The following is a 115,343-nucleotide window of genomic DNA, read 5'->3' on the forward strand; positions in this document are numbered from 1 at the left end:
GTGGTGCCGGGCAGGGAGGTGGGGTCGATGCGCACCGTGCTGGGCTCGTCGTCGACCGGGGCGGGGGGCGGCGTGGTGGGAGGGATCCGTGTGGTGGCGCCGGTGTCGCTCAGATCGCTGGTGGGGGTCTCGTCCTCGTGCGCGGGGGGCGGCGTGGTGCCGGGCAGGGAGGTGGGGTCGATGCGCACCGTGCTGGGCTCGTCGTCGACCGGGGTCGGGGCCGGGGGCTCCAAACGAACCGTACTCTGCTCCACCTCTGCGGGAGGGGGGCCCTGCCCGTCGGAGTGTCCCGGACCCGCGCCCTCGTCCGAGGCCGCGGCTCCCTGGAGTTCGCTCCTCGAACGGGTATGCCGCGTCCACTCGCCGCCGTTCCACCATCTCAGTGCCTGGTCGTCACCATGCGGGTCCGCGTACCAACCCGGTTCGATAGATCCACCCATGGGCGACAGACTAAACGGTGGTGGTGTCGCCTTGGACCGCGGGAGTTCGGTTGTCCGCCGTTGTTCGCCTCGTCGTCGCAGGCCGGGCGGGACTCACGTGGGTGTCGAGGGCTGCTGGGCCGGGATACGCGGGTGGGCCGGACCCGCCCCCTCGGCGAGCAGTCGGGCGCCGTCCACCCGGCCGGGGCAGGAGCCGCTCGAACCGGGGACCCGGTCACGGCCGAAGTGGCCTCCCAGCGACCACTCGCGGATCGAGGCCCGTCGGGTGGAGCCGTCGCCTCCCGGTCCGAGCCAGCGCCTGGCCACCTCCCAGGAGTCCATCCAGGCCAGGAGCGGTGCCCTGCCGTGCATCGGCCCGTCCGTGAAGGGGGCCTCCGCCAGGGCGACGACCGCCACCGTCAGGCACACGCGCCCCTCGCGGCCGTGGTCGGTGCGTGCTGCTCCGTGCCCGGTGCTTCCCAGTGGTATCGGACTGCGCCGGGTGGCGGCCAGTGACTGCACGACCTCACCGGTGCGGGGGTTCCACACCAGGTGCACCGCCTGCCCGGTGCAGGCCAGGCGTCGGGCCTCCTCGGCCGCGGAGCGGGAACCGGGGTCGGTCCCGGTCACCGTCCACACGGCTCGGGGCGCGCCGAACCCGGGCGGTGTCGGGGCTGCGGCTGCGTCGATCCGTTCGACACCGGGCATCCACGCCTGGGCCATGGCACTTCCCCATCCGGTCGTCGCGTGCGGGCCGGTCCCGTGTCTCCACTGAGTACGCCAAGACGGTGGAGAAGTCCATAGCCCCTGACGCACGGGACAGGTCGGTCTCACCGCTGGTCACACCGGTCTCCCCGCAAGGGTGGGGGCCGGTCCGACGGACCGGCCCCCTGTCGGTTCGTCCTCGTCCCTATTCGTTCCCCGAGATGCGGTGCGAGAAGATCTTGAGGAAGATGTCGCTGATCTCGGTCGGGTCCTCCGTCATGTAAGCGGCGCCGCCCGTGGCCGCACCGATCTCCTGGAGCGGCTCCAGGTGCTCCACGTCGGGACCGAAGGCGATCGTGAAGACCGGGATCGGGCGGGCCGGGTCGGACACCGCGTCCAGCTCGGTGAGCAGTGTCTCCAGGTCGATGCCGTCGGGGTTGTCGTTGTCCCCGTCTGTGAGGACCAGGATGACGTTGTTCCGGTCGGGCGTGTACAGGTCCACCATTTCCTTGTAGGCGGCGAGGAGGCTGTCGTAGAGGCCGGTGTCCCCCCGGGGCAGGGGTTCCAGACCGGACAGGGCGGTGGAGATCGCCTCGCGGTGCGTGCCCCCGCCCTCGCCCGGCGACTGCAGTTCCAGGACCGGGTTGACCTCTTCGTAGTCCAGGTCGCCGTCGATGTCGGTGGAGAACTGCCACAGGCCCATCTCGGCCGTGGGCGGGAAGAACTCCAGGCCCTGGACGGTCGCCGCGGAGGTCACCTGGATCCGGGTCATGCCCGTCTCGGGGACCTCGGCCAGCATCGACCCGGAGATGTCGACGATGGTGAGCACCCTGGAGTCCATCTTCATCTGGTTCCAGGTCTGGATCAGGTCGGTGGCGGACCCGTCGGAGGGCGAGGGCAGTTCCGGGGGAGCCTCCTGCCGGAAGCCGGCGTCCACCGTCAGCACGGACGAGTCGATCTGCCCTTCGGGGCCGCGGAAGCCGTGGGACAGCAGGGTGGGCAGGAACGCCTCGGAGCGCACGGCCTCGCGGAAGAGCTCGGAGGCGCGGGTGATCTGGGGGTCGTCGCTGCGCATCACGTACGGGTAGTCCAGGTAGGCGGTGCCGCCCTCCACGTACCCGGCCTGCGCTGCGGCGTTCCGGTGTGTGTTGTTGTACCGCCACACGGCCTGCTCGGACATGACCATCAGCGGCGGTGCCTCCTCGGTGCCGCCGCTGAGGGCGACGAAGGCAGCGTCCTCGTCGGGCGAGGTGCTCTGCTGGAGTGCCTGGAGCGCTCCGGTCATGAGCGCGTTGTAGGTGTCGGTGTCGGGGCTGGCCTGCTCCAGGGCACCGCTCATCAGGTAGAGGGCGCTCATACCGCTCGAACTGCGGGTGGGGTCGACCATGCGGACGGTGTTGCCGTACTGGCCGGGGGTGCCGCTGGGGGCCACGTCCGTCCAGGAGGCCGTCTGCTCGGAGGCGAACTCGTTCAACTGGGCCAGGACCAGGGGGGAACGGGCCACCGACGTGCCGGTCTCGGTGATGACGGCGCTGTCGGAACGGCTCCGCACCAGGTCCGGCCACACGGAGGAGTCGGGGATCCAGACGTGGGAGTCGGTGTCGCCCATCGTGGCGCCCGCACCGCTGATGCCGAAGGCGACGTTGGCGGAGTCGACCTGGCGGACCTCGGCGGCCACGCACCGCCCGTCCACGGTGTTCTCCTTGGCGTTGAACTCCGTGGCCAGGGTGTCCAGGGCGGGGGCCAGTTCCGGGCTGGCCGCGATGTCCAGTTCGATGTCGGCGCCGCGGCAGCCGTCCGTCTGGTCGAACATGTACACGCCCGCGACGGCCAGAGCGACCACGATCACCAGTGCGGTGGCCAGGGCTGCGACGGCGCCGCCGCGTGCACGCCCTCGGCGGCGCCGTCCCCGTCCCCGGGATGGGGGGTAGGGCTCTTCTGCGTATCTTCCGCGGTGACGTCCCACAGCTTTCCTCACGGGTGGTGTACGGGCGGGGATGATCGATCGGTGTGCGGTCGCCGATGCGCGCGAGGCACGCCGGGCGGCCTGTGCGGGCCGATGACCGGTCACTGTGAGGGAACAGTACTCAACCGTAATGATGTGGGATGTATCGGGATGGGGCCGACGAAGGGGTGTCCGCCACGTGGGTACCGGGTGTGATCCTGGCCCCTTTCCGGGAAACTACGCGTGATTCGCCGACCGGAGAGATGTATGTGAACTTAATCGTGTTAAGTGATGAATGTCTATTTGATGCGCAATCGAGACCGACTCGGGCCTGGCCGCGGCCGGGGGCCGTCCGGCCGGGGCGAACCACCGCGCACCCTGCGGCGTCCCATGGATGAGGACATCTCTTCCCCGGGCCGCCTGTCGGTCACGGGAGGGCGAAGTCCGGCCCAGGGTCCGGTGAAGTCCCGGGTCCTGCCCGGGGGGCGGTGACCACTTTGTTACGGTGCTTTCCACGAAACTACTTCGCTCTCACGGATAACCTGGAGTCCCTCCCGCCACTCCGCGTTCACGCGACGGACTCCCCGCACCACCGCCGCCCACGCGACCGAACCCGAGGCTTCCCTGCATGTCCGCACCGCACCGTCACCGCCGCAGCCGGGGCAGGCTCGGCACCACCCTGCTGGCAGCCGCCTGCTGCGCGGGTGCGTTCGGCTACGCCCTCCTGGTGGCGACGTCCGTGCAGCCGTCGGTGGACACGCAGGCCACCACCACCGCACTGAGCGCGGACCTGGGCGACGCGATCGTCCAGGGCGACGGCGGGGCGCCCGTCGAGACCGGACCGGTCGGCCGACTGCGTATCCACGTCAGCACCCCCGACCGCGCCTGGGTGCAGACCCTCAACTGCACCGGTGATCCGGCGGCCGACCCCCAGGCCTGCACCCGGCTGGCGGAGATCTCCGCCGAACTCGACGCCGCGGCCGCCACCTCCTACGCGGGCGAGGGCATCACAGGAGAGACCAGTGCAGACCGGCTGTTCACCGAGGTGAGCGAGGGGACCGTCTGCACCGACCAGCTCTACGGCCCCGAGGAGGCCACGGTCGAGGGCGTCTGGGAGGGCGAGGAGGTCGCGACCTCCCTGTCCCGCGCGGGCTCGTGCGAGGAGGCCCGCTGGCAGCGCCTGGAGCCCCTCACCGGTGAGATCGGCTGATCAAGGACCCGCCCCGGCTGGAATCATGGGTGCCCATGAGCGCCATCAGGGTCACCGACCCCGCCGACCCACGCCTGACCGACTACACCCGCCTGCGCGACGTCAACCTGCGCCGCCACCTGGAGGCCGAGCACGGCCTGTTCATGGCCGAGGGCGGCAAGGTGATCCGCCGCGCCGCGGCGGCCGGGTTCAGGCCCCGCAGCTTCCTGCTCACCGAGCGCCGCGCCGCCGCCCTCGACGACGTCGTCTCGGCGCACGACGCGCCCCTCTACGTCGTCAGTGAGGACACCGCGCACCGGCTCGTCGGCTTCGACCTGCACCGCGGGGCCCTGGCCGCGTTCCACCGCAAGGCGCTGCCCGGTCTCGACGGGGTGCTCTCCGGCGCGCGCGGCATCGTCGTCCTGGAGGACCTGGTCGACCACACCAACGTGGGTGCCCTCTTCCGCAGCGCCGCCGGACTCGGCGTCGACGCCGCGGTGCTCGCCCCCCGGTGCGCCGACCCCCTCTACCGCCGTTCCGTCAAGGTGTCGATGGGCGCGGTCTTCACCCTCCCCTACACGCGCCTGGATGACTGGTACGGAGGACTGGGGGCACTGCGCGGGGCCGGGTTCCACCTCATGGCGCTGACCCCCGGGGAGGGCTCCCAGCCGCTGCGAGAGGCGATGGCCGGGCTCGACCCCTCCGCACGGGTCGCCCTGATGCTCGGCACCGAGGGGGACGGGCTGTCCTCGCGCTGGCTGGAACAGGCCGACACGCGGGTGCGCATCCCCATGGCCGACCGCGAGGTGGACTCCCTCAACGTCACCGCCGCGGCCGCCGTCGCCTGCTACGAACTGGCCCACCGTCCCGGGTGAGGCCCCGGCCGCCGGAGGTCAGCCCCCGTGGCCGCGGGCGGCGAGCGCCCTGGCCTGGTAACGCCTCGCCCCCACGGCCAGAACGACCGAGAACAGCGGCCCGAAGGCGGCGAAGGCGGCTCCCCCCAGTACGGCGCCCTGCCAGAGGTAGTCGGCGGTGTAGGCGGTCGGCCGGGTGGCCCCGGTGTCCAGGCGCACGCCCTCGACGGCGGTCGGCAGGGGGTCGCCCGAACCGATGCGCGTCGCGTCCCTCAGGGTCACGTCTTGCCGGGTGACGGCCCCGTCGTCGCTGGTGAACGTCCCTTCCAGGGCGCAGCTCCCCCTGTTGCACGCCTTGTCCACGGGGGTGAACGTGCCCACCGGGCCGTTGGCCAGGGTGTCGCGGCCGGAGAGGCCCTCGAAGAGGAGGAACAGGCCGATGACGACGGTGAACACCGGGAGCAGGAAGACCATCGTCCAGACGAGGGCCTTGCCGAGGCAGCCCATGGGTTTCGGGGGTGCGGGGGTGCGGGGATCCATGCCAGGTGAGACACCATGACCGTTCTGGTGGTTCCCGGTAGCACAGGACGTATCGGCGGGTGCCCGGCCGGTTGACTAGGGTGGCGGCTGAACACGCCCGGACGAAGCGGAGGGGGACCGCCCCATGGGTAGCCGAGCACTCGTGCAGTGGGAGCAGAACCAGCGGAACGCGCCGGAGGGGGTCGCCGCGGACCTGTACCCCGGCACCCCGCGGGCCGGCCTGGAGGGGGTGGCGTTCTACCAGGTCCCCTACACACCCTCCACACAGGGCGCCGACGACCGGCTCGACCTCATCGCGCGCATGCCCGACCTGGAGGTGGTCCAACTCCTCTCCGCGGGCTACGAGCACGTCCTGCCCCTGCTCCCCGACCACGTCACCCTGTGCAACGGGCGCGGGCTGCACGACGCCAGCACCGCCGAGCACGCCCTGGCCCTGATCCTGGCCGCCCAGCGCGACCTGCCCCGGTGGGCGCGCGCCCAGCGTGAGCACAGGTGGGGGCCGGTGCCGCTGCGCTCCCTGGCCGACGCGCGGGTCGTGGTCGTCGGCTACGGCAGCATCGGCAAGGCCGTCGAGGCGCGGCTGCTCCCGTTCGAGACCGAGGTCGTGCGCGTGGCGAGCAGGGCCCGGCCCGAGGAGGGCGTGCACGGGGCGGGGGAACTGCACGACCTGCTGCCCGGCGCCGACGTCGTCGTGCTGACCACGCCGCTCACCGAGGCGACCCGGGGCCTGATCGGTGCGCGCGAACTGGCACTGCTGCGCGACGACGCCCTCGTGGTCAACGTGGGGCGCGGCCCCGTCCTGGACACCCGTGCCCTGCTGGCGGAGCGGGGCCGGATCCGCGCCGCGCTCGACGTCACCGATCCCGAACCGCCGCCTGTGGACCACCCGCTCTGGGAGGCGCCCGGTGTGTTCCTGACCCCGCACGTGGCGGGCGGTTCGGCGGCCTTCTACCCGCGGGCCCGCGCCTTCATGGACGACCAGCTCGCCCGCTGGGGTGCCGGAGAGCCCTTGAGGAACGTGGTGCGCGAGGGCCGCTGACCCGCGCCGTCCGGTCCCGGAAACGTCCCCGCCCCGGTGCACACTGGAGTCATGCGGATCGCGGTGGTCGCCGACGGCGAGGGCGGCGGCTGGCTCCGGAGGCTGGGAGCGGACGCCTTCCCCGTCCGGCGTGTCACCGCCCTCGCCGACGAGGTCCGCCGCCTCGAACACGCGGGTCCGCAGCCGCCGCGCTGGGTGTGGTCGGCCGGCGAGGACGTCTACCCGGAACTGGTCCGTGCCGGGGTGCGCGTGGTCCGCTGCCACGACGTCTCCCTGACCGAAGGGCTTCTGCTCGGCCACCACGGACGCCACGGGGAGGCCCGCTCCCTGGGTGCCGCCTGGGCGCGGCTGCACGGGCTGCCCGTCCCCGACGACCCGGTCCCTCCCACCGGCGAGGGCAGTGCCGCCCAGCCCGCCCTGTTCGAGGCCGACCGCTCCACCCTGCCACCGGGTACCGACCGCCTGGCGGCGCTCATCGATGTCTACGACGACCAGCGGCGCCGCACGGCCGAACTGCCCCGGCCCGAGCGCATGCGGCTCCTGGGTGCGGTGGAGTCGGCGGGCGGTCTCGCCGCCGCCGAGATGAGCCACGACGGGCTGCCCTGGCGGCCCGCCGTCCACGACGAGATCCTCACCGAGCTCCTGGGCCCGCGCCCCCCGGCAGGGCAGCGTCCCCCCGTGCTCGCCGACCTCGCGGTGCGCATCGGCGACGCGGTGGGCCGCCAGGTCAACCCCGACTCCCCGGCCCAGGTGCTCAGGGCCATGGCCTGGATCGGACACCCCGTCGCCTCGACCCGCTCCTGGGTTCTGGAACAGGTCGACCACCCCGTCGTGCCCCTGTTGCTGCGCTACAAGGAACTGTCCCGCCTCCATGCCGCCAACGGGTGGTCGTGGCTGGAGAGCTGGGTGCGCGAGCGCCCCGGACCGGACGGTGAGCGGCTCGGCCGCTTCCACCCCGGCTACGTGGTCGGCGGCGTCGTCTCCGGCCGCTGGGCGGCCCACGGCGGCGGCGCCCTCCAGGTCCCCAAGTCGGTGCGCAGGGCCGTGCGAGCCGACCCCGGGTGGACCCTCGTGCGCGCCGACGCCGGGCAGCTCGAACCCCGGGTCCTGGCGGCGGTGTCCGGGGACGGCGCCCTGGCCGCCGCGGCCGCCGACGAGGACCTGTACGCCCGGCTGGCCGTGCACGTGGGCGGCGACCGCGAGCGCGCCAAGATCGGCATGCTCGCCGCGATGTACGGACAGACCTCCGGTGACGCGGCGCCCCTGCTGCGCACCATGCGCCGCCTCTACCCCAGGGCCCTCGACTACGTCGACACGGCCGCGCGCACCGGTGAGGGCGGCTCGGCCGTGCGCTCCTGGCTCGGACGGACCTCCCCCGTACCGCCGGAGACCGGGGACGAGCGCCGCCGCCGGGCCCACGGCCGGTTCACCCGCAACTTCGTCGTCCAGGCCACGGCGGCGGAGTGGGCGCTCGTGCTGTTGGCCGCCCTGCGCCAGGGGCTTCCCGACCTGCCGGAGGGCGCCGGTATCGTCTTCTTCGTCCACGACGAGGTCGTGCTCCACGTACCGCGCGAGGCGGCGGAGGCGGTGGTCGCCGCGGTCCGGGCGGCCGCGGAGCGCGCCAGGACCACCTTGTTCGGGGACACACCGGTCCGATTCCCAATGGACATGGCGGTCACCGACGACTACGCCGATACCTGAGCGAGCCGGGCGTGGACGTTCCGTGCTGTCTGGCGTGGGATTCTTGCAAATTCGTGCGGGTGCGCCCATTCTTGGACGCGGAGCTTAAGACGCCTGCCAGGGGTTCCCCGCCCTGGCGCGGTGCAGAGAAAAGGTGAGATCCCCCCGTGCGGAGCCGATTCACAACATGTGTGGGCGCCACAGCGGCCGTCGCGGTCGCCTTCACCGCCCTCGGAGCGGCCCCTGTCTGGGCCGAGCCGGTCGTGGAGGACCGGCCGCCGCTCTCCGAGCAGTTCTCCTCCGGCACCGACCCCCGTGCCGACGAGTCCGCCGTCGCCTCCCCGGAGGTCGCCGACCCCGAACGCTTGCGCGCCGATGTCCGGGTGGCCCCTTTCGCCGAGGCCCGCAGCGTCGAATACTTCGCCGTCGCGCAGGAGAGCCTGCCGAGGGACGTGGTCGGCCGCGTCCGCCGGATCGACGGTGTGGACACGGCCCTGACCGTGGACGCGGCGCGTGTGGGCGTCGACGGCGAGCCCCTCTCCCTGCTCGGTGTCAACCCCTCCAGCTTCCGCAACCACGCCCCGCGGCCCTCCGCCGAGTCGGACGAGATCTGGCGGGGCGTGGCCGAGGGGCGGATCGCGCTGTCGAACGAGGTCGGCACCGAGCGCTCCCTCGACCTGGGCAGTGAGGTCACCGCGGCGGGAGGGCGCGGCGCGGTGGACCTGGAGGTGTGGACGCACGCCACGTCCGGGATCGCGGGCATCGACGCCCTCGTCTCCCGGGAGCGTGCCGCGGACCTGGGCATGCCCCACGGCAACGCGCTCGTGGTGTCGGCACCCGACGCTGACCTGTGGGAGCTCTACGACGCCTTGACGGAGGTCCTCGGTGAGGACGTCTCCCTGCAACTGGTCGCCGACGACGCCGAGCCCCCGGTCACCGGTGAGGCCGTGGCCCCCTCGATCGTGGAGGAGGTCATCGCCCACGCGGAGAGCCAGATCGGTGTCCCCTACGTCTGGGGCGGCGAGTCCCCGGAGGACGGCTTCGACTGCTCGGGGCTGCTCCAGTGGGCCTTCGCCCGGGCCGGGGTGGCCATCCCCCGGGTCACCCACGACCAGTGGAACGCGGGCGAGCGCCTGGATCTGTCGCAGGCGCGCCGCGGCGACCTGCTGTTCTGGCGCACCGACCCCACCGCGCCGGACTACATCTCGCACGTGGCCATCTACCTGGGCGAGGGCATGATGCTGGAGGCGCCGCGCACCGGGCTGAGCGTACGGGTCACCCCCGTGCGGACGGACTCCTTCGCGGGCGTGGTCCGCATCCACGCCTGAGACCGGGACGGGAGCGGGCCGGGCACCACCGAGAGGTGGCGCCCGGCCCGCTCGCCTCCTCGTCCGGAGGGCCCTGCCGGGAGGGGAGGGCAGGCCCCGGTTCAGGAGGGGGCAGGGTCGCCGCTGAGGGAGGGGAGACAGCGCGCCCTGCATGGGGTGGTATGGAGTTGGGGCGGTGCGGGTGCCCGATCCTTCCCGGGCCCGCCAGGGACTAGATAAGCAGTGACCGCGTGATTTGGCAAGGGGCCGGGGTGGTGCCCGCCGCCGCCCCGGCCATGCGGCCGGGGCGGCGCACCCGGGCCTCACCGGGCCGGTAGCGCGAAGCCCCACGGCAGGTACGTCCACCACTCCTCCCAGACCGTGCCCTCGGCGGGGCCTAGCCGTTCCGGGACCGGGGACGCGCTCTGGGCGGTGCTGTCCGGGGTCGTCTGGGTGATGATCTCGTCCATGAGGGGCGCGAGTCCGGCGACCGCGGCCTCCACGTCGCCGGTGTCCACCCCGAGGGTGGCGGCGCAGTGGTCCCGGGCGTCGGTCCGGTCGGCCCTGGCACTGTGGTACCACAGTTGGGCGAGCAGGCGGTCGTGGTCGGTGCCTGGCAGCGGGTTCCCGGGCTGTTCGGGTGCCTGGGCGCCTGGAACGGCCGTCTCCCAGTCGAGCGCGGTCCAGTCGGGTTCGGCGCCGTTGCCCCCGGGGCCCGTGAGCCGGTTCACGAGGCATTCCTTGACCTGCCGGGGTGTCACGTCCTCGGCGGGGGTGTCCGCTGCGGTCTCCTCCGCCGCTTCCTCCTCCGCGGGCACCTCCTCCATGACGATCCCCGTCTCGGGCAGGTCCTGTCCGTCCTCCATCGCTGGTGCGGACAGGTCCGTGATCCCCTCCGCCACGCGGCGCAGCTCCTCGCCGTCCCAGCGCTCGGGGTCCAGATGGGCGGACACGCCCACACCCGGCTCCTCCAGCCAGAATAGGTGGCCGGTGGGCTCCGAGACATAGGACTCGCGGCCGCTCTCCTCGTCCCGCAGGCGCTCCAGGTCCTCCTCGCCGAGGTTCGGGTAGAGGTCCTCGCGCAGGTCGCCGATCTCGTCGAGGTGGTCCGCGCGCAGGACCACCACCCTGGCGTGCACCTCGTCGGGGCTGCTCATCCAGGTGATCTGCGACCTGCGCTCGCCGGCGGGGCCGGTGCGGGAGGTGTAGCTCAGGCCGGAGCCGTCCAGCCCCTCGGGCAGGTACCCGATGCGGAAACCGTCGAGTGTGAGAGCGCTGGTCTGCATCGCCGTGGGCCAGTCCATCACGTCCGACGCGATCAGCTCCGGGAGCGTCGTGGTGTCGGGGTCCGCCGCCCCGGTCGTGGAGAGCACGGCGGCGCTTAGGAGTGCGACCCACCTCGTTCGGTGCTTGCGCATCGGAGTTCCTTCCCGTCGACTACTTTCCGTCATATTCTCCGTGCTTTGTGTGACTAGACACGAAGTCCCTCGCCAAGATCAGCGCACTATGTGATCAAATAACTTCATTGAGTAATGATTTGAGGTGTGTGGCTCGGCCCGGACTTGTCCCGGCGTTCCGCTCGCCGTCACCGCAGGATCACCGTCAGCACTCATCCTGGTGGAGCCAGCCCACGCGAACCTTGGGAGGTCCGGTGCGCCGCATCGGAATCATCGTCGGAGCCGCGTCTCTGTTCGTCGTCGCCGGTGCGGGTGCCGCGGGGGCCGCACCGGTGCTCCAGCCACGGGCGCCCGGCGCCACCGCGCCGGTCACCGAACACCGTGTCTTCGAACGGCCGCTGATCGCCGTCGCGCACCGGGGCGCCTCGGGGCACGCTCCGGAGAACACCCTCGCCGCCATCGACGCCGCGGCCGAACGGGGAGCGGTCACCGTCGAGATCGACGTCCAGCTCACCGCGGACGGCGAGGCCGTCGTCATGCACGACACCACGCTGGGCCGTACCACCGACGTCGAGCGGGTCTTTCCCGGCCGTGAGCCCTACCTGGTCGCCGACTTCACCATGGCGGAGATCCGTCGGCTGGACGCCGGATCCTGGTTCGGCCCCGGCTTCGAGGGGGAGCCCGTCCCGACCCTGGACGAGGCCCTCGACCGGCTGGACGGGCACGGGCTCAACCTCTTCCTCGAACTCAAGGCGCCCGCGCGCCACCCCGGGCTGGAGGAGAAGGTCGCCGAGCGGCTGCGCGCGCACGAGGAGTGGCTCCGCCCGGCCCCGCCGTGGGAGGCCCGCCGCCTGGTCGTGCAGAGCTTCGACTGGGAGGCGGTGCGCGAGTCCCGCGGGCTCCTGCCCGGCGTCGCGCACGGGCTGCTGGGCCGGGTCCCGGAAGACGAGTTGGCCGACTACGCCTGGGCGCAGATGGTCAACCCCAACCACGCGCTGGCGGACGCCGGCTATGTGGCGGCCGTGCACCGGGCGGGGATGGAGATCATGCCCTACACCGTCAACGACCGCCCCGCGATGGGCGCCCTCATTAGGACCGGCGTGGACGGCTTCATCACCGACTACCCGGGGGTCGGCGCGGCGGCCATCGCCGACGCCACCGGCGCCCCCGACGGGGTGATCCCCAGGGCGGCCCTGTGGTGAGGACCGTTCCTCGACAGTGCTCAGGCGTGGCATCGTGATGCCATGCCCCGGAACCGTGCGCATCCCGAACGGTGCCGGTCGCCCGCGTTCTCTCGCGCCCGGCCCGGGCGGTCCGAGGCCCGCGACGATCACTCCGGTCGCCGCGGGACGGCGCCTCGGTCACCGCCCCCCGACGCCGGGGCGGGTGTGCCACGGCCGCGGCCCGTCCAGGGGTCGGTACTCCACCCCGGCCGCCTCCAGCCGCTCCAGGTGGTGCGCCAGCCGCGGCTCGAACTCGGCGTAGTCGCGCTCCCCTGAGGACCACACCTGTTCGGCGAAGGCCGCCGCGCGGGGGAACACCATGTAGTCCAGCTTGCGAGGCGTGTCGATGTGCTCGGTCCACACGTTGACCTGGGCCCCCAGGACGCGGCGGCCCTCCTCCTCGGTGAGCCCGCCGGGCACCGGCTCGGCCAGGTAGACGTCCTCGGTCCGCAGTGGGGTCCCCACCGGAACCGGCTCGTCGGGGTCCTCCGACTGCTTGTAGTCGAGGTAGGACGTGGCCGTGGGTGTCATCACCACGTCGTGTCCGGCGCGTGCGGCGGCCACACCGCCCTCCTCGCCCCGCCACGACATCACGGTGGCCCCGTCAGCGAGCCCGCCTTCGAGGATCTCGTCCCAGCCGACCAGGCGGCGCCCCCGCGCGGTCAGGTGGGCGTCCAGCCGGCGGATGAACCAGCTCTGCAACCCGTCCTCGTCGCCCAGGCCCTCCTCGCGGATGCGCCGCTGGGCGCTCTCGCTGGCCTTCCACTGCCCCTTGGGGCACTCGTCGCCGCCCACGTGCACGTAGGTGCTCGGGAACAGCTCGATCAGCTCGTCGAAGACGTTCCTGTAGAACTCCAGGACGTGGTCGGTGACGGCCAGGACGTCACCGCTGATCCCCCAGCGCGTCCACACCGGGACCTCCCCGCTCTCGCCGAGTTCGGGGTAGGCGTGGATGGCCGCCTGCGAGTGGCCGGGGACGTCGACCTCGGGCACCACGGTGACGTGGCGCGCCGCGGCGTGGGCCACGATCTCGCGGATGTCGTCCCGGGTGTAGAAGCCGCCGTGCGGCCGACCGTCGAACACGGGCGGCTCGGCGGCACCGACCTGGCTCTCGGTGCGCCACGAGCCGACCTCGGTCAGCCGCGGGTACCGGCGGATCTCGACCCGCCAACCCTGGTCGTCGGTCAGGTGCAGGTGCAGCACGTTGAGCTTGTGGGTGGCCAGCAGGTCGATGAACCGCAGTACCTCCCGCTTGGGCATGAAGTGCCGGGCCACGTCCAGCATGACGCCGCGCCACCGGAAGCGGGGCGCGTCGGTGACGCGCACGGCGGGCAGGGTCCACTCCACACCGGTCAGGGGCGCTGAGCGGTAGGCCGCCGCTGGCAGGAGCTGGCGGAGGGTCTGCGCACCGTAGAACACCCCTGCCGGGTCGTGCCCGACGATCACCGCCTCCTCGGCGCCGACGGTCAGCCGGTAGCCCTCCGGAGCCAGTCCCGCGTCCGGGTCGACGCTGAGGCGGATGAGCGTCCCGTCGCCGTCACCGTCGCGGACAGGGAGGGGCAGTCCAGTCGATGCGCCGAGTTCACGCTGGAGCCACGCGAGCGTTCCCCGGGACTCGGCGTCGGCGGCCACCCTTGTGGCGGCGGTCAGGGTGAGGCCCTCCGACGTGCCCTGTTCCGTGTGGACGGGGCGGGGTACCAGGGGCCGGTCACCGAGACGGGGCGAGGAGGTGTCAGGCACGATCGGGTGCTCCTATCCGGTCTAGACCAATTACGGACATACTGTCACGAACGTGAACCGGGGTGCACCTCTCGCACCTCCCTGCCGGGCCACGTCCCTCCAACGGAGAGGGGCGCCCGCCCGGGGTGGGGCGAGCACCACCGAAGAACGGGCGCTGCCGTGATCGCCACGGCGGGAGGCCGGTTCCTACGGTGGGAACCGTGTGCTGAACCCGGTGGGCCAGGGACGAACCGAGAGTCGAGGGAAGCGGCGATGCGTTCACGGCGCGGTGCTCTTGAGGCGGTCACGAGAGGGCGGATCTGATGCTGTGGTCGATCCTCACAGCCGTGGCCGGGGCCTTCGTCCTGGCGCTCGGCTCCGCGCTCCAGGAACGCGACGCCGTCCGGGCGCCGGGTGAGCAGGTGGCCCGGGCCGGAGTCCTCCTCCACCTCGTGCGCCGCCCCCGGTGGCTGATCGGCAGCGGCGCCGCGGTCCTCGGGTCGGTCCTGCACCTGGTCGCCCTCAGCGGTGCGCCCCTGACCATCATCCAGCCGATCGGCGTCACGGGGCTCCTCTTCGCGATCGTCCTGTCATCGCTGTTCAACCGGCAAAGCGTCAGCGCCTGGCAGGTCGCCGCGGGCGTCGCCGTCATGGTTGGCCTCGGCGGGATGCTGTGGCTGTTCCCCCATGGCTCCCAGGCCCCCGCCATGGCCACCGCGACGGCGCTGTTCCTGGCTGGTGGCGCCCTCGGGTTCGGCGCCCTGGTCCACTTCACCGCGCACCGGATGCCCAGCGGGGTGCGCGCCCTCCTGCTCGCCCTGTCGGGAGGCGCGGCCATGGGCACCACGTCCGGCCTGGCGCGGGTCATCGCCGCGGGGGTGGCCCACGACTGGGTCGGCTTCATCACCTGGCTGCTGCCGCTCGCCGCGGCCACGGCGGTCTTCGGCGCCCTGCTCATGCAGAACGCCTACCGGACCGGCCACTTCGCCGCCGCCTACGCGGCCCTGCTCATCACCGACCCCGTCGTTGGCGTGGGCATCGGCATCTCGCTGCTGGGGGAGGGCGTCCCCGGCACCCCCGCGACCCAGGCGGCGGCCGCCGCCTTCGCCGCCGCGGCGATCGCGGGAACCATCGCGCTGGCCCGGACCCGCCACCGCAACCCCGAAGCGCAGGGCGCACCCTGTTCGGCGCCCGAGACCACGCGCTCCCACTGAACGTCGAAGGAGAGACCCCCATGACGACCGACCGAGTCCTGCGCATCCTCATCGCCACCGACACCTACCCCCCGGACGTCAACGGCGCCGGCTACTTCACGCACCGCCTGGCGGAGGGCCTGGCGCGGCGCGGGCACCGGGTCCACGTGCTGTGCCCCTCCGAGCGGGGCGAGCCGTACGTGACCGTGAACGAAGGGGTGACCGAGCACCGCGTGCGCTCGGGCCGGATCCCGGTGCACGACGCCATGCGTTTCGCGCTCCCCCTCGGGCTGAGCGGTCACGCCGACCGGCTCGTGTCGCGACTGGACCCGGACGTGGTCCACGTCCAGGGCCACTTCACCGTCAGCCGGGCGGCGATCGGCCGGGCGCGGGCCGCGCGCATCCCCGTCGTGCTCACCAACCACTTCATGCCCGACAACCTCTACGGCTACGTCCGCCTGCCCGAGGTGTTCCACAGGGCGACCGGGGCCCTGGCCTGGCGCGACATGGTGCGCATCGCCGCCATGGCCGACCACGTGACCACGCCGACCCCCCGCGCCGCGCGACTGCTGCTGGAGAAGGGGTTCGCCCGCCAGGTCGAGGACATCTCGTGCGGTATCGACCTGGAGCGGTTCCACCCCCGCCCGGAGGAGCGGACGGCCCTGCGCGCCGAGTTCGGGCTGCCCGACCGCGACACCATCGCCTTCGTCGGCCGGCTGGACGTGGAGAAGCGGATCGACGACACGATGCGCGCCCTGGCGCGGATCGTGCCCGAGCGGGACGCGCAGCTCGCCCTGGCCGGCACGGGCCAGCGGGAGCAGGAGCTGCGGGACCTCGCCGCCGAACTGGGGATCGCCGACCGGGTGCACTTCCTGGGGTTCGTCCCCGACGAGGCGCTGCCGCGGGTCTACGCCGCCGCGGACTGCTTCACCATCGCCAGCACGGCCGAGCTCCAGAGCATCGCGACCCTGGAGGCGATGTCGACCGGCCTACCGGTGCTCGCCGCCGACGCGATGGCCCTGCCGCACCTGGTGGAGGAGGGCGGCAACGGGTTCCTCTTCCCCCCGGGCGACATCTCGCGGATGGCCGAGCTCCTGCTGGAGGTCCTCGGCTCTCCTGAGCGGCGCCGCTCCATGGGCGAGGCCAGCCGCAGGCTCGTGGCGCGCCACGACCACCACCGGTCGCTGGAGCGGTTCGAGGCCGTCTACGAGAGCCTCCTGGTGAGCCCCCCGGTGCGCTCGAAGGTGCAGCGGACCATGGCCGCCTGACAGCCGTCACGGCGCGAAGGACAGGGGGATAAGTCCGTTTTGGTACTTTCCGTATTTTTTGCGATGCGTTCGGTGAACTCCGCGTCCTGCCGGAAATACCTGACGATGTGTGGTTCGAAGGCATCAGCGGACAGGCCGGCCTCGGTCGGATCGTCCGCGTCGGCAACCCGACGGAGGGCCTCGCCGAACGGCTGACCAGTGCCGAACGGGAGGCCAACCGCCACGAGCACGACATGTCCGAGTTCGAGCGAGAACGGATCGACCTGGAGCACCGGGTGAACCGGATGGAGGCCGAACTGGAGAACCTCCGCCAGCGGAGGCTGGAGGCCTACGCGCGCTGGTGGAACGCCCGGGACGACCGCGACCGCGCGCTCCACCTCTGCCGCAGGCTCCGGCGCCGGATCGACAGGCTCCGCCGCCGCGGCGGCGGAGCCTAGGGCCCGCACCTTCGCGCGGACCGCTGCTCCGCCTCGGTCCGTCCTTCATCGACGGTGGCCAAGACGTCGGAGACCGGGATGTCGGCCAGGGCGGTGCGGCGGGCGCCGGCTACGGCGTCGGCCAGTGTGGGCTCGGCGACGTCGCGGGTGAGCACGGTACGGGCATAGTCCTGAAGGGACTCTCCGGCCCTCGCCGCACGCACCCTCATCTCCCTGACCACGCCCTCCGGTATGCCCGTGATGGTGAGATCGGCCATGGGGCCATTCTCCCGCCGCCCACGGCGGTGGTACAACCGTTTCGCGTCGGCCGGGAACGGGCCTTACACGTCGCGGACGGGGCCCCGGACGGGGGGACCCTCCTGGGACAGGCGGGCCGCCACCTCCGCGGCCGCGTCCCTCAGGGCGGCCAGTGTCACCTGCACCGCCGGGCGCCGCAGAGCGGCCGGGCGCAGCACCGCGTACACGTGCCGCGCCGGGGCCGAGGCGGGCAGCTCCCGGAAGACCAGGCCGACCGGGGCCCCCACCATGGCCAGCGCGGGGACGGCGGCGATACCGATTCCGCGCGACACCAGGCTCAGGATCGTCCCCAGCCCCTCGAACTCCCAGGCGGCGGCGGGCAGCCCGCCCGCCTCCGCCATGAGCCGGTCCGTACCGTAGCGTGACCGCTCGCTCTCCGGGGCCACGATCCACGACTCCCCCAGGAGGCGGTCCAGTTCCAGGGGCTCCCGGGGGTCCGCGAGCCGGTGCTCCTCGGGCACGGCCAACACCAGCGGATCGCGCAGCAGGTGGATGTGGCGCAGCCCTCCGTCCGGGTCGCGCCCCGGGTGCTGGCCGGTCCAGTCGTCGACGAGCGCGACATCCACCTCCCGTGAGCGCACTTTGTGCGTACCGGTCGCCAGGAGCGTCTGCCGCAGCAGCAACTGCATCCCCTGGTGCTCGCGCAGCGCGCGGGCCAGCAGCGGCGCCAGGGCCACGGCCGCGGTCGGGAACGCCGTCACGGTCACCACACCGACCGCCACGTCGGCCTGCTCGGCGAGGATCGACTCGGTGGCCTCCACCAGGGAGAGGATCTTCTCCGTCTGGTCCACCAGCAGTCGGCCGGCGTCGGTCAGCTCGGCCCCCCTGGCGGAGCGGTCCAGCAGCGCCACCCCGGTCTCCCGCTCCAGGGCGGCCAACTGCTGGGACACGGCGGAAGGGGTGTAGCCCAGGGCCGCGGCGGCCCCGGCGATGGTGCCCCGGAGGCCGAACTCGCGCAGGAGCTGGAGCCGTCGAAGATCGAGCATAAGTACATCTTATGCTCAGCATCGAAAAGACTCGCTTGTGCTGATGAAATCGAACAGGCACCCTGAGTAGTGACAGACCGCCCACCCGGAGTGCGGTCGAAGCCAGAGCATGAGCCGGAGATGAGTCTCGATGACCGTCACTGTGTCCGCGACCCTCGCCGTCAACGAAGCCCTCGACGAGAAGCGCCGCCAGGGGGTGCGCGTCCTGCCGCTCGGCTTCGGTGAGGCCGGCCTCCCGGTCCACCCCGTCCTGCGGGACCAGCTCACCGCGGGCAACGGCGCCAACGCCTACGGACCGGTCGCCGGATCCCCGGCCCTGCGGGAGGCGGCCGCCGGATACTGGGAGCGGCGCGGGCTTCCCACCGACCCGGACCTGGTCATCGCCGGCCCCGGGAGCAAACCGCTCCTCTACGGACTGCTGCTCGAACTGGGCGGCGACACCGCCATCGCCGCGCCCAGTTGGGTCAGCTACGCGGCCCAGAGCCGACTCCTCGGGCGGCGCCCGCTCATGGTCCCCACCGCCGCCGGTCAGGGCGGGGTGCCCCACCCCGACCTGCTGCACGCCTCCGTGACCGAGGCACGCGAGCAGGGCCGCACCGTCAACGCCGTCATCGTCACCCTGCCCGACAACCCCACCGGGACCGTCGCCGACGAGGACACCGTCCGCAGACTGGCCGACGTGGCCCGCGAACTCGACCTCGTGATCGTCTCCGACGAGATCTACCGGGACCTCGTCCATCCGGCCGAGGTGACGGGGGCCCGCACCCGGGTGCCCAGCCCCGCCGAATTCGCGCCCGAGCGCACCGTCGTCTCCACCGGACTGAGCAAGAACCTGGCCCTGGGCGGATGGCGGATCGGGGTCCTGCGACTGCCCGACTCCGCGATCGGCCACCGCCTGCGCGGCGGCCTGCTCGGCGTGGCCAGCGAGATCTGGTCGAGCCCGTCCGCGCCCGTCCAGGCGGCCGCCGCCCACGCCTTCACCGAACCCGCCGAACTCACCGACCACGTCGACCACAGCCGACGCCTGCACGGCATCGTCGCGCGCGCCGTCACCGACGTGTTCGCCCGCGCGGGTACCTCGGTCGTTCCACCGCGCGCGGCGTTCTACCTCTACCCCGACTTCGCCCCCCACCGCGACCGGCTGGCCGCCCTGCACGGCGTCACCACGGGGCCGGAGCTGACCGGGCTGCTGCTGGAGCGGTTCGGTGTGGGCGTCCTGCCCGCGGTGGAGTTCGGGGAGGGCACCGACGCCCTGCGGATGCGGGTCGCCACCAGCCTCCTGTACGGGGACACCGCCGAGCGGCGCTACGCCGCGCTCGCTGCCACGGACCCGCTGGAGCTGCCGTGGATCCGCGCCCATCTGGACCGGCTGGAGCGGGTCCTGGACACGCTGCTCGCCGGGGAGCCCGAACCGGTGTCCGTCGCCGACCGCGCCGACGACGCGGCACCGCAGTACTGCTGAGGGCCCCGGCCCGGCCGCCGCGTGTAAGGGGGTGCGGCGGCCGGGCCGGCGGGATCAGGACGCGGGGGCGGCCGCGGGGGCGCCGCGCCGCGCCAGTTCCCGGCTCGGAGCGATCACGGACCGGTAGTGGTCGATGAGCTGGTCGCCGACGGCCTCCCAGGTCCGGTGCTCCACCGAGGGCCTGGCCTGGGCTGCCATGCGTCGGCGCACGTCGGTGTTGTGTACCAGGCGGCCCACCGCGACCCGCAGTTCGCGCACCGAGTCCGAGCGGTACAGCAGGCCGTTGTGCCCGTCCGAGATCAGGTCCAGCGGACCGCCCGAGGCCGGCCCCACGGCGGGGACCCCGGAGGCCAGCGCCTCCTGCACCGCCTGGCAGAAGGTCTCGTCGGCGCCGGTGTGCACGAACACGTCCAGCGAGGCGTACAGCCGCGACAGCTCCTCGCCGGTCTTCTGGCCGGTGAACACCGCATCGGGCATGTGGCGGCGCAGCCGGGCGCGCTCGGGGCCGTCGCCCACCACGACCAGCCGCACCCCGCGCAGCTTGGCCACGTGGGTCAGCAGGTGTACGCGCTTGTCCTTGGACAGGCGCCCCACGTAGCCGACGAGTACCTCGCCGTTGGGTGCGAGGCGGCGGCGCAGCTCCTCGTCGCGGTGCTCGGGGGCGAAGCGCCGGGTGTCCACACCGCGCTGCCACAGGTGCAGGCGCGGGAAGCCGTGCGAGGTCAGGTCCTCCATCGTGGGCGAGGACGGCACGAGGGTGCGGTCGACCGCCGAGTGCACGCGGCGCAGCATCGACCACACCACCTCGGTGCGGCGCAGACCGTACCGCTGCGCGAACCCCGCCAGGTCGGTCTGGAACACCGCGACGGTCGGCAGGGCCCACCGGCGGGCCGTGTCCACGGCCGCGTTGCCGAGCAGGGCGGGGGAGGCCAGGTGCAGCACATCGGGGGAGAAGGCGCGCACCGCCGCGGTCAGGGTGCGCCGAGCGGGCATCCCCACGTGGAAGTCCCGGTAGAAGGGCAGCGGCAGGGAGGGCATCCGGATGACCGGGAACCCCTTGTAGGAGGAGGGACCGTGGCCCGGCGCCACGACCATGGCCTGGTGGCCGCGGGCGGCCAGCGTCTCCAGGACCCGGCACACGGAGTTGGTGACACCGTTCACCTGGGGGAGGAACGACTCGGTCACGACCGCCACACGGAGCGGCGCCCCGTCGGAGGCGAGAGGGGCGGCCGCGGGGGTTGGGGACTGGCGCGGGGACATGAGGCGGGCTCCCAACACGAAGGGGGATGACGTCCCTCGAAACTAGGCTTCGGGGGTGAACCGTGGTTGGGTGCAGGGGGAACCCCACCGGAAGGCGGGGCGTGGTTTCGCTGAGCGCGCGGTGACACCGCCCGCTGGCTCTGGAGGCCGCACGGTGACCCGCCGGTGGCCGCGGCCTGCCCTACGGCAAGACGCAGACGACACGAAGGAGGCGTCCGGTGACGCTCGTGGAATGGGCGGAACTCGTCCGCAACGAGTTGGGGCTGGCCGGCACCGACGCGCTGGAGAAGGGGGATGTCGACCGCATCCTGGACCTGACGAGGGACGCCGCCCACTCCGTGGCGCGCCCCGCCGGGCCGCTCACCGTCTACCTTCTCGGTGTCGCGGTCGGCCGGGGCGCGGACCCGGAGAACGCGGCCGCCGTCCTCAGTCGGCTCGCGCTCGCCCAGGCGGACGAGGGTGAGGAATCGGTGAACGTGTAGCGGACACGTGAATGTGACGCTCTCGTGACTTTCCGGTGTGAATCTGACACCACCGGTACACCGCCCCCGTGGTGGAGAACTCCATACCCCCATCTGAGTGCGATAGGGAGATCCCCGCATGGATCAACTCATCGAGATGGCCGGCGTCGTCAGCAGTGTCATCTGGGGACCGTTCGTCCTCATCCCGCTGCTGTTCGTCGTCGGCCTCTTCCTCACCGTCCGGCTCAAGCTCATCCAGCTCCTGCGCCTGCCGCACGCCCTGTGGCTGGCCTTCGTCCGCCGCAAGGAGGACGAGTCCGTCGCCGGGGACATCTCCCACTACCAAGCCCTGAGCACGGCGCTCGCCGCCACCGTCGGCGTCGGCAACATCGGCGGCGCGGCCCTGGCCATCGGCGTCGGCGGCCCCGGCGCCCTGTTCTGGATGTGGGTCGTGGGCCTGCTCGGCATGGCCACCAAGTACAGCGAGGCCCTCCTGGGCGTCCTGTACCGCCGCACCGACGCCAAGGGCGAGCAGAGCGGCGGCCCGATGTTCTACCTCAAGTACGGCCTGCCGGGCGGCTTCGGCACCACGCTGGGCGTGGCCTTCGCCGTCTTCGGTGCCGTCGCCGCCTTCGGTATCGGCAACGGCGCCCAGGCCAACACCGTCGCCCAGCAGGTGAGCAGCGTGACCCCGCTCGCCCCGTGGGTCATCGGCCTCATCCTGATGATCGCCGCCGGCGCCGTCATCCTCGGCGGCATCAAGAGCATCGGCCGTGTTGCCTCCGCCTTCGTGCCGGTCATGATCATCGCCTACGTCGGCATCGCCCTGGTGATCCTCGTCTTCAACTGGGCGGAGATCCTCCCGGCGCTCCAGCTCGTGGTCACCGACGCCTTCACCGGCACCTCCGCGGCCGGCGGCTTCGCCGGGGCGGGCCTCATGCTCGCCATCCAGCAGGGCTTCGCGCGCGGCATCTTCTCCAACGAGTCGGGCCTGGGCACCGGCGCCATCGCCGCGGCCGCGGCCAAGACCCGCCAGCCGGTCCGCCAGGCGATGGTCTCCATGACGCAGACCTTCATCGACACCCTCATCGTGGTGACCATGACCTGCCTGGTCATCATCACCACCGGGGTCTGGCAGGCCGAGGACAGTGAGGACGGCTCGCTGCTCACCTCACAGGCCATGTCCAGCGGACTGGAGGCCATCAGCCCGGGCCTGGCCCCGCTCGGCACCTACGTCGTGGCCGTGGCCGTCGCCGTGTTCGCCTTCACCACCCTGCTCGGCTGGGCCTACTACGGCGAGCGGTGCGTGGAGTTCCTCGGCGGGCGCAGGATGGTCTTCCCCTACCGGCTGGTGTTCATCGCGGTCATCTTCGTCGGCGCGGTCGCCGACCTGGCCGACGTGTGGCTGTTCAGCGACATCGCCAACGGGCTCATGGCGCTGCCCAACCTCGTCGGGCTCCTGCTGCTGTCGCCGGTCATCGTGCGGGAGACGCAGAAGTTCTTCGCCCACCCGGACTGGAAGAACCCGGACGCGCTCATGGACGACGTGCGTAGCTGACGCACCCCGGAGGCACGGAGGGGGACCGCGCCCGGCGCGGTCCCCCTCGCGTTGCGTTGCACCCCGGCGGCTTCGACGACAAGCACGTGGTCACCGTGTTCGTGTCCATGCCCCGCAGGCTTTCCGGCCGTCTACCACCAGGCGTGAAAATGGTGCACCGGGCCCTGGCCGCCGCCCGCGTCGATCTCGCCGGAGCGGCGGATGGCCTCGGTCAGGTAGGCCTTGGCGTCGGCGACGGCGGAGGCCGTGTCGCGGCGCTGCGGCAGCAGGGCGGCGATCGACGACGACAGCGTGCACCCGGTGCCGTGGGTGTTGCTGGTCGCCACCCGGGGGGCGCGCAGCTCCACCGGCTCCGCCCCGCGCGAGACGAGCACGTCGACGCTCTCCTCGCCCGCCAGGTGGCCGCCCTTGAGTAGGACGGCGCGCGGCCCCAGGTCGAGCAGCCGCTTCGCCTGGCCGTGCATGGCGGCCACGTCGGCGGCCTCATCCTCGCCCAGCAGGTCGGCCGCCTCCGGCAGGTTCGGCGTGATGAGGTCCGCGCGCGGCAGGAGCAGGGTGCGCAGCGCCTCCACGGCGGAGGCCTCCAGCAGCCGGTCGCCGCTCTTGGCCACCATCACCGGGTCCACCACCACGTTGGGCAGGCCGTGCTCGGCGACCGCCTCCGCGACGGCGGCGGTGATCCCGGCGTTGGCGAGCATGCCGACCTTGACCGCGTGCACGGCGGCGTCGGTGAACAGGGTGTCCATCTGCTGGGCGACGAAGTCGGCCGGGACCCCGTGCACCCCGGTCACGCCCCGGGTGGACTGCGCGGTCAGCGCCGTCACCACGGACATCCCGTAGGTCCCGTGCGCGGAGAAGGCCTTGAGGTCGGCCTGGATACCGGCGCCCCCGCTGGGGTCGCTGCCGGCGATGGACACGATGTTGTACGCGCTCACGTGGCGTTCCTTCGCTAGTACGAACTAGGGCAGGTTCGACGGGTGTGATCTGGTTCGTTGGCGGCGCAGACCCCGTCCTTCGGGGCGGGGAGAGCCGCCCCACCCCGCAATGTCGTCGACCCCCACTATGGTCTGGTCCTGGATCGAGGGGAGGTGGTCCCACCATGCTGACCGGGTTCCGGTACCGCTTGTCGCTCACCGACGAGCAGGCCGAGCAGTGTCAGGCCTACGGCCACCTCTGCCGTGCGGTGTGGAACACCGCCCTGGACCAGCGCCGCCAGGCCGTCCAACGGTGGCAGAGAGGCTACGATCAGCCCTGCTGCGGCTACCACCTCCAAGCCGCGCAGCTCGCCGAAGCCAAGAAAGAAGAGACCTGGCTGCGGGCCGCCCCGTCGCACATCCTCCAATAGACGTTGAGGGACCTGGAGCGGGCCTGCCGCGATCACGGCACGTTCGGTGTGCGCTGGCGCGCCAAGGGGCGGTGGAAGCCCTCCTTCCGCTTCCCAGACGGGCCGCGTATCGGAGTCCAACGCCTGGGGCGCAGGTGGGGGCGGGTGAAGCTGCCCAAGCTGGGGTGGGTGCGCTTTCGCTGGTCGCGCGCTCCCCAGGGCACGATCCGGTCGGCGACCGTCTCCCGCGAGGGCGGGCACCGGTACGTGTCGCTGCTGTGCGAGGACGGTGGGCACACCCCCGGCGGGCACACCGTGCCGGACTCGGCGGTGGGGGTGGACCGCGGGGTGGCGGTGGCCACCTCGGAGGGGGACCTGTTCGACCGCGCGTTCCAGAGCCCGAAGGAGGCCGAGCGCGAACGCCGCCTGCGGCGCAGGCTCTCGCGGCAGCGCAGGGGGTCGAAGAACCGGGACAGGACCGGGGCGGCGCTGTCCACGCTCACCGGTCGGGTCCGTGCCCGGCGTGCGGACTTCGCCGCCCAGACCGCGCACCCGCTGTGCACCGAGAACGCGGTCGTGGTGCTGGAGAGGCTCAACACGAAGGGCATGACCGCCTCGGCCAAGGGCACCGTGGATGCCCCGGGCCGCAATGTCCGGCAGAAGGCGGGGTTGAACCGGGCGATCCTGGCCAAGGGCTGGCACGGTTTCACGCTCGCCTGTCAGAACGCGGCCCGGCGCACGGGGACCCGGATCGTGGAGGTCGACCCCGCCTACACGTCGCAGACCTGTTTCGAGTGCAAGCATGTGGACCCGTCCTCGCGTGAGAGCCAAGCGCGGTTTCGGTGCACCGGGTGCGGGCACACAGCTCACGCGGACGTGAACGCGGCCCGCAACACTCTTTCGCGCGGATGGACTAACTCCTTACCGGGGTGAACCGTGTCAGCCTGTGGAGACCTCTGGGGTGCCATGTCGGTGAAGCAGGAACCAGCGCGTGCCGCGAGGCGCGAGCGCCACCGGGCCGTCAGGCCCGGTCCCTTCAGGGCCGGGAGGAAGTCAACTCAGCCGGAGGGGATCCGGCACCCCGCGCAGTCGGGGCGCGGCGGCCCCGGAGGTGGTGTGCCCGAGGCTAGCGCACCGGGTCGGAGCTGGGCTTGGAGGCGGCGGCCTTGGCCTTGGCGCGGTGCTCGTAGACGATCGCGGCCACCACCACGGCGAAGCCGACCGCCATGAAGGCCAGCGTCACCGGGACGTCGGTGGGCGCCACGACGGTACGGTCCTCGGTCTGCCAGGGCCACAGGGCGCGCAGCGATCCGGCCATGAGCCCGGTGAGGACGACCAGGGTGACGTGGTGGAAGTTCTCCAGCAGGAACTGGAGGAGCTTGACGAACAGCGACAGGCCCACGAGGGCGCCCAGCGCGAAGGCGCCCATGTAGACCAGGTCCAGGTCCTTCAGCGCGTCCTTGGTGGGTACGTACAGGCCGACCGCGACCAGGATGAACGAACCGGACACCCCGGGCAGGACGAGGGCGCAGATGGCGACGGAGGCGACGAGGAAGACCACCACCGGGTTGGTGGGCAGGTTCGCCCCGGGAAGCCCGGTCAGGGTGAACGACAGCGCCGCGGCGGCCAGGGCGAGGACGTAGTGCCAGCCCCGCCACGTCTTCCCCGAACCGGAGTAGGGGACCCACAGGCAGGCCAGAACCAGGCCGAAGAAGAGGGCATAGGCGTACTGGGTGTACTCCTCGACCAGGGGTGCGATGAGCATCAGCGCCAGCAGCAGAGCGACCACCATGCCCACGAGGGCCGGCAGCAGCACGTTCCAGTCCACCTGCCGGAACTGCTCCCGGGCGCGCGTCGGCCCGAGGCCGCGTGGAACGTCGGTGACCCAGCGCTTGATACCGCTGACCATGTGGCCGGCGCCGCCGATCAGTTGGTCGTAGATGCCGACCATGAGCGCGACCGTGCCGCCGCTGATCCCGGGCAGCGCCTCGGAGGTGCCCACGGCCCCGCCGCGCACCGCGTTGAAGATGTAGGAGCCTACTGATTTGGCCATCTGAGTTGTGGGGCGCGCGCCCGGATGCTCCGGGAGGGGTGCGCGCCGTCCTCCGTCCTAGGGGTGTCGCCGACCCACCCGGTGGTCGGATGAGGGCTGGCTGAAGGGGATGCCGTGCCCGGTCCGGCGAAGCGGTCCGGGCACGATCCGAGTCTAGGACGTATCCGTTATAGGGCGGGGGCGCGGAGTGCGGGGCGGATGACGGGGCCGTCGTCCGCGGCGGCCCTCCTGGCCACCGATGACGCCCACCGGTAGTCCTGTTTGCCCACTGCCGTGCGCCGGACGCGGTCCACCATGTGGACGGTGCGCGGCACCTTGAAGCCGGCGAGCCGCCCCCGGCAGTGCTCCCGCAGTTCGGCGGCGCGGAGCGCGGTTCCCGGGACCGTGGCGACCAGGGCGGTCACCCGTTGGCCCAGGTGCTCGTCGGGCGCCGGGACGACGATCGCGTCCGCCACCGAGGGGTGCTCCTTGAGGACGGCCTCGACCTCCTCGGGGTAGACCTTCTCCCCGGCGGTGTTGATGACGACGCTGCCCCGGCCCAGCAGCACGACCGAACCGTCGGCGCCCAGCGTGCCGTAGTCGCCGGACAGCGCCCAGCGCCGACCGTCGGGGCCGACGGGGAAGGTCCGACCGGTGGCCTCGGGGTCGTTGTAGTAGCCCAGCGGGATGCGTCCGGTGCGGGCGATGCGGCCGATGTCCGGCGAGCCGGGCGGCAGGGGCCGCAGGGACTCGTCCAGTACGGCGATACTGCCGCCCATGGTGAAGGTGCGGTGGTCCTCGGGGTGGCCGGAGTCGTCGGGGCCGGTCGCCGATCCGCACGCCCCCGTCTCCGAGCCGCCGTAGGAGTCGGCCAGGGCGATGTCCTCGCGCCAGGCGCGCCACAGGGCGCGCGCCGCCGGGGTCAGCGGGGTCCCGCCCGAGCGCACCGACCTCAGGCCGGGGCACAGCAGCGGCTTGGCGAGCAGGTGCAGGGCCAGGGGCCGCGCCATGGCGTCCCCGACCAGTTGGACGGCGTGGACGCTCTCCCGGTGGGCCAGGTCGACCACGCGCCCGGGGCGGAAGCTGCGGTCGGTCGAGAGCACGGTGGTCCTGCCGCTCAGCAGCATGCACAGGGCGTTCCACTGGCCGGCGGCGTGCATCAGGGGGCCGAGGACCAGCAGCCGCAGCGGGGAGTTGCGCGCGGCGCGGTCGGCGACCTCCTCGGCGGTGCGGGCACGCGGCAGGCCGGGGGGCCGCAGTTCCAGGGCCGCGTGGAAGATGTCGGCCTGCCGCCACAGCACCCCCTTGGGGTGGCCGGTGGTGCCGCCGGTGTAGAGCAGGTAATGGTCGTCCCCAGAGGCCGGGGGCAGAGCGGACGGGTCCGCGGACGCGGCGGCGAGGGCCTCCTCGTAGCCGGTGCCGGCCAGGCCGCCGGATCCGCTGCCGTCCTGGAGCAGGAGCACGTGGCGCAGGCGCGGCAGGTCCGGGCGGACGGTGTCCACCCGGGCGGCCAGGGACTCCTCGGCGATCAGCGCGACCGCGTGGGACCCGGCGAGTACGTGTCGCAGTTCGCCCTCGACGTAGCGGTAGTTGACGTTCACGGGGACTGTGCCCGCGTACAGGGCGCCGAGGAAGGACTCCAGCCATTCGGCGCGGTTGAACGCCAGGACCGCGACGTGCTCCCCGGGGCGCACCCCGGCCTCCAGCAGGTGCGCGGCCAGGCGCAGGGCGCGGTCCCGCAGGGCTCGGAAGGAGAGGCGTCGCGGTCCGGCGATGAGCGCGGTGCGGTCGGGGACCGCCTCGGTCACGGCGTCGAGGAGCCGGGGCAGAGAGAAGGGGGCGTCGGGGGACGCTGCTGTGGGCACGCCTGGCCTCCCTGGAACGTGGTTGCGGGCCGTCGGGTACGGGCGTCGGCGACGTCCCGGCCATCGGGGCGGTGCTGTTGTGTGCCGACCGTACCCCCCCGCCTCCCCGGCGATGAGCGGTCGGGGTTGTGGAGCCGGTCACCAGGGGTGGAATCCCAGGTCACGCTGGGTTTCGATCTCCCTGGTCGCGGGGTTTCGGGGGTCGTTCGGCGGAGGGTGCCGGGTTCGGGCGGGGCGGGTGATATGCGTCACCCGTCGTGGCGCTCGGTGTTCCTGGGGCCTGTGGGGGCTCGATCCGGCCCGATCGTGGGTAAGAACCCAGGTGACAGGCGGTCAAGGGCGATCGGAGTGATCAGATGAGCCACACCCAGCACCCGGGCATCGGGGAACCCGGCGGACGGACGCTCTCCAGCGAGGAGCACATCGAACTCGCGCGGACGCGGTCGGCGCACAACTACGCGCCCCTGCCCGTCGTGATCGCCGAGGGACGGGGGGCCTGGGTGACCGACGTGGAGGGCCGCCGGTACCTGGACTGCCTGGCCGGGTACTCGGCCATGAACTTCGGCCACGGCAACCCGGACCTGCTCGCCGCGGCCCACCGCCAGCTCGACCGTGTGACGCTCACGAGCCGTGCCTTCCACAACGACCGTTTCGGCCCCTGGGTCGCCGCCCTGGCCGACCTGGCGGGGAAGGAGCGGGTCCTGCCGATGAACACCGGCGCCGAGGCGGTGGAGACCGCCGTCAAGGTGGCCCGCAAGTGGGCCTACGAGGTCAAGGGCGTCCCCGACGGGGAGGCGACCATCATCGTGGCCGGCGGCAACTTCCACGGCCGCACCACCACGATCGTCTCCTTCTCCTCCGACTCCGAGGCCCGCGACGGCTTCGGCCCCTACACCCCCGGGTTCAGGACGGTGCCCTACGGCGACGCGCGGGCCGTCGAGGAGGCCGTCGACGCCACCACGGCCGCGGTCCTCGTCGAACCCGTGCAGGGGGAGGCGGGCGTCATAGTCCCTCCGCAGGACTACCTGCCGCGGATCAGGGAGGTCTGCGATCGCGAACGGGTGCTGTTCATCGCCGACGAGGTCCAGTCGGGCCTGGGGCGCACCGGCACCGTCCGCGCGTGCGAGCACAGCGGTGTGGTGCCCGACGCCTACCTGTTCGGCAAGGCGCTCGGCGGCGGCATCCTCCCGGTGTCGGCGATGGTGGCCGACGAGGACGTCCTCGGGGTCCTCCGCCCCGGCCAGCACGGCAGCACGTTCGGCGGCAACCCCCTCGCGGGGGCCGTGGGGCATGCGGTCACCACGATGCTGGCCGAGGGGCCCTATCTGGAGAACGCCCGCCGCCTGGGCGAGTTGCTCGACCGCCGCCTCAAGGAGTTGGTGGGCGACGGCGTCGTCGCGGCGCGCAGCATCGGACTCTGGGCGGGGGTCGACGTCGACCCCGCGCTGGGCACCGGCAAGGAGCTGTGCCTGAGGCTGGCCGAGCACGGAGTCCTGGCCAAGGACACCCACGGACCCACCGTCCGCCTGTCACCGCCGCTGGTGATCAGCGAGGAGGACCTCGACTGGGGCCTGGACCGCTTCGCCGAGGTCCTCGACGAGCTCAGGGAGCGCTAGAGGCACCGTCGGGCGGTGGGGCGGACGCCCCGCCCGAGGGTGAGGCCGCGGTCTCCGAATCCTCCGAGGCCGCGGCCTCCGGGCGGTCCAGGGGGCCGCCGAGCTCGGCGGCCAGCAGCTCCGAGTCCACGCGGTCGAGGGTCTCCTGGGAGGCGAACAGCGTCCGCTCCGGCCCCTCCTCCACCTGGAGGCGCACCCGGTCGGCGATGGAGAGCTGGCCCTGGGCGGTGGGGTGGAAGCTCGCCCGGTCGATGCGCAACCCCTGGCCCAGTTGCTCTCCGAGGACGATGCCGTTCAGCCACGACTCCTCGGCGCTGACCTCGTACCCGTTGAGCGCGGAGAAGGTGTTGACGTACTCCACGCTGCCGACCCCGCGCTCCCCGTAGACGTCGCCGTCCAGCCGGTAGACGGTGTCGCGGATGCGGTCGTTGAGCCGTTGCCCGACCCCGTTCAGCCACTGCTGGTCGCTCACGGTGAGGGTGTAGTACATCCCCTCGGGCTCCTCCGGGAACAGCCGCGGGTAGCCGAGCACGAGGACGCGGGCGTCGGGCGCGCGGTCGCGGATCTGGCCGATGATCTCGACCAGGTCCTCCTCGAACCGGTCCAGCCGCTCGGTGATCTCGTCCTCCTGCCCGGTGCACACCCCGCTCTCGATCAGCGGCATCCGCACCATGCAGGTGCGCAGGACGGGGATGAACCCCAGGTCGTTGCCGCCGATCCCGAGGGTGACCAGGGACGTGTGCTCGGTGACCCGGTCTATCTGCGACTCGGGGGTGCCGATCTCCTCCAGCAGCTCCCGGCCCCGGTGACCGCTGCACGCGTAGAAGCCGAGGTCCCCGGCGAAGGAGAACTCCTCCGCGATCACCCGGGAGTAGGCGTGCTCGGAACGCCAGCAGCCTCCCGGTTCCCCGGTCCCGGCCTCGTAGTCCCCGGCACCGTCCCCCGAGGAGTAGGAGTCGCCCAGCGCCACGTAGTTGCCCCACAGGGCCGCCTCCTGCGGCTCCAGGACCACCCGTCCGTCGCTCACCTCGTCCTCGGTGAGGGGAGGGAGCTCCTCGACGGGGCAGACGCCCCCGGTGGACTCGCACCACAGGCGCACGAGCGCCTCGCGGCTGGTGGGCACGACCAGGGTGAAGACCAGGGCCATGGCCGCCACCGCGGCGGTGACCAGGGCGGCGCGGGCGCGGCGCCGGCCTTTCGGCCGGTCTCGCGTCGGCCTGTGACCGGGCCGGCCGAACTCGGGGGACTCCGGGACGGGGGGGTCCTCCCGGGACGGGGGAGCGGGGGTCGAGGCTCCGTCATCACGCATTGACACGTCCGCTTACGCCTCCCGGGTCCGGACCGTCCTTGTTGCCAGCGACAGACTACCCGCACGGATCGGTCCTGGTCGGATGAGGCAGGACCGGCCCAGCGGCGGCCAATCCCGCTGGGACGGTCCCTGCCCTCCGTGCCAGGGAGGCGGTTCCCACTCTGCCGGATCCCCAGGGGGCCCGGTAGAGCGAAGTCCACAAACTTAGGTGGAAAACCTGGTAGGACCGGACTACATCCGGGACGGAGGCGGCACCGGGGAGCGCAGGGTGAACGCCCCGGGCCCGGGCCCGTGTTCGCGCAGGTGTTCGGAGCGCCGCAGCGCCTCACGGCCGGTGACCTCGTCGGCACGGGCCCACCACAGGGTGCGCTCCACGGTCGGGAACACCCCGGTCCGCGCGCGGAAGGCCAGGAGGTCGGTGTGCGCGGCCGTCACGAAGTCCCGCAGACCCACCGGTGACGTCCACAGGGCCACCGTGCGATGCTCCTCGTCCCCGTCCTCGGTGTGGACCTCGCCCAGGGAGTCGGGGTGGCCACGGGCCCGGTCCCGCAGCGCCCGGGTGAGGAGGGCCAGCGCGCCGCGGTGGTCCGCGTCCGCGGACACGGTGAGCGCCTCGGCCAGAACGGTCGGCCCGCGCTCTCCGGTCCGCGGTGCGGGCAGACCGGCGGGGGAGGGCGGAGCGGTGGTGTCGGGGGTGTTTCGCCAAGGGATCTGGGTCCGCATCGAAGACTCCGAATAACAGTGGACTGCGATAAAGGGTCCACTTTGGCTCTGGTGGACCTCGCCTTTCAGGTGCCATTCTGGTGGGAGGTGTGCCCACGCAGTAGATCCAATGGAGCGAAAAATGGACCCTTCTCGGACGGTGGCCTCCCTCGTCGACCATCTCGGCGCCTGGACGGACGGGGACGGGCCGCTCTACCGTCGGCTTGCAGCCGGCCTGCGCGGCCTGGTCGGCCAGGGCACGCTCACGGCGGGCGAGCGGCTGCCCTCCGAACGGGCGCTCGCCACGGCCCTGCGCGTCAGCCGAACCACGGTCGTGGCCGCCTACGACGCCCTGCGCTCGGACGGCGTCCTCGACAGCAGGCGGGGCAGCGGAACCAGGGTCAGCGCCAGCGTCGGCCCGGTGCGCTCCGACGGCTGGGTGCCCGGCAGCCACGCCAACCCGATGTACCAGAACCTGCTGCGTGACACCCCGAAGGTCATCTCCGTGGCCTGCCTGCGCACGCCGGCACTGGAGGCCGTGGCGGAGGCCGTCCGCGATGTCGTGGACCACGACCTGCCCGCGCTCATGGCCGACGACACCTACCACCCGCGCGGGCTGCCCGTGCTGCGCGAGGCCGTCGCTGACCACTACACCGGCCGGGGGCTGCCGACCACACCCGACCAGATCGTGGTCACGACCGGGGCCCACCAGGCGGTCGTCCTCGTCTCCCAGCTCTACCTGCGGGAGGGTTCACCCGTGGTCACGGAGGACCCCGGTTTCGCGGGCTGCCTGGACCTCATGCGCGACCGGGGAGCGCGCTTCCACCCCGTTTCCCTGGACGGCCAGGGCATCGACGCCAACGGCGTCCGTCGGGCCGTCGCCGAGCACGCCCCCCACCTGATCTACACCATGCCCTCGTACCACAACCCGACCGGCGTGCTCATGTCAGCGGCCCGCCGCCGTGAACTGGGCGAGCTGTCGGCCAGGTGCGGCGTCCCGATCCTGGAGGACAACGCCTACACCGGCATGCGCGCCCCGGACGAGCCCCCGCCGATCGCCGCCCACGCCCCCCGGGAAGCCGAGGTGATCACGGTCGACTCGCTGTCCAAGGTGGGGTGGGCGGGCATCCGCCTGGGCTGGCTGCGGGCGCCCACGGAGATCGCGATGCGGCTGAGCCGCCGCAAGGTCCTGGCAGACTTGGGCAGCCCCCTGCTGGACCAGGCCGTGGCCGTGCGGCTGCTGCGCGGCTACGACGCGCTCGCCGCCCGGCGCTCTGAGCAGTTGACGGAGGCGCTCGACCGGGCGGAGCGCCTGCTGCGCGCCTCCGTGCCCTCTTGGGAGTGGGAGCGGCCCGCGGGCGGGGGAGCCCTGTGGATCCGGCTGCCCGGGGCGGACGCCCGGGAGTTCGCCCAGGTCGCCCTCTCCCACGGGGTCGAGATCATGGCGGGTCCGGTGATGACCTCCAGCGGCGGAGAGCGGTTCGCCGAGTACATCCGGCTGCCCTTCGCCTACGACGAGGAGACGCTGGAGGAGTTGGTGCGGCGGCTGAGCCGGGCCTGGCGCGAACTCGACCGCCACGGCCCCGTCGTGGCCGACCCCGCGCGGGTCGTGGTCTGAACGGCCCGCGACAGCGGTGGGGGCGGCCTCTCACGTGGAGAGGCCGCCCCTGACACGTACACACCGCACCCGGTTCCGATCGGGATCGGACCGCGCCGCCAGGCGTCCGTTGAGGGCGGTGGCGGGTGACGGGTGGGCCGGACCGCGCCGCCAGGCGTCCGTTGAGGGCGGTGGCGGGTGACGGGTGGGCCGGACCGTGCCGACGCGCAAGCCCTAGAAGCTGACCGCGCGGGCCTTGGCGAAGCGCTCCTGGACGTCGGCCCAGTTGACCACGTTCCAGAACGCCTTGACGTAGTCCGCCTTCACGTTCTTGTACTGAAGGTAGAAGGCGTGCTCCCACATGTCCAGCATCAGCAGCGGGACCGTGCTGTGGGGGATGTTGGCCTGCTGGTCGTAGAGCTGCTCGATGATGAGCCGCTGGCCCAGCGGCTCGTAGGCGAGGATCGCCCAGCCCGAACCCTGGATGCTGTTGGCCGCCGCGCCGAAGTGGGCGCGGAAGGCGTCGAAGGAGCCGAACTGGTCGTCGATGGCGGCGCCCAGTTCGCCCTCGGGCTTGTCACCGCCGTCGGCGGAGAGGTTCTGCCAGAAGATGGAGTGGTTGACGTGTCCGCCCAGGTGGAAGGCGAGGTTCTTCTCCAGCATCGGGATGGTGCCGAAGTCGTTCTTCTCCCGGGCCTCCGCCATCTTCTCCAGGGCGGTGTTGGCACCGGCCACGTAGGCGGCATGGTGCTTGGAGTGGTGAAGCTCCATGATCTCACCCGAGATCCACGGCTCCAGGGCCGCGTAGTCGTAGGACAGCTCGGGCAGCGAGTATGGCGCAGACATCTCTACGCACCTTTCCAGTGACGCGATTCGTCGTGGTTACCAGCGATGGGATCGCTAGGCAGCAAGCTATCAGCCGAGCGGCCGCAAGCCCCAGGCCAGGCTCTTCACATGCCGGAGCGGGAATAAACCTTGCCGGACGGGGGCGCTGGCGCACCGGGCGGCTCCGCCAACTGTGAGTGTGCGGGCGGGCGGTGGTCCGGGGCGGAGGCGGTCCCTGGCCGCCGCGCCGGTTGTGTCCCCTTCGTCAGGGGAAGTGTGAACGCTCCGAGATCCGCGTATTCCCCACTTCCACACGCCACCGAAGGATCTTTGGAACACCGGTTCCTTTCCGTTCGCCCGGGGGAGCGGGAACGGACACCGATACCGGTGCTACGCCGAGCGGACCCCGCCGTACGCTTCAGGGAATATCAGGCATCCGGTGGAAGAAGGGGAGGTGATGAGGACATGAACACTCGGATCTTTGCGCCGCGGTCCGCTTTCGATTCCCTCACAGGTGGGCACGGGTGTTCTTTTGACCCGTTAGTGTCACAACCATTGTCCATCCTCCCTCCGGTGCCGAAGGAACGCTCGCCAGTCAGACCGGTTCGGGTAGAAAAGGACCCTCACCGGGCCTGTGCCGCCCCACCCCCTCGCCAGCGTCAGAAATCCGTGGAGGTCGTCGCCATGCGCGCCGTACTACGCCGCCGATCGTTCCTGCTCGCCGCAGCCGCCGCAGCCGCCGCGGCCGTCGCGGTCGTGGTGGCAGCCCCGACGGCCCTAGCGGTCCTCGGCCCGGCCAGTCCGGGCGAGGCGCTCCTGCTCGCGGCGACGTTCCTGCTCGGTGCCCTGGTGGCCGCACTGGGGCTTACGGTCCTCCGCCTCCAGCGCGCCGTGGCCGGCGTGCCCGCCGCCCTCGACCGGCACACCCGCCTCGTCACCGAGGCCTTGGGTAGGGACCGCCTGGAGATCACCCGCTCCCTGGACTCGGTCTCCCACCGCCTCCCCGGTCCCTCCTTCCCCCGACAGCTCCGTGAGATCGTCACCGCCCAGGGCCGCGACGACTACGAACAGCAGGTCGCCTGGACCGAACTGCGCGAGTGGCTGGACACCGCCCCCTTCATGCCGTCCCTGCGCGGATGGGCCGCCTCCCCCGACGTCCTGAGGACCCTGGTCCGCCACATCGACCGGCTCCGCCCCGAACTCGTCGTGGAACTCGGCAGCGGCGCCTCCAGTATCTGGATCGGGTACGCGCTGCGGCGTGCGGGCCACGGACGGCTCGTCGCGATCGACCACGACGCCGCCTACGCCGAACTCACCCGGGAGATGGTCGCCGCGCACGGGCTCGGCGACGTCGTCGAGGTCCGCCACGCCCCCTTGGCCGAGATCAAGGCTACCGAGGTCGAGGTCGGCGGCGAGGTGGTCCGGACCGCCGGCCTCTGGTACGACCCCGAGCCCCTGGCCGACCTGGAGGGCATCGGCCTGGTCTTCGTCGACGGACCCCCCAAGCCGACCGGCCGCCTGGTCCGCTACCCCGCCGTCCCGGTGCTCCTGCCGCGTTGCCGGGAGGACGCCGTCATCGTCCTGGACGACGCCGACCGCGTCGACGAGCGCGCCGCCGGAGACCGCTGGCTCACCGAGTACCCCGAGCTCAGGCGCACCGAGGAACCGACGGAGAAGGGCACCCACGTGTTCAGCCGCAGGGGGGCCTGACCTCCGCGCCCCGACCATCCACCCATCGCCGAGGACACCGATGATCACCACCGTTCTCCGGAACGCCCTACGCACACGCGGCCCCGAAGCCGCCGTGCTGTGCCACGCGGGCGCGCACGACACCGCGCGTGCTCCTCTGACCGGACTGCCGCTGCGGTCGGGCGACCGCCTCGTGGACCTGGACACCCACCCCATGGGCGAACAGGTCCTGGAGGGCGACCCAGAGACGACGGAGGCCGGGCTGGTGGCGGTCGTGGCCGCCACCGCCACCGACCTGAACCGGGCGCTGACCGTGAGCACGCACCTGCCCAGGGCCGTGCACGTGGTCGTCGCCTTGGTGTCCACACCCGGCCACCAGGACCCGCCCATCCCGGCCTCGCCGGGGCTGGGACAGTGGCGCGACATCCAAGAGGTGCGTGTGCGCCGCATGGATGACCGGGGGTGGCTGTGCGAACTGTTCTTCCCCAACGCGGTCGACACGCCCGAAGCGCTCGACGCGGTCATGCACGGCACCCGTGGGCGCAGACGCCCCCCTGCGCTTGGCCCGCTGGCCGCGCTGCACGGTGCCGAGGGCGCCCTGTGGCGGCCGGGTGACATCAAGGCCGTGGGCGTACCGGCGGAGGGACCCGTCCCGCTGCGCAGGGTCAGCCCCAGAGCCGACCTGGTGCTGCGGGTGAGCGGCGAGGAGTCGCTGCCCGAGTGGTCGGACCCCGCTCCGGCCCTGGAGCGGGCCACCACCGGTGCCGATGCCTGGGAGCGGATCGCCGCACCCGGCGGCCACGCGCGCGCCCGTACGGTCGACGCCGCTGTTCGGGAAGCCGGTGACGAAGTGGTGCACACGGTCGCGCCCATCGACGAACTCACCGTCAACCCCGTGGGGTTCACCAAGCGCACCGGGGCGGCCATGGCCGATCTCACGGTCGGGGACGGGCGTGCCGTGGTGCGCCAGGGTGGCAAGGACCTGGTGGTCGTGCCGGCCGACGGCACCGTCACCGACGTCGACCTCTCACGCCTGCGCTCCTTGCGGGGCGTCCGGGTGGACTGGTCCGGGCACACCGGTCCGGCCTCCGCCGTGCGGGCGGTGGCCTCGCTGGCCGCGGGCGGGGTTCCGTTGGTGAGCGGCCCCGTTCCCGACTGGGCCGCCGCCCTCGGCCGTCCTCTCGCCGGGGCCCTGCTCTCGGCTGAGGAACGCGACCTGGCTCACCTGCTGACGCGGGAAGAGCACAGTGTCCGGCTGCGGCGGGCCGCCCTGTACACCCACGGCCTGCGCGCGCGGTGGCGGGCGATGGCGGTCCAGGCCGGTCTGCCCGTGCCCGCCGAGCCGGCGGTGTCGGTGATCCTGTGCACTCGGCGGCCGGAGATGGTGGGGTTCGCACTGGCCCAGATCGCCCGCCAGCGCGGGGTGGACGTCGAGGTGGTGCTCACCCTGCACGGCTTCCCCGCCTCGTTGCCGGAAGTCGCCCCTGCCATCGCCGGGTTCCGGGCCACGGGGCTGCCGGTCACCGTCCACGAGGCGCCAGCCGACCAGATCTTCGGCTCCGTGCTCAACGACACCGTGGCCAGGGCATCCGGTGACCTCATCGCCAAGTGGGACGACGACGACTGGTACGGCCCCGACCACCTCTCCGACCTGTTGTTGGCCCGAACCTACTCCGGGGCCGAGCTCGTCGGCTGCTCCCAGGACTTCGTCTACCTCCAAGAGGTCGACCGGACGGTCATGCGCCGCCAGGAGTCCGAACGGTCGGGCCGCTTCATCGCCGGGGGTACGATCCTCACCGACCGCGTGGTGCTGGAGGAGACCGGGGGTTTCCGTCCACTGCCCCGTGCCATCGACAGCCAGCTTCTGCTCGCTGTCGTTCAGGGCGGGGGTCGTATCCACCGCACGCACGGGCTCGGATACGTGCTGCGCCGCACGGGTGGTGGGCACACCTGGTCGGAGGACATCGCCTACTTCCTGCGCAACACCGATCACCAGTGGTCCGGCTGGCACCCGAGCGCCCTTCTGGAGGGTGAACCGGTCCCCTTCGGCCAGCCCGCCACCGAACACACGGGAGACATGCGTTGACCACTCTGGACACCGGCCGGGAAGCGGCCGGCGACGGCGACCCGCGAACAGCGGCACCACTTCCCCAAGGACAGGTCGACTATGCCGGACAGCCCTGGGTCAGGGGCAATGATTATTCGGTGCTTGAGCCGCCTGTTCTGGGTGGGTGGACGCCGGTGCTGTCGGTGAGTGTGGTGATTCCGGCGCACGGGCACCAGGAGAAGTTGGATCTGGTGTTGGCGGCGTTGGCGGGGCAGAGCTATCCGGGGCACCTGATGGAGGTGGTGGTGGTCGACGACGGTTCTCCGGAGCCGTTGGTGCTGCCGCAGGTGCGTCCGGAGAACACGCGTCTGATCTCTTCGGGTCCCGGGGGGTGGGGTTCGGCGCATGCGGTGAACTGCGGTGTGGCGGCCTCTTCGGGGCAGGTGGTGCTGCGGTTGGACGCGGACATGGTGGTGTACCGCGAGCATGTGGAGTCGCAGATGCGCTGGCACCACCTGGTGGACTACGGGGTGGTGCTGGGGCACAAGCTGTTCGTGGACTTCGTTCCCGGTGCGATGACGCCCGATCATGTGCGGACCGAAGTGGCCGAGGGCCGGGCGGACACCCTGTTCGATCGGGAGAGCGCCAACCCGCACTGGGTGGAGAAGACCATCGACCGGCAGGACAAGCTGAGGACCGCGGCCTCCCAGGCTTACAAGGTGTTCGTGGGGGCGACGGGGTCGCTGCACCGGGGCCTGTTCGAGGCGGCGGGGCGGATGGACCCGGGCATGGTGCTGGGCGGGGACACCGAGTTCGGGTACCGGCTGTCGCAGCAGGGTGCGGTGTTCGTCCCGGACCTGGACACGAGCAGTTGGCACCTGGGCAGCTCACAGATGCAGTCCCGCAGGGAGGAGGGCAAGCGCTACCGTCTCCCCTACGTGGCCAACCGGGTGCCCGACTACGGGCCGCGCCGTGAGCTTCCCGGACGTGCCTGGGAGGTGCCGCTGGTCGATGCGGTGCTGGACGTGGAGGGCCGCACTCTGGAGGAGGTCGAGGCCACCGCTTCGGCTTTGTTGGGCGGGACCACTCCGGATCTGCGGCTGTGGTTGGTGGGCCCGTGGGAGAATCTGGACGGGGGGCGCAGGTCTCCGCTGGACGAGGAGTGGTTGGACCTGCGGCTGGTGGGGGAGACCTTCCGGGGCGATGCGCGGGTGCACTTGGTCGAGGAGGTGCCCGAGGAGGACCCGCGCGTCCCGTTCCGCCTGCACGTTCCGACCGGAACCGGGCTCTCTCCCGTCGCCGTCGCCGACCTGGTGAGGGAGGCCGACAAGCACAAGGCGGGCCTTCTGTGCGCACCGCTGCCCGGCACTGCCCGTGCCGAGGACGGGTTCCTGCGCCTGGAGCGTGCCTCCGCCCGTGCCCGTGCCCGCCGCTTGGTGCCCGAAGCCGAGGGCAAGGAACTGGACCGGGCTGTGGAGGAGGTCCACGGAACGCACTGGATGCCCGCGGAGAGGTTCGTCGTGGCGACCGCGGCGGAGGACGATCCCGAACAGCTCCGAAAGCTCAGGGAGGAGCTCGCCAGGGCCCAGGCCGACGCGGACCGTCAGCGGGCCCGGGCCAAACGAGCCGAGCGCAAGCTGCGCTGGTTCACCCCGGGACTGGCACGCCGCGCTCTGCGCAGGATCGCCCGCTGATCCGCGACCCGCGCTCTCGGCCGCCGTCCCCTTGGGCGGCGGCCGATGTGTTGCGTCCCGCTTCGGCGCGATGAGTACTCCAGGCGACACACGACAAGAATCACACCATAAAGTTATTATTTGATTACAATGAGTGGTGATTGTCGTGTCTCCGGCGGTCCGCCGGGCCGCGCCTCGTGTTCCGGACGGAAGGACTTCCTTGACCACTTCGGACCGCACCTACGGCGGTGAACCCCGCGACGGCGCGGCTGCCGTGGCCGAGAGCGCGGAGCCGCGCGAGACCGGGGCGAACCGGGCGCAGCCCTGGGTCAGGGGCAATGATTATTCGGTGCTTGAGCCGCCTGTTCTGGGTGGGTGGACGCCGGTGCTGTCGGTGAGTGTGGTGATTCCGGCGCACGGGCACCAGGAGAAGTTGGATCTGGTGTTGGCGGCGTTGGCGGGGCAGAGCTATCCGGGGCACCTGATGGAGGTGGTGGTGGTCGACGACGGTTCTCCGGAGCCGTTGGTGCTGCCGCAGGTGCGTCCGGAGAACACGCGTCTGATCTCTTCGGGTCCCGGGGGGTGGGGTTCGGCGCATGCGGTGAACTGCGGTGTGGCGGCCTCTTCGGGGCAGGTGGTGCTGCGGTTGGACGCGGACATGGTGGTGTACCGCGAGCATGTGGAGTCGCAGATGCGCTGGCACCACCTGGTGGACTACGGGGTGGTGCTGGGGCACAAGCTGTTCGTGGACTTCGTTCCCGGTGCGATGACGCCCGATCATGTGCGGACCGAAGTGGCCGAGGGCCGGGCGGACACCCTGTTCGATCGGGAGAGCGCCAACCCGCACTGGGTGGAGAAGACCATCGACCGGCAGGACAAGCTGAGGACCGCGGCCTCCCAGGCTTACAAGGTGTTCGTGGGGGCGACGGGGTCGCTGCACCGGGGCCTGTTCGAGGCGGCGGGGCGGATGGACCCGGGCATGGTGCTGGGCGGGGACACCGAGTTCGGGTACCGGCTGTCGCAGCAGGGTGCGGTGTTCGTCCCGGACCTGGACACGAGCAGTTGGCACCTGGGCAGCTCACAGATGCAGTCCCGCAGGGAGGAGGGCAAGCGCTACCGTCTCCCCTACGTGGCCAACCGGGTGCCCGACTACGGGCCGCGCCGTGAGCTTCCCGGACGTGCCTGGGAGGTGCCGCTGGTCGATGCGGTGCTGGACGTGGAGGGCCGCACTCTGGAGGAGGTCGAGGCCACCGCTTCGGCTTTGTTGGGCGGGACCACTCCGGATCTGCGGCTGTGGTTGGTGGGCCCGTGGGAGAATCTGGACGGGGGGCGCAGGTCTCCGCTGGACGAGGAGTGGTTGGACCTGCGGCTGGTGGGGGAGACCTTCCGGGGCGATGCGCGGGTGCACTTGGTCGAGGAGGTGCCCGAGGAGGACCCGCGCGTCCCGTTCCGCCTGCACCTCCCGGTGGGAGCCCGTCCCTCCCGGTCCTGCCTGCGGAGACTGATCACCGCCGCCGACACCGACGGGGTCGGGCTCCTGCGCACACCGTTGCCGGGCGTCACGGCCGCGGCACAGGGGGAGCTGCGCCTGGAACGCCGCTGCGCCTTCGCGCGGGCCCGCCACCTGGCACCCGGGGCGCAGGGAACGGACCTCGACGGCGTCGTGGCACGGGTCTACGGGAGCCGCTGGGCCGCGCTGCCCGAGGACGGCTCCACCGAACCGGAGGACGGCCTTGGCGGGCGGGAACTGCGCCGCAGACTGGACCGCGCGCGGGCTGAGACGGAGCGGATGCGGGCCCGGGCCAAACGCGCAGAACGCAGGCTGCGCTGGTTCACCCCGGGCCTGGCACGCCGAATCCTGCGTAGGATCGTCCGTTAGGGGACCCAGAGGGCCAGGGCCTCGGCCACGAGCGCCGGCTTGTCCTTGCCCTCGATCTCCACGGTGTGGGTCATGGTGACCTGCACGCCCTTGCCGGTCTCCTTGACGTCGGACAGGACGACGTCGTCGCGCACGCGCGAGCCCACCGTCACGGGCTGCACGAAGCGCACCTTGTTCAGCCCGTAGTTGATCGACATGGTCGGCTTCTTCTCGATCGAGATGACCTGGGGCGAGAAGAAGGCGAGCAGCGACAGGGACAGGTAACCGTGGGCGATGGTCGCACCGAAGGGGCCCGAGGCGGCCTTCTCCTGGTCGATGTGGATCCACTGGTGGTCGTTGGTCGCGTCGGCGAACGTGTTGATGCGGTCTTGGTCGATCTCGAACCAGTCGGTGCAGCCCAGGTGTTCGCCCTTGGCTGCGGCCACCTCTTGGATGTCGGCGAAAACGCGCACGAGGCCTCCCTGATCGTCGGGTTCCGGCAGTACCGGAGAGTGCCCGGCAACTCTACCTAACGGTGTTCGGTTATGGTGTGGCGGCATCCGGACGACCGGTGCCCCGAAGGCCCCGGCCCCCGCTCCTCGGGCGCCGTCCCGTCGACAGCTCCCGCGTCCCGTCGGCGTCCACGAGCACCGCCCGCGCGGTGCGCTCCGTCAGCGCGGCCCGGTCCACACCGTGCCCCAGCCCGCTCTCCGCCAGCGGCACCGGAAGCACGCCCTCGTGCGCGCGTACCGCGGGAACCACCAGATCCCTGCCGCGCGTCCCCGCGGGCACCGCCTCCACCGGCAGGGATGCCCCGGCCAGCGAGGCCAGGGCAACGGTGGCGGCACGGCCCACACCGGTCACAGCCGACGAACCGCACCACACCCGCCACCCGGCGTCCGCCGCGCGGTCCACCGCGCGACGGGCCGCCGTCAGCCCGCCCAGCCGGGCGGGGTCCACGTGCACCGCACCGCCGCACTCCAGCCGCACGGCCTCGCCGAGGTCCTCCGCCGAACCCAGGGAGCGGTACAGCGCCACCGGTGTGCGCGCCCGCGTGGCGAACCGGGCGTGCGCGCGCAGGTCGTCCGCGGGGAAGGGGTCCTCGATCGCCAGCAGCCCCAACTCGTCCAACACACACAGGGCGTCCAGATCGGCCGGGTCCTCGGTGTAGCGTCCGCCCGCGTCCACCTGCAGGACCAGGAACGGGAAGGCGGCCCGCACGGCGTGCACCACGTCCGCGTCCCACCCCGGGCCGACCGGGATCCTGATTCGGCGGAAACCCGCTCCGACCTGTCGGTTGACCTCGGTGACCAGCGATTCCACCCGCTGCTGGGGCGGCAGGGTCACCCCTGCCGTCAGAGCGGTGCGCTCCCCGCCCAGGGCGTGCGAGAGCGGCATGCCCCGCTGGTGGCTCCACAGGTCCCAGCACGCGGTGTCCAGCGCCCCCGCCACGGACGCGTCCCAGGGCAGGTCGGCGAAGGCGTCGACCACTTCGGTCGGGCGCCGCCACACGTGCTCCAGCAGCGCGGGGGCGAACGCCGAAACCAGCGCCTCCCACCGCGCGGGGGAGGTCCGCGCGATCTCCCCCCAGCCGCTGAGCCCCTCGCCGTCGCCCACCCGGACCAGGACCGTGGCATCGCCGCCGGAGCCGCGCCCTCCGGACGGAGGGCGCAGCCGGACCAGTTCCACCTCGACGATCCTGGTCACGGTCGCCGATCCGGTATGTGCCACGTGTGTTCCCACCTCGGTGCCTCGTGTCCCGCCCGGAGGCGGGCTATCCGATTCGACCGTACCTCCGGCCGACCGGCCCGACCAGCCCGGGCGCGTTCCCGGTGGCACCGGGCGGTCCGCTCAGCCCTGGGCGAGGACCTCCTCCAGTTCGCGGTGCTTGAGGCCGTGCGCCTCGGCCACCGAGGCGTAGACCACCTCGCCGTCGTGGGTGTTCAGCCCTCCCGCCAGCGCGGGGTCCTCGCGCAGGGCCAGCCGCCAGCCCTGGTCCGCCAGCGCCACGACGTAGCGGAGGGTGTCCTTGGTGAGGGCGTGCGTGGACGTGTTGGGCACCGCGCCCGGCATGTTCGCCACGCAGTAGAACACGGTGTCGTGCACCGCGAACGTGGGATCGGTGTGCGTGGTGGGCCGCGAGTCCTCGAAGCAGCCGCCCTGGTCGATCGCGATGTCGACCAGGACCGCCCCCGGGCGCATCCGCGCGACCAGCTCGTTGGAGATCAGCTTGGGGGCCTTGGCGCCGGGCACCAGGACGGCACCGACCACCATGTCCGACTCCAGCACCGACAGCTCCAGCTCGAAGGTGTTGGAGACCACGGTCTTGACCTGGCCCCGGTACAGCGCGTCCACGTGGCGCAGCTTGTTCACGTTCAGGTCCAGCACCGTCACGTCCGCACCCATGCCCACGGCGACCTGGGTCGCGTTCAGCCCGGACACCCCCGCGCCGACCACGGTCACCCGCGCCGGGCGCACCCCCGGAACCCCGCCCATCAGGACCCCGCGACCGCCGTTGGGCCGCTGGAGCGTCACCGACCCCACCTGCGTGGCCAGACGCCCGGCCACCTCCGACATCGGGGCCAGCAGCGGAAGCGCGCCGTCGGGGGTCTGCACCGTCTCGTAGGCGATACCGGTGACCTTGCGGTCCAGGAGCGCGTCGGTGCACTCGCGTGAGGCCGCCAGGTGCAGGTACGTGAAGAGGATCTGCCCCTCGCGCATCCGGTGGTACTCCTCCGGGACCGGCTCCTTGACCTTGAGGATCAGCTCACCGAACTCCCACACCTCGTCGGCGGTGTCCAGGACGCGCGCGCCCGCGGCGGCGTACTCCCCGTCCGCGATCGAGGAGCCCGTCCCGGCATCGCGCTCGACGGCCACAGCGTGGCCGCGGCCGACGAGCTCGTGGACCCCGGCGGGGGTGATGGCCACTCGGTACTCGTGGTTCTTGATCTCGCGGGGCACACCGATGCGCACGGTTCCTCCAACTGGTATCTCCGTTGATACCCCCACTCTGACCTGCTTGGGCACCTCCGCGCCATCGACAACATGCCTCTGCCCGGGCCTGGTTGTTGACAGCGTGTCAGCGCGGCACGCGATGTGCGCCGCCGGTGTGAGGGACAGGAAATGCGAAGAACACGAAAACCAGGCAAAAGCCTTATTCCGGGCGGACTCGGTGCCCGGCGATCCACACCGGACCCACCGCACCGGCCAGCTCCCGTCCCGCGTACGGACTCGGGTCCCCGGCGGGCACCGCCACCGGCCGTGCACTGTCGAAGGCGACCAAGTCGGCGTCGGCACCCACACCGATCCGCCCCTTGTCCGACAGCCCCAGCAGGTCGGCCGGGCCCTGGGCCGTCCACCGCACCACGTCCTCCAGCCCCAGCCTCCGTCGGCGCGCCGCCGTCCACAGCGCGGACAGGCTCCACTCCAGGGTGTACAGCCCGTGCGCGGGCAGGTGGCCCGAACCGACCGTGGTGACCGCCGGACCGGCAGGGTCCAACAGCGCGCTCCACAGCGCCGCACGGTTGGCGTCCGAACGCAGCGGCGGGCGGCAGGCGTGTGCGGGCGAGGTCCGCACCAGCGACTCAGCGGGCAGGCAGAGGTAGTGGGGACACGTCTGAGCGGTCAGCTCCACCCCGACCGCTCCGGCCGCGGCCAGCAGCGCCGCGCACTCGGCGGCCGTGAACGGGTGCACGTGCGTGCGCGCACCGGCCATCCGCGCCGCGGCCAGCACCCGCTCCAGACCGCGCCGCTCGGCCCGCGGCGGCCGACCCGTGCCCACCGGAGGGCTGCACAGCTCCCCGGAGTCCTCCGCGTGCACCAGCAGCACCGCGTCCACGGCGGCGAGCTCCGCCATCGTCTTGCGCAGCGCGGAGTCGTCCAGCGCCGACAGGTCCGGCTCGCCGCCGTCCGACAGCGAGCACTGGAGCGCCGCGACCCCCGCGGTCAGCAGATCGGTCAGGTCCAGCGATCCGCTGTCCGCGCCCACCCCGCCCAGGAAGGACACCGAGACGGCCGTGCCCGCCGCCGCCCGCCGGTGGGCCCCGAGCGCGCCGACACGGTCCACGGCGGGCCGGGCCGGAGCCGCGGACGCCACCACACTGGTCACCCCGCCGCGCAGAGCGGCCCTGCCCACGGCCCGGTAGGACTCCGCCAGGTCCTCGCCCGGCCGGTGCACACCGGTGCCCACGTCCACCCCGCCCGGCAGTAGGGCCGTGTCCCCCAGGTCGGTGACCGTGCGGGCGGGCATCGCCGTGTCGTAACCCGCCACGGCCTCGATACGGCCGTCCCTGATCCCGACGGCGCGCGGCCCGGACCCCTCCGGCGTCACCACGCACCGGGACCTGATCACACTGTCGAACTCGGCCATGCGCCACCTTTTCGCGATGTCGGCACGACCGTACCGCCGGGGCGCCCACTGCGGGGGCGGAACGCGTGAATCCCGAGCATCCCCCGAGAAGAGGGAGTCGATCGGGCGGTTTAACCTGGAACGCGGTGCGTCCTCCCCGCGAGGCCACCGACCGGTCCGGCCGCGCCCCACAGGCGGTACTCCGCGACCGGGAGCGCCGACCAGCCGAGAACGAACCCGAAGACGGAGTGGCGCGTGGCTCCTCCCCTGCATGACACGACCCCGACCCAGGACGCCCCCGGCACCGCCCGGGTGCCGCTCTTCGCCGGGGCGGCCGCACTCCTGTGCCTGGCGGCACTGGCCTGCACCCTCCTCCTGGGCGGTGCCGCCTACCCCGAACTCATCCCCGGCCTGCCGGACGCGGGCCAGGGGGTGCGCTGGGGGCTGCCCCTGGCCAAGGTCGTGATGGACGCCTCCGCCGTCCTGGCGGTCGGCCTCCTCCTACTGGGCGCAGTCCTGCTCCCCTCCGACAAGGGGGTCCTCAGCGACCAGGCCGGCTACTACGTGCGCGGAGCCACCTGGGCCGCCCTGGCATGGGCGACCGCCGCCGTGTTCACCCTCTACTTCCAGGCGTCGGAGTTCCTGGCCCTGCCCGTCGGCAGTGTCAGCGTCGACGAGGTCACCGCCTTCGCCGGTTCGGTCGACACCGGCATCGCCATGATGTTCGTCGTGCTCATCACGACCGGGATCGCCCTGTTCGGCCGGACGGTCACCTCCGCCACCGGAGCCCTCTGGCTGCTCATCGCCGCCGTGGTGGCGCTCACACCCCCCGGGCTGACCGGCCACTCGGCCTCCGCCGGCGCGCACGAACTCGCCATCACCGCCCTGGCCATGCACATCATCACGATCTCCGCCTGGGTGGGCGGCCTGGCCGCCGTCACCTACCACGCCATGCGCAAGGACGCCCAGGCGCCGGAGACGGCCGTCGCCCGCTTCAGCCGCATGGCCCTATGGCTGTACGCGGGGGTGGCCATCAGCGGGATCGGCAGCGCGCTGGCCCGGCTCTACAGCGCCTCCGAACTCTTCACGACCGCCTACGGCCTCATCATGCTCGTCAAGCTCGCGCTCTTCGCCCTCCTCGGGGTGTTCGGCTACATGCAGCGCGAGTACGCCCTCAAGCGGATCCACGACGCGAAGGGGGACGGCGCCCTCCAGAGGCGGCAGTTCCTGTTCCTCGCGGGCATCGAGACCATGGTCATGGCCGCCGTCATCGGCATCTCCGTCGCGCTGGGCCGGACCGCGCCCCCGCCGCCGCTGGACAGCGAGGTCGACCCGGCCGCGGTGATCCTCGGCTTCCCCGTGCCGCCGCCCATGGACACGGTGCAACTGCTCACGCTCTGGCGCCCCGACCTGTTCTTCATCATGTTCGTCGCCGTCGCCGGAGGGCTGTACGCGGCGGCCGTCGTCCGGCTGCGGCGCCGGGGGGACACCTGGCCGGCCAGCCGCACGGTCTTCTTCGCACTGGGCCTGCTCAGCGTCGTCGCCGTCTTGCTGAGCGGCTTCGCCACCTACGCCATGGTGCTGTTCTCGGCGCACATGATCCAGCACATGGTGCTCGCCATGCTCACCCCGATCCTGCTGGTCCTGGGCGCCCCGGCCACCCTGGCCCTGCGCGCCCTCAAACCCGCACGCCGACGCGGGGACCGGGGGCCGCGCGAGTGGCTGACCCTGTTCCTCAACAGCCGCTTCTCCAAGGTGGTGACGCATCCGGCGGTCGCCGCACCGCTGTTCGTCTTCAGCCCCTACGCGCTGTACTTCACGCCGCTGTTCGGCGCGCTGATGAACGACCACCTCGGCCACCTGTTCATGAGCGCCCACTTCCTCGTCTCGGGCTTCCTCTTCTACTGGATCATCATCGGCGTGGACCCCGCGCCCCGGAAGATCCCCTACTTCCTGCGCATCCTCCTGCTGATGGTCTCCATGGGCTTCCACGCCTTCTTCGGCATCACGATCATGATGCAGACCGGCCCCATCGCCCCGGAGTTCTACGGACAGTTCGAGGTCCCCTGGAGCGACGGCCTGGCGGAGGACCAGTACACCGGCGGCGGCGTCGCCTGGGCGCTCGGGGAGATCCCCACCACCCTGGTCCTGGTCATGCTGGTCGGCCAGTGGTTCCGCGACGACCAGAAACAGGAGCGCAGGCGCGAACGGCACAGCCGCCGCGACGGCTCCGACGACGCCGACCTGGACGCCTACAACGCCTACCTCGCCGAACTGGACCGGCGCTCACAGCGCTGAGCCGTGCCCGCGCGTGAGGGCCGCGCCACACGTGGCGGCCCTCACGCGCTCTCGCGTAGCGGGAGCGGCCTCAGGCCAGCAGCGCCGCCGCACCCGCGCCCAGCAGACCCAGGGCCGCGCAGAGCACCAGCGCCGCCGCGAGCACGGGCAGGGTCGGCCGGACCGCGGACAGTGCGGAGCCCGCCCCGGCGCCGCGGCGCGTCACGGCGGGCAGCAGGAGCACGTTCACGGCGCACAGGACCACCGCCACACACGCCGCCGCGGCGAAGGCCGTCCAGAACCCCTTCGGCAGCGCCGTCACCGCCGCCAGCGCGGGCAGGACGACCAGCACCGCCACCGAGGCGGCACCAAAGAGCGCGCGCGTCAGCGGCGAGCCTTCGCGCCCGCCCCGCGAGACCACGAGGAGGAGACCGATGAGGGCCGCCATGACGATGGCGCCCCCGATTGCGAACACGGCGATGTCGACCAGGGAATCCACCCGGGTATTGTTGCACCGCTCCAGGGCGCGGCGGCCGCGGGGCGGTGCTCAGCCCGTGTGCTCCACCCGCGAACCCGAGGCCCCCTTGACCACCCGAAGACGTGTGGACACGCGCTGGCGCAGGTCGGCCACGTGGCTCACCACGCCCACGGCACGGCCCCCCTCGCGCAGCCGATCCAGCACGTCCAGGACCTCCTCCAGCGTGTCCTCGTCCAGTGTGCCGAACCCCTCGTCCACGAACAGGGTGTCGATGTCGGCGCCGCCCGCCTCGGCCCCGGCCACGTCCCCCAGTCCCAGCGCGAGCGCCAGCGAACTGAAGAAGGTCTCGCCTCCCGACAGCGTGGCCGGATCGCGCTCCACCCCCGTCCAGGCGTCCACCACCCGCATGCCCAGGCCGCCCGCCGAACGCGAGCGGCCGTCGCCCGAGGCCTTGTCCACCGTGTACCGCAGCTCGTACCGGCCGTCCGACATCGTCAGCAGGCGGTCGTTGGCCGCGGCGACCACCCGCTCCAGCCGCGCCGCCAGCACGTAGGCGGACAGCCGGACGCCGTCGGTGTTGTCGGCGGAGGTCCCCGCGGTCAGGGCGCGCATCCCCTCCGCCACGCCGTACTCGCGCAGGAGCGGCTCGCACCCGCTCAGCCGTACCCCGAGTTCGCCGCGCAGCTCGGCGAGCCTGCGGGCCCGCTCCTCCAGCCCGCTCCGCCAGGACACGGCGTGGTCGGCGGCCTCGGCGGCGAGGGCGGCCTCCGAGGCCAGCGCGTCCAGGTCGGGGGAGGGCTCGGCCGCCGCCGCGGCCAGCTCCGGGTCGGCCAGGTCCGCCTCCGCAGCGGCCCTGAGCCTGTCGAGGCCACGGGCCCTCTCACGCAGCCCCCGACGTTCCCGCTCGTCGAGCGCGGCCTCCCGCACCAACCCCTCGGAGCCGAAACCGGCCTCCTCCCAACGGCCCTCGGCCTCGGCGGCGGCGGTGCGCGCCTCCTCGGCGGCGCGTTCACGCGCGTGCACCGCGTCGGCCGCCGCGCGCAGCAGGTCGGCCTCACCGCGCAGCCGGGTGATCCGCTCACCGATCCCGGGATCGTCCCCGCGTGCCGCGTCCAGCTTCCGAGCCAGCTCGTCGCGCTGGGCGGCCTTGTGGTCGAGTTCGGTCCGGACCTGGGCCTCCTGGCGGACCAGGTCGCCCTCCCGCTCCCGGTGGCGCTCCAGGGCTGCGGTGAGCTCCCCGACGGCCTTCTCCAGGCGGCGCGCCTCGTCGGCGGCGGACCGTGCCCGGGCCAGCGCCCGCACGCGGGCGTCGACCTCCTCCCGCGCCGACGCGACCGTGTGGCCCTCGGCGCGGGCCGCGGCCCCCTTGCGCCGTTCGCGCAGCGCCGCCTCGGCGCTCTCCGCCTCGGACCGGCGCGCGGCCGCGGTGTCCGCCTCGGCCTGCGCGGCCCGCTCCTGTTCGTCGGTGACCAGGCCCTCCTCGGCGGGCCGGGCCGGGGCCGGGTGGTCCGGCGACCCGCACACGGAGCACGGTTCGCCGCCGACCAGTCTCCCGGCCAGCTCGGCGGCCATGTGGGAGGTGCGCCGCTCACGCAGGCGCAGCGCGTGTTCACGCGTGTTCTGGTCGGCGTCCACGGCCGCCCTGGCCGCGTCCTCGGCGGCGGCCAGCTCCCGGCCCAGCGCCGTGTGTTCCTCGGCGGCGGCCAGGCGCCGCCGCGCCGCCTCCAGGGCCGTCTGCTCGACCTCGGCGCGGGCCGCCCGCTCCCGGACCCTGAGCAGTTCCTCCTCGGCCTTCTCCACCTCCGGTGGCAGGGCGGCGACCTTCTGGCGGGTGCCGTCGAGCTCCTCGCGGAGCCTGTCGAGACGTCCGGTGAGGGCGGTGACGGTGTGCCCGAGGGAGGAGTGCCGCTCGGCGTCGCCCAGCAGCGCGTCCAGGCGGGCGGTCTCGTCGCGGCGGTCCCGTTCGGCGCCCTCCAGGGGGCCGGCCGCCACGGGCTCGGTGACCGCTCCGGGCAGGCCGCGCACCAGCAGCACGCGTTCGGCGACCGTCGCCTCGGCCTTCTCCAGTTCGGTGTATGAGCGGTCGCGGGCCTCCAGGAAGGGCAGGACCGACGCGGCGCGCTCGGCCTCCGCCAGCCGGACGTCGATCCCGGCCCGCTCCTCGGCGCGCTCGCCGGACTCCTCGTACTGGAGGCGCGCCCGTGCGAGCCGGTCCTGCCGCTCCCGGGTGCGCCGCCCCGCCTCCCGCGCGTCGAGTGCGGCGTCGCGGGCGCCGGTGGCCCCGGCAGCCACGGTCGCGGCGTCTCGGGCGGTGGCCGCCGTGACGGCGGCGAGTTCGGCGGCCCACGCCGACAGCTCCTCCGGGTCGGAGGGCGCGGGGGAGCGGCCGGCCTCGGAGATCCGCCCCGCCGTCTCGTGCACCCGCTCCTGGGCGGACTGCACCTGGTAGCGCAGTTGCTTGGCGTGGCTCTGGAGCCAGTCCTCCACGTCCCGGAACACCCGGGTGTTGAAGATCCGCTCCAGGGACTGGCGCCGGTCCTCGGCCCTGGCACGCAGGAACCGGGCGAAGTCGCCCTGGGGCAGCAGGACGATCTGGCAGAACTGGGGGAGGGTGAGCCCGAGCAGGTCGCCGATGAACTGACCGGCCTCGTCGGGGCGGTTGGTGACGTCCTCCCAGCGGTCCGCGCGCTGCTCCATGACCAGGACCTTGGTGTTCTGCCTGGTCGTGCCGCTGCCCCGCTTCTTGGGCCGCAGCCAGGCGGGCTTGCGCCGGATCCGCAGGCGGCGGCCCGCGACGGTGAACTCCAGGTCCACCCGGGGCTCGCGGTCGGGCGGGGCGTGGTCGCTCTTGAACGAGCGCTCCGCGCCGCGGGTCCCGGGTACCTGGCCGTAGAGCGCGAAGCACACCGCGTCCAGCACCGAGGTCTTGCCCGCCCCGGTGGGTCCGTGGACGAGGAAGAGGCCGCCCGCGCTGAGGCGGTCGAAGTCCACGCGCTGCTCGTCGGCGAAGGGGCCGAAGGCCTGGACGGTGAGTGTGTGCAGCCGCATCAGCGCGCCTCCTGGATCCGGATCCGCTCGACCGCCGTGTCCACCAGCGCGGCCTCCTCGGGGGTGATGGCCTCGCCGCGGGCCCACGTGACGAAGTCGGCGACGACCTCCCGCTCCCCGCGGTCGGCCACGGGCGCGGTGGCCGCGCGGTGTTCGGCGGCGGCGCCCTCGGGGGCGAAGTCCAGCAGCAGGGTGTGGGGGAAGCGCTCGCGGAGCCGGTCCATGGGCCGCGCCGGCCTGCGGGGGTCGGTGAGGGTGACCTGGAGCCAGTGCCCGGTACGGGACTCCCATTCGGGCCGGGTGAGCAGGTCCTCCAGCCGTCCGCGGATCCGCGAGAGCGGCCGGGGGACGGGCGCCTCGACGAACTCGGCCCCGGCGAGCCCGTCGGCGTCCAGGTCCACCAGCCAGGACCCCTTGACGTGGTGCTCCTCGGAGAAGGAGTAGGCGAGCGGGCTGCCGGAGTAGCGCACCGACGGGGTGATGGTCTGGCGGCCGTGCAGGTGCCCGAGGGCGACGTAGTCCACACCGTCGTAGACCGAGGCGGGCACGTGCGAGGCGCCGCCGACGGAGATGTCGCGTTCGCTGTCGGAGGGCTCCCCGCCGGTGACGAAGGCGTGCGAGAGGACCACCGAGCGGGTGCCGGGGCGCTTGGCCAGGTCGGCGCGGACCAGGTCCATGGCGTGCCCGACCGCCGCGGTGTGCCCGCGCTCGGGCAGTTCCCAGCGGTGCCGGGCGATCTCTGGCTCCAGGTAGGGGATGCCGTAGAAGGCGACGGGGCCGTGGCCGTCGTCGATGACCACGGGGGTGCCGACCCCGTCCAGGGAGCTGCGCAGGTGGACCCCGGCGGCGTCGATGAGGCCGGTGGCGAAGTCCATGCGGGCCATCGAGTCGTGGTTTCCGCTGATGAGCACGGCGCGGGCCCCGGTGGCGCGGATGCGGCCCAGTGCCCGGTCGAAGAGCTTGACGGCGTCCACCGGGGGCAGCGCGCGGTCGTAGAGGTCGCCGGCGACCACCACCACGTCCACGCTCCGGTTCAGGACGGTGTCGACGAGGTGGTCGAGGAAGACGGCCTGGGCGTCGACGAGGTTCTCACGGTGGAAGGAGCGGCCCAGGTGCCAGTCCGAGGTGTGCAGCAGGCGCATGGCACCGGACGATATCGGAGATACAGCCCTACCCGCTGGCGAAGTGCGGACCCTGTGGACAGGCGGCGCGGGCTCGCGCCTGCTCGGGGTCAGTGCCTCCTGGCGAGGGTGAGGCCGTCGCCGATGGGCAGCAGGACCCGGCTCACCCGGTCGTCGGCCATGACGTGGTCGTTGAAGTCACGGATCCCCTGCACGGACTCCGAGGTCTCCGAGGGGTCCACCACCCGGCCGTGGGAGAGCGTGTTGTCGGCCAGGATGAGACCGCCCGCACGGGTGCGGGGGACGATCTCCTCCCAGTAGCCGATGTAGCCGGCCTTGTCGGCGTCGATGAAGGACAGGTCGAACCGCGGTTCCCGGGGCAGGGCACGCAGGGTCTCCAGGGCGGGGCCGAGTTCGAGGGCGATCTTGCCGGCGACCCCGGCGCGCTCCCAGTAGCGGCGGGCGACCGACGTCCACTCCTCGCTGACGTCGCAGGCCAGGAGCGTGCCGTCGGCGGGGATGCCGCGCGCCAGGCAGATCGAGGAGTAGCCGGTGAAGGTGCCGATCTCGACCACGTCGCGGGCTCCCGCCACTCGGGCGAGGAGGGTCATGAAGGCCCCCTGCTCGGGGCCGATCTGCATGCCGACCCGGTCGGGGAAGAGCTTCGCGGTCTCCTCGGCCAGGTCGGCCAGGCAGTCGTCGACGGGTTCGCTGTGCGCGGCGACGTAGGCGTGCAGTTCCGGGGTGATGGTCTCCGTGGTACGTGTCACGCACCCCACACTAGACGTGCTCCCCGTCAGGCGTTGAGCAGGAGGGCGGGCCAGTCGAAGAGGTAGATCGAGTAGACGATGACACCCGTGGTCAGCAGCGGGGTGATGAACTTCTTCTCCACCGGGCCGTCGGTCACGAAGCCCATGTTCTGGCCGATCTTCTTCTTCCAGAAGGGCCAGAAGAGCGGCACGCCCATCTTCGTGATCATGTCGCCGATGAAGTGCAGGATGCACCCGAAGGCCACCGCCAGGCCCAGCCACGTGTAGTTGGTGCCGATGGTGAACAGGGCGAGGGTGATCGCCGCCGTGGCCAGGGCGTTGATGATCCCCGAGGCGGCCCGGTTCTTCTCCAGGCCGAAGCCCAGTCCCTGCAGGGCCACACCGATCAGCAGGAAGACGAAGACCTGCACGGCCAGCTCCGACCACAGGGCCAGGAGTTGGACGATCACGCCCATGATGAGCGCGAAGAGGAACGAGTGGGTCCCGTTCCTGTGCCCGCCGAACAGGAACCCGAGCATCCCGCTCAGGGTCTCGGTGACCTTGCCGTAGGTCTTGGTCACCGTCGCGCTCTTGTGGTCGAGGTCGGGCAGCAGCGCGGCCCCGGCGCACACCAGCGCGCCGGCGACGATCTCGCCCGGCCCCAGGTCGAAACTGAGCCAGTAGAACTCCTTCCCCTGGATCAGAGGAACGACCGCCATCCAACCGACCACGCCGCTCAAGGCGTGAGAGTGCCCCATCATGGCGGGAACGGTAGCGGAGCACGGCAATCAGCGCGAATCGCGCCGACCATTCCGGACATCCACATTCACCCATCCTGACGAGAAGCAACCGTGGGTGATGTCGGCCTGAGGGTTCCGTTTCCTTGCGTTCTGTCACCAGGGCGCCGTAGATCGACGGCGGCTCGGAGAGGTGTGTACCCTGCCCCGCCCGAGGGCGCGGGGCCTTCCGCCTCCCTCCCGGGGCGGGGCCGGAGTGCTCCGGGGGAAGCCCCTCCGCGCACGGCGCCGTAACGTGCCGGACGCCGGTGGGTCAAGTCCTGGACGTGGCCGGATCCGGTCGTCGCGACAGATGGAGCGCCCCCCAGACGGCCCCACTGGAGAGTGACATATGACACATCGGGGCGCGCGCGCCTTCCGTCCGCACGTGAACACCCGGAGTGGCCAGGCATGTCGGCGCGCACGCGCCGGACATAACCCCTCAGGCCGGATCTTCCGTCCGATTCCTGGCCACTTCCCATGTTCGACCGCACCGAGTCACGGGCACAACCCTGAGGCGTCATCCGGAGCAGCGTCGCACTGCGAGAGGCGTCCCATGGCACACATCACCGAAGACGACGTCCACGACCACATCAACGGGGTCTGCTTCAAGACCGGCCCGCCCGGGAAGGTCGGAGCCGAGACCGAATGGCTCGTCACCGACCCCGCGCACCCTGCCGAACCGGTCCGTGTCGACCGCCTCCGCGGCGTGCTCGACACCGGCGGACCACCGCCCGCCGGAAGCAGGATCAGCTTCGAACCCGGCGGGCAGGTCGAACTCAGCTCTCCCGCCCTGCCCGGACCGGCCGCGGCCTACGCCGCCCTCGCCGCCGACCTCGAACACGTGGGCAAGATCCTGGAGGGGGACGGCCTCCGGCTGTCCGGACAGGCACTCGACCCGGTCCGGCCGCCGCTGCGCCAACTCCACTCGCCGCGCTACGAGGCCATGGACGGCTTCTACTCCGGCCGCCGCCACGCCAGCGGACGCACCATGATGTGCAGCACCGCCTCGGTCCAGGTCTGTCTGGACAACGGCGCCGACACCGCCGATCTGAGGTCGCGCTGGGAACTCCTCCACCGCCTCGGCCCCGTGCTGGTCGCCGCGTTCGCCAACTCCGCCCTCTGGCGAGGACGCCCCACCGGCTGGAAGTCGGCTCGCTGGGCCGTCTGGGCGGCCATCGACTCCGCCCGCACCCGCCCCGTCCTGTCCGGCACCGACCACCGCGACCCCGCCACCGCGTGGACCGAGTACGCGCTCAGCGCCCCCGTGATGGCGGTGTCCGCACACGGCACCGGCACCCCCTGGACGGCCGACCCCGGATTCACCCTCGCCGAGTGGCTCCGGGGCCGCGGCCCCCGCCCGGCCACACTCGCCGACCTCGAACTGCACCTGAGCACCCTCTTCCCGCCCGTACGCCCCCGCGGATGGTGGGAACTGCGCATGATCGATGCCCTGCCCCACCGCTGGTGGCCCGTCCCCATGGCGCTGGCCGCCGCGCTGCTCGACGACCCCGCCGCGCGCGCCGCCGCCGAGGAGGCCACCGCCCGTATGTGCGGTGACGGCGCCCCCGCGCCCCGGCTCTGGCTCCGATCGGCGCTGCGCGGTGTCGCCGACCCCCGTATCGGAGCGTGCGCGCGCACCTGCCTCGACGCCGCCGTCGACGCCCTGCCCCGCATGGGCGCCGCCGAACTCGCCTCCCTCGTCGACGACTACGCGGACCAGTACACCCGGCGTGGCCTGTGCCCCGCCGACACCCGTCCGACCCACGCGGAGGAAGCAGAGTGAACCACGAGCAGGGCACCGTCAAGGAACGCATCGCCGCCGAGCTCGCCGCGAGCCGCCGACGCAGCAACGGACTGACACTCGAAGCGCTGGACGACGCCGGGCTGCTCGCCCAGCACTCCGAACTCATGTCGCCGCTGGTCTGGGACCTGGCGCACATCGGCAACTACGAGGAGCAGTGGCTGCTGCGCGCGGCCGGCGGGCGCGAGGCACTGCGGCCCGACATCGACCAGCTCTACGACGCCTTCGAGAACCCGCGCGTCGACCGCGTCGAACTGCCGCTGCTCACCCCCGAGGAGGCGGCCGACTACAACGACCGGGTGCGCCGCCGCGTCCTCGACGTCCTGGACCGGGCCGACCTCGGACCCCCCGCGCCCCGGCAGCGCGACGGCTCCGACCCGCGCGGAGCCCTCCTCGACGCCGGATTCGTCTTCCACATGGTCATCCAGCACGAGCACCAGCACGACGAGACCATGCTCGCCACCCACCAGCTCCGCAAGGGCGAGCCCGTGCTGCTGGAGGAGACCGCCGATGTGGCGCCCCTGCGCCCGCCCGCCGAACCCGAGGTGCTCGTCCCCGGGGGGCCGTTCACCATGGGCACCGCCGACGACCCCTGGGCCTACGACAACGAGCGCCCCGCCCACACCGTCGACCTGCGGCCGTACTGGATCGACACGCGCCCCGTCACCAACGCCGAGTACCAGGCCTTCATGGCCGACGGAGGCTACCGGACCCGCCGCTGGTGGTCGCACGAGGGGTGGGAGTGGGTCCGGCGGCGCGAGGCCGCCTCCCCGGCGTTCTGGCGCCGCGAGGGCGACGACCAGTGGTCGCGCCGCAGGTTCGGCCGCCTGGAGATGGTGCCCCCGGAGGAGCCCGTCCAGCACGTCAACTACCACGAGGCGCAGGCCTACGCCCGCTGGGCGGGCAAGCGCCTGCCCACCGAGGCCGAATGGGAGAAGGCCGCGCGCTTCGACCCCGCCACGGGCCGCTCCACCCGCTACCCGTGGGGCGACACCGAGCCCGGGCCCCGGCACGCCAACCTCGGCCAGCGCCGGCTCGGCCCCACGGCCGCGGGCCGCCACCCCGACGGGGCCTCCCCGCTGGGCGTGCACCAGCTCATCGGCGACGTATGGGAGTGGACCTCCACCACCTTCACCGGATACCCCGGGTTCAGGGCCTTCCCGTACCGGGAGTACTCCGAGGTGTTCTTCGACGACGGGTACAAGGTGCTGCGCGGCGGCTCGTGGGCCACACACCCCACGGCGGTGCGCTCCACCTTCCGCAACTGGGACTTCCCCATCCGGAGGCAGATCTTCAGCGGGTTCCGCTGCGCACGCGACGCCGAGCCCGCCTGATGTGCCGACACCTCGCCTACCTCGGGCCGCCGCGTACGGTGCACGACCTGCTGTACGCGGCGCCCCACGCCCTGCTCGTCCAGTCCTGGGCGCCCCGGATGCAGCGACACGGCACCGTCAACGCCGACGGGTTCGGCGTCGGCTGGTACCCCGGCCCCGGCGAGCCGCTGCGCTACCGGCGCGCCATGCCGATGTGGGGCGACGCCTCCTTCGCCGACGCCGCCCGGTCCATCTCCTCCGGATGCGTCGTGGCAGCGGTCCGCGACGCCACCGTCGGCTTCGGCTCGGAGGAGTCGGGGGCCCAGCCCTTCCGCGCCGACCGCCTGTTGTTCAGCCACAACGGCGCCGCCGAGGACGACGAGGCGCTCGCCGCCGCGTTGTCCGGCCCCCCGCCGTCCGGGGCGCTGGACGCCCGCGCCCCCGTGGACTCGGCCCCGCTGTTCGCGCACACGGTACGGCTGTGGCGCTCCTCCGGCGACCTGGCGGGCACCCTGGCCGCCGTGGTCGCCCGCGCCCGTGAGCACTCCGCGGGCCGGTACAACCTCCTGGCGAGCGACGGCACCTCGATCGTCGCCACCGCCGCCGGGGACACGCTCTTCACCCTGCGCGAACCCGGGGGAGGGGTCTTCCTGGCCTCCGAACCCTTCGACGACCGTCCCGACTGGCGCGAGGTGCCCGACGAATCGGTGGTCCTCGCCACCGCGAAGCGCACCCTGACGCGCCCTCTGACGGAGCACGCCCCACCACCACACCAGGAGGCAGTATGTTCCGGATCGACCGAAACCTGACCGCCGACGACCTCGACAAGGCCCTCCGCGAGGACGTCGCCGAGGGACTCACCGCCTCCCCCAAGCGGCTCCCGCCCAAGTGGTTCTACGACGAACACGGCAGCGCCCTCTTCGAGGACATCACCGCCCTCCCGGAGTACTACCCCACCCGCGCCGAGCGCTCGATCCTCGCCGAGCGCTCCGACGAGATCGCCGACGCCGCCGACGCCGAAATCCTCATCGAACTCGGCTCCGGCTCCGGCGTGAAGACCCGCCTCCTGCTCGACGCCATGCTCCGCCACGGTGGCATCACCGGATTCGTCCCCGTCGACGTCAGCGGCGACTTCCTCGCCGCCTCGGCGGCCGAGCTCGCCGGGGACTACCCCGGGCTGGACGTGCACGCCGTCGTCGGCGACTTCGAGGAGCACCTCGGGCTGCTCCCCGTGACCCGCGATGGCGGCCGCCGCCTCCTCGCCGTCCTGGGCTCCACCATCGGCAACCAGGAACCCCGGGCCCGCGCCGCCTTCCTCCGCGACATCAGAGGCGTCCTGGACGCCGGGGACTCGCTCCTGCTCGGCACCGACCTCGTCAAGGACCCCGCCCGCCTCGTCGCCGCCTACGACGACGCCCAAGGGGTCACCGCCGCCTTCAACCGCAACGTCCTGCGCGTCATCAACCACCGACTGGGGGCCGACTTCGACCCGGCCGCCTTCGACCACGTCGCCCTCTGGGACGCCGAACGGGAGTGGATCGAGATGCGCCTGCGCGCCCGCACCGCCCAGCGCGTCCGCGTCGCCGGCCTCGACCTGTCCGTCGGCTTCGCCGAGGGGGAGGAGATGCGCACGGAGATCTCCGCCAAGTTCCGCCGCGAGGGCCTGGGCACCGAACTGGAGGGGGCCGGGTTCGCCCCCGCCCGTTGGTGGACCGACCCCGCCGACGACTTCGCACTCGTCCTGGCCACCGCCCGCTGACCGCCGGCGACGGGCCCGCCGCAGCGCGGACGACCGGCGGCGCCCCCGGCTCCGGTACGGTGGTGCCGTGTTCAAGGTAGGGGTTTTCGGCGCCGACGGGCGCATGGGGTCAGAGGTCGTCAAGGCCGTTCAGGGCGCGGACGACATGGAGTTCACCGCGGGCGTCGACACCGGCGACGACCGCGACAGGGTGCTGGGGTCCGACTGCGTCGTCGACTTCACCCACCCCGACGCGGTGATGGACAACCTGGAGTGGCTCATCGGCCACGGCATCCACGCCGTCGTCGGCACGAGCGGATTCGACGAGGCCCGGCTGGCGAAGGTGCGCGCGATGCAGACCGCCGCAGGGTCCGGTGCCAAGGTCCTCGTCGCCCCCAACTTCGGCGTGGCCGCCGTCCTCATGATGGACTTCGCGCGCAGGGCCGCCCCCTACTTCGACTCCACCGAGATCGTCGAACTGCACCACCCGAACAAGGCCGACGCCCCCAGCGGCACCGCCTACCGCACCGCCGAACTCGTCGCCCGGGCGCGGCGCGAGGCCGGTGCCGCCCCGATGCCCGACGCCACCACCTCGGAGATCCCCGGGGCTCGCGGCGCCGACGTCGACGGCGTCCGTGTCCACGCACTGCGTATCTCCGGGCTCATCGCCCACCAGGAAGTCGTGTTCGGCACCGACGGCGAGACCCTCAAGATCCGGCACGACTCCATGAACCGCACCTCCTTCATGCCGGGCGTGCTGCTGGGCGTGCGACGGGTCGCCGACCTGCCCGAGCCGCTCACCCTCGGACTGGAACCGCTCCTGGGCCTGGAGTAGAAGGGACCGGCCCGTCAGGGGGACGGCAGCACCGGCCTGCCGTCCTCCAGGTAGAGCGGGCCGCCGCCGTCGGCCACCGACAGCGCGGCGAGCATCCGCCGCGCCGCGTTCGCCGACAGCACCCCGTGCAGGTCGGCCGGGTCGTGCCACGCCCATCCCGACAGCTCCTCGGGCGGCAGCCGCAGCTCAGCGCCCTCGGGGAGTTCCGCGGTGAACAGCCACTGCACCGCCGCGGTGCGCGGCGGCCGCGCCGGAACCCAGTCCACGGCGGCCAGGCGCACCACGCGCGCCGCCACACCCAGCTCCTCGCGCAGCTCGCGGCGGCAGGCGGCCAGCGGCGACTCGTCCTTCTCGACCACCCCGCCGGGGATGCCCCACGGCTGCTCGGGCACGTAGACGCGCTCCACCAGCAGCACACCGCCGGAGGGCGAACGGATCACCGCGCCCGCCGCCCCGCGCGTGGCGGGCAGGTTCGCGAAGAACTCCTCCTCGGTTTCCACGCCCCCGACCCTAGGGGAACGGCCGCCGGGCTCAGCCCAGGGCGATCCCGACCGAGAACAGCACCCCGAACGCCATCTGGAGCTTGCCGGTCTCGCCCAGCCCCAGAACCAGGTCGCGGCCGGTCTGCCCGCCCAGCACCCGCCGCAGCGGGGCGACCGCCAGCGGCAGCGACAGCAGGACGAGCACCACCCACCACGACAGCGGCGCCAGGGCCAGCGCCACCAGGTAGGCGGCCGTGATCGCGCCCGTGTACAGCCGCCGCGTCCACGCCTCGCCCAGCCGCACCGCCAGGGTGATCTTGCCGGTCTCCCGGTCGGTGGGGATGTCCCGCAGGTTGTTGATCACCAGCACCGAGCACGACAGCAGCCCCACCGGGACCGCCGCCACCCACGCCTGCCACGGAGCCGATCCCACCTGCACGAACACCGTGCCCACCACGGCCACCAGGCCGAAGAACACGAACACCGACACCTCGCCCAGGCCCCGGTAGCCGTACGGGGAGCGCCCGCCGGTGTAGTACCAGGCTGCGGCGATCGCGACCGCGCCCACCGGCAGCAGCCACCACGACGACACGGCCACCAGCACCAGGCCCACGGCGGCCGCGACGGCGAAGCTCGCCAGCGCCGCCGCCAGCACCTGGCGCGGCGGGGCGAGCCCGGCCGCGGTCAGCCGCACCGGCCCGGACCGCTGCTCGGTGTCGGTGCCCTTGACGCCGTCGCTGTAGTCGTTGGCGAAGTTCACGCCGATCTGGAGCGCCAGTGCCACCGCCATGGCCAGCAGCGCCTTCCACCACACGAACCCGTCCAGCGCCAGGGCCAGGGCGGTGCCCGCCGCGACGGGGACGACCGAGTTCGGGAAGGTGCGGGGGCGCGTCCCCGAGACCCATTGACTGAACGTGGCCACGCGGCGGTCCTCCCACGACTTCACTTACCGAACAGTAGTCCCCTCACGTTAGCCGCTGCCTGCGGCTGCTCCTCCCCGAGAGCCGACTGTGATGCCCCCTGCTCCGGGGGTGGCTCGGGCGCCCGAGCACGAACCAAAGCGGAGCGGAGGTTCTTAGCGGGCTATGGCGGCGTGCAGGCGCACCATCGGCAGCCGTTCGCCCAGGTCGATCTCCCGCCGGGCCCCGTCCGCGCGCCACCCGCACGACTCGAAGAACGCGCGCAGGGCGTTGTCGGCCTCCGGAACCCACACGTGGACGGTCACGAAGCCGGACTCCACGAGCTGGTCCACCGCCGCGTTCAGCAGGCGGCTCCCGTGTCCCCGGCGCACGTGCGCCGGGGACACGTGCAGCGCGAACACCTCCGCGTCCCTGGCGGGCCACAGGTCGGGGTCCCCGGCCGGACCGAACGCGGCGAAGCCCGTCACCGTCCGCTTCCCGTCGATCAGGTCCGTGGCCACCACCAGCCGGTGCTTGGACGTGGGCGGGGACTCCAGCGCCGCGGTCCACTGCGCGTGGAAGCCGGTGCGCGCCTGCGGACCGGACATCTCCGCCAGGACCTCACCGGGGATCAGGTCCCCGTACACCGCCCGCCACGACTCCACCTGGACGGCCACGACGGTGTCCACGTCGGAGGTGCGGGCGGGGCGGACGAACTGGGCGCCGGACACGGTCGGCCTCCTTATCGAGGCAAGATCATCGTGATCGGAGTTTCCCGACCTTGCCATGGCATGGGAACATCTACTTCGTGAGCCTCATTATCAGAGTTATCGTGAACGCGCTCGCCCTTTGGGCGGCTGTCTTCCTCATCGACGGCGTCGACGTCACGGCCCAGGACACCTTCGGGCAGATCCTCGTCTACCTCGGCGTGGGTGCGATCTTCGGCCTGGTCAACGCGATCATCAAACCGATCGTGAAGTCCGTGGGATGCCTGTTCTACGCCCTGACCCTGGGGCTGATCGGGCTGGTCGTCAACGCGCTGCTCCTCCTGCTCACGGGGTGGATCGCCGGGCAGGTCGGCCTCGCCTTCGAGGTCGAGTGGTTCTGGCCGGCGTTCTGGGCGGCGATCGTCATCTCCGTCGTCAGTTGGCTGCTGGGGCTGTTCCTGCCCGACGGCGACGACTGACCCACCCCTCGACCTCCCCGCTCCCGCCGCCCTGACCTGCGGCGGATCCGGGCCCGCCCGCGTGGAGCGGGCCCGGAGAGGGTAGGTTCACTTCCCGGGCCCCCTACCTCGACCCACGAGGACGGGCGGACCCGCAACGGCACCGCGGCACCGGCCGCGGAGCCCACAGGATCTTTCCCGCGGCCGGAGCGGACTCCGCCGGTCGCGGTGGCGGTACGCAGTGCCGCAGACCCGTGCCCGCGCACGGGTCCTTTCGACTGTTGACACACCGACGAGAGGAGGAGGGGCACCCCGGGCCACCGTGCACACGAGGCGGGCGGCCCGGAAGCCTGAAACAGCCATGACGGACACGAAGAACCGTCCCTTCGGCAAGATGCTGACCGCGATGGTCACGCCCATGCTCGAAGACGGGGAGATCGACTACGACGGCGCGGCCCGGCTGGCCACGTACCTGGTCGACGAGCAGAACAACGACGGCCTCATCATCAGCGGGACGACGGGGGAGTCGCCCACCACCAGCGACGACGAGAAGGACCGGCTCCTGCGCACGGTCCTGGAGGCGGTCGGCGACCGTGCCACCGTCGTGGCCGGTGTGGGCACCAACGACACCCGCCACAGCGTCAGGCTCGCCAAGGGCGCGGAGAAGGCCGGGGCGCACGGCCTGCTCGCCGTGACCCCGTACTACAACAAGCCCCCGCAGGAAGGGCTCATCCAGCACTTCACGACGATCGCCGACACCACCGAACTGCCGGTGATGCTCTATGACATCCCCCACCGCACCGGGACGCCGATCGCCTCCGAGACCCTGGTCCGGCTGGCCGACCACCCGCGCATCGTCGCCAACAAGGACGCCAAGGACAACGTCGGCGCCAGCTCGTGGGTGATGGAGCGCACCGACCTCGCCTACTACTGCGGCACCGACATCCTCAACCTCCCCCTGCTGTCGGTGGGCGCCGCCGGGTTCGTCAGCGTCTGCGGCCACATCGTCGGCAAGGACCTGCACGACATGATCGACGTCTTCGAGAGCGGAGAGGTCGGCCAGGCGCTGGCCATCCACCGCCGCCTCACGCCCGTCTACACGGGGATGTTCCGCACCCAGGGCGTCATCACCACCAAGGCGGTGCTCAACCTGTTCGGCCTGCCCGCCGGTCCGGTGCGCACCCCCCTGGCGGAGGCCTCCAACGAGCTCACCGCGCTCTTGCGCGAGGACCTGGCCGCGGCCGGGGTCAAGGGCCCCATCGGCCTCGCCCCCCACCAGGCCGTCCCCGCCAGCGCCGTCCACGTCGAGCGCCTGGCGGAGGGGTCGCTGTGAGCCACCCGCACCCCGAACTGGGGCCCCCGCCGCCGCTCGGCGACGGGGCCCTGCGCGTCGTCCCACTGGGCGGCCTCGGCGAGATCGGCCGCAACATGACGGTCTTCGAGTACGGCGGCCGCCTGCTCATCGTCGACTGCGGCGTCCTCTTCCCCGAGGAGGAGCAGCCCGGCGTCGACCTCATCCTGCCGGACTTCGACTACATCCGGGACCGGCTCGACGACGTCGAGGCGGTCGTGCTCACCCACGGGCACGAGGACCACATCGGCGGGGTCCCCTTCCTGCTGCGCGAGCGCCCCGACATCCCGATCGTCGGATCCAAGCTCACCCTGGCGCTGATCACCGCCAAGCTCGGTGAGCACCGCATCAAGCCCGAGACGTTCCTGGTGGAGGAGGGCGAGCGGCACGACTTCGGCCCCTTCAGCCTGGAGTTCTTCGCGGTCAACCACTCCATCCCGGACGCACTGGCGGTCGGTATCCGCACCCCCGCAGGCACGGTGCTGCACACCGGCGACTTCAAGATGGACCAACTGCCGCTGGACGGGCGCCTCACGGACCTGGGCGGCTTCGCGCGCTTCGGCGACGAGGGTGTGGACCTGCTGCTGTCGGACTCCACCAACGCCGAGCAGCCCGGGTTCGTCGTCAGCGAACGCGACCTGAACGAGGCCATCGACAAGGTCTTCCGCACCTCCGACAAGCGCGTGGTGGTGGCCTGCTTCGCCTCCCACGTGCACCGCGTGCAGCAGGTCATCGACGCCGCCGTCAAGCACGGGCGCAAGATCGCGTTCGTGGGCCGCTCCATGGTCCGCAACATGAACATCGCGCGCGACCTGGGCTACCTCAGCATCCCCGGCGGCACCATCGTCGACGTCAAGCAGCTCGACGACCTGCCGCCCGAGGAGGTCCTGCTGGTGTGCACCGGCTCGCAGGGCGAGCCCATGGCCGCCCTGAGCCGCATGGCCAACCGGGACCACCAGATCCGGATCGAGCAGGGCGACACCATCCTGCTCGCCTCCTCGCTGATCCCCGGCAACGAGAACTCCGTCAACCGGGTCATCAACGGCCTCACCCGCTGGGGCGCCAAGGTCGTGCACAAGGGCAACGCCCTGGTCCACGTGTCCGGACACGCCTCCGCCGGTGAACTGCTGTACGTGCTGAACATGGTGCGCCCGCGCAACTTCCTGCCCGTGCACGGCGAATGGCGGCACATGCGCGCCCACGCCGAGCTCGCCCAGCTCGCCGGCGTCCCCAAGGACCGCATCTCCATCGCCGAGGACGGCGTCGTCGTCGACCTGTACAAGAACCGCGCCAAGATCGTCGGCGCGGTCCAGGCCGGATACGTCTACGTGGACGGCTCCTCGGTCGGCGACGTCTCCGAGGCCTCGCTCAAGGACCGCCGCATCCTCGGTGAGGAGGGGTTCATCTCCGTGGTCGTGGCCGTGGACTCCACCACCGGAAAGATCCTCGGCGAACCCGAGATCCACACCCGCGGAGCGGGCATCGCGCCCGACGCCTACGACGACGTCATCGACCGCCTCCAGGCCGCCCTCGACAAGGCCGCCGCCGACGGCGTCAACGACCCGCACCAGCTTCGCCAGCTCGTCCGGCGCAGCGCGGGACGCTGGGTGAACGAGACCTACCGTCGACGCCCCATGATCATCCCCGTCCTGGTGGAGGTCTGACCGGTGCCGACCCGTGCACGGCCCGGGGCGCAGTCGGCGCCTCCGGGCCGTGCGCTCTTCACGGGACCGAACAGGGGACACGCCGCGTGAAATCCGACGGCACGGCGCCGCCCTAGTAAAATGGCCGGGCGCGGCGTGCCGCCCTGCCCGCCGGAGTCGAACGAGGCGTCCCTTGGAGGTAACCCCCGATGGCCCCGCGCTCCACCCCCTCCGGGCGCTCCAAGCGGAAGGGGTCCTCGTCCCCGAGGATGCCCGACGGACCCATCGCCTACGCCTTCACCATGCTCGGAGAGCTCATGCTGGTGCTGTGGAAGATCGTGGCACACACCGTCGGAGGCGCCGCCCGCGCGGTGGGGCGCAGCGCCCGCGGCCTCGACCCCGACCTTCGCAGGGACGGCCTGGGGCTGGTCCTGCTCGCCACCGGCCTGCTCATCGCCGGTGCCGTGTGGTGGCAGAGCGAGGGCCTGCTGCTGGAGGTCACCCGGGCCGTGGTGGTCGGCGCCTTCGGCACGTTCTCCCCGATCCTGCCCCTGCTGTTCCTGCCCCTGGCGGTCAGGCTGATGCGCACCCCCGGCACCGTCCGGGAGGGCGACGCCGGACGCCTGTTCATCGGCGGCACGGCGATCATGCTGGGGCTGCTGGGGCTCATCCACATCGGACACGGGGTGCCGGGCCCCTCCGACGGCTTGGAAGCGCTCATGGGCTCGGGCGGGTTCATCGGCTTCGTGGCCTCCGGCCCGCTCAGCGCCGTCATCACCCCCTGGCTCACCGGCCTGCTCCTGGTCCTAGTCCTGCTCTTCGGCATCCTCGTCGTCACCGCCACCCCCATCCGGCGCATCCCCGAACGGCTCAACGCGCTCTTCGGCGCCCTCATGGAGCGCGACGGCGGCCCCGACTCCGGCCTGGGCATCCTGGGCGACGGGCCCGACAAGGGCGAGGGCAGGCCGCGGCGCGGCCCCAAGCGGCGCCCCGGCAAGGGCGAGACGGTCGCCGGAGACCACGAGCGCCCCTATGACAGCCCCGTCCTGCCCGGCGACCGCGACCAGGCACCACTGGCCCCCGCCCTCGGCGACGACGAGGAGACGGAACGGGACGGGAAGGGGCAGGGGAGGAAGCCCGCCCCGGGCAAGGGCTCCCCCCGCAAGCGCGGCAAGGCTCCCGACCCCTCGCCGCCGCCCGAGGCCACCGAGCAGCTCTCCATCCCCTCCCGCGTGGTGGAGGGCGACTACGAACTGCCGCCGCCCGCGGCGCTCAAACCCGGCAGCCCGACCAAGCCGCGTACCAAGGCCAACGACACCGTGGTCGAGGCGCTGTCGGGCGTGCTCACCCAGTTCGGCATCGACGCCCAGGTCACCGGGTTCACCCGCGGCCCCACCGTGACGCGCTACGAGATCGAGCTGGGCCCGGCGGTCAAGGTCGAGAAGGTCACCGCGCTGGCCAAGAACATCTCCCTGGCCGTCAAGAGCGCCGACGTGCGCATCCAGTCGCCCATCCCCGGCAAGTCCGCCATCGGCGTGGAGATCCCCAACACCGACAAGGACATCGTCAGCCTGGGCGACGTGCTGCGCTCGCCCTCGGCCACCGCGGACGACCACCCGATGCTCGTCGGGCTCGGCAAGGACGTCGAGGGCACCAACGTGGTCGCCAACCTCGCCAAGATGCCGCACGTGCTGGTCGCGGGCGCCACCGGAGCCGGTAAGTCGACCTGCATCAACGGGCTCATCACCTCGCTGATGATGCGCGCCACCCCCGACGAGGTGCGCATGATCCTCGTCGACCCCAAGCGGGTCGAACTGACCATGTACGAGGGCATCCCACACCTGATCACCCCCATCATCACCAACCCCAAACGGGCCGCCGAGGCCCTCCAGTGGGTCGTGGGCGAGATGGACCGGCGCTACGACGACCTGGCCGCCTCCGGCTACCGCCATGTCGACGACTTCAACGCCGCCGTGCGCACGGGCGAGCTCACCGCGCCCCCCGGCAGCGAACGCGAGTACATGCCCTACCCGTACCTGCTGGTCATCGTCGATGAGCTCGCCGACCTCATGATGGTCGCCCCCCGCGACGTCGAGGACGCCGTCGTGCGCATCACCCAGCTCGCGCGCGCAGCCGGCATCCACCTGGTACTCGCCACCCAGCGGCCCAGCGTCGACGTCGTCACCGGCCTGATCAAGGCCAACGTGCCCTCCCGCCTGGCCTTCGCCACCTCCAGCCTCTCCGACAGCCGCGTCATCCTCGACCAGGCCGGGGCCGAGAAGCTCGTCGGCAAGGGCGACGCGCTCTTCCTGCCCATGGGCGCGGGCAAGCCCATCCGGCTCCAGAACGCCTGGGTGTCGGAGAAGGAGATCCGGGCGGTCGTCGAGCACTGCAAGAAGCAGTCGGAACCGGACTACCGCGAGGACGTCGCCGTCGCGGAGACCAAGAAGAAGGAGATCGACGAGGACATCGGCGACGACCTCGACCTCCTGGTGCAGGCCGTGGAACTGGTGGTCACCACCCAGTTCGGCTCCACCTCCATGCTCCAGCGCAAACTGCGCGTAGGCTTCGCCAAGGCCGGGCGGCTGATGGACCTCATGGAGAGCCGCGACGTGGTCGGCCCCAGCGAGGGCTCCAAGGCCCGCGACGTCCTCGTCACCCCCGACGACCTCCCCGCCGTCCTGGAGGACATCCGCGGCGGATGAGGCCCGCCCAGGGCGGTCCCTCCGTTTTTGGGATGGTTTTTGAGCCTCTCTTGGGCGTGGTGACCTGCGCGAACCCGACTCTGATAGCAGAGTGGAGACGTGTGAGTGCCCACAGTAGCGGGGGAGTGCGCATGGCGACGATCGGTCAGACCCTGGCGGCGGCCCGAGCGGCCTCCGGGCTCACGGTCGCGGACCTCAGCACCCGTACACGCATCCGGGTCCCGGTCCTGCTGGGTATCGAGGCGGAGGACTTCCACCCCTGCGGCGGTGACTTCTACGCCCGCGGCCACATCCGCGGCATCTGCCGCGCCCTCGGCCTGGACCCGGCACCGTTCCTGGAGGAGTTCGACCGCGAGCACGCGGGCCGCGACAGACCCGCCTTCGCCCCCGTCCACCGCCGCTCCCAGACGCCCCCGGAGAACGCCGGGGCCGACCGGGAACAGGTGCACGTGGTGCCGCGAGGCACCCCGGAGGAGGGAGGGGGCACCGACCCCGCCGGGGGCTCCGAGCGCTGGGGCCACTTCGAACGCAGACAGCACCTGCCCGGCTCCGTCCGCGGGAGAGCGCCCCGGCGCGGCGCCGTCCCCGCGCCCCGCACGAGCCCGGAGGGCCCGAGCGGGCGCCGTCCGCGAGAGCGCCGTCCGGCACCCCGCCCGGCCGTCAGCACCACCCGCCGCTCCGACCGGGTCCGCCGCATCTGGCCCTGGGCCGTGGTCGGTATCATCCTCGCCCTGGCGGTCCTGGTGGGCGTACGCGCCTGGAACGACTGGGAGAGGGGACAGGAGTTGCGCTCGGCCTTCGAAGCCGGACTGGGCAGTTCCGAAGCGCTCTCCCTGGACGGTGGACCCACCCCGGCCGCCCCGCGTGAGGGCGCCGTCGCCGAGGGCACCGCCGCCGGGGACACCGAGACCGCCATCGGCCTCACCGCCACCGAACGCAGTTGGCTCCAGGTCTCCCGCTCCGACGGCACCCCCCTCTACACGGGGTTCCTCCTGGCGGGGGACACCCGCACCTTCACCACCCGGGACACCCTCGAACTGTGGGTCGGCAACGCCAACACCCTCGACCTCAGCGTCGACGGACGCGACATGGGTCCCCTCAGCGCGGAGAGGGAGGTCACGACCGTCACCGTCGGAGCCGACGGCGTCCTCGATTGAGGGACACGGCACCGAACCCGGCCCCTCCGGGCGGGGCGGGGCGAGGTACGTGCGGGTGGGCCGCGCGCGGTAGTGTGGGGGGCTGTGGGCGGCGCCGGTCGGCGCCAAGGCCGTGCGCGGACGGATCCGCGGCGCCCCACACGCAAACGAAGCTCTCCCACACCTTGGAAGCCATGTCATCGCGCCGTACTGTCTCGCTCGTCACCCTGGGGTGCGCGCGTAACGAGGTCGACTCCGAAGAGCTGGCCGGACGCCTCGCGCAAGGCGGATGGGAACTCGTGGACGGCGACGCCGACGTGACCGTCGTCAACACCTGCGGGTTCATCGACGCCGCCAAACAGGACTCCATCCAGACCATCCTGGAGGCCACCGAGAACGGCGGCCACGTCGTCGCCGCCGGATGCATGGCCGAGCGCTACGGCTCCGAACTCGCCGCCTCCCTGCCCGAGGCCCAGGTGGTCGGCTTCGACGACTACGCGACCATCTCCGACCGCCTCGACGACGTCGTCGCCGGACGCACCCTCGTCCCCCACGACCCCCGCGACCGGCGCACCCTGCTGCCGATCAGCCCCGTCGAGCGCGACGCCTCCCAGGTGCACGTGCCCGGACACGCCGCCTTCGCCGACTCCGAGGGCGCCGAGGGCACCGCACTGCCCTACCGTGCCGCCGTCCCGCGCAGGCGCCTCACCGGCGGCCCGGTCGCCAACCTCAAGATCGCCTCCGGCTGCGACCGGCGGTGCACCTTCTGCGCCATCCCCGCCTTCCGCGGTGCCTACATCTCCCGTACCCCGGACGACATCGTCCGCGAGGCCCAGTGGCTCGCGAGCGAGGGCGTGCGCGAGGTGTTCCTGGTCAGCGAGAACTCCACCTCCTACGGCAAGGACCTCGGCGACGTCCGCGCCCTGGAGAAGCTCCTGCCGCGCCTGGCCGCCGTCGAGGGGCTGGACCGGGTCCGCGTCAGCTACCTCCAGCCCGCCGAGATGCGCCCCGACCTGGTGGAGGTCCTCACCCGCACACCGGGCGTCGTCCCCTACTTCGACCTCTCCTTCCAGCACGCCAGCGGAACGCTGCTGCGCCGCATGCGCCGCTACGGCGACCGCGAGCGCTTCCTCGACCTGCTGCGCACCGTGCGCGAACGCGTCCCCGAGGCCGGAGCCCGCTCCAACTTCATCGTGGGCTTCCCCGGCGAGACCGAGGAGGAGTTCGAGGACCTGGTCGCCTTCCTCAACGAGGCCCGGCTGGACGCGGTCGGCGTGTTCGGCTACTCCGACGAGGAGGGCACCGAGGCCGTCGGCCACCAGGGCAAGCTCCCCGACGACGTGATCGAGGAGCGCGTGGACCGGCTCAACCGCCTCGCCGAGGAGCTCATGGCCCAGCGCGCCGAGGAGCGCGTCGGCGACCGCGTCCACGTCCTGGTCGAGGCCGTCCTGGAGGACGGCGCCTACGAGGGCCGTGCCGACCACCAGGCCCCCGAGGTGGACGGCGGCACCATCCTCTACGGCGAGGGCCTGGCCGTGGGCGACCTGGTACCGGCCACCGTGGTCCAGTCCCTGGGCGCCGACCTGGTCGCCGAACAGGAGGAGCCCGCCCCGGACGGTGAAATCGGAGATCGATGAGCAGCCACGATTCCGCGGCGTCCCCCGCCCCCCGCGTTCCGCTGTGGAACATCGCGAACATCCTCACGATGAGCCGCCTGGTCATGGTGCCGGTGTTCGTATGGTGGATGTTCCTCGACGGGCCGTGGTGGCGGCTCGCCGCGTTCGCCCTCTTCGCGATCGCCGCCATCACCGACCGGATCGACGGTGAACTGGCGCGCCGCCGCAACCTCGTCACCGACTTCGGCAAGATCGCCGACCCGATCGCGGACAAGGCGCTCACCGGCGCCGCCCTGGTCGTCCTCTCCCTCCAAGGCGACCTGTGGTGGTGGGTGACCATCGCCATCCTCGTCCGCGAGTGGGGCGTCACGGCGCTGCGCTTCGCCGTCCTGCGCTACGGCGTCATGCCCGCCGGTCAGGGCGGCAAGCTCAAGACCGTCCTCCAGATCACCGCACTGCTGCTCTACCTGTTCCCGTTCGGGCTGCTGCCGTTCACCGACGTGTTCACGTGGATCGCCCACATCGCGATGGCCGCCGCCCTGGCCGTCACCCTGTGGACCGGCCTGGTCTACGTCCTCGACGCGGTCCGCCTGGTCCGATCCGCCGGGAATGGCGGGGGAGACCGCCCCGAGTGAGCGCCCCGCAGAGCACGGACCCCGCCGCCGCGTCCGCCGCTGCGGCGGTCCACCGCGCCCTGCTGGAGCGCGGTGCCACCTGCGCCACAGCCGAATCCCTCACCGGCGGGCTCATCGGAGCCCACCTCACCTCGGTGCCGGGCGCTTCGAACACCTACCGGGGCGGCGTCGTCACCTACGCCACCGACACCAAGGCCGCGCTCCTGGGCGTCCCCTCCGACCTGTTGGCCGCCCGCGGAGCCGTGCACCCGGACGTGGCCGCCCGCATGGCCGCGGGCGTGCGCGGACTGCTGAACGCCGACTACGGGGTCGCGGTGACCGGTGTGGCCGGCCCCGACCCCCAGGACGGCAGGCCCGTGGGAACCGTGTTCGCCGCCGTGTCCACACCCGGTGAGACCGACACCATCAGGGAATTCCGTTTCACCGGCGATCGGGCGGGTATCCGGTATCTCACGGTCGAGGGTGCCCTGGAACTGTTGGAGGCGACCGTCCGCGCAGGCGCCGCGGACCCCGTATGACCCTGACCCCGAGACGGGCCCCATCCCCCGGCCACAGGGAATACCACCGCCTCACCTGGTGGTTCCCCCTCCAGCGAACAGGAGGGTAAGAGATGCCCGAATCGGGCGTGGGACAGGTACGGTGTTGTATATGAAGGTCGCTACCGGTGGGAGGGAGCGCGAATGATGGTCCTGCTTCGTCACCTACTTGGTGACGTGCTCAGGCGGCTGCGACAGCGCCAGGGCCGAACCCTCCGCGAGGTGTCGGCCGATGCTCGGGTGTCCCTCGGATACCTGTCGGAGGTCGAACGCGGGCAGAAGGAGGCCTCCTCCGAGCTGCTCTCATCGATCTGCGGGGCACTGGGTGTCCCGCTTTCGCAGGTTCTGCGGGAGGTCTCCGACCAGCTCGCTCTCGCGGAGCTCCAGGAGGCCGCACTGCTGGGCGACACGGTCGCCGATCCCGTGGCCGCCGAGGAGCTCGGCATCGAACCGGTGCCGGACCGCGTTCCCGAAGTCGCCGACATGGTGGGGGTCTGACCCCCGAAGTCCGTCCGGTCTCGTCGATGTGACCACGTGAAGGAGCCGACCACCACCGGTGGTCGGCTCCTTCCGCGCCACGGGGCGCTCAGGTGTGCGTGTGGTTGACCCAGGCCTCTGGATCCTCCGCCAGCACCCGCACGGTCTCCGGCAGCTCGTCGGACACCAGGTGCTGGAGGTTGACCCCCTCCAGGATCGCCCGCTCGCTGGCCCGCAGCGCGATCCACACCTGTTGCAGGCTGCGGGCCGCACCGTCGTAGTCCACATGCTCGGGCCGCTCCCCGCGCACGTTCGCCAGGGGACCGTCGACCGCGCGGATGATGTCGGCCAGCGAGATCTCCGCTGCGGGCTTGGCCAGCCAGTAGCCGCCCACGGGACCGCGCTGGCTGCGTACCAGGCCGGCCCGGCGCAACTGGGTGAGGATGTTCTCCAGGAACTTTCCGGGGATGGCCTGGGCGCGTGCGAGCTGCTCGGCCGTCACCGGCCCCTCGCCGGCGACGGCGAGTTCTGCGGCCGCGCGTAGCGCGTAGTCGACCCGGGCTGAAAGGCGCATGCTGTGATTATGCCGTGGTTGGAAGGGCGAATAGGGCACCGGGCGGCGGCGGAGAGGCCGCCGCCCGGCTTGCTACCGTCAAGAGTACTTCTCCGACCGGGTCGATGGGACATACACCGAGACAGAGCGTCAGCGGACCGTGCCCACCGCGTCCCTGGCACCCAGAAGCTCGGCCGCGACCAGCCCGTTGACGTGCGCCGCCCCGTACGTGCGCACGTGCGTGCCCGTGCCGGGCCGCCACACCGGCAGTCCCATCTCCACGACCACGGCGCCGGGCCGGGCGTCGAGCAGCCGTGTGACGAGCTCCCGCGTCTGCGGATAGCGGTGGGCGTCCCGGACCACCACGACCAGGTCGCGCCCGCCCGCCCGGTCCAGGATCTCCCCGGCCAGGTCGGGCACGGGGGCCACCCGCTCGGTGTCGGGGAACCACGGTCCCAGCCCCCACGGGACGTCGCCCACGGCCATACCGGGAGGGGCGTCCACCTCCACCACGTACGGGTCGGACAGGGGCGGCAGGCCGCCCTCCACCCGTACGGCCCGCCGGGCACCCGTGAGCCCGATCCCCTCGGCAGCCGACCCCGCCGCCGCGGCCCTCAGGGGCGCCGCGGCGCGGATCCAGGAACGCAGCTCCAGCGTCCGCTCGGCCGCCTCCTCCAGCCGCTCGCCGGGCAGGCGCCCCTCGCGTACGGCCGCCACGAGCGCGTCGCGCACGGCCGCCACCTCCTCGCCGTAGACTAGGCGGCCCAGGCACAGCAGGTCGCAGCCGGCCGCAACCGCCCGTACACCCGCCTCGGGGATCCCGATGCGTGCGCTGACCCCGCGCATCTCGATGGCGTCGCTGACCACCGTGCCGGTGAACCCCAGCTCCTCGCGCAGCAGACGGGTGACCACGTTCGCCGACAGGGTCGCCGGACCCTCGGCGCCCAGCGCGGGGACCTCGATGTGCGCGGTCAGCACCGATCGGACCCCGGCCTCCACCGCGGCCCGGAACGGCAGCAGCTCGCGCCGGTGCAGCAGGTCGGCGGCGGCGTCCACGCGCGGCAGCACGTGGTGTGAGTCCTGCGAGGTGGCGCCGTGCCCGGGGAAGTGCTTGGCGCACGCCGCCACACCCGCCTCCTGGAGCCCGGCCACCGACGCCGCCGCGTGGCGTGCCACCAGCGCGGCGTCCGAACCGAAGGAGCGGGTCCCGATGACCGGGTTGTCGTCGGCGACGTTGACGTCCACCGACGGCGCCAGGTCCAGGTTGAAGCCCAGATCGGCCAGCACCCCGCCCAGCGAGCGCAGGGTGGCCCGGGTCAGTTCCGGGTCGTCGACCGCGCCGAGGGAGGCGTTGCCGGGGTAGTCGCTGCCCCGGGCCTGGCCGATGCGGGTGACGTCGCCCCCCTCCTCGTCCAGTGAGATCAGGGGGGTGTCGGCGGCCTCGGACAGGCGCGCGTTGAGCGCGGCCACCTGCTCGGGGCCCTCCAGGTTGTTGTGGAACAGGCAGACACCGGCGACACCGTCCGCCAGACCCTCAAGGACCCAGCGCGGGGCGTGGTGGGATTCGAAGGGCACCAGGAGGGTGGCGTTGGCCAACCGCTCCAGGGTCCGGTCGTTGCGCATGGTGATCTTTTCCGTTCGGTGAGCGCGGGTGCCCGGGCGCGCGGGGGCGCACGAGGCAGACGTGTGGCTGGTGGAGGGGGGTGGTCCCGCGGACGCGGCCCGGGGGACCACCCGGGCGGGGGCGGCCTGTTGGGCGGGGGCGGGCCTCAGCCCTTGACGGCGCCCATGGTCAGGCCGGAGACCATCCGCCTCTGGACGAAGAGGAAGAAGACCATCACGGGCACCGTGAGCAGCGTGGACGCCGCCATGATGGCGCCCCACTCGGTGCCGTAGCGGCCGAAGTAGTAGGACAGCGTCAGCGGCAGCGTGAAGTCGTCCGTGCTGCGGCCCAGGAACGTCAGTGCGACGACGAACTCGTTCCAGGCCGTGATGAAGGCGAAGATGCTCGCCGCGACCAGGCCCGGCGCGACCAGCGGCATGAGGATGCGCCAGAAGACCGTCCACGGTCCGGCCCCGTCGATCGCCGCGGCCTCCTCCAACTCCTTGGGGACCGCCTCGACGAAACCGCGCAGCATCAGCACGGTGATCGGCAGCGACACGGCCGTGTAGACGATGAGCAGCCCGGACAGGTTGCCCAGCAGCTCCGCCCCGGTGATGTCGGACAGTTGGCGGAAGTTGATGAAGAGCGAGATGATCATCGCCTCCATCGGCACCATCTGGATCACCAGTAGCACGAAGATGAAGGCACTGCGCATCCGGAAGCGGAACCGCGCCACCGCGACGGCGGCCAGCAGCGACAGGACGGCGCCCATGGCCACGGCGCCGACCGTGACGATCAGGCTGTTGCCCAGGAACTGCCAGAAGTTCACCCCGGGGATCAGTTGCCCGTTGAGCACCTGGTCGAAGTGCTCCAGGGTCGGCTCCTGCGGGAAGACCCGCTGGTCGCTCGTGAAGATCTCGCCCGTGGGCTTGAAGGCCGTGACGACCATCCAGTACACGGGGAAGACGGAGAACAGGAACACCGCCAGGCCCGCCAGGTACAGGGGTGCCTGACGCAGGCGCTTGATCGGGCTGCGCCGGTAGCCCTTTCCGGTGTGGGCGTCCTGCCCGGCGGCTCCGGGCGCTACGGCTGTGGTCGTGGTGGCGTCGGCGGTCATCGGGTCTCCCCCTGGCGGATCATGATGCGCAGGTAGTAGGCGGTGACGGCCAGGATCATCACGGTCATGACCACCGCGATCGCCGACCCCATGCCGTAGTTGGCCGGGGTGGCGCTGAAGCCCTGCTGGTAGATGTAGTACGAGAGCAGGTAGACGTCCCTGTTCGCGAAGCTGTTGGCCAGGGTGTAGAGCTGCGTGAACACCCGCAGGTCCCAGATGATCTGGAGGACCAGGAGCAGGGCGAACAGCGGACGCAGTATCGGGAACGTGATGTTCCAGAAGGCCTTCCACGCGCTGGCGCCGTCCATCTTCGCCGCCTCGTACAGCTCGCTCGGGATGCTCTTGAGCCCGGCCAGGACGGAGACGGCGATGAAGGGGAAGGACTGCCAGACGATCACCATGATGAGGACGGAGAACAGCGAGAGCGGTTCGAGGAACCAGTTGTACTCCAGCCACCCGTCGCCCACCAGCCAGTCCGGCAGCTTGTCGAGGGCGACGTTGACCAGTCCCCGCTCCGGCAGGAAGAGCCAGCGGAAGACCAGCGAGGCGCTCAGCGCGGGTGTGGCCCAGGCGAGCATCATGCCGATGGAGACGAAGCCCGCGAACCACTTCGGCATCTTGTGCAGCAGCAGTCCGACGAGGGTGCCCAGCACCATGGTGATGCCGACCATCAGGACGCACACCACGACGGTGTTGCGCAGGATCGTCCAGAACTCGCCGTCGGTCAGCAGTTCGCGGTAGTGGGCGAAGCCGTTCCAGCTCGGTCCGGGCTGGTTGGGCAGGAGGTTGCGGGTGGTGAAATCGGTGAGCGAGTACCACACCATCTGCGCGATCGGCCACAGCAGCACGACCGCGAGGATCAGCAGTGCCGGGGCGATGAGCAGGTAGGGGGTGGGGATTCTGCGGCGGCGCTTCGCGGCTCGGGCCGCGGGGGGCTCGGCGGGTCGCTCGGCCCCGTCTGTGGTCGCTGGTTCGACGGTTTGTGCCATGGTCTTCTCAATCGAGGCGCGGGCCGGATACGGCGGGCGGGGCCCCACGCGGACCCCGCCCGGCAACAGCACTACACGGTGAGTCGGTTCCGGCTATTCGACCGGCTCGTTGAGGATCGTGGAGAGCTCCTCGTTGGCCTCTTCCAGGACCGTCTCGGGGTCCTCGCCCCGGGCGATGTCCAGGACGGCGCCCGGCAGGATCTTGCTGTCCTGGTCGGCCGCGGTCCAGCGCGGGGTGGTCGGGAAGAAGCGGGTGTTCTGCATCTGCGTGGCCGCGGCGGCGGTGTTCGGGTCCTCCTGGTACTCCTCGCTGTCCAGCAGCGCGGGGTAGGCGGGGAAGAAGCCGGCCACGTCGGCGAAGCCCTTGCCGCCCTCCTGGTCGCCCAGGACGGTCAGCAGCTCGAAGGCCAGCTCGGGGTGCTCGGTTGTGGAGAACACCGACAGGGCGGAGCCGCCGGCGAAGGCCGGGGCGATGCCGTCGGCACCGGGGATCGGCGCGGCGACGATGTTGTCCAGGACCGCCGGGTCCTCGGCCTGGTCGGCCATGGCGCCGAGCGCCCAGCCGCCGTCGATGTACATGCCCAGCTCGCTGTTGGCCATGTCGGCCAGCGGGATGAGCTCGTTCTCACCGACGTAGCTCTGCGGCGAGACGCCGTCCAGGGACAGGCCCGCGTAGAACTCGATGGCCTCCATGGTCTCCGGGGAGGTGAGCTGGCCCACCCACGAGCCGTCGGCGTCCTGCGTGGCGATCTCGCCGCCGTTGCTCCAGATGAAGCTGGCGATACCGTTGGTGAAGTCGGTCGGAGCGGCGAAGCCGGGGACGTCGTACTCGCCCTCGATGGCCTCGGCGACGTCGAGCACCTCGTCCCAGGTCGTCGGCGGCTCCTTGTCGAGCGCCTCCAGCCAGTCCGCGCGGTAGTACAGGGTGCGCACGCCGGAGTACCACGGCACGCCGTACTGGGAACCGTCGTAGGAGCCGTACTCCAGGGCGTTCTGGTCCAGCTCCGAGGCCGCGTCCCACCCCTCGACCTGGGAGGTGATGTCCAGCAGAGCACCCTGGGAGGCCCAGTTGAAGACCTGGTCGTTGCCGATCTCGATGACGTCGGGCGCGTCACCGCCGGCGACGGCGTTGGTGATGGACTCCTGTGCGTCGGGCCACGGGATGAACTCGACCTCGACCGCGGTGTCGGGGTGGCCCTCCTGGAAGCGGGCCTCGATCCCGTCGAAGTACTCGACGAGGTCGTCACGGGAGTTGCCCATGACCCAGACGGTGAGGCTGTCGGCCGAGGCGCTTCCGCCGTCGCCGGTGGAGTCGGAGCCGCCACCGCACGCTGCGGCGAGCAGGACCACGGCCGAGGCCGCGGCGATCTTCGGGAACTTCATGTGTACCTGTTCTCCCTTCGCACGACGCGCCGCGCAGGACGCCTGTGCTCGAAGCGGGTCGGGAAGACCCCGCCCGCCTCGACGACTGATCGGGGGATGTGCTGGGATAGCACGTCGGCCACGCCCGGTCCCGACGGTGCGGGTGCCGCCGGGGACGGTCCTGGTCCGGGATCCTTCCGAACGTCGGACCCTGCCGGGACGTGACCTCCTCTGAGGTTGTGAGCTAAATTAACAGGAAACTTTCCTAATAAAAACAGGACGAGGTGTCACGGTTATGTCTCAACGCCCGGGGACTCCCCGACTGCTGCGCCAACTCAACGACCGCGCGGCACTGGAACTACTCCTGTCGTCAGGCCCCCTGACCAGGACACAGATCGGCACCAGGACAGGCCTGTCCAAGGTCACCGCCTCCCAGCTCCTGGCACGCCTGGAGGAGCGCGACCTCGTCCGCGTCGTAGGCACCCGCGCCGGCGGCCGCGGCCCCAACGCCGCCCTCTACGCCCTGGTCCCCGAGAGCGCCTACGTCGCCGCGCTCGACGTCAGCGCCCGCCGCGTCACCGCCACCATCGCCGACATCACCGGCACCGTGGTCAGCGAGGTGACCGTCGACCCCACCGAGTCCGACGACCCCGTCGCCCTCGTCCACACCTCCGTCATGCGCCTCGCCGACACCGCCGGAGTCCCCCTCGACAGGGTACGCGCCTGCGTCATCGGCACCCCGGGCGTCGTGGACCCCCGCACCGGCGACATCCGCTTCTCCTTCGACCTCATGTCCTGGCACGAAGGCGTCCTCGAAGCCCTGCGCGCCGACCTCGAACGCTCCGTCGTCATCGAGAACGACGTCAACCTCGCCGCCCTCGCCGAACACGCAGAGGGCGCCGCCGCCGACACCTCCGAGTTCGTCCTCATCTGGCTGAGCGCCGCCGGCGGCGTCGGCATGTCCACCATGATCGACGGCCGCATCCACCGCGGGCGCTCCGGTGGCGCCGGCGAGATCGGCTACCTGCCCGTCCCCGGCGCACCGATGCCCTCCGAGGTCGGGGCCTCTGGCGCCTACGAACCCAGGGGAGGCGACCTCCCCCACGGCTTCCAGGCCCTCGTCAAGGCCAAACAGGTCGTCGACCTCGCCGCCGGGTACGGCATCGGCGGCTCCGACGTCACCGAGGTCGTCACCGAGGCCGCCGGGGCCGCGACCCCCGAGGGCGACGCCTTCCTCGACGCCTTCGCCGAACGCCTCGCCCGGGGCGTCGCCGCCGTCACCGTCATCCTCGACCCCGGACTGGTCGTCCTCGGCGGCGACGTCGCCCGCGCCGGGGGCGCCAAGCTCGCCGAACGCGTCCAGAAGGCCACCGCGCGCATCGCCCCCAATGCCGCCGAGGTCGCCCTCGGCACCGTCGAGGGCAGCCCCGTCGCCCGCGGCGCCCTCCTCAGCGCCCTCGAACGCGCCCGCGAGGAGGTCTTCTCCTCCACCGTGTGAGCGCTCCCACGGGCGGTGACCGCGTACCCCCGCGCCGCCACCGCCGGTGACATAGCCGAAGAGGGTGCCCCGGGCGCGCCGATCGCCGATACTGGGGCCGATGAGACTCACGGTTTTCTGGAACAACATGCACGAGCAGTTCGGCGCGGCCTACGCCGACAGCCTGGCTCGGGACTACGTCATCGAGGGGCTCGGCTCGCGCACCGTGCACCAGGCCCTCGCCGACGGTGTGGCCGCCAAGCAGGTGTGGCGCGCCGTGTGTGAGGCCTTCGACCTCCCCCTCTCCGTCCGCTGACCCCGGCCATCGGGTCTTCGACCCGTTCGAGGATTCGGCTCAAAATCGAACACAGTTTCGGGTAGTGTGGGTTGTCCACAGGCACTGCGCCGTGCATCGCGTTTGTCCTAGCACCCGCGTAGCGTCGTGCCCATCATGAAGAAGAAGGCATCCACCCAACAGCAGGGGTACCCCGTGGCATCTGGAGACCGAGACAAGGCTCTCGAAACAGCCCTAGCACAGATCGAGCGCCAGTTCGGCAAGGGCTCCGTCATGCGCCTGGGCGACGACGACCGCCCGCCGATCGAGGCGATCCCCACCGGCGCGATCGCCCTCGACGTCGCCCTCGGCATCGGGGGTATCCCCAAGGGTCGGATCGTCGAGATCTACGGTCCCGAATCGAGTGGTAAGTGCCTGACGGCCGACACCTACGTGTGGACGGACCGGGGCATGGAGACCATCGCCGAACTCTTCGAGCGCGCCGGACAGCGCGCCACCTGCACCAGCCGTGTCACGGACGTGCGCGACCAGGGCATCCGCGTGGTCAACGAGCGCGGCGAACTGGAGACTGTCGCCGCCCTCACCCACAACAACCGCAAGCCCGTCCTGAGGATCACCACCGAGTCCGGCCGACGCGTCACCGTCACCCGCAACCACCCCCTGCGGGTCCTCAACGAGCGCGGCTTCGTCGTCTGGCGCAAGGCCGGACGGCTCCAGGAGGGCGACACGCTCGTCTCCGCCCGCTTCGGCGCCAACGAGGCCGCCGAAGGCGGCGGCCTGAGCGAGGACGAGGCGGTCTTCCTCGGCTACCTCGTCGCGGAGGGCACGCTCGGCTCCACCACCTCCATCCGCTTCACCAACGGCGACGACGAGGTCGGTCAGGAGTTCACCTCCATCGCCCGCTGGCTCTTCGACACCGAGGCCAAGGTGTACCAGGGAAGCAACTGCCGCGAGTACGTCCTGCCGGGCGTCCGCCTGCGCCGGGAGATCGCCGAGCGCTACGGCCTCGACCACATCGGCTCCGCGGGCAAGCGGATCCCCCACGCGGTGCGCACCGGCGGCGACAAGATCCAGCGCGCCTTCCTCTCCGCCCTCTACGAGTGCGACGGCTGGATCGACGACAGCTCCACCATCGGCCTGGGCAGCGCCTCCGAACAACTGGCCCGCGACGTCCAGGCCCTCCTCTACGGCCTGGGCATCCCCGCCTCGCTCCACCGCACGTTCAACACCGCCTACGAGCGCCACGACTGGACCGTCGCGGTCAACCCCTCGCTGGCCCACCGCTTCCTCGACGAGGTGGGATTCCGCTCCCGGCGCCGCGCCGCCCAGGTGCGGAAGAACTTCCGCCTCTCCGGCCGCAGCGCCCGGTCCGAGAACATCCCGCACCTGTCCGGGCTGATCGCCGACCTGCGCGACGCCGTCGGCGGGGACCGCGACTTCGACCGGGTGGCCGGAGACCTCTTCCGCGGCGAGGCGGACCCGTCGTGCGGCCGCGACCGGCTCGCCGCCGTCATCGACTGGGCCAGGAGCCGCCAGCGGCACCTGCCCGCCTCCGCCGAGGCCATCCTCGTCCACCTGGAGGAGCTGGCCGCCGCGGCCCGCACCTACGAGGCGGTCACAGCGATCGAGGACGGCGGAGAGCAGCCGACCTTCGACATCATGCTCCCCGAGTCGCACAGCTTCCTCGCCAACGGGGTCCTCTCGCACAACACCACCGTCGCCCTGCACGCGGTGGCCAACGCGCAGAAGGCCGGGGGCATCGCCGCCTTCGTCGACGCCGAGCACGCCCTCGACCCGGCCTACGCCAAGAAGATCGGCGTGGACACCGACAACCTCCTGCTGTCGCAGCCGGACACCGGTGAGCAGGCGCTGGAGATCGTCGACATGCTGATCCGCTCCGGCGCGATCTCCATCATCGTCATCGACTCCGTGGCCGCCCTGGTGCCCCGCGCCGAGATCGAGGGCGAGATGGGCGACAGCCACGTCGGCCTCCAGGCCCGCCTGATGTCCCAGGCGCTGCGCAAGATCGCCGGTGCCCTGCACCAGACCGGCACCACCGCGGTCTTCATCAACCAGTTGCGCGAAAAAGTCGGCGTGATGTTCGGATGCGCATCCTGGGATACCTGGGTCACTTTGGGTGATGGGTCCCGTGAGCGTATCGGTAAGATCGTCGACCAGAAGATGGATGTCGAGGTTCTTTCGTACGACCCCGAAATTGGGAAGATCGTTCCCCGGCGGGTAACCAACTGGTTTAACAACGGTCGGGCCGAAGAGTTTCTGCACTTTAGGGTTGAGCGTCCTGGAGAGGGTACCGGCCGGGAATGCAGCTCCATGGACCTCACACACAACCACTTGGTCCGTACACCCGGAGGGTGGCGGGAAGCTGGAGATCTCATGGTGGGTGATCGAGTGATGATCGCCCAGCCCTATCTTCTCAGTGACAGCCAGCGCCAGGTGATTCTCGGCTCTCTCCTTGGTGACGGTAGTCTTTCTGCCCCAGTCAATGGATCGACCGAAAGCGCTCGTTTTCGAATGGGGCACGGAAAGAAGCAAGAGGGATATCTGGCATGGAAGGTCTCCATGCTGGAGAACATCCAGCACTCGATCAGTCGAAATGACAAAGAAGCGGTTTTTGCTGACTTCGCCCCGCTAGCCGAACTTGGAGATTTGCGCCAGTCGGTCTATATCGGTGACGGGAAGAAACACATTGGGTGGGAGTATCTCAAGACGCTCACTCCTTTGGCCCTTGCCGTATGGTACATGGATGACGGCTGCTTCACCCTGCGCTCTAAGGGTGCTCAGGCCAGGGCCGAGGGCGGCAGCGGGCGGATCGAGATTTGCGTCGAGGCCATGAGCCCTGCCTCGCGTGGGCGCATCACCGACTATCTGCGTGACACCTACGGCCTGGACTGCAAGCTGGCACTGAAGGGGAGCCGACGTATTCCCTTCATCCGGTTCACCACGGCAGCCAGCGCGCAGTTCCAGAAGATTATCGCCCCCTACGTGCACGAGTCCATGGACTACAAGCTGCTTCCTCGGTTCAGGGGGCAGTGTGAGGTTGTCCCGGAATTCAGTGAGCCTGTTATGCACCCCACGCCTGCTGTTATCAAGGAGGTCTCGGTTAAGAGGGATCACCAAAGGATGAGTAGGTTCGACATCGAGGTGGAGGGGAGTCATAACTACTTTGCTGACGGCGTCATGGTGCACAACAGCCCCGAAACCACTACCGGTGGAAAGGCGCTGAAGTTCTACGCCTCTGTTAGGCTGGACGTGCGGCGCATCGAAACGCTCAAGGACGGAACCGACGCGGTCGGAAACCGCACCCGGGTAAAGGTCGTAAAGAATAAGATAGCGCCCCCTTTCAAACAAGCAGAATTCGATATTTTGTACGGTATGGGCGTTTCTCGTGAGGGAAGTCTGATCGACCTGGGCGTGGAGCACGGGATCGTGCGCAAGTCCGGCGCCTGGTACACCTACGAGGGCACCCAGCTCGGCCAGGGCAAGGAGAACGCCCGCCGGTTCATGCTGGAGAACGTCGACGTGGCCAACGAGGTCGAGAAGAAGATCAAGGAGAAGCTCGGCGTTCCCACCGGGAAGGACGGCTCCGTCTCCGGTGCGGAGTCGGAGAAGCCCGCGGCCGAGGCCAAGGCCAAGGAGCCCGCCGCCAAGACCACCGCCAAGCGCGCTTCGGCCGCCAAGTCCGCCAAGGCGCCCGTGACGGATGCGTGAGCGGCGCCGGTCCGCGGAGGCGGCCGGCGACGATGTCTCCCCGGGCGGGGCACACCCGCCCGGGGAGGACCCCGAGGCCAAGGCGCGGGCGCTGTGCCTGCGGATGCTCGCGCACACGCCGCGCACCCGGTCGCAGTTGGAGCGGGCGCTGCTGCGGCGGGGGTTCGAGGAGGAGGTCGTGGGGTCGGTCCTGGGCGCGTTCACCGGGGCCGGGCTGATCGACGATGAGGCGTTCTCCCGGGCCTGGGTGGACTCGCGCCACCACGCGCGGGGGCTGTCCCGGCGGGCTCTGGCGCGGGAGTTGCGCACGCGCGGGGTGCAGGAGGACACGGTCCGGGAGGCGGTGTCGCACCTGTCGGACGAGGACGAGGTGGACGCCGCCCGCGCGCTGGCCCGCAAGAGCCTGGCCGGGAGCCGGGCCAAGGCGCAGGAGACGCGGATCCGGCGGGCGCTGGGCGTGCTGGCCCGCAAGGGGTACCCGGCCGGTCTGTCCTACCGGGTGGTGCGGGAGGGGCTGGAGGCCGAAGGCGCCGAGGTGGATCTCGACGCCCCCGACCCGTGACCGTCTCCGCCGGGCCGGTCGGAGGACCGTCCGCTCAGGGCCGGGGGACCGGCCCTTCGGCGGTGCCGCTCTCCTCGGTCTCCGTTTCTCCGGGCGGGTTCGCTTCGCTGTCTTCGCCGGTGTTCTCCGGCGCGGCGGGCGTCTCGGGTCCGGGGCGCGGCGGGGGAGGCTCGGTGGACAGGGTGAGCGGTTCCACGTCCGTCTCGAAGCCGAACACGTGGGCGTAGAGGGCCAGTTCCGCCTCCAGCGCCCGCACGCGCGACTCCGCGGAGCGGAAGCCGTGCCCTTCGCCCTCGAACTCCAGCAGCGCGTGCGGGACGGCGCGCTCGCCCAGGGCGGTGGCCATGGCGTGGGCCTGGTCGGGGGTGACCACGGGATCGTCGGTGCCCTGGAGCAGGAGGACGGGGACGTCGATCTCCTCGGTCCGGTTGATCGGGGAGCGCTCCTTGTAGCGTTCGGAGAACCCGGGCAGGGTGCCCACGAGCGAGTCCAGGAAGCGCGACTCGAAGTCGTGGGTGGTCTCGGCCAGGGAGAGCAGGTCGGCGACGCCGAAGTAGGACACCCCGCAGGCGAACGTGTCGCCGGTGAGTGAGAGCAGGGCGGTGAAACCGCCGGCGCTGGGGCCGCGGACGGCCAGTCGCCGTGGGTCGGCGATGCCCTGTTCGACCAGGGCGCGGGCGGCGGCCGCGGTGTCCTCCACGTCCACCACGCCCCACTCCTTGCGGACCCGGGCGCGGTAGGAGCGCCCGTAGCCGGTGGAGCCGCCGTAGTTGACGTCGACGACGCCGATGCCGCGGCTGGTGAAGTAGGCCTTGGCGAGGTCGAGTTCGTGGGTGGCGTGGGAGACCGGGCCGCCGTGGGCCCACACGACGTAGGGGGCGGGGCCCTCGGTGTCGGCCTCGGGGTGGGTGGGCCGGTACACGTTGGCGTGCACGCGGGAGCCGTAGCGGCCGGGGAGGGTGACGTGTTCGGGGACGGGCAGGTAGGCGGCCTCGGGCACGGTCTCCAGTGATTCGCGCAGGACCTCGACCCGCCCGGAGCCGGGGGTGAGGCGGACCAGGCACTGGGGCCGGGTGGCGGAGGCGGCGAGTGCCACGACGGTCCGTCCGTCGCCGTCGATCTGGGACCAGGAGGTGAGGTCGGTGGCGACGGGGGTCAGTTCCAGGGTGTCGGGGTCGTAGACGCTCGGGGTGAGGTCGCCGGTGCCGTGCAGTGCGACCACGTGGCCGGAGTCCAGGACGGTGAAGGAGCGGTGTCCCAGGCGGCCGGGCGGGGCGTGGAACTCCTCTTCGGCGGGGTAGAGGGCGATGGCCTGGCCGTGGACGCCCGCCTGGTAGAGGTTCCAGTGGCCGGGCCAGTCGGAGGCCAGGTAGAGGGTGTCCGCGCCGGCCCAGGTGGGGGAGAGGACGGACTCGTCGGAGCTTCCCTTGAGTCGGAACTCGCGGGTGACGCCCTCCTCGCCGAGGGTGGCGAGCCGGAGTTCGGTGCCGTCCCAGGGCATGAGGGGGTGGTTCCAGCGCACGTAGGCGAGGCGGTTGCCGTCGGGGGAGGGGACGGGGGAGGCGTAGAAGTCGGCGCCGGAGACGAGGACGCGCACGGCGGAGGGGTCGTGGGAGGCGCGGCCGGAGAGCGGCACGGTGACGATCGACCGGTGGACCTTGCCGCCGGTGTGCTCCTCGCGGACGCAGAACAGGTGTTTGCCGTCGGCGCTCAGGGCGGGGTCGGCGTAGCGCAGGGCTCCGGGGGCCTCGGGCTGGGGGGTGAGGGGGACGGGGACGGTCGCGTCGTGATCCAGCAGGTAGAGCCGCTGGTCCTCGGCGTTGGCGAAGGCGATGCCCATGTGGGTGAGCGCCTTGTCGTCGCGTCTGGGGACGGGGAGGTAGGACCGGCCTCCGTATTCGTGGACCCGGGTGCCGACCCCCCAGGGGGCGCGGAGCAGTTCGGTCACGGTGCCGTCGGGGGCGCGGCGCATGACGGTGGCGCGTCCGCTCTCCTCGGGGCGCTCCTCCTCCCACCAGATCTCGTCGCCGACGACGGAGGGGAAGGCCATCCGGCGTACCCCGCGGGCGACGTCGTCGGCGCTGATGGGCGAGGGCCAGGTGCCGTGAGGGATCGACAGGTCAGACATGTCCCTCTCAGGTAAGGGTCGTGGGTGAAGAGTTGACATACCGACCTTAGTGGTCATCCGGTGCTTTCGGGGAGGCTTGAGGCGGTGGCGCGCCCCTGTGATTCCGGCCCCGTCCGGCTTCCGCCCATTGTTCTCCATTCGTGACTGCTGTGACTTCGGGGTGAACGGAAGGGCGTTCTATGCTTTCGCGGACGTCACATGGTGACGACGGGACCGGGTCTCAACGCGGCCACAAGCCGTGGGAGGCGGTCCCGCCACCGCAGACTTCTAGAGAGGAAGCCAGGATGAGCGTGGGACGCAGGACCATGCGTGCCTCGGCGGCGATCGCCTTGGCCGGTGTGGTCGGTCTGTCCGCTTGCGCGGCACCCGAGGACACCGAGGGCCCCGGTAGCGGCGGAGGGGAGGAGGAGACCACCTTCCTCCAGCTCGCGACGGGCTCCACCGGGGGTACCTACTACCCGCTCGGTGGTGAGATCGCCCAGATATGGGGCGACAACATCGAGGGTATTCAGGTCGACACCTTCGCCACCGGCGCCTCCGTGCAGAACATGCGCGTACTGGAGGGCGCGGTCGAGAACGAGGGCGAGTCGATCGACCAGAGCGAACTGGTGATGGCGATCAACGGCGTGGCCAACCAGGCCCTGGCCGGTGAGGGCCCCTTCGCCGACGAGCCGCTCGCCAACCCCGGTGACATCCGGGCCCTGGGCAACATCTACCCGGAGGTCATGCAGGTCGTCGTCAGCGCCGACTCCGACATCGAGTCGATCGCCGACCTGGAGGGCATGAACGTCGAGATCGGCCCGCCCGGCAGCGGTACCGAGGTGGCGGCCCGGGCGATCCTGGAGTCCTACGGCCTGGACCCGGACGAGGACATCAACGCCTTCGACAGCACCTTCGGCGACGCGGCCACCGCGCTCGGCGACGGCCAGGTCGACGCCGCGTTCGGCATCCTGTCGGTTCCCGCCGCGGGCATCGTCGAGGTCTCGGCCAGCAACGACGTCCGGCTCCTGCCGCTGGACACCGAGGAGATCGAGTCCGGTCTGATGGCCGACGACCCGAGCTACAGCATCCTGGAGATCCCGGGCGGCACCTACAACGGCCAGGACGAGCCGGTGAACACGCTCACCCAGTGGGCGACGCTGTACACCACGTCGGCGCTGGACGAGGACACGGCCTACGAGCTGGTCCGCGTGATGTACGAGAACGCCGGTGACATCGGCCACGACGTCGGCAGCCAGGTCCTGCTGGAGACGGCGATCGACGGTCTGGGCGACGTCGAGCTGCACCCGGGCGCTCAGCGCTACTACGAGGAGCAGGGGATCCTCTGACGATGACCTTGTCGCGCAGGGCCGCCCGGTGGACGCCGGGCGGTCCTGTGTTTGCGGTGGTGCTGCTGGGGTGCGCGCTGCTCCTCACCGGTTCCGCGGATACGGCGAGCGCCTGGTTCTGTGTCCGGGTGGTCGGTGAGGACCGGCCGGTCCTCAGTGTTCCGGTCCGGGTCGGCGACCTGGTCGGGCTCGCCCACACGCACTCGGTGCACCGCCGCCCGGTCACGGAGGTCTACTCCGTCTCCCCCTCGGCGGGGCTGGCGATGGAGGAGTTGCGGGCCGACGCGCACGGAGCCAACCTCCCCTCGGGGCCGGAGACGGTCGACGGTGCGACGAGCACGTTCGCCCGCGACGGTTCGGGCTACCGGGTCGACCACCACGGTCGGCCGCTGGGGTCGGTGCGGATGGTCGTGGGGACCGCCGACGTCGACCACCGGCTCACCTTCGAGGGGCGGACCGTCCGGCTTCTGGACCTGGTGGGTCCGGGGGCGGGGGTCGAACTGTACGTGCAGACCCATCCGGGTGGGTGAACCCGGCGGGAGACGTGGGGGCGATCCCCCCACCGACGACGAGGATGAGGGTGATGACGACCGATCCCAAGGGCGCCGGCGAGTCCGGTGCCGCCACCACCGCCGGCGGGGGATCCGCGGGCGGCGGGCTCGACGAGCGGGCCCTGGAGAGTATCGAGCACGACATCGAGGCTCTGGAGAAACACGACTTCACCGACGACACCGGGGTCGAGCAGGTCCGCGGGGACCTGCGCGCGGTGTGGCGCTGGGGGGTGTTCGCCGTAGCCCTGGCCCTGGCCGTGTTCCACCTGTGGACGGCGTTCACGCAGACCTTGCCGCCTTTGCAGCAGCGTTCCTTCCACCTGGCGCTGGGGCTGGGACTGGTGTTCCTGCTCTACCCGGCCAAGGAGCGCAAGGAGGGGCCGCACGGGCCCTTCTACGGCGCCGCGATGGCCTTCAGCGCCCTGCTGGTGGCCTACGTCTTCGTCGGGGTGCTCTCGGGGGAGAACGCGAGCCTGTACCTGTACCTGCCGCAGGCGGTGTTCGGCGGTCTGGCGGCGGTGCTGCTCGCGGGGACGGTGTTCTACCTCTGGCGGACGCGCGCCTCGGCGGCGGCCTCGCGGGCCCAGACCGGGGCGGGCGCGGTGCTGCTGGCCGGGACGGCGCTCATCTCGGTGGACCTGGTCACCAGCGACGCGGGCGGCGGGTTCTTCTGGCTGCCGATCCTGGGCCTGGTGCTGGTGGCGGCGGCGGCCGCGGCGGCCGTGGTGCTGCTGCGCTTCCCGTCGGTGCTGCCCGGGTGGCTGTGGCCCGCGGTGAGCCGGTGGGGCCTGACCGCCGTCGGCTTGGGGACGGTCCTTTACATGTGGCTGGCCGATGTCGCCGACTGGAACGTGCTGGGTCCGGCGGTGGCGGTCCTGGCGCTGGTACAGGGGGCGCGGTACGTGCCCTTCACGGTGTGGGGGATGCCGGTGTTCGACGCGGTGCTGGCCGGGCTGGGCCTGTACGCGGGCCTGTACATGTTCGTCAACTACGAGCAGATCACGCGGACGGTCGGCATCCTCAACCCGACCTACGTGATGGTGGGCACGGTCGGCATCCTGCTGATCCTGGTGGCGGCCTCGCGGGTGCTGGGCGCCGCACTGGTGGTGCTGGCCAGCGCTCTGGTGGCCTTCGCCTACTTCGGGCAAGCGATGCCGGGGTTCCTGCGCCACCGCGGCTCCAGTGTCGACCAGATCGTCACCAACCTGTACGTGAGCACGGAGGGGGTGTTCGGGACGCCGCTGGGCATCTCGGCCACGTTCATCTTCCTGTTCATGATCTTCGCGTCGATGCTCCAGCGCACGGGTATGGAGCGGTTCTTCACCGATCTGGCGCTGGGCGCGACGGGTTCCTCGGTGGGCGGCACCGCCAAGGTCGGTATCGTCACGAGTGCCTTCTCCGGCACGATCACCGGAAGTTCGGTGGCCAACACCGTCTCCAACGGCGCGTTCACCATTCCGATGATGAAGAAGTCGGGGTACAAGCCGGAGTACGCGGGTGCGGTCGAGGCGGCCTCGTCCACGGGCGGACAGATCATGCCGCCGATCATGGGTGCGGGCGCGTTCATCATGATCGAGTTCACCGGGGCGAGCTACCAGCAGATCCTGACGGCGGCGGCGATCCCCGCGGTGATGTTCTTCGTCTCCCAGTACGTGGTGGTGCACTACGACGCCAAACGGATGGGGATCGGCGGGCTGCCCAAGGAGATGCTGCCGAACCTGCGGCGGCTCCTGCTCACGCGCGGCTACCTGATCGCGCCGGTGGTGGCGATCTTCGCGCTGCTGTCGATGGGCTTCTCGCCGATGTTCTCGGCGATGGGCGCCGTGGTGGCGACGGTGGCGGTGAACCTGGTCACCCAGCTCGTCGCGGCTCCGTGGGAGCGGGTGGACGGGAGGCTGCGGCGGCGTTCGCTCGGCGACGTGGCCGGGACGGCGGTCCGCCTGTCGCTGCCGATCGCGGTGGCCGCGGCCGCGGCGGTGGGCGTGGTCTTCCTGGCCGGTCTCATCGGCGAGGCCACGGAGCTGAACCGCGGCATGGTGGCCCTGGTGGCGACCGTGGCGCTGACGGTGCTGGCCATCGCGGTGATGCTGCTCTTCGGCCGCTGGAAGGCGAGCGGTGAGGACCAGCTCAACCTGCACTCGTTCCTGGACGGCCTGGTGGGCGCGTCCCGGCTGGCCATCCCGATCATCGTGGCGTGCGCGGCGGCGGGCATCATCGCTGGGGTCATCACCACCACCGACCTGGGGCTCAAGCTCAGTGACGGCCTGCTGGGCATCGCCGAGTCGATCAGTTCGGCCCTGGCGTCGCTGCTGACGGCGGTGGCGGCCTCGCCGGTGCTGGCGTGGACCGGTGCGGGTGCGGGCTTCGGCGCGGAGGCGGTCGCCTCGATGCGCGTCGACCTGTTCCTCATCCTGTTCATGTCGATGCTGGCCTGCCTGATCCTGGGGATCGGGCTGCCCACGACCGCGAACTACGTGATCACCGCGACCCTGGCGGCCCCGGCGATCATCGCGGTCCTCCAGGGGGACCTGGAGACGCGCACGCTGGCGATGCTGCTGACGGCGCACCTGTTCGTCTACTACTTCGGGGTGCTGGCCGACATCACCCCGCCGGTGTGTCTGGCGGCCTACGCGGCGTCGGGGATCTCCGGGGGCGATCCGATCCGTACCGGGTTCTACTCGATGCGGATCGCGGTGGCGGCGTTCGTCATGCCGTTCATGTTCGCGTTCTCGCCGGAGCTCCTGCTGCAGGGCGTGGGTTGGGCCGGCGGGGCGGTGGCCGCGGTGTCCGGTGTCCTGGGCGCGGCCATGGTGGCGCTGGGCCTGGTGGGGTATCTGGACCGGAGGCTGTCCTGGTACAAGCGGCTGGGACTGGTCGTGGGCGGCCTGCTCCTGGTCTCGGCGAGCTGGGAGACCAACGTGGCCGGCCTGGTGCTGATCGCGGCGGTCATCGGCTACGAGAAGGCGCGGTCTGGCCGCGGGAGGAGCCGGAGCGAGGGCGCCCCGGCCGAGGAGGCCCCGGCCGCCGTCGGCGAGTAGGGGTCCTGCGGGGTCCGTGCCGGAGGGCACGGACCCCTCTCCGCGCGGCGGTAGCCTGGAGCGGTGAGCCAGAGTCGTACCTATCAAGTGCGGACCTACGGCTGCCAGATGAACGTCCACGACTCCGAGCGCCTCTCCGGTCTGCTGGAGGACGCTGGGTACGCGCGCGCAGCCGAGGACACCACCGCAGACATCGTCGTCTTCAACACCTGTGCGGTCCGTGAGAACGCCGACAACCGCCTGTACGGCAACCTCGGGCACCTGCGTCCGGTCAAGGACGCCCACCCGGGGATGCAGATCGCCGTGGGCGGCTGCCTGGCGCAGAAGGACCGCGGTGAGATCGTGCGCCGCGCGCCCTGGGTGGACGTGGTGTTCGGCACCCACAACATCGGCTCCCTGCCGGCCCTGCTGGAGCGCGCCCGCGTCCAGCGCGAGGCCCAGGTGGAGATCGCGGAGTCGCTGGAGCACTTCCCCTCCACGCTGCCCAGCCGCCGCGAGTCGGCGTACGCGGCGTGGGTGTCGATCTCGGTGGGCTGCAACAACACGTGCACGTTCTGCATCGTTCCGGCACTGCGCGGCAAGGAGCAGGACCGCCGCCCCGGCGACGTGCTGGCCGAGATCCGTGCCCTGGTGGCGGAGGGCGTCAGCGAGGTGACCCTGCTGGGGCAGAACGTCAACGCCTACGGCAGCGGGTTCGGCGACCGGCAGGCGTTCTCCAAGCTGCTGCGGGCCTGCGGTGAGGTCGAGGGCCTGGAGCGGGTCCGCTTCACCTCCCCGCACCCGCGCGACTTCACCGACGACGTCATCGAAGCGATGGCCCAGACCCCCAACGTCATGCCGCAACTGCACATGCCGTTGCAGTCGGGGTCCAGCAAGGTACTCAAGGACATGCGCCGCTCCTACCGCCAGGAGCGCTTCCTGAACATCGTGGAGAAGGTGCGCGCGGCGATGCCGCACGCCGCCATCACCACCGACATCATCGTGGGCTTCCCCGGCGAGACCGAGGAGGACTTCGCCGAGACGCTGCACGTGGTCCGCCAGGCGCGGTTCGCGATGGCGTTCACCTTCCAGTACTCCAAGCGTCCGGGGACCCCGGCGGCGACGATGGACGGGCAGGTGCCGCCGGAGGTGGTCAAGGAGCGCTACCAGCGCCTGGTGGAGCTCCAGGACCGTATCTCGTGGGAGGAGAACCGGAAGCTGGTCGGCCGCGAGGTCGAGCTGCTGGTCTCCGAGGGCGACGGGCGCAAGGACGGCGAGCACCGCCGCCTGTCCGGCCGAGCCCCCGACAACCGGCTGGTGCACTTCTCCGTGGCAGGGGGCAAGGAGCCGCGCCCCGGCGACACGGTGACCGTGGAGGTCACCTACGCCGCTCCGCACCACCTGGTGGCCGACTCCGGGGTGCGGGAGCTGCGCCGCACACGCGCCGGGGACGCCTGGGCGGCGCGCAACGGTGCGCCAGCCGAGGCGGGCGGCCCGGGAGTTCTGCTGGGCATGCCGGGTGTGGGGGCACCCCCCGCGCCCGCCGAACCGGTGGGCGGCTGCTGCGACGTCTGACCCGAGCCGGGGCCGCCGGGCGCGGCCCCGGCCTCAGCCGGAGGTGTCGGTGTCCGCGTAGCGGCCGGTGGGGTGCAGGGTGGCGATGTCCACCAGGGTGGCGTCGGCGTCCGGCCGGGGTGCGGCCATGGCCTCTCGCACGTGGGCGAGCGCGCGCTCGGTGAGGCCGGGGGCGTCGTAGGGCAGCCAGTGCACCCGGGGGTCGCGGTGGAACCAGGACTCTTGGCGTCGGGCGAACCGCCGGGTGGCGCGCGCGGTGTCCTCACGGGCCTCCCGCTCGGTCAGCTCCCCGTCGATCTGGCGCAGCGCCTGTGCGTAGCCGAGCGCGCGGGAGGCGGTCCGGCCCTCGCGCAGTCCGTGGTCGGTCAGGCCGCGCACCTCGTCGACCAGGCCCCGCTCCCACATGCGGTCCACCCGCAGGCCGATCCGCTCGTCCAGTTCCGGTCGGGGGGCGGTCAGCCCGACCTGCGCGCACGGGTAGAAGGGGGTGTGGTCGGGCAGCCGCGCGGTGAAGGGGCCACCGGTGAGTTCGATGACCTCCAGGGCGCGCACGATGCGCCGTCCGTTGCCGGGCAGGATGGTCCGGGCCGCGGCGGGGTCGAGCCCGGCGAGGCGGGCGTGGAGCGGTCCGGGCCCGGTTGCGGCCAGTTCCGCCTCCAGGCGGGCGCGCACCGCCGGATCGGTGCCGGGGAACTCCAGGTGGTCCAGGACGGCGCGCACGTACAGTCCGGAGCCGCCCACCAGGACGGGTAGGACGCCGCGGGCGGCGCACTCCTCCACCTGGCCGCGGGCCATCGCCTGGTAGCGGGCGACGTCGGCGGTCTCGCCCACCTCCCACACGTCCAGGAGGTGGTGGGGGACGCCGCGCCTCTCCTCGCGGCCGAGTTTGGCGGTGCCGATGTCCATGCCGCGGTAGAGCTGCATGGAATCGGCGTTGACCACCTCGGCGCGTGTCCCGGTGCGCTCCTCCAGGCGGAGGGCCATCTCGACGGCGAGGTCCGACTTGCCCACAGCGGTCGGGCCGACGACCGCGATCACCTTGATCATCACCCCACCCTACGCACGCCGTGGGCGGCCCCGCGCCGGTTCGGCCCTACGCGGCCGCAGCGGGGCATCGGCGCTCCCGCGTCCATATCAATGATCACGGTGTTATGGAATAGCTTTTCATCCGCTTCGCACAAACGGAGAAGACGGGTCTCGGGATTCATCGCATGATTGATGGTGTTCCCGGGTTTCGGGATATTTGTTAAATCACGTTTGGGCGCGGTATGAAAAAGAGCAGAATAGCAGTCGTGGGCATCGGGCTCTGCTATCCCGACGCCAATTCACCGGTGGAGTTGTGGGACAATGTTCTCGCGGGTCGTAGAGCTTTCAGGCGGTTGCCGGACGAGCGGATGAACCTGGAGGACTACTGGTCGGAGGATCCGGCCGCAGAGGACCGCTTCTACTCCAAAAAGGCGGCGGTGCTGCGTGGATTCTCCTTCGACCGGGTCCGTTACCGGGTATCGGGGAGTTCCTTCCGGTCCACGGACATGACGCACTGGCTCGCCCTCGAAACGATGTCCCGTGCCCTGGAGGACGCGGGGTTCCCGGAAGGCGCGGGGCTGCCCCGCGCGGCCACCGGCGTCGTCATCGGCAACAGTCTGACGGGTGAGTTCTCCCGGGCGAACACCATGCGCCTGCGCTGGCCCTACGTGCGCCGCACGGTCGCCTCGGCGCTGCTCGACCACGGGTGGTCGGAGGAGGACGCGGACGCCTTCCTGGCCGACCTGGAGCCGTCCTACAAGGCGCCCTTCCCCCGTATCGACGAGGACACGCTCGCCGGGGGGCTGTCCAACACCATCGCCGGCCGGGTCTGCAACCACTTCGACCTGGGCGGCGGCGGGTACACCGTGGACGGTGCCTGTTCGTCGTCCCTGCTGTCGGTCTCCACCGCGGCCAACGCCCTGGCCTCGGGGGACCTGGACGCGGCGCTCGCAGGCGGGGTCGACCTGTCCATCGACCCCTTCGAGGTGATCGGCTTCGCCAAGACCGGCGCCCTTGCCACGGGCGAGATGAAGGTCTACGACAAGGACTCCAACGGCTTCTGGCCCGGGGAGGGCTCCGGCGCGCTGGTGCTCATGCGGGAGGAGGACGCGCTGGCCCAGGGCAAGCGCGTCTACGCGGTCATCACGGGCTGGGCGGTCTCCTCCGACGGCAGCGGCGGGATCACCCGGCCCGAGGAGAGCGGGCACCGCCGCGCCCTGGAACGCGCCTACGACCGTGCGGGGTACGGGATCGAGACGGTCGGCTACTTCGAGGGGCACGGCACCGGTACGGCTCTGGGCGACGCCACCGAACTGGCCGCGCTCGGCGGCGGACGCTCCGACGCCGATCCCTCCGCGCCGCCCGCCGCGCTCGGCACGATCAAGGCCAACTTCGGCCACACCAAGGCCGCGGCCGGGGTCGCCGGGCTCATCAAGGCGGTCCTGGCCGTGCACCACCGGGTCATCCCGCCCGCCACCGGCCACCACGACCCCCACCCCCTGTTGGAGAAGGAGTCGGCGCCGCTGCGCGTACCCGACCGGGCGCTGGCCTGGCCCGAGGGCCGACCGGTGCGCGCCGGGGTGTCGGCGATGGGGTTCGGCGGGGTCAACACCCACGTCACCGTCGAGGCGGCGCCCGGGAGCCAGGGGTCCGGTGTGACCGCCCGGGTCCGCGAACTGGTGTCCGGGCGCCAGGACGCCGAACTGCTGACCGTGGCCGCCGCGGATCTGCCGGCGCTGCGCGGACGGCTGGCGGAGACCGCGCAGGTCCTGGACAAGCTGTCCTACGCCGAGCTCACCGACTTGGCGGGCGCGCTCGCGGCCGATCCCGGTGAGGGCTCGGCCCGTGCCGCGGTCGTGGCCTCCTCGCCCGAGGAGGCGGCACGGTCGGTGCGGGCCCTCGTCGAGCGGATCGACGCGGGGGAGAGCGAGGTCGTCGCCCCGGCTCTGGGGATGTTCCTCGCCCACCGCACCGCGCCGCCCGCCATCCGCTACCTCTTCCCCGGCCAGGGGTCGGGCAGCGGCCGCACGGGTGCGTTCCGGCGCCGTTTCGCGCGCGCCGAGGAGGTCCTGTCCTCGGCGGGGCTGCCCGAGGGCGGGGACCAGGTGGCCACCGAGGTGGCCCAGCCGCGGATCGTCGCCGGTTCCCTGGCGGCGCTCGCCGTCCTGGGTGATCTCGGTGTCAGGGCAGACGGGGCGACCGGCCACAGTCTGGGCGAGCTGACCTCCCTGCACTGGGCGGGCGGCCTCGGCGCCGCCGAGGTGCTCGACCTGGCGGCCGCGCGCGGCCGGGCCATGGCCCGGGCGGGCCGCGGCGACGGCGCGATGGCCGGGCTGTCGGTGGCGCCGGAGCGGGCGCGGGCGCTGGTCGCCGACGAGCCCGACGTGGTCGTCGCGGGCTACAACGGCCCCGAGCAGACGGTGGTCTCGGGGCTCGCCGAGGCGGTGGACCGGGTCTGTGAGCGGGCGCGCGCCGAGGGGGCCACCGCCACCCGGGTGAACGTCTCGCACGCCTTCCACTCGCCGTTCGTGGCACCCGCCGCGGAGGTGCTCGACGAAAGGCTCGCCGAGACCGGGTTCGCCCCCCTCTCTCCGGGTGCGGTCTCCACGGTGACCGGCGCGGAGCTGGACGCGGACACCGATCCGCGTGCGCTGCTGCGGGAGCAGATCGTGCGCCCGGTGCGCTTCCAGGAGGCGCTCACCCGGCTCGCGGACGGCGCGGACCTGCTCATCGAGGCGGGCCCGGGGCGCGTCCTGACGGGTCTGGCCGCCGCGGCCGTCCCGGATGTCCCGGCGCTGTCGGTGGACACCGACTCCGCGTCTCTGCGGCCCTTCCTGGCGGCGGTGGCCGCGGCCTACGCCCTGGGCGCGCCCGTGGACGTGCGGGCGCTCTTCTCCGGGAGGCTGGTCCGCGAGTTCCCGGAGGAGTTCGAGTTCCTGGCCAGTCCGTGCGAGACCGCGCCGGGCACCTCGGTGGGGCGCACGGAGGGCGCGGCGCCTGCGGCGGCCGCGGACGGCACCGCGTCGGACGCTTTGACGCCGGAGGGCGCGGACACGCTGGGGCTGCTGCGCGCGCTGGTGGCCGAGCGGGTCGAGCTGCCCGAGTCCATGGTGGGCGACGGCATGCGGCCGCTGGATGACCTGCACCTCAGCTCCATCACGGTCGGCCAGGTCGTCAACGAGGTGACGCAGCGCCTGGGGCTGCCCCCGATGGGCGCGACCTCCGGTTATGCCACGTCGACCCTGAGCGAGCTGGCCGAGACGATCGACGCCCTGGCGGGGACGGACGACGGCAGGGGGGCGTCCGGGCAGGCTCCGGGTGTGGCCTCCTGGGTCCGGGCCTTCGAGGTCGACCGCGTCGCCGCGGCCGTGCCGGAGGCGGCCGTGCCCGCGGCGGCCGGGGACGACGGCGCGGGGTGGAGTGTGTACTCCTCTCCGGGCCACCCGCTGGCCGGGCCGCTGCGCGAGGCGCTGTCGGGGTTCGGGGACGGTGTCCTGCTGTGCCTTCCCGACGAGGGGGGTGAGCAACTGGTCGGCACGTTCCTCGACGCGGCCCGGTCCGTGCTGGCCTCCGGTGAGCGGATGCGGTTCGTCGTGGTCCAGGGGCGGCGCGGTGCGTCCGGCGTGGCCAGGACCCTGCACCAGGAGCTGCCGGGTGTGACGACCACCGTGGTCACCCTCCACGACCCCGAACCGGCTGTCCCCGACGCGGTCGCGGAGGCGGTGCGCCGGGTGGCGGCCGAGGCCGCCGCGACGGCGGACGCCGCCTACGCGGAGGTGTACTACGATGCCGGCGGCCGACGTACGGTGCCGGTGCTGCGCGCGGTGCTCCCCGGGGGCGAGGGGGAGGCTCCCCCGCTCGGCCCGGAGGACGTGCTCCTGGTCACCGGCGGGGGCAAGGGCATCACCGCCGAGTGCGCCCTGTCACTGGCCGCCGAGTACGGGACCGCGCTCGCCCTCTTGGGGCGCGCTTCGGAGGGGGAGGACGCCGAGCTGGCCGCCAACCTGGAGCGGATGGCGGCGGCGGGCGTGCGCTTCCGGTACGCCCGTGCCGACGTGACCCGGCCGGAGGAGGTCCAGGGCGCGGTGCGCCGGTTCCAGGAGGAGCTGGGCACCGTCACGGCGGTCCTGCACGGGGCCGGCCGCAACGAGCCCACCGCGGTGGGCAGCCTCACCGAGTCGGCCTTCCGGAGCACCCTCGCGCCCAAGACGGGCGGTCTCGGAGCGGTCCTCGACGCCCTCGACCCGGACCGTCTGCGGCTGCTCGTGACCTTCGGCAGCATCATCGGCCGGGCCGGGCTGCGCGGTGAGGCGCACTACTCCACCGCCAACGACTGGCTCACCGAGATGACCGTCGAGTACGGGCGCGAGCACCCGCACACGCGGGTGCTGGCCCTGGAGTGGTCGGTGTGGTCCGGTGCGGGGATGGGCGAGCGCCTCGGCGTGGTCGAGGCCCTGATGCGCGACGGCATCACCCCCGTGGCGGCGGAGGAGGGGATCGCGCTGCTGCACCGGATCCTCGCCGACCGCTCGGCGGGCCCGGTCCTGGTCGTCAGCGGGCGTACCGGCGGTCTGCCGACGCTGGCCACCCAGGCGCGCGAGCTGCCCCTGGGCCGTTTCGTGGACCGCGTTCTGGTGCACTACCCGGACGTGGAGCTGATCACCGAGGCCACCCTGACCTCGGCGGACGACCCCTACCTCGATGACCACCTGCTCGACGGCGACATGCTGTTCCCGGCCGTGATCGGTATGGAGGCGATGACCCAGGTCGCCGCCGCCGTGAGCGGCCACGAGGGCCCGCCAGTCATGGAGGGGGCGCGGTTCCTGCGCCCCGTCGCGGTCCGGCCCGGGGGGAGCACCACCATTCGGGTGGCCGCGCTGGTGCGCGACGCGTCGACGGTGGAGGTCGTCATCCGCAGCGAGGAGACGGGCTACGACGCAGACCACTTCCGCGCGCTTTTGCGCTGGCCCCGTCCCGACCAGGTGGGTGAGGCGGGCTCCGAGCAGGCCGCGGCGCCCCTGCTGCCCGTGGTGTCGATCGACCCCGGGGAGATGTACGGGGACGTGCTCTTCCAGGGCAAGCGGTTCCGCCGACTGCTCTCCTACCGCAGGGTGAGCGCCCGGCACGTGGTCGCGGAGCTGTCCACGGCCGCGCCGGGCGACTGGTTCGGCTCGTTCCTGCCCCAGGACCGGCTCCTGGCCGACCCTGGGGTGCGCGACGCCGCCATGCACGTCCTCCAGGCGTGCGTCCCCGACGGCACCCTCCTGCCCGAGGGGGTGGACCGGATCGTCCTGGCGCGGCCGGAGGACCAGGAGTCCGACTGTGTCCTGCTGGAGGCCCGTGAGCGCTTCCAGGAGGGGGACTCCTACGTCTACGACGTGGACGTGCGCGACCCCTCCGGCCGGATGGTCGAGCGCTGGGAGGGTCTGCGGCTGCGCGCGGTGCGCCGCAGCGGCGGCCCGGGGCCGTGGGTTCCCGCGCTGCTCGGCTCCCACCTGGAGCGGGAGCTGGAGCGGGTGCTCGGCGGCTCCAGGGCCGTGGTGGTCGATCCGGTGTCCGGTGACGGGCCTCAGGAGCGCCGGGACAGGAGCGAACTGGCGGTCGGCCGGGCCCTGAACCAGCCGGTGCGGGTGCGCCACCGCCCCGACGGGCGGCCCGAGGTCCCCGGCGCGGTGGTGTCGGCCTCCCACGGCGGCGGCCTCACCCTGGCGGTCGCGGGGCGGGGGCGCCTGGCCTGCGACGCCGAGACCGTCCGAGAGCGCTCCGAGCCCGAGTGGGACGGGCTGCTCGGCCCGGACGCGGCCTCGGTCCGGCACCTGGTGGCCAAGGAGGCCGACGAGTCCGTCCACGTCTCGGCGACCCGCGTGTGGGGGGCGCTGGAGTGCCTGCGCAAGGCGGGCGACACCGGGCGCGCGCTGACGCTGGAGCGGGTCCTGGACCACGGCTGGGTGGTCCTCGCCGCGGGCGGGGTCCGGATCGCGACCTGGGTGACCACGCTGAACGGAGACCCCGACCCGGTGGTCTTCGCAGTCCTGGACGGAGGGGAGAGCTGATGTCCGACTACTACGAGATCCGCCACACGGTCGGTTTCGAGGAGACCAACCTGGTGGGCAACGTGTACTACGTCAACTACCTGAGGTGGCAGGGGCGCTGCCGGGAGCTGTTCCTCAAGGAGCGCGCCCCCGGTGTCCTGGCGGACGTGCGCGGGGACCTGAAGCTGTTCACGCTCCGGGTGGACTGCGAGTTCTTCGCGGAGATCACCGCCTTCGACGAGCTGTCCGTGCGGATGCGGCTGGGGGAGCTGACCCAGACGCAGGTGGGGTTCTCCTTCGACTACGTCCGGCTGGACCCGGAGGGGGAGACCCTGGTGGCCCGAGGGTCGCAGCGGATCGCGTGCATGAGGGGGCCGAACACGGCGACCGTGCCCACCCGGGTGCCGGAGGAGCTGCGCGCGGCCCTGGCCCCGTACGCGACGGACGGGGCGGTGCCGACGGTCGGGGCCGGCCGAGGGGCGGTGGGCTGACGTGGTGGATCTGCGCCGGGTGATGTCCACGTTCGCGACCGGGGTCACGGTGATCACGGTCGGGGGGGACACCCCCCACGGAATGACGGCGAACGCCTTCTGCTCGGTCTCGCTCGACCCTCCGCTGGTCCTGTGCTGTGTGTCCGGGACGGCGCGGCTGCACAAGGCGGTCGTCTCCGAGGGCCACTTCGCGGTGTCGGTGCTGTGCGCCGAGCAGGAGGGGACCGCCCGCTACTTCGCCGACCGCGCGCGGCCGGAGGGGCGTGAGCAGTTTGCCTCGGTGGAGTGGTTCCCCGGCCCGGGTACGGGGGCGCCGCTGGTCGCCGACGCGCTCGGCTGGCTGGAGTGCGAGGTGACGGAGGAGGTCGTGGCGGGCGACCACTCGGTGTTCGTCGGCCGTGTCCTGCACGCGGTCACGGGACCGGACCGGTCGGCGCTGCTGTTCCACGGGGGCGCCTTCCAGGGGCTGGGAGCACCGCGGGCGACGGGACGCGCGGCCGGGTGAGGCCCCGGGCGGGGCCGGCTCCCGTGCACGGTGTGCGGGAGCCGGCCCTCCGCCGTGCCGGGGCCGGCCCCCGGGGCCTCACACCGGTTCGGTGCTCGCCGGGTCCGGGCGCCGTGCGGAGGCGGTGACGGAGCGCTCGGCCCTCTCCGGGGTGTCGCCGCATCCCACCATGAGCGCGATGAGCTGGTCCTCGAAGCAGCGGTCGGCGTCGTAGGGGGTGACGAGGTAGGAGCCCAGCTGCAGTGTGGTGAGCCCGTGGACCGAGATCCAGAGCCGGTGGGCGACCAGTTCCGGGTCGGCCGGGCCGAAGCGGGACGATGCCACGCAGCGGTACACGCACTCGGTCACGTGGCGCAGGGTGTAGCGGCCGTGCTGCCGGTCCTCCTCGGAGAGGCTGAAGCCCGAGATCGAGCAGCCGCCGAACATGACCGGGTACAGGTGCTCGTTGTGCGTCGCGTTGGCGCGGAAGGCCCGGCCCAGGAGCGCCAGGTCGCAGACCGGGTCGTCGGTGGCGCGGACCCGGGACAGGCTCTCCTCCAGGCGGGCGAAGCCCTCGCGGACCATGGCGTGGACCAGCCCGCCGATGCCGGAGAAGTGCGTGTAGACGGCCATGGTGGAGCTGCCCGACTCCCGCGCGATCCTGCGGGTGGAGAGGGACTGGGGCCCCTCCTCGGCGAGCAGCCGGGCGGCGGTGTCGATCAGGGAGACCCGCAGCCGCGGGTCTGACTTGCGGGGACTCATGGGACCACTATCGGTTCTCCCGGTCAGCCCCCTCTACTCGTGCGCGGCCTTTTCGGTACCGGTCCTGGTCATGGGCCCACACGAGGGACGTTCCGTTCCTATTTCTTCTGGGTTTTCCTGACGTATACATTTGGTTTTCCCTGGTCGAAGTCTTTCCGCCCCTTCGGGTGGGTCCGGTTTCACTAGAGAAGAATATACTTCCCAGATTCCGATGTCTTCAATCTTCTCTTTGCAAAGAGATTCAATGTTGCTGAAAGGGCTTGTGTGACTCATGTTGCAATGTGCCGATGCCCTGGGGGCTTTTTCGGCTCGGGGTTGGGTTGGGTTGAGGGGATGGGGGACTGAGTTCCCAATGAAATCATGTTCGATATTTTTGGTGTGATTTCTAGCTTGGTGCCGCAATTATGAAGATGAAGGGCGGGGGCGTCGGTGTGACGATGGACCGGTGTCAGCGTCGAAGGGTGAGGGGATAGTGGCAGTATGGAACTCCCTCTGCTCAACCGCACAAAGAATTGCTACGGAGCGTGATCGAATGGAATCTCAGTGCTTCGGTGGTGCTCTCCGGTTGCATCCGGTGGCTTTCGGGGCCGCTGGAAATCGGAATCTTATTCCGACCTCCCGTGCTTTTTCGATCGGCTTCGCTGTCCGACCTGTCTGACCTCCATCGTCTTGTATTTTCCCTTTGTGTCGATGTTTGACGGCTGATTTCAAGTTGGGAGATAGCAGTGGAAAAAGCTGTCCGCCAGGCTGTCACATTCATTCGTAGTCGCTATCACGACCCCATCACTCTCAGTGATGTGGCCGCCGAGGTCTTCGTGAGCCCCTACCACTTCTCCAGGATCTTCTCGCGCTCAGTCGGACTGACCCCCGGGCGCTATCTCACGGCCGTCCGCCTGTTCGCAGCCAAACGCATGCTCCTGACCACGGACCTCACCGTCTCCGACATCGTGTGCAGCGTCGGATACAACAGCGTGGGCACGTTCACCAGCCGCTTCACGCGCGCGGTCGGGATGTCGCCGACCCAGTACCGGACCCCGGACGTCGCCAGAATGGTCGTCGCCGCCTCCGACGACTTCGCCCGGCTGCCGGGCCTCGGGGACATGGTCGAGGCACGAAGACACAGACAGATCCCGCCCGAGGGCAACGGAACGCTGAGCGGATCGCTCAACGTCCCTCTGTCGGCCGGCAGGGCCGACGCCCTCGTGGCGGTGTTCGGCGACGCCGCGCCCCAGGGCGCGCCCCTGGCCTTCGAGGCGTTCCCCGCGCACGGCAGGACCGAATTCGAGGTGACCGGTGTGCCCCGCGGCTCCCACCACGTCATCGCCGTGGCCATGTCCTACGGATCAGGCATGGAGGAGGAACGGGTCCTGACGGCCGGCACCCGTCGGCACGTCACGGTCGAGCCCGGACTGGACGCGTACGTGTCCCTGAGGATGGGCCCGGCAGGGGAGACGGCCCCACCGATCGCCGTGACCCTGGCCCACACGCCCGGAGCACCGGCATCTGTCGCGGACGCGGACGTTCCGCGGCCCCGGGAGCACAGCCTCCAGTCGACGGTGGTCTGAACCATGGCCGCCCGGATCCCCAACGCGATCGCGCGCGCACTGCTGACCCCGCCGCTGGAGAACGTGGGCTTCACCCGCAGAGGGTTCCCGGGACGCGACGCCCCCGCCGCACGCGCTCTGGAGGCCATCCCCGAATCCGTGATCTGCGGGTTCGAGTGGGGGATGGAGGCCTCTGGACTCCGGGAGGCCCAGCGCCGCCTGGAGACGGTCGACGCCGCCCTGCGCGGCTTCGCCTACGAGGGCACCACCATGGCCTTCACCGTCCGCGACGCACTGCCCTTCGGGGCCTCCGACCGCACCCGAGACCTCATGGACGGCCCGGCCCGGCCACACACCTTCCTCGCCTACATCGGCATCGGCTTCGCCATGGCCCGCCTGCCCCGGCCGCTGTGGAAGGGGGTCCTGCCCGAGCTCACCGGCAACCCCTACCACCCCACGATGAGCTGGCTCGCCGTCGACGGCTACGGCTTCGACCTCGCCTACTTCCACACCCGGCGCTGGGTCGACCGCCAGGACGTCCCCCGCCCCTACCCCTGGCTCGGCGCTCCCGACTACTTCCCCCGCGCCTTCGACCAGGGCATCGGCCGGGCGCTGTGGTTCATCCACGGTGCCCGCCCCGCGGAGGTCGCCGCCGCCGTACGCGCCTTCCCCGAGCCGCGCCGCGCCGACCTGTGGAGCGGTGTCGGCCTCGCCGCCGCCTTCGCTGGGGGAGCGGACGAGGAGGACCTGAAGGGGCTGCTCCGCGACTCCGGCGCGGCCGCGCCCCACCTCGCGCAGGGAGCGGTGTTCGCGGCCAAGGCCCGGGTGTACTCCGGCTGCGTTCCCGACCACACCGAGACCGTGGTCCGCGCACTCGCGGGCATGGACACCCGCGCCGCGTCCGCGCTCGCCGACGAGTACGCGGTCACCCCCGGCGACCACGGCGGGGTGCCCGCCTACGAGGTCTGGCGGCGCGGGATCCGCGAAAGCCTCCACTGATCCGCGAGTGGCAATCGCGGAGTAGACCCCGCCCCCGCCGCCAGAAAGCATGGAGAAACGCTCATGACCACATCCGTCGCGTACGGCGGGAGGACGAGATGGCCAGCGTGATCGGCGCGCTCAGACGCCGGATCATCACACCGAAGACGACCGAGACCACGTTGGAGACCCGTGGTTTCCACGACAAGGGCCCCGCGGGCCGCGACGTCCTGGAGACGGTGGGGAAGTCGTTCCTGGCCGGCCTGGGCGACGCACTGGAGACGGGATCCCCAGAGCACGTCGATGACCGGCTCCGCGCGCTGCCGACCCGCTACAGGGGTTTCGCCTACGAGGGTGCCGCCATGGGCCTCGCCCTGGTGGACGCGATGTCGCTGCGAGGCGACCGGACCGGACGCTTCCTGGCGGGCCCCGGCGCACCCCACGTCTACATGGCCTACGTCGGCATCGGGTGGGCGATGGCCCGCCTGCCCCGGCCGCTCTGGCCCGACACCGGCCGCCTCGACCCCCTGCTCCGGTGGCTCGTCCACGACGGCTACGGCTTCCACCAGGCCTACTTCCACACCCGCGACCACGTGCACCGCCAGGTGGTGGACGACCGCGCGGCCCGCGGCACCGGTGACGGCACCTACGCGCTGCGCGCCTTCGACCAGGGGGTCGGCCGGGCGCTGTGGTTCGTGGCCGGAACCGACCCGGAGCGGGCCGCCGACCTGGTCGAGGCGTTCCCCGAGCGGCGCCGCGCCGACCTCTACTCCGGGGTGGGGCTGGCCGCCACCTACGCGGGCGGGGCCGACGAAGGCGAACTGCGCCGGCTGCGCGAACGCGCGGGTGCTCGCGCCCGGAACCTCGCCCAGGGCAGCTCCTTCGGGGCCGAGGCCCGAATCCGCGCCGGGCTCCTCGTCCCCCACACCGAGACCGCCACCGCGGTCCTGTGCGGCACGGACGCGGAGAAGGCCGCCCGCACCTCGCGCGACCTGCGCCCCGAGGGGCCGGGCCCCGAGGACCCGGCCCGTCCCCGCTACGAGGAGTGGCGCGCCCGGGTGGCCGACGAACTCGCCCTCAGGGACGGGGGAGGTGCCCGCCCGTGACCGCCACCCAGCGCCGCCACCCCCCGCGCACACCGCCCTCCGCCGCTCCGGGCATGCTCCGCGACCTGCTCACGGACCGGCTCGCCATGATGTCCACGGCGGTCGAGCGCCACGGCGACGCCGTACGCATGGCCGCCGGACCCAAGACCCTCTACCTCTTCAACCACCCCGACCACGCCAAGTACGTCCTGGCCGAGAACCACGGCAACTACCACAAGGGCATCGGCCAGGCCCACGCCAAACGGGCCCTGGGTGACGGGCTCCTGACCAGCGAGGGCGAGCTCTGGCGCGCGCAGCGCAAGACCATCCGCCCGGTGTTCCAGCAGAAGCGGATCGCCGCCCAGGCCGACGCGGTGGCCAAGGAGGCCGTCGCCCTCGTGGACCGGCTGCGCTCGCGTGCCGGGAGCGGCCCCGTGGACGTGGTGGAGGAGGCCACATCCCTGACCCTGGGCGTGCTCGGCCGGACCCTCCTCGACACCGACCTGCACGCCTTCGACACCATCGGCGGCGCCTTCGAGGCGGTCCAGGACCAGGCCATGCTCGACATGGTCACGATGAACGCGCTGCCGACGTGGCTGCCGACGCGCACACAGCGGAGGTTCCGGCGCGCCCGGGCCGAACTCGGGGAGATCGTGGAGCGGCTGGTCGACCGCCACACGGGCGGGGACGGTGCCGACGACGCACTCTCGCGTGTGCTCGCCGACGCCGCCGCCGAACCCGATCCGCGGGTCCGCTCCCGCCGGGTGCGCGACGAGCTGGTCACCCTCCTGCTGGCCGGCCACGAGACCACGGCCAGCACCCTGAGCTGGGCGCTCTACCTCGTGGACCGCAACCCCGGCACCGCCGAACGGCTCAGGGAGGAGGCGCTGCGCGTCCTCGGGGACCGGGAACCGACCTACGAGGACCTGCACGGGCTGACCTTCACCACGATGGTCGTCCAGGAGACCATGCGGCTGTACCCGGCCGTGTGGATCCTGCCCCGGGTGGCGCTGGCCGACGACGAGATCGGCGGCTACCACGTGCCCGCCGGATCGGACGTCCTCATCTGCCCCTACACCCTGCACCGGCGCGCCGACTCCTGGACGGACCCCGAGCGGTTCGACCCCGAGCGGTTCTCGCCGGAACGCCGCGAGGAACGCCACCGCTACGCCTACATCCCCTTCGGAGCCGGACCGCGCGTCTGCGTGGGCAGCAACCTGGGGATGCTGGAGGCCGTCTTCGTGCTGGCGCTCATCGCCCGCGACCTGAGGCTCACCCTTCCCCCCGGCCGCCGGGCCGTCCCCGAGGCCATGCTCTCGCTGCGCGTGCGCGGCGGCCTGCCCATGAACGTCCACGCTCTCTGAGGGTGCGGACACGCACACCGCGCCCCACACCACCACGACAGGAGAGACCATGCCCACGGGCACACCAGACACGGAGCGTGTCGAGACCCTGACCCTGGAGGCGTTCGCCGACACGATCCTCCCGGGAGCCAAGCGCACACCCGACGATCCGAGCATCGCGGGCCGCTCCCACGACGCCGGATCGGTCGAGGCGGGGGCGCTGGAACTGCTGCGGACCCCGGCCACGGGGCTGACCTCCGGACTGCCCGATCTGGTCGAATTGCTCAACGGCCACGCCGAGCGCTACGCCGATGAGCACGGCCTGGAGGACGGGCGGGACCTTCCACCGTTCGTCCGGCTCTCCTTCGACGACCGGACCGCCCTGGTCCGCGCGCTCACCTCGCCCGGACACCCGGAGAAGGAGTTCTGGGTGATGCTCGCGCTCTTCTGCAACATGGCCTTCGACAGCGCCGCCCACATGAGCACCCCGACCGCCCTCGCCGAGGGCCACCCCGGGCTGACGGCGATGGGCTTCGCCGCCCCCGACCCCGACGGGCTGCTGCGCTTCAAGGAGTACTCCTACGGCAGGGCCACGGCCCGCCTCCACCCGGACACCACGGACTCGGGGAGCCTCGCATGACCACCACGGAGAAGACCGACGTCCTCGTCGTCGGCAGCGGTTTCGGCGGCGCGATCACCGCCTACCACCTGGCCGCGGGCGGAGCCGACGTCACCGTCCTCGAACGCGGCCCCTGGCTGGAGACCGAGGAGCTCGAACACGACTTCCTCCTCGGGTCCTCCTACACGCGCGCCTTCGACTTCACCGTCGGCGACGGGATGAGCGTGCTGGGCGGCAACTGCGTCGGCGGGGGGAGCATGGTGTACTTCGCCGCGCTGCCCCGGGCGCCCCGGTTCGTCTTCGAGCGGCGCGGCTCCGTCGGCCGCCGCATGTGGCCTTCGGCCATCGACCGCGACACCCTCGACCCCTGGTACGACCGGGTCGCCGAGGCGCTGGGGGTGCGCACCCAGGACTGGTCCGACGTCAGCTACGCGGGCGGCCTGTGGGGCGCCGCGTGCGACCACTCCGGCCGCACGGCCAACCCGGTCCCCGTCGCCATCGACAAGGACGCCTGCGTCAACTGCAACTGGATGATGGCGGGCTGCCGGTTCGAGGCCAAGAAGTCGCTGGTGTTCAACTACCTGCCCGCCGCTATCGCCCACGGGGCGCGGATCCGGCCGCTGCACGAGGTCCAGCGACTGGAGCGGCTTGACGACGGCGGCTACCGGGTCCACTACAACACCATCGACGACAGTGACTACCGGGTCACCACCGGTTCGGGCGCCATCGACGCCAAGATCGTCGTACTCGGGGCCGGCGCCGGGGCCACCCCCGTCATCCTCAAGCGCTCCGAGGAGCGGCTGGGCGCCATGCCGCACGCGGTGGGCCGCTACTTCTCCGGCAACGGGGAGCGGCTCAACACCGCCGTGATCAACGAGGACCGGGTCCGCGACGTCCTGGGCCTGGCCCGGGACGAGGAGCGCGCCTACGAGGCGTTCCAGGTCGGCAAGGGTCCGTGCGTGGCCAACTGGGACCGGTTGGACGCCTCCCTGCCGGAGTACTCGCGCTACTCGCTCGAACAGCTCTACTTCCCCCCGGCCCTGGGCACCATCCTCGCCCAGACCCCCGGCGTGCCCGGACCGTCGTGGTTCGGAGCCGACAAGAAGGAGATGCTGCGCCGCTGGAAGTCGTGGCTGATCATCTTCATCATGAGCGAGGACGACAACGAGGGCGTCTTCGGCCCGCCCCCGCCCACGGGCAACGCCGTGCGCCTGTCCCAGCAGATGCTGGGCCGCGGCCCGCTCAGCTACCGCCCCACGGCCAACACCTGGCACGGCTGGAAGAGCGCCGACGCCGAGATCAAGGAGATCCTGGAGAAGGACGGGATCGCCGAGGTCGCCCCCTGGACCAACGACCTGGTCGGGGCCTACACCGTGCACCCGCTGGCCTCGTGCCGCATCGGCGACGACCCGCACACCTCGGCCCTGGACGACCGCCACGAGCTGCGGGGCCACCCCGGGATCTTCGTCACCGACGGCTCCGCCGTCCCCGGTGCCCTCACCGTCAACCCGGCGATGACCATCGCCGCCCTGGCCGAGCGCTCCGTGCCCGGCATCGTCGAGGCCGCCCGGGCGCGCGGTGTCGACGTCACCTACGGCGCCCCCGCTCCCGACGGCGCCACGTCGGGGCGCGGGGGCGTCCTCGACCTCGCCGGCCGGCGCTCCTCCTGAGCGCCGGGGCTTCGAGACGGTAGGAGGCTCTCCGTGCTCCCCATCCTCCTGCGGGCGGCCGTGCGCCGTTCGCTCGGTGACGCGCGCTACGTCCGGCCCGCCCCTCCGGGGCGGGCCCGCGGGGACGCCGCCCATCTCTACGGGCGGATCGAACGCGACTTCGGCGTCCTCGCCCCGCCCGTGGCCGTGCTCTCGCCCGCGCCCGAGTGCGCGGCGGCGACCTGGACGGTGCTGCGCGAGTCGCTGCTCGTACCGGGGCGCACCCGGCGCGAGGAGAGGGAGGCCGTGGCCACGGCCGTGTCCCGGTCCAACGACTGCCCCTACTGCGTGGAGGTGCACGGCGCCACCCTCGGCTCCCTGGACGGGACCGGGGACGGCGCCGACACCCCCGCCCCCAGAACGCTGGGGTCGGTCACCCCAGCCGAGCGCGCCGAACTCGGCGCGGTCGAACTGACCTTCCAGCACATCAACCGCCTGGTCAACGTGTTCCTGCCCGACTCGCCCCTGCCCGGGTTCGCGCCCGGGCCGGTGCGGGGGCCGCTGCGGCGCGCCACGGGGGCGGTGATCGCCGCCCGGGCCAGGCGGCCGCTGCCGCCGGACACGTCGCTGGAACTGCTGCCCGAGCAGGCCCGGAACGCGTCCGTCCCCGACGACCTGCGCTGGGCGCTCGGGGAGCCGCGGATCGCCGGGGTCCTGGCCGGGGCGGCCGCCGCCGTCGACGCGGCCGGGGCGCGGGCGCTCCCGGAGAGCGTGCGCGCGCTGGTCCGCGACCACCTAGCCGCGCACGGCGCCGGACCCGCGGGGATCGGCCGTGCCTGGGTGGAGGAGCACGTCGACGCGCTGCCCCCCTCCGACCGCCCCTGGGGGCGGCTGGCCCTGCTCACCGCGCGCGCCTCCTTCCAGGTCGGCGACGACACCGTCGCCGAGTGCAGGAGCGCCGGGGCCGACGACGCCGACCTGGTCAGGGCGGTGTCCTGGGCCGCGATGGCCGCGGCCCGCCACACCACCGCCCGCAACGCCGCATCCGCCCGCCGCATCGAACAGAACAGAGGGAACCAGACGTGAACAACCTGCCCAACGTGATCACCGAACTGCCCGCGGTCATCGCCGACCTGCGGGCCGAGTCCGAGGTCATCGACTCCCTCGTCGAGGGACTCGCCCCCGCCGACTGGGCGCGCGAGACCCCGGCCGAGGGGTGGACCATCGCCCACCAGGTCGCCCACCTGTGCTTCGTGTACCGGCTCGCAGGAACCGCCGCCTCCGACGCGGCGGCCTTCGAGCGGATGACGGCCCAGGCCGCCGACGACTTCGACGGCGCCGTCAACGCCGTCCTGGACACCTACCCCCTGGACGACCCCGAGGCGCTGCTGGCCCGCTGGCGGGCCGAACGCGACTTCGCCGCGGAGGCGCTCGCGGCCGCCCCCGCCGACCAGCCCCTGCCCTGGCTCGTGCGCCCGATCCCGCCGGGGATCCTGGCCTGCGCGGGCATGATGGAGGCCCTGGCCCACGGCCAGGACATCGCCGACGCCCTCGGCACGACCGTCGAGCGCACCGACCGGATCGGCAACGTCGTGGGTTTCTCCGTGATGGTCTGGGAGTTTGGCTACCAGTCCCGGGGTCTCACCCCGCCTGACACCGAGTTCCGCTTCGAGCTCACCTCGCCCTCCGGCCACAAGTGGGAGTTCGGTCCCGACGGGGCCGAACAGCGGATCACCGGGGACGCCGCGGACTTCTGCCTGCTGGTCACCCGCCGCCGCCACCGCGACGACCTCGACCTGACCGCCGAGGGGGCCGACGCCGACCACTGGCTCGACATCGCCCAGGCCTACCGAGGGCCGGCCGGTGAGGGGCGCAAGCCGGGGCAGTTCGCCCGTTGAGGAAGGCTGTCCCCGATGCCGTTCCGGGCCCGGGGACGGGTACGCAATCGCGGAGACGCTCGGCGCCACCCGCGAGTGCCAGGGTCGGTGGAGTGGGAGGGCCACGCACGGGCCGGAGGTCCCGAGGGCACCTTTCCCCACCGCCCCAGGTCGTGATCGTCAAGGAGGTCTCAGTGGAAAACGTCGTCACGGCGCCGTCACGGGAGGAACTCGTGCGCGGTGCCTCAGAACTCGTCCCCTATTTCCGGGAGCGCGCGGCCTGGGCCGAGGAGCACCGGACCCTGCCCGATGAAGCGGTCGGGAAGATGACCGAAGCCGGATTCCTCAAGATGCGCGTCCCCCACCGCTACGGCGGTTACGAATGCGACATGCGCACCACCGTAGAGGTCATCGCCGAGGTGGCGCGCGGCGACGGCTCCGCTGGGTGGACGGTGTCGGTGTGGTCGATCTGCAACTGGTTGACCGGGCTCTTCCCCGACGAGGCGCAGGAGGAGGTGTTCGCCTCCGGTGACACCCGTGTGTGCGGGCTGCTGAGTCCCACCGGGACGGCGGCCGAGGCCGACGGAGGCTTCGTCGTCAACGGCAGCTGGTCCTTCAACACCGGGGCCGCGCAGAGCCAGTGGAACTCACTTGTGGCCATGGCGCCCACCCCTGACGGGGGCCAGCAGCCGATCATGGCCCTCGCGCCCGTGTCGGACCTGAAGATCGTCGACGACTGGCACACCTCCGGTCTGCGCGGGACCGGCAGTGTCACCACGGTCGCCGAGGACCTCTTCATCCCGGGGTCACGGGTTCTGCCGATGGGACCGGCCCTGCAGGAGCACTACGCCTCCCGGCTCAACGCCGACCGGCCGACCTACCGAGCCCCGCTTCTGCTGACCGCGTGCGTGACCGCCATGGGCAGTGCCCTGGGCCTGGCCATGGCGGCCAGGGACGTCTTCTTCGAGCGCCTGCCCCACCGCGGCATCACCTATACGACCTACGCGAGCCAGAGCGAAGCCCCCCTCACCCACCTCCAGGTGGCCGACGCCCAGATGCGGATCGACGAGGCGTGGTTCCACGCCCACAGCGCCGCGGACCTGCTCGACACCAAGAATGCCGCGGGCGATCAGTGGACCCTGGAGGAGCGCGCCCGGGTCCGCATGCACGCCGGCTTCGCCTGCCTGCGGGCCAAGGAGGCGGTGGACATCCTCCAGACCGCCAGTGGTGCCTCCTCGATCTACGAGACCGTGCCCATGCAGCGCATCTCCCGTGACATCGCGACCATCAACCTGCACGCCATCCTGCACCCGAACACCAACCTCGAACTCTACGGGCGGCTGCTGTGCGGCCTGGAGCCCAACACCTTCTACATCTGAGTGCGTCCGGGGGGATAAGCGGGCCGCCCCGAACGGGGGAGGACGGGTACGCGGTGCGGAGTGCACCGCACCGCGTACCCGCGCCGGCGGCGGATCCGGGACAGCGCAACGGTTCCCGTGCCATCATCTCCCTTGGGAGGCCGAGACCATGAAGTACATGCTGCTCATCTACAGCAACCCCGCCGGCTGGGAGGCGCTGACCGAACAGGAGCGCGCGGCCCTGGCGGAGGAGCACGACGCACTGACACGCGAGCTCGTCGAGTCCGGCGAGTGGCTCGCGGGCGCCCCGCTGGCCGATCCGGTGAACACCCGGACGGTGCGGGTGCGCGACGGAGCCGCGGAGGTGACGGACGGCCCTTTCGTCGAGGCCAAGGAGCACCTCGCCGGATACGACCTGGTCGACTGCGAGAGCCGGGAACGTGCCGTCGAGATCGCCTCGCGCATCCCCGGTTCCCGGCTGGTGGCCGTCGAGGTCCGCCCCCTCATGGAGGGGGCCGGGATGGAGATGTGAGGCTCCACAGGGAGTTGGAGGACCTGCTGAGGGACCTGGCACCCCAGGTCCTCGCGGCGTGTGTGCGCCACCACGGGCACTTCGATGTCTGCGAGGACGCGGTGCAGGAGTCACTGCTGGCCGCCGTGCGGCAGTGGCCCCGCGACGGTGTGCCCGACGACCCCCGTGCGTGGCTGGTCCGGGTCGCCTCGCGGCGTACGACCGACCACCTCCGCAGTGAGTGGGCGCGCAGGCGCCGGGAGGTCGGCGTCGCGGCACGGCGGCCGGTCGACGAATGGATCGCTCCCTCCGCGGACGCCGTGCCTGAGGCACGCCACGACGACACCCTGGTCCTGCTGTTCCTGTGCTGCCACCCGGCGCTGTCGCGCTCCTCCCAGATCGCGCTGACGCTGCGAGCCGTCGGTGGGCTGACCACGGCGCAGATCGCCCACGCCTTCCTCGTGCCCGAACCCACCATGGCCCAGCGGATCAGCCGTGCCAAGCGGAGCATCCGCGCTGCCGGGGCGGAGTTCCGGATGCCGCAGGGGCCGGAGTCGATCAACCGGTTGGACGCGGTGCTGCACGTGCTGTACCTGATCTTCAACGAGGGGTACACCGCCTCTTCCGGAGCCAGGCTCCAGCGTGCCGAACTCACCGGTGAGGCCATCCGCCTGACCCGTGTCCTCTCCCGGATGTTGCCGGAGGACGGCGAGGTCGCGGGGCTGCTGGCGCTCATGCTCCTCAACGAGGCGCGGCGTCCGGCGCGCACCACGCGGGACGGTGCTCTGGTGCCGTTGGCCGAACAGGACCGGGGACGGTGGGACCGGGAGGCGATCGCCGAGGGGGTGCGGCTGGTCAGTGCCGCGCTCGCTGGCAGCAGTCCGGGCCCCTATCAGCTCCAGGCCGCGATCGCCGCGGTGCACGCCGAGGCCCGGCGGCCGGAGGACACCGACTGGCCGCAGATCCTCGCCCTCTACGGGGTGTTGGAGCGCTTCTCCGACAGTCCCATGGTCGCGCTCAACCACGCGGTCGCCGCTTCGATGGTGCGGGGCCCCCGAGCCGGGCTGGAGCGGCTCCGCACCCTCGACGCCGATCCCAGGCTGGCCGGCCACCACAGGCTCGCCGCGGCCCGAGCCCACCTGCTGGAGATGGACGGGGACCGTACGGGTGCCCGTGAGCAGTACCGCCTCGCCGCGCGCCGGACCACCAGTATCCCCGAACGGGACTACCTCCGGGCCCGCGCCGAGCGGCTGGCCTGACCGGCGCCCGTTTCCGGTCCTCTCCGCCCGTCGGATCGCGCACACCGGAAGAGGACCCCCCATGGGCGGGCCCGTGATCCTGTTACCGCGTGTTCCCCGGCGAGCCGTGACGCGGTGACCGGCCCAGGAAGCCCCCAGGGACAGGAGGACTCCCATGTACGACTTCGTGATCGTCGGCGCCGGTTCGGCCGGCTGTGTCCTGGCGGCACGGTTGAGTGAGGACCCCGACGCCCGTGTCTGTCTGATCGAGGCCGGACCGGCGGATGACTCCGAGGACATCCGTGTTCCGGCCACCGCCGCCAGACTCTTCCGTACCAAGGTCGACTGGGACTACGACACCCACGAGGAGCCCTACTGCGGCGGGCGCAGGATCTACTTGCCGCGCGGGCGTGTCCTGGGCGGCAGTAGTTCGATCAACGGCATGGTCTACACGCGTGGTGCCCGGGCCGACTACGACGGCTGGGGGCAGCCGGGCTGGAGCTTCGCGGAGATGCTGCCCTACTTCACGCGTTCGGAGGACAACGAGCGTGGTCCGTGCGAACACCACGGGGTGGGCGGGCCGCTCTCGGTCGCGGACGGGCGCTCCCGGAACCCCATGTCGGAGGCGTTCGTTCGGGCGGCGTGTGAAGCCGGATTCGGTCTGAACCCGGACTTCAACGGCCCCTCCCAGGAGGGGTTCGGCCGTTACCAGGTCACCCAGCGCGACGGTTCCCGGTGCAGCAGCTCCGTGGCGTTCCTGAGGGAGGCGGAGCGGCGCCCCAACCTCACGGTCCTGACCGAAGCCCGGGTACACCGGATCGTGGTGGAGGCGGGGCGCGCGGTCGGGGTGGTCGGCAGACGGCCGGGTGAGGACTTCGAGATCGGGGTCGAGCGGGAAGTCGTCCTTTCGGCAGGGGCCTATAACTCGCCCCAGTTGCTCATGCTGTCGGGTATCGGTCCGGCCGAGCGGCTCGGCCGGCTGGGCATTCCGGTCGTAGCCGACCATCCACTGGTCGGCGCGAACCTCCAGGACCATCCGCAGACCTGGCTGGTGTTCGGTCACTCACAGCCGGTGAGCCTGCTGGAGGCGGGGGCGGAGCACAACGTCGGCCTGTACCTGCGCGAACGCACCGGGATGCTGACGTCCAACGGCCCCGAGTCCGGAGGGTTCGTGCGGACGGCCCGGGCCGCTTCCGCCGACCCCGACCTCCAGTTCAGCTGCCTGCCGGTCGCCTTCACGGAGGGCGGGCTCGGCACCCCGAGCGGCCACGGTATCTCCTTCGGAGCGTGTGTCCTGGCCCCTCGAAGCCGGGGCGAGGTCACGCTGGCCTCCAGCGACCCCACCGCCAAACCGGTGATCACGCACCGGTACTACGAAGACGCGGCCGACCTGGAGACCGCGGTCGAGGGGGTGCGCACCGCCCTGGAGATCGCCCGGCAGCCCGCGTTGGC

General features: G+C 72.0%; 93 protein-coding genes and 3 pseudogenes (1 of these 96 running past the window's edge). 61 read left to right on the plus strand and 35 right to left on the minus strand.

The window, feature by feature from the left end; genetic code table 11:
* The 3 genes from ACFHWE_RS00005 to ACFHWE_RS00015 form a co-directional block, all read right to left on the minus strand.
* Window positions 1–440: DUF2510 domain-containing protein (locus tag ACFHWE_RS00005; RefSeq protein WP_416598423.1), on the minus strand; the 440-nt coding region annotated here is incomplete at its 3' end.
* Window positions 441–533: 93 nt separating this feature from the next.
* Complete coding sequence (locus tag ACFHWE_RS00010) at window positions 534–1,142, minus strand: hypothetical protein (RefSeq protein WP_416598425.1); 609 nt, start codon at window positions 1,140–1,142, stop codon at window positions 534–536.
* Window positions 1,143–1,329: 187 nt separating this feature from the next.
* Window positions 1,330–3,090, minus strand: a complete 1,761-nt coding sequence (locus ACFHWE_RS00015) for a substrate-binding domain-containing protein (protein WP_416598427.1) — start codon at window positions 3,088–3,090, stop codon at window positions 1,330–1,332.
* Between the two features lie 607 nt (window positions 3,091–3,697).
* On the opposite strand from ACFHWE_RS00015, the gene ACFHWE_RS00020 reads away from it, so the two are divergent.
* Both ACFHWE_RS00020 and ACFHWE_RS00025 read left to right on the plus strand, forming a co-directional pair.
* Entirely contained in the window at window positions 3,698–4,279 is a 582-nt protein-coding gene (locus tag ACFHWE_RS00020) for a hypothetical protein (protein ID WP_416598428.1), read from the plus strand.
* Between the two features lie 35 nt (window positions 4,280–4,314).
* Window positions 4,315–5,133: a TrmH family RNA methyltransferase gene (locus tag ACFHWE_RS00025; protein ID WP_416598429.1), complete on the plus strand. Its 819-nt coding sequence runs from the start codon at window positions 4,315–4,317 to the stop codon at window positions 5,131–5,133.
* An 18-nt stretch (window positions 5,134–5,151) separates the two neighbouring features.
* Here ACFHWE_RS00025 and ACFHWE_RS00030 read toward each other — a convergent pair whose 3' ends face one another.
* Window positions 5,152–5,652: a hypothetical protein gene (locus ACFHWE_RS00030; protein WP_416598430.1), complete on the minus strand. Its 501-nt coding sequence runs from the start codon at window positions 5,650–5,652 to the stop codon at window positions 5,152–5,154.
* Between the two features lie 124 nt (window positions 5,653–5,776).
* Here ACFHWE_RS00030 and ACFHWE_RS00035 point away from each other — a divergent pair, with 124 nt between their 5' ends.
* The 3 genes from ACFHWE_RS00035 (at window position 5,777) to ACFHWE_RS00045 (ending at window position 9,699) form a co-directional block, all read left to right on the plus strand.
* Window positions 5,777–6,691, plus strand: coding sequence for a 2-hydroxyacid dehydrogenase (locus tag ACFHWE_RS00035; RefSeq protein WP_416598432.1), 915 nt, complete (start codon window positions 5,777–5,779; stop codon window positions 6,689–6,691).
* Between the two features lie 51 nt (window positions 6,692–6,742).
* On the plus strand, window positions 6,743–8,392 hold the full coding sequence (locus ACFHWE_RS00040; RefSeq protein ID WP_416598433.1) for a bifunctional 3'-5' exonuclease/DNA polymerase: 1,650 nt from the start codon (window positions 6,743–6,745) through the stop codon (window positions 8,390–8,392).
* A 146-nt stretch (window positions 8,393–8,538) separates the two neighbouring features.
* A complete protein-coding gene (locus tag ACFHWE_RS00045; protein ID WP_416598434.1) occupies window positions 8,539–9,699 on the plus strand; it encodes a C40 family peptidase in 1,161 nt (386 codons plus the stop codon).
* Window positions 9,700–10,001: 302 nt separating this feature from the next.
* Here ACFHWE_RS00045 and ACFHWE_RS00050 read toward each other — a convergent pair whose 3' ends face one another.
* On the minus strand, window positions 10,002–11,096 hold the full coding sequence (locus ACFHWE_RS00050) for a hypothetical protein (protein ID WP_416598435.1): 1,095 nt from the start codon (window positions 11,094–11,096) through the stop codon (window positions 10,002–10,004).
* Window positions 11,097–11,329: 233 nt separating this feature from the next.
* Here ACFHWE_RS00050 and ACFHWE_RS00055 point away from each other — a divergent pair, with 233 nt between their 5' ends.
* Complete coding sequence (locus tag ACFHWE_RS00055) at window positions 11,330–12,277, plus strand: glycerophosphodiester phosphodiesterase (protein WP_416598437.1); 948 nt, start codon at window positions 11,330–11,332, stop codon at window positions 12,275–12,277.
* Between the two features lie 159 nt (window positions 12,278–12,436).
* On the opposite strand, the gene ACFHWE_RS00060 is transcribed toward ACFHWE_RS00055, so the two are convergent.
* Entirely contained in the window at window positions 12,437–14,038 is a 1,602-nt protein-coding gene (locus ACFHWE_RS00060; protein ID WP_416598438.1) for a beta-N-acetylhexosaminidase, read from the minus strand.
* A gap of 302 nt (window positions 14,039–14,340) precedes the next feature.
* On the opposite strand from ACFHWE_RS00060, the gene ACFHWE_RS00065 reads away from it, so the two are divergent.
* From ACFHWE_RS00065 to ACFHWE_RS00075, 3 genes are all read left to right on the plus strand, one after another.
* Window positions 14,341–15,231 (plus strand): DMT family transporter, encoded by an 891-nt coding sequence (locus ACFHWE_RS00065; RefSeq protein ID WP_416598440.1) that lies wholly within the window; start codon window positions 14,341–14,343, stop codon window positions 15,229–15,231.
* Window positions 15,232–15,251: 20 nt separating this feature from the next.
* Window positions 15,252–16,478, plus strand: coding sequence for a glycosyltransferase (locus ACFHWE_RS00070; protein WP_416598442.1), 1,227 nt, complete (start codon window positions 15,252–15,254; stop codon window positions 16,476–16,478).
* A 107-nt stretch (window positions 16,479–16,585) separates the two neighbouring features.
* Window positions 16,586–16,915 (plus strand): hypothetical protein, encoded by a 330-nt coding sequence (locus tag ACFHWE_RS00075; RefSeq protein WP_416598443.1) that lies wholly within the window; start codon window positions 16,586–16,588, stop codon window positions 16,913–16,915.
* On the opposite strand, the gene ACFHWE_RS00080 is transcribed toward ACFHWE_RS00075, so the two are convergent.
* Both ACFHWE_RS00080 and ACFHWE_RS00085 read right to left on the minus strand, forming a co-directional pair.
* On the minus strand, window positions 16,912–17,172 hold the full coding sequence (locus ACFHWE_RS00080; protein ID WP_416598445.1) for a FitA-like ribbon-helix-helix domain-containing protein: 261 nt from the start codon (window positions 17,170–17,172) through the stop codon (window positions 16,912–16,914). The genes ACFHWE_RS00075 and ACFHWE_RS00080 overlap by 4 nt on opposite strands.
* Window positions 17,173–17,235: 63 nt before the next feature.
* Window positions 17,236–18,198 carry a LysR family transcriptional regulator gene (locus ACFHWE_RS00085; RefSeq protein ID WP_416598446.1) on the minus strand — a complete coding sequence of 321 codons (963 nt, stop codon included), beginning with the start codon at window positions 18,196–18,198 and terminating at the stop codon, window positions 17,236–17,238.
* A 130-nt stretch (window positions 18,199–18,328) separates the two neighbouring features.
* Here ACFHWE_RS00085 and ACFHWE_RS00090 point away from each other — a divergent pair, with 130 nt between their 5' ends.
* Entirely contained in the window at window positions 18,329–19,660 is a 1,332-nt protein-coding gene (locus ACFHWE_RS00090) for a pyridoxal phosphate-dependent aminotransferase (RefSeq protein ID WP_416598447.1), read from the plus strand.
* A gap of 54 nt (window positions 19,661–19,714) precedes the next feature.
* Here ACFHWE_RS00090 and ACFHWE_RS00095 read toward each other — a convergent pair whose 3' ends face one another.
* On the minus strand, window positions 19,715–20,920 hold the full coding sequence (locus ACFHWE_RS00095; RefSeq protein ID WP_416598448.1) for a glycosyltransferase family 4 protein: 1,206 nt from the start codon (window positions 20,918–20,920) through the stop codon (window positions 19,715–19,717).
* A 218-nt stretch (window positions 20,921–21,138) separates the two neighbouring features.
* On the opposite strand from ACFHWE_RS00095, the gene ACFHWE_RS00100 reads away from it, so the two are divergent.
* Together ACFHWE_RS00100 and ACFHWE_RS00105 are read left to right on the plus strand one after the other, a co-directional pair.
* A complete protein-coding gene (locus tag ACFHWE_RS00100) occupies window positions 21,139–21,402 on the plus strand; it encodes a DUF6457 domain-containing protein (RefSeq protein WP_416598450.1) in 264 nt (87 codons plus the stop codon).
* A gap of 118 nt (window positions 21,403–21,520) precedes the next feature.
* Window positions 21,521–22,939 (plus strand): alanine/glycine:cation symporter family protein, encoded by a 1,419-nt coding sequence (locus tag ACFHWE_RS00105; RefSeq protein WP_416598451.1) that lies wholly within the window; start codon window positions 21,521–21,523, stop codon window positions 22,937–22,939.
* Between the two features lie 131 nt (window positions 22,940–23,070).
* On the opposite strand, the gene thiD is transcribed toward ACFHWE_RS00105, so the two are convergent.
* A complete protein-coding gene (gene thiD, locus ACFHWE_RS00110) occupies window positions 23,071–23,874 on the minus strand; it encodes a bifunctional hydroxymethylpyrimidine kinase/phosphomethylpyrimidine kinase (protein WP_416598452.1) in 804 nt (267 codons plus the stop codon).
* A gap of 164 nt (window positions 23,875–24,038) precedes the next feature.
* On the opposite strand from thiD, the gene ACFHWE_RS00115 reads away from it, so the two are divergent.
* Entirely contained in the window at window positions 24,039–24,284 is a 246-nt protein-coding gene (locus ACFHWE_RS00115; RefSeq protein ID WP_416598454.1) for a helix-turn-helix domain-containing protein, read from the plus strand.
* A 3-nt stretch (window positions 24,285–24,287) separates the two neighbouring features.
* Window positions 24,288–25,196 carry an RNA-guided endonuclease InsQ/TnpB family protein gene (locus ACFHWE_RS00120; protein WP_416598455.1) on the plus strand — a complete coding sequence of 303 codons (909 nt, stop codon included), beginning with the start codon at window positions 24,288–24,290 and terminating at the stop codon, window positions 25,194–25,196.
* Between the two features lie 193 nt (window positions 25,197–25,389).
* On the opposite strand, the gene ACFHWE_RS00125 is transcribed toward ACFHWE_RS00120, so the two are convergent.
* Entirely contained in the window at window positions 25,390–26,316 is a 927-nt protein-coding gene (locus ACFHWE_RS00125; protein WP_416598456.1) for a DUF368 domain-containing protein, read from the minus strand.
* 167 nt (window positions 26,317–26,483) lie between these two features.
* The gene (locus tag ACFHWE_RS00130; protein WP_416598457.1) at window positions 26,484–28,160 is read right to left on the minus strand and encodes an acyl-CoA synthetase; all 1,677 of its coding nucleotides are present in this window, start codon (window positions 28,158–28,160) and stop codon (window positions 26,484–26,486) included.
* Window positions 28,161–28,516: 356 nt separating this feature from the next.
* On the opposite strand from ACFHWE_RS00130, the gene rocD reads away from it, so the two are divergent.
* Entirely contained in the window at window positions 28,517–29,776 is a 1,260-nt protein-coding gene (rocD, locus tag ACFHWE_RS00135; RefSeq protein WP_416598458.1) for an ornithine--oxo-acid transaminase, read from the plus strand.
* On the opposite strand, the gene ACFHWE_RS00140 is transcribed toward rocD, so the two are convergent.
* Both ACFHWE_RS00140 and ACFHWE_RS00145 read right to left on the minus strand, forming a co-directional pair.
* A complete protein-coding gene (locus ACFHWE_RS00140) occupies window positions 29,763–31,091 on the minus strand; it encodes an SGNH/GDSL hydrolase family protein (RefSeq protein ID WP_416598459.1) in 1,329 nt (442 codons plus the stop codon). The two genes, rocD and ACFHWE_RS00140, sit on opposite strands and share 14 nt — an antisense overlap.
* A 225-nt stretch (window positions 31,092–31,316) precedes the next feature.
* Window positions 31,317–31,808, minus strand: a complete 492-nt coding sequence (locus tag ACFHWE_RS00145; RefSeq protein ID WP_416598460.1) for a DUF3291 domain-containing protein — start codon at window positions 31,806–31,808, stop codon at window positions 31,317–31,319.
* 121 nt (window positions 31,809–31,929) lie between these two features.
* Between ACFHWE_RS00145 and ACFHWE_RS00150 the strand changes: the two genes are divergently transcribed.
* Window positions 31,930–33,405 (plus strand): PLP-dependent aminotransferase family protein, encoded by a 1,476-nt coding sequence (locus ACFHWE_RS00150; protein ID WP_416598461.1) that lies wholly within the window; start codon window positions 31,930–31,932, stop codon window positions 33,403–33,405.
* A gap of 213 nt (window positions 33,406–33,618) precedes the next feature.
* Here the strand turns inward: ACFHWE_RS00150 and ACFHWE_RS00155 are convergent, their stop codons facing one another.
* The gene (locus ACFHWE_RS00155) at window positions 33,619–34,230 is read right to left on the minus strand and encodes a superoxide dismutase (RefSeq protein WP_416598462.1); all 612 of its coding nucleotides are present in this window, start codon (window positions 34,228–34,230) and stop codon (window positions 33,619–33,621) included.
* A gap of 663 nt (window positions 34,231–34,893) precedes the next feature.
* Between ACFHWE_RS00155 and ACFHWE_RS00160 the strand changes: the two genes are divergently transcribed.
* From ACFHWE_RS00160 to ACFHWE_RS00175, 4 genes are all read left to right on the plus strand, one after another.
* The gene (locus tag ACFHWE_RS00160) at window positions 34,894–35,919 is read left to right on the plus strand and encodes an O-methyltransferase (protein ID WP_416598463.1); all 1,026 of its coding nucleotides are present in this window, start codon (window positions 34,894–34,896) and stop codon (window positions 35,917–35,919) included.
* A gap of 40 nt (window positions 35,920–35,959) precedes the next feature.
* On the plus strand, window positions 35,960–37,984 hold the full coding sequence (locus ACFHWE_RS00165) for a glycosyltransferase (protein WP_416598464.1): 2,025 nt from the start codon (window positions 35,960–35,962) through the stop codon (window positions 37,982–37,984).
* On the plus strand, window positions 37,981–39,639 hold the full coding sequence (locus ACFHWE_RS00170) for a glycosyltransferase (RefSeq protein WP_416598465.1): 1,659 nt from the start codon (window positions 37,981–37,983) through the stop codon (window positions 39,637–39,639). Before ACFHWE_RS00165 ends, ACFHWE_RS00170 begins: the two co-directional genes overlap by 4 nt.
* A gap of 199 nt (window positions 39,640–39,838) precedes the next feature.
* Window positions 39,839–41,497, plus strand: a complete 1,659-nt coding sequence (locus ACFHWE_RS00175; protein ID WP_416598466.1) for a glycosyltransferase — start codon at window positions 39,839–39,841, stop codon at window positions 41,495–41,497.
* On the opposite strand, the gene ACFHWE_RS00180 is transcribed toward ACFHWE_RS00175, so the two are convergent.
* The 4 genes from ACFHWE_RS00180 to ACFHWE_RS00195 form a co-directional block, all read right to left on the minus strand.
* Window positions 41,494–41,949, minus strand: coding sequence for a MaoC family dehydratase (locus ACFHWE_RS00180; RefSeq protein ID WP_416598467.1), 456 nt, complete (start codon window positions 41,947–41,949; stop codon window positions 41,494–41,496). The two genes, ACFHWE_RS00175 and ACFHWE_RS00180, sit on opposite strands and share 4 nt — an antisense overlap.
* A gap of 70 nt (window positions 41,950–42,019) precedes the next feature.
* Window positions 42,020–43,207 carry an enolase C-terminal domain-like protein gene (locus ACFHWE_RS00185; protein ID WP_416598468.1) on the minus strand — a complete coding sequence of 396 codons (1,188 nt, stop codon included), beginning with the start codon at window positions 43,205–43,207 and terminating at the stop codon, window positions 42,020–42,022.
* A gap of 120 nt (window positions 43,208–43,327) precedes the next feature.
* Complete coding sequence (gene ald / locus ACFHWE_RS00190) at window positions 43,328–44,449, minus strand: alanine dehydrogenase (RefSeq protein WP_416598469.1); 1,122 nt, start codon at window positions 44,447–44,449, stop codon at window positions 43,328–43,330.
* 181 nt (window positions 44,450–44,630) lie between these two features.
* Complete coding sequence (locus ACFHWE_RS00195; protein ID WP_416598470.1) at window positions 44,631–45,845, minus strand: amidohydrolase family protein; 1,215 nt, start codon at window positions 45,843–45,845, stop codon at window positions 44,631–44,633.
* Window positions 45,846–46,079: 234 nt separating this feature from the next.
* Here ACFHWE_RS00195 and ACFHWE_RS00200 point away from each other — a divergent pair, with 234 nt between their 5' ends.
* Window positions 46,080–48,122 (plus strand): cytochrome c oxidase assembly protein, encoded by a 2,043-nt coding sequence (locus ACFHWE_RS00200; RefSeq protein WP_416598471.1) that lies wholly within the window; start codon window positions 46,080–46,082, stop codon window positions 48,120–48,122.
* A gap of 70 nt (window positions 48,123–48,192) precedes the next feature.
* On the opposite strand, the gene ACFHWE_RS00205 is transcribed toward ACFHWE_RS00200, so the two are convergent.
* From ACFHWE_RS00205 to ACFHWE_RS00225, 5 genes are all read right to left on the minus strand, one after another.
* Window positions 48,193–48,600: a hypothetical protein gene (locus ACFHWE_RS00205; RefSeq protein ID WP_416598472.1), complete on the minus strand. Its 408-nt coding sequence runs from the start codon at window positions 48,598–48,600 to the stop codon at window positions 48,193–48,195.
* 48 nt (window positions 48,601–48,648) lie between these two features.
* Entirely contained in the window at window positions 48,649–51,627 is a 2,979-nt protein-coding gene (locus ACFHWE_RS00210) for an AAA family ATPase (protein ID WP_416598473.1), read from the minus strand.
* Window positions 51,627–52,769: an exonuclease SbcCD subunit D gene (locus ACFHWE_RS00215; protein WP_416598474.1), complete on the minus strand. Its 1,143-nt coding sequence runs from the start codon at window positions 52,767–52,769 to the stop codon at window positions 51,627–51,629. The genes ACFHWE_RS00210 and ACFHWE_RS00215 overlap by 1 nt, the downstream gene beginning before the upstream one ends.
* Before the next feature lie 89 nt (window positions 52,770–52,858).
* On the minus strand, window positions 52,859–53,518 hold the full coding sequence (locus ACFHWE_RS00220) for an O-methyltransferase (RefSeq protein ID WP_416598475.1): 660 nt from the start codon (window positions 53,516–53,518) through the stop codon (window positions 52,859–52,861).
* Window positions 53,519–53,544: 26 nt separating this feature from the next.
* Window positions 53,545–54,258 (minus strand): metal-dependent hydrolase, encoded by a 714-nt coding sequence (locus ACFHWE_RS00225; RefSeq protein ID WP_416598476.1) that lies wholly within the window; start codon window positions 54,256–54,258, stop codon window positions 53,545–53,547.
* Window positions 54,259–54,829: 571 nt separating this feature from the next.
* Here ACFHWE_RS00225 and egtA point away from each other — a divergent pair.
* From egtA to dapB, 5 genes are all read left to right on the plus strand, one after another.
* A complete protein-coding gene (egtA, locus tag ACFHWE_RS00230) occupies window positions 54,830–56,059 on the plus strand; it encodes an ergothioneine biosynthesis glutamate--cysteine ligase EgtA (protein ID WP_416598477.1) in 1,230 nt (409 codons plus the stop codon).
* Window positions 56,056–57,411: an ergothioneine biosynthesis protein EgtB gene (gene egtB / locus ACFHWE_RS00235; protein WP_416598478.1), complete on the plus strand. Its 1,356-nt coding sequence runs from the start codon at window positions 56,056–56,058 to the stop codon at window positions 57,409–57,411. Before egtA ends, egtB begins: the two co-directional genes overlap by 4 nt.
* Entirely contained in the window at window positions 57,411–58,199 is a 789-nt protein-coding gene (gene egtC / locus ACFHWE_RS00240; RefSeq protein WP_416598479.1) for an ergothioneine biosynthesis protein EgtC, read from the plus strand. The genes egtB and egtC overlap by 1 nt, the downstream gene beginning before the upstream one ends.
* Window positions 58,175–59,149 carry an L-histidine N(alpha)-methyltransferase gene (egtD, locus tag ACFHWE_RS00245; protein WP_416598480.1) on the plus strand — a complete coding sequence of 325 codons (975 nt, stop codon included), beginning with the start codon at window positions 58,175–58,177 and terminating at the stop codon, window positions 59,147–59,149. Before egtC ends, egtD begins: the two co-directional genes overlap by 25 nt.
* A 67-nt stretch (window positions 59,150–59,216) precedes the next feature.
* A complete protein-coding gene (gene dapB / locus ACFHWE_RS00250) occupies window positions 59,217–59,963 on the plus strand; it encodes a 4-hydroxy-tetrahydrodipicolinate reductase (RefSeq protein ID WP_416598481.1) in 747 nt (248 codons plus the stop codon).
* Between the two features lie 14 nt (window positions 59,964–59,977).
* Here the strand turns inward: dapB and ACFHWE_RS00255 are convergent, their stop codons facing one another.
* The 3 genes from ACFHWE_RS00255 to ACFHWE_RS00265 form a co-directional block, all read right to left on the minus strand.
* A complete protein-coding gene (locus ACFHWE_RS00255; protein WP_416598482.1) occupies window positions 59,978–60,463 on the minus strand; it encodes an NUDIX domain-containing protein in 486 nt (161 codons plus the stop codon).
* Window positions 60,464–60,494: 31 nt separating this feature from the next.
* Entirely contained in the window at window positions 60,495–61,367 is an 873-nt protein-coding gene (locus ACFHWE_RS00260; protein WP_416598682.1) for a 1,4-dihydroxy-2-naphthoate polyprenyltransferase, read from the minus strand.
* A 153-nt stretch (window positions 61,368–61,520) separates the two neighbouring features.
* Complete coding sequence (locus tag ACFHWE_RS00265; protein ID WP_416598483.1) at window positions 61,521–62,075, minus strand: GNAT family N-acetyltransferase; 555 nt, start codon at window positions 62,073–62,075, stop codon at window positions 61,521–61,523.
* 77 nt (window positions 62,076–62,152) lie between these two features.
* Between ACFHWE_RS00265 and ACFHWE_RS00270 the strand changes: the two genes are divergently transcribed.
* The 9 genes from ACFHWE_RS00270 (at window position 62,153) to ACFHWE_RS00310 (ending at window position 72,629) form a co-directional block, all read left to right on the plus strand.
* On the plus strand, window positions 62,153–62,530 hold the full coding sequence (locus ACFHWE_RS00270) for a phage holin family protein (protein WP_416598484.1): 378 nt from the start codon (window positions 62,153–62,155) through the stop codon (window positions 62,528–62,530).
* A 340-nt stretch (window positions 62,531–62,870) separates the two neighbouring features.
* Window positions 62,871–63,842, plus strand: coding sequence for a 4-hydroxy-tetrahydrodipicolinate synthase (gene dapA, locus ACFHWE_RS00275; protein WP_416598485.1), 972 nt, complete (start codon window positions 62,871–62,873; stop codon window positions 63,840–63,842).
* Window positions 63,839–65,524, plus strand: a complete 1,686-nt coding sequence (locus ACFHWE_RS00280; RefSeq protein ID WP_416598486.1) for a ribonuclease J — start codon at window positions 63,839–63,841, stop codon at window positions 65,522–65,524. Before dapA ends, ACFHWE_RS00280 begins: the two co-directional genes overlap by 4 nt.
* 248 nt (window positions 65,525–65,772) lie before the next feature.
* Window positions 65,773–68,208: a DNA translocase FtsK gene (locus ACFHWE_RS00285; protein ID WP_416598487.1), complete on the plus strand. Its 2,436-nt coding sequence runs from the start codon at window positions 65,773–65,775 to the stop codon at window positions 68,206–68,208.
* A 131-nt stretch (window positions 68,209–68,339) separates the two neighbouring features.
* Window positions 68,340–69,365 carry a RodZ domain-containing protein gene (locus ACFHWE_RS00290; protein WP_416598488.1) on the plus strand — a complete coding sequence of 342 codons (1,026 nt, stop codon included), beginning with the start codon at window positions 68,340–68,342 and terminating at the stop codon, window positions 69,363–69,365.
* Window positions 69,366–69,538: 173 nt separating this feature from the next.
* Complete coding sequence (gene rimO, locus ACFHWE_RS00295) at window positions 69,539–70,981, plus strand: 30S ribosomal protein S12 methylthiotransferase RimO (RefSeq protein ID WP_416598489.1); 1,443 nt, start codon at window positions 69,539–69,541, stop codon at window positions 70,979–70,981.
* Window positions 70,978–71,595 carry a CDP-diacylglycerol--glycerol-3-phosphate 3-phosphatidyltransferase gene (pgsA, locus tag ACFHWE_RS00300; protein ID WP_416598490.1) on the plus strand — a complete coding sequence of 206 codons (618 nt, stop codon included), beginning with the start codon at window positions 70,978–70,980 and terminating at the stop codon, window positions 71,593–71,595. The genes rimO and pgsA overlap by 4 nt, the downstream gene beginning before the upstream one ends.
* Complete coding sequence (locus ACFHWE_RS00305; protein WP_416598491.1) at window positions 71,592–72,113, plus strand: CinA family protein; 522 nt, start codon at window positions 71,592–71,594, stop codon at window positions 72,111–72,113. Before pgsA ends, ACFHWE_RS00305 begins: the two co-directional genes overlap by 4 nt.
* Before the next feature lie 162 nt (window positions 72,114–72,275).
* Window positions 72,276–72,629: a helix-turn-helix domain-containing protein gene (locus ACFHWE_RS00310; RefSeq protein ID WP_028647156.1), complete on the plus strand. Its 354-nt coding sequence runs from the start codon at window positions 72,276–72,278 to the stop codon at window positions 72,627–72,629.
* An 88-nt stretch (window positions 72,630–72,717) separates the two neighbouring features.
* Here the strand turns inward: ACFHWE_RS00310 and ACFHWE_RS00315 are convergent, their stop codons facing one another.
* The 5 genes from ACFHWE_RS00315 to ACFHWE_RS00335 all read right to left on the minus strand — a co-directional run bounded on the left by ACFHWE_RS00315 (window position 72,718) and on the right by ACFHWE_RS00335 (window position 78,253).
* Complete coding sequence (locus ACFHWE_RS00315) at window positions 72,718–73,182, minus strand: RrF2 family transcriptional regulator (RefSeq protein ID WP_028647157.1); 465 nt, start codon at window positions 73,180–73,182, stop codon at window positions 72,718–72,720.
* 129 nt (window positions 73,183–73,311) lie between these two features.
* Window positions 73,312–74,784, minus strand: coding sequence for a glycoside hydrolase family 3 protein (locus tag ACFHWE_RS00320; protein WP_416598492.1), 1,473 nt, complete (start codon window positions 74,782–74,784; stop codon window positions 73,312–73,314).
* Window positions 74,785–74,930: 146 nt separating this feature from the next.
* Window positions 74,931–75,881 carry a carbohydrate ABC transporter permease gene (locus ACFHWE_RS00325; RefSeq protein ID WP_416598493.1) on the minus strand — a complete coding sequence of 317 codons (951 nt, stop codon included), beginning with the start codon at window positions 75,879–75,881 and terminating at the stop codon, window positions 74,931–74,933.
* Entirely contained in the window at window positions 75,878–76,870 is a 993-nt protein-coding gene (locus tag ACFHWE_RS00330; protein WP_416598494.1) for a carbohydrate ABC transporter permease, read from the minus strand. Before ACFHWE_RS00330 ends, ACFHWE_RS00325 begins: the two co-directional genes overlap by 4 nt.
* Before the next feature lie 93 nt (window positions 76,871–76,963).
* Window positions 76,964–78,253, minus strand: a complete 1,290-nt coding sequence (locus tag ACFHWE_RS00335; RefSeq protein WP_416598495.1) for an extracellular solute-binding protein — start codon at window positions 78,251–78,253, stop codon at window positions 76,964–76,966.
* A gap of 274 nt (window positions 78,254–78,527) precedes the next feature.
* Here ACFHWE_RS00335 and ACFHWE_RS00340 point away from each other — a divergent pair, with 274 nt between their 5' ends.
* The 7 genes and pseudogenes from ACFHWE_RS00340 (at window position 78,528) to ACFHWE_RS00370 (ending at window position 84,295) form a co-directional block, all read left to right on the plus strand.
* A complete protein-coding gene (locus ACFHWE_RS00340; RefSeq protein ID WP_416598496.1) occupies window positions 78,528–79,730 on the plus strand; it encodes an ROK family transcriptional regulator in 1,203 nt (400 codons plus the stop codon).
* Between the two features lie 100 nt (window positions 79,731–79,830).
* Window positions 79,831–80,025: a DUF3046 domain-containing protein gene (locus ACFHWE_RS00345; protein ID WP_416598497.1), complete on the plus strand. Its 195-nt coding sequence runs from the start codon at window positions 79,831–79,833 to the stop codon at window positions 80,023–80,025.
* A 135-nt stretch (window positions 80,026–80,160) separates the two neighbouring features.
* Window positions 80,161–80,427 (plus strand): annotated as a pseudogene (locus ACFHWE_RS00350) (DNA recombination/repair protein RecA); the annotation flags it as partial.
* Window positions 80,419–82,110, plus strand: a pseudogene (locus ACFHWE_RS00355) (LAGLIDADG family homing endonuclease); the annotation flags it as partial. The pseudogenes ACFHWE_RS00350 and ACFHWE_RS00355, both read left to right, overlap by 9 nt.
* Window positions 82,111–82,122: 12 nt before the next feature.
* A pseudogene (locus ACFHWE_RS00360) lies at window positions 82,123–82,974 on the plus strand (hypothetical protein); the annotation flags it as partial.
* 171 nt (window positions 82,975–83,145) lie between these two features.
* Complete coding sequence (locus tag ACFHWE_RS00365; protein ID WP_416598683.1) at window positions 83,146–83,733, plus strand: hypothetical protein; 588 nt, start codon at window positions 83,146–83,148, stop codon at window positions 83,731–83,733.
* Window positions 83,726–84,295 carry a regulatory protein RecX gene (locus ACFHWE_RS00370; protein ID WP_416598498.1) on the plus strand — a complete coding sequence of 190 codons (570 nt, stop codon included), beginning with the start codon at window positions 83,726–83,728 and terminating at the stop codon, window positions 84,293–84,295. The genes ACFHWE_RS00365 and ACFHWE_RS00370 overlap by 8 nt, the downstream gene beginning before the upstream one ends.
* Window positions 84,296–84,329: 34 nt before the next feature.
* Here ACFHWE_RS00370 and ACFHWE_RS00375 read toward each other — a convergent pair whose 3' ends face one another.
* A complete protein-coding gene (locus ACFHWE_RS00375; protein WP_416598499.1) occupies window positions 84,330–86,423 on the minus strand; it encodes a S9 family peptidase in 2,094 nt (697 codons plus the stop codon).
* 284 nt (window positions 86,424–86,707) lie between these two features.
* Between ACFHWE_RS00375 and ACFHWE_RS00380 the strand changes: the two genes are divergently transcribed.
* From ACFHWE_RS00380 to miaB, 4 genes are all read left to right on the plus strand, one after another.
* On the plus strand, window positions 86,708–87,751 hold the full coding sequence (locus tag ACFHWE_RS00380) for a TAXI family TRAP transporter solute-binding subunit (RefSeq protein WP_416598500.1): 1,044 nt from the start codon (window positions 86,708–86,710) through the stop codon (window positions 87,749–87,751).
* 2 nt (window positions 87,752–87,753) lie between these two features.
* Window positions 87,754–88,281 (plus strand): DUF1850 domain-containing protein, encoded by a 528-nt coding sequence (locus ACFHWE_RS00385; protein ID WP_416598501.1) that lies wholly within the window; start codon window positions 87,754–87,756, stop codon window positions 88,279–88,281.
* Window positions 88,282–88,334: 53 nt separating this feature from the next.
* Complete coding sequence (locus tag ACFHWE_RS00390; protein ID WP_416598502.1) at window positions 88,335–91,340, plus strand: TRAP transporter permease; 3,006 nt, start codon at window positions 88,335–88,337, stop codon at window positions 91,338–91,340.
* 87 nt (window positions 91,341–91,427) lie between these two features.
* Window positions 91,428–92,894, plus strand: coding sequence for a tRNA (N6-isopentenyl adenosine(37)-C2)-methylthiotransferase MiaB (gene miaB / locus ACFHWE_RS00395; RefSeq protein WP_416598684.1), 1,467 nt, complete (start codon window positions 91,428–91,430; stop codon window positions 92,892–92,894).
* Window positions 92,895–92,927: 33 nt separating this feature from the next.
* On the opposite strand, the gene miaA is transcribed toward miaB, so the two are convergent.
* A complete protein-coding gene (gene miaA / locus ACFHWE_RS00400; protein WP_416598503.1) occupies window positions 92,928–93,941 on the minus strand; it encodes a tRNA (adenosine(37)-N6)-dimethylallyltransferase MiaA in 1,014 nt (337 codons plus the stop codon).
* Window positions 93,942–94,162: 221 nt separating this feature from the next.
* Between miaA and ACFHWE_RS00405 the strand changes: the two genes are divergently transcribed.
* From ACFHWE_RS00405 to ACFHWE_RS00415, 3 genes are read left to right on the plus strand one after another with little or no spacing between them, the layout of a single operon-like run.
* Entirely contained in the window at window positions 94,163–99,973 is a 5,811-nt protein-coding gene (locus tag ACFHWE_RS00405) for a type I polyketide synthase (protein WP_416598504.1), read from the plus strand.
* On the plus strand, window positions 99,973–100,443 hold the full coding sequence (locus ACFHWE_RS00410) for an acyl-CoA thioesterase (protein WP_416598505.1): 471 nt from the start codon (window positions 99,973–99,975) through the stop codon (window positions 100,441–100,443). Before ACFHWE_RS00405 ends, ACFHWE_RS00410 begins: the two co-directional genes overlap by 1 nt.
* Window positions 100,444–100,465: 22 nt before the next feature.
* Window positions 100,466–100,948: a flavin reductase family protein gene (locus tag ACFHWE_RS00415; protein WP_416598685.1), complete on the plus strand. Its 483-nt coding sequence runs from the start codon at window positions 100,466–100,468 to the stop codon at window positions 100,946–100,948.
* Window positions 100,949–101,026: 78 nt separating this feature from the next.
* Here the strand turns inward: ACFHWE_RS00415 and ACFHWE_RS00420 are convergent, their stop codons facing one another.
* Window positions 101,027–101,689: a TetR/AcrR family transcriptional regulator gene (locus ACFHWE_RS00420; protein WP_416598506.1), complete on the minus strand. Its 663-nt coding sequence runs from the start codon at window positions 101,687–101,689 to the stop codon at window positions 101,027–101,029.
* 725 nt (window positions 101,690–102,414) lie between these two features.
* On the opposite strand from ACFHWE_RS00420, the gene ACFHWE_RS00425 reads away from it, so the two are divergent.
* The 12 genes from ACFHWE_RS00425 to ACFHWE_RS00480 all read left to right on the plus strand — a co-directional run.
* A complete protein-coding gene (locus tag ACFHWE_RS00425; protein ID WP_416598507.1) occupies window positions 102,415–103,254 on the plus strand; it encodes a helix-turn-helix transcriptional regulator in 840 nt (279 codons plus the stop codon).
* Window positions 103,255–103,257: 3 nt separating this feature from the next.
* Entirely contained in the window at window positions 103,258–104,232 is a 975-nt protein-coding gene (locus ACFHWE_RS00430; RefSeq protein ID WP_416598508.1) for a DUF1702 family protein, read from the plus strand.
* Window positions 104,233–104,330: 98 nt separating this feature from the next.
* Window positions 104,331–105,317: a DUF1702 family protein gene (locus ACFHWE_RS00435; protein ID WP_416598509.1), complete on the plus strand. Its 987-nt coding sequence runs from the start codon at window positions 104,331–104,333 to the stop codon at window positions 105,315–105,317.
* On the plus strand, window positions 105,314–106,660 hold the full coding sequence (locus tag ACFHWE_RS00440) for a cytochrome P450 (protein ID WP_416598510.1): 1,347 nt from the start codon (window positions 105,314–105,316) through the stop codon (window positions 106,658–106,660). The genes ACFHWE_RS00435 and ACFHWE_RS00440 overlap by 4 nt, the downstream gene beginning before the upstream one ends.
* Window positions 106,661–106,709: 49 nt before the next feature.
* Window positions 106,710–107,279: a DUF5987 family protein gene (locus ACFHWE_RS00445; RefSeq protein ID WP_416598511.1), complete on the plus strand. Its 570-nt coding sequence runs from the start codon at window positions 106,710–106,712 to the stop codon at window positions 107,277–107,279.
* Window positions 107,276–108,928 (plus strand): FAD-dependent oxidoreductase, encoded by a 1,653-nt coding sequence (locus ACFHWE_RS00450; RefSeq protein ID WP_416598512.1) that lies wholly within the window; start codon window positions 107,276–107,278, stop codon window positions 108,926–108,928. The genes ACFHWE_RS00445 and ACFHWE_RS00450 overlap by 4 nt, the downstream gene beginning before the upstream one ends.
* Before the next feature lie 33 nt (window positions 108,929–108,961).
* Window positions 108,962–109,993 carry a carboxymuconolactone decarboxylase family protein gene (locus tag ACFHWE_RS00455; RefSeq protein ID WP_416598513.1) on the plus strand — a complete coding sequence of 344 codons (1,032 nt, stop codon included), beginning with the start codon at window positions 108,962–108,964 and terminating at the stop codon, window positions 109,991–109,993.
* A complete protein-coding gene (locus ACFHWE_RS00460; RefSeq protein ID WP_416598514.1) occupies window positions 109,990–110,805 on the plus strand; it encodes a TIGR03084 family metal-binding protein in 816 nt (271 codons plus the stop codon). The genes ACFHWE_RS00455 and ACFHWE_RS00460 overlap by 4 nt, the downstream gene beginning before the upstream one ends.
* Window positions 110,806–110,978: 173 nt before the next feature.
* Entirely contained in the window at window positions 110,979–112,163 is a 1,185-nt protein-coding gene (locus ACFHWE_RS00465; protein ID WP_416598515.1) for an acyl-CoA dehydrogenase family protein, read from the plus strand.
* 148 nt (window positions 112,164–112,311) lie between these two features.
* Window positions 112,312–112,674 carry a YciI family protein gene (locus ACFHWE_RS00470; RefSeq protein ID WP_416598516.1) on the plus strand — a complete coding sequence of 121 codons (363 nt, stop codon included), beginning with the start codon at window positions 112,312–112,314 and terminating at the stop codon, window positions 112,672–112,674.
* Window positions 112,671–113,912, plus strand: coding sequence for an RNA polymerase sigma factor (locus tag ACFHWE_RS00475; RefSeq protein ID WP_416598517.1), 1,242 nt, complete (start codon window positions 112,671–112,673; stop codon window positions 113,910–113,912). The genes ACFHWE_RS00470 and ACFHWE_RS00475 overlap by 4 nt, the downstream gene beginning before the upstream one ends.
* Window positions 113,913–114,066: 154 nt before the next feature.
* On the plus strand, window positions 114,067–115,343 hold the 5' portion of the coding sequence (locus ACFHWE_RS00480; RefSeq protein ID WP_416598518.1) for a GMC family oxidoreductase. 307 nt of this gene lie beyond the right edge of the window; the window shows 1,277 of its 1,584 coding nt (coding positions 1–1,277); it begins with the start codon at window positions 114,067–114,069; its stop codon lies beyond the right edge, outside the window.

The organism is Nocardiopsis sp. LOL_012 (genome assembly GCF_048060475.1).
GTDB lineage: Bacteria > Actinomycetota > Actinomycetes > Streptosporangiales > Streptosporangiaceae > Nocardiopsis.

Bases quoted from the DNA above. Each gene is read 5' to 3' on its own strand.
- ACFHWE_RS00010 (WP_416598425.1), bottom strand. From the start codon at position 1,142: ATGGCCCAGGCGTGGATGCCCGGTGTCGAACGGATCGACGCAGCCGCA.
- ACFHWE_RS00020 (WP_416598428.1), top strand. From the start codon at position 3,698: ATGTCCGCACCGCACCGTCACCGCCGCAGCCGGGGCAGGCTCGGCACC.
- ACFHWE_RS00025 (WP_416598429.1), top strand. From the start codon at position 4,315: ATGAGCGCCATCAGGGTCACCGACCCCGCCGACCCACGCCTGACCGAC.
- ACFHWE_RS00030 (WP_416598430.1), bottom strand. From the start codon at position 5,652: ATGGATCCCCGCACCCCCGCACCCCCGAAACCCATGGGCTGCCTCGGC.
- ACFHWE_RS00035 (WP_416598432.1), top strand. From the start codon at position 5,777: ATGGGTAGCCGAGCACTCGTGCAGTGGGAGCAGAACCAGCGGAACGCG.
- ACFHWE_RS00040 (WP_416598433.1), top strand. From the start codon at position 6,743: ATGCGGATCGCGGTGGTCGCCGACGGCGAGGGCGGCGGCTGGCTCCGG.
- ACFHWE_RS00050 (WP_416598435.1), bottom strand. From the start codon at position 11,096: ATGCGCAAGCACCGAACGAGGTGGGTCGCACTCCTAAGCGCCGCCGTG.
- ACFHWE_RS00065 (WP_416598440.1), top strand. From the start codon at position 14,341: ATGCTGTGGTCGATCCTCACAGCCGTGGCCGGGGCCTTCGTCCTGGCG.
- ACFHWE_RS00070 (WP_416598442.1), top strand. From the start codon at position 15,252: ATGACGACCGACCGAGTCCTGCGCATCCTCATCGCCACCGACACCTAC.
- ACFHWE_RS00080 (WP_416598445.1), bottom strand. From the start codon at position 17,172: ATGGCCGATCTCACCATCACGGGCATACCGGAGGGCGTGGTCAGGGAG.
- ACFHWE_RS00085 (WP_416598446.1), bottom strand. From the start codon at position 18,198: ATGCTCGATCTTCGACGGCTCCAGCTCCTGCGCGAGTTCGGCCTCCGG.
- ACFHWE_RS00090 (WP_416598447.1), top strand. From the start codon at position 18,329: ATGACCGTCACTGTGTCCGCGACCCTCGCCGTCAACGAAGCCCTCGAC.
- ACFHWE_RS00095 (WP_416598448.1), bottom strand. From the start codon at position 20,920: ATGTCCCCGCGCCAGTCCCCAACCCCCGCGGCCGCCCCTCTCGCCTCC.
- ACFHWE_RS00105 (WP_416598451.1), top strand. From the start codon at position 21,521: ATGGATCAACTCATCGAGATGGCCGGCGTCGTCAGCAGTGTCATCTGG.
- ACFHWE_RS00115 (WP_416598454.1), top strand. From the start codon at position 24,039: ATGCTGACCGGGTTCCGGTACCGCTTGTCGCTCACCGACGAGCAGGCC.
- ACFHWE_RS00125 (WP_416598456.1), bottom strand. From the start codon at position 26,316: ATGGCCAAATCAGTAGGCTCCTACATCTTCAACGCGGTGCGCGGCGGG.
- rocD (WP_416598458.1), top strand. From the start codon at position 28,517: ATGAGCCACACCCAGCACCCGGGCATCGGGGAACCCGGCGGACGGACG.
- ACFHWE_RS00145 (WP_416598460.1), bottom strand. From the start codon at position 31,808: ATGCGGACCCAGATCCCTTGGCGAAACACCCCCGACACCACCGCTCCG.
- ACFHWE_RS00150 (WP_416598461.1), top strand. From the start codon at position 31,930: ATGGACCCTTCTCGGACGGTGGCCTCCCTCGTCGACCATCTCGGCGCC.
- ACFHWE_RS00155 (WP_416598462.1), bottom strand. From the start codon at position 34,230: ATGTCTGCGCCATACTCGCTGCCCGAGCTGTCCTACGACTACGCGGCC.
- ACFHWE_RS00160 (WP_416598463.1), top strand. From the start codon at position 34,894: ATGCGCGCCGTACTACGCCGCCGATCGTTCCTGCTCGCCGCAGCCGCC.
- ACFHWE_RS00165 (WP_416598464.1), top strand. From the start codon at position 35,960: ATGATCACCACCGTTCTCCGGAACGCCCTACGCACACGCGGCCCCGAA.
- ACFHWE_RS00195 (WP_416598470.1), bottom strand. From the start codon at position 45,845: ATGGCCGAGTTCGACAGTGTGATCAGGTCCCGGTGCGTGGTGACGCCG.
- ACFHWE_RS00210 (WP_416598473.1), bottom strand. From the start codon at position 51,627: ATGCGGCTGCACACACTCACCGTCCAGGCCTTCGGCCCCTTCGCCGAC.
- ACFHWE_RS00215 (WP_416598474.1), bottom strand. From the start codon at position 52,769: ATGCGCCTGCTGCACACCTCGGACTGGCACCTGGGCCGCTCCTTCCAC.
- ACFHWE_RS00225 (WP_416598476.1), bottom strand. From the start codon at position 54,258: ATGATGGGGCACTCTCACGCCTTGAGCGGCGTGGTCGGTTGGATGGCG.
- egtA (WP_416598477.1), top strand. From the start codon at position 54,830: ATGGCACACATCACCGAAGACGACGTCCACGACCACATCAACGGGGTC.
- egtC (WP_416598479.1), top strand. From the start codon at position 57,411: ATGTGCCGACACCTCGCCTACCTCGGGCCGCCGCGTACGGTGCACGAC.
- egtD (WP_416598480.1), top strand. From the start codon at position 58,175: ATGTTCCGGATCGACCGAAACCTGACCGCCGACGACCTCGACAAGGCC.
- dapA (WP_416598485.1), top strand. From the start codon at position 62,871: ATGACGGACACGAAGAACCGTCCCTTCGGCAAGATGCTGACCGCGATG.
- ACFHWE_RS00285 (WP_416598487.1), top strand. From the start codon at position 65,773: ATGCCCGACGGACCCATCGCCTACGCCTTCACCATGCTCGGAGAGCTC.
- ACFHWE_RS00290 (WP_416598488.1), top strand. From the start codon at position 68,340: ATGGCGACGATCGGTCAGACCCTGGCGGCGGCCCGAGCGGCCTCCGGG.
- rimO (WP_416598489.1), top strand. From the start codon at position 69,539: ATGTCATCGCGCCGTACTGTCTCGCTCGTCACCCTGGGGTGCGCGCGT.
- pgsA (WP_416598490.1), top strand. From the start codon at position 70,978: ATGAGCAGCCACGATTCCGCGGCGTCCCCCGCCCCCCGCGTTCCGCTG.
- ACFHWE_RS00310 (WP_028647156.1), top strand. From the start codon at position 72,276: ATGATGGTCCTGCTTCGTCACCTACTTGGTGACGTGCTCAGGCGGCTG.
- ACFHWE_RS00315 (WP_028647157.1), bottom strand. From the start codon at position 73,182: ATGCGCCTTTCAGCCCGGGTCGACTACGCGCTACGCGCGGCCGCAGAA.
- ACFHWE_RS00320 (WP_416598492.1), bottom strand. From the start codon at position 74,784: ATGCGCAACGACCGGACCCTGGAGCGGTTGGCCAACGCCACCCTCCTG.
- ACFHWE_RS00325 (WP_416598493.1), bottom strand. From the start codon at position 75,881: ATGACCGCCGACGCCACCACGACCACAGCCGTAGCGCCCGGAGCCGCC.
- ACFHWE_RS00330 (WP_416598494.1), bottom strand. From the start codon at position 76,870: ATGGCACAAACCGTCGAACCAGCGACCACAGACGGGGCCGAGCGACCC.
- ACFHWE_RS00335 (WP_416598495.1), bottom strand. From the start codon at position 78,253: ATGAAGTTCCCGAAGATCGCCGCGGCCTCGGCCGTGGTCCTGCTCGCC.
- ACFHWE_RS00340 (WP_416598496.1), top strand. From the start codon at position 78,528: ATGTCTCAACGCCCGGGGACTCCCCGACTGCTGCGCCAACTCAACGAC.
- ACFHWE_RS00345 (WP_416598497.1), top strand. From the start codon at position 79,831: ATGAGACTCACGGTTTTCTGGAACAACATGCACGAGCAGTTCGGCGCG.
- ACFHWE_RS00365 (WP_416598683.1), top strand. From the start codon at position 83,146: ATGAGTAGGTTCGACATCGAGGTGGAGGGGAGTCATAACTACTTTGCT.
- ACFHWE_RS00370 (WP_416598498.1), top strand. From the start codon at position 83,726: ATGCGTGAGCGGCGCCGGTCCGCGGAGGCGGCCGGCGACGATGTCTCC.
- ACFHWE_RS00375 (WP_416598499.1), bottom strand. From the start codon at position 86,423: ATGTCTGACCTGTCGATCCCTCACGGCACCTGGCCCTCGCCCATCAGC.
- ACFHWE_RS00380 (WP_416598500.1), top strand. From the start codon at position 86,708: ATGAGCGTGGGACGCAGGACCATGCGTGCCTCGGCGGCGATCGCCTTG.
- ACFHWE_RS00385 (WP_416598501.1), top strand. From the start codon at position 87,754: ATGACCTTGTCGCGCAGGGCCGCCCGGTGGACGCCGGGCGGTCCTGTG.
- ACFHWE_RS00390 (WP_416598502.1), top strand. From the start codon at position 88,335: ATGACGACCGATCCCAAGGGCGCCGGCGAGTCCGGTGCCGCCACCACC.
- miaA (WP_416598503.1), bottom strand. From the start codon at position 93,941: ATGATCAAGGTGATCGCGGTCGTCGGCCCGACCGCTGTGGGCAAGTCG.
- ACFHWE_RS00405 (WP_416598504.1), top strand. From the start codon at position 94,163: ATGAAAAAGAGCAGAATAGCAGTCGTGGGCATCGGGCTCTGCTATCCC.
- ACFHWE_RS00410 (WP_416598505.1), top strand. From the start codon at position 99,973: ATGTCCGACTACTACGAGATCCGCCACACGGTCGGTTTCGAGGAGACC.
- ACFHWE_RS00415 (WP_416598685.1), top strand. From the start codon at position 100,466: ATGTCCACGTTCGCGACCGGGGTCACGGTGATCACGGTCGGGGGGGAC.
- ACFHWE_RS00420 (WP_416598506.1), bottom strand. From the start codon at position 101,689: ATGAGTCCCCGCAAGTCAGACCCGCGGCTGCGGGTCTCCCTGATCGAC.
- ACFHWE_RS00430 (WP_416598508.1), top strand. From the start codon at position 103,258: ATGGCCGCCCGGATCCCCAACGCGATCGCGCGCGCACTGCTGACCCCG.
- ACFHWE_RS00435 (WP_416598509.1), top strand. From the start codon at position 104,331: ATGGCCAGCGTGATCGGCGCGCTCAGACGCCGGATCATCACACCGAAG.
- ACFHWE_RS00445 (WP_416598511.1), top strand. From the start codon at position 106,710: ATGCCCACGGGCACACCAGACACGGAGCGTGTCGAGACCCTGACCCTG.
- ACFHWE_RS00450 (WP_416598512.1), top strand. From the start codon at position 107,276: ATGACCACCACGGAGAAGACCGACGTCCTCGTCGTCGGCAGCGGTTTC.
- ACFHWE_RS00470 (WP_416598516.1), top strand. From the start codon at position 112,312: ATGAAGTACATGCTGCTCATCTACAGCAACCCCGCCGGCTGGGAGGCG.